Source organism: Actinopolymorpha alba DSM 45243 (assembly GCF_000373925.1).
GTDB lineage: Bacteria > Actinomycetota > Actinomycetes > Propionibacteriales > Actinopolymorphaceae > Actinopolymorpha > Actinopolymorpha alba.
In genome coordinates this window covers 1-97,107 of sequence record NZ_KB892753.1, presented here as the reverse complement: position 1 = coordinate 97,107, position 97,107 = coordinate 1, and the positions used below count along the sequence as shown (strand labels likewise).

The 97,107-nt window shown below is 68.8% G+C and carries 78 protein-coding genes, 2 rRNA genes and 2 pseudogenes; 46 read left to right on the top strand and 36 right to left on the bottom strand.

Going from position 1 to position 97,107, the window contains the following annotated elements:
* Nucleotides 1-196, top strand: a 23S ribosomal RNA gene (locus B141_RS0116375); the annotation flags it as partial.
* Nucleotides 197-328: 132 nt separating this feature from the next.
* A 5S ribosomal RNA gene (gene rrf, locus B141_RS0116370) occupies nucleotides 329-445 on the top strand.
* A 210-nt stretch (nucleotides 446-655) separates the two neighbouring features.
* On the opposite strand, the gene B141_RS0116365 is transcribed toward rrf, so the two are convergent.
* From B141_RS0116365 to B141_RS41020, 3 genes are all read right to left on the bottom strand, one after another.
* Complete coding sequence (locus B141_RS0116365; RefSeq protein ID WP_020576256.1) at nucleotides 656-1,993, bottom strand: YibE/F family protein; 1,338 nt, start codon at nucleotides 1,991-1,993, stop codon at nucleotides 656-658.
* A gap of 98 nt (nucleotides 1,994-2,091) precedes the next feature.
* Nucleotides 2,092-3,882 (bottom strand): FAD-dependent oxidoreductase, encoded by a 1,791-nt coding sequence (locus tag B141_RS41025; protein WP_157181045.1) that lies wholly within the window; start codon nucleotides 3,880-3,882, stop codon nucleotides 2,092-2,094.
* A gap of 35 nt (nucleotides 3,883-3,917) precedes the next feature.
* Nucleotides 3,918-5,636 carry an FAD-dependent oxidoreductase gene (locus B141_RS41020; protein ID WP_020576254.1) on the bottom strand — a complete coding sequence of 573 codons (1,719 nt, stop codon included), beginning with the start codon at nucleotides 5,634-5,636 and terminating at the stop codon, nucleotides 3,918-3,920.
* A gap of 158 nt (nucleotides 5,637-5,794) precedes the next feature.
* On the opposite strand from B141_RS41020, the gene B141_RS0116350 reads away from it, so the two are divergent.
* Nucleotides 5,795-6,484, top strand: coding sequence for a DUF3800 domain-containing protein (locus tag B141_RS0116350; RefSeq protein WP_020576253.1), 690 nt, complete (start codon nucleotides 5,795-5,797; stop codon nucleotides 6,482-6,484).
* A 238-nt stretch (nucleotides 6,485-6,722) separates the two neighbouring features.
* Here the strand turns inward: B141_RS0116350 and B141_RS45730 are convergent, their stop codons facing one another.
* From B141_RS45730 to B141_RS45720, 5 genes are read right to left on the bottom strand one after another with little or no spacing between them, the layout of a single operon-like run.
* Complete coding sequence (locus tag B141_RS45730) at nucleotides 6,723-8,120, bottom strand: glycosyltransferase (protein ID WP_020576252.1); 1,398 nt, start codon at nucleotides 8,118-8,120, stop codon at nucleotides 6,723-6,725.
* Entirely contained in the window at nucleotides 8,117-9,265 is a 1,149-nt protein-coding gene (gene wecB / locus B141_RS0116340) for a non-hydrolyzing UDP-N-acetylglucosamine 2-epimerase (protein WP_020576251.1), read from the bottom strand. Before wecB (B141_RS0116340) ends, B141_RS45730 begins: the two co-directional genes overlap by 4 nt.
* Nucleotides 9,262-10,443: a glycosyltransferase gene (locus tag B141_RS0116335; RefSeq protein WP_020576250.1), complete on the bottom strand. Its 1,182-nt coding sequence runs from the start codon at nucleotides 10,441-10,443 to the stop codon at nucleotides 9,262-9,264. The genes wecB (B141_RS0116340) and B141_RS0116335 overlap by 4 nt, the downstream gene beginning before the upstream one ends.
* Nucleotides 10,437-12,197: a glycosyltransferase family 4 protein gene (locus B141_RS45725; RefSeq protein ID WP_020576249.1), complete on the bottom strand. Its 1,761-nt coding sequence runs from the start codon at nucleotides 12,195-12,197 to the stop codon at nucleotides 10,437-10,439. Before B141_RS45725 ends, B141_RS0116335 begins: the two co-directional genes overlap by 7 nt.
* Nucleotides 12,194-14,128: a glycosyltransferase family 2 protein gene (locus B141_RS45720; RefSeq protein WP_051114099.1), complete on the bottom strand. Its 1,935-nt coding sequence runs from the start codon at nucleotides 14,126-14,128 to the stop codon at nucleotides 12,194-12,196. Before B141_RS45720 ends, B141_RS45725 begins: the two co-directional genes overlap by 4 nt.
* A 31-nt stretch (nucleotides 14,129-14,159) precedes the next feature.
* Between B141_RS45720 and B141_RS52275 the strand changes: the two genes are divergently transcribed.
* Nucleotides 14,160-16,325 carry a hypothetical protein gene (locus B141_RS52275; protein ID WP_020576248.1) on the top strand — a complete coding sequence of 722 codons (2,166 nt, stop codon included), beginning with the start codon at nucleotides 14,160-14,162 and terminating at the stop codon, nucleotides 16,323-16,325.
* 164 nt (nucleotides 16,326-16,489) lie between these two features.
* Here B141_RS52275 and B141_RS40995 read toward each other — a convergent pair whose 3' ends face one another.
* Nucleotides 16,490-17,605 (bottom strand): serine hydrolase, encoded by a 1,116-nt coding sequence (locus tag B141_RS40995; RefSeq protein WP_020576247.1) that lies wholly within the window; start codon nucleotides 17,603-17,605, stop codon nucleotides 16,490-16,492.
* A gap of 242 nt (nucleotides 17,606-17,847) precedes the next feature.
* On the opposite strand from B141_RS40995, the gene B141_RS0116310 reads away from it, so the two are divergent.
* Both B141_RS0116310 and B141_RS0116305 read left to right on the top strand, forming a co-directional pair.
* The gene (locus B141_RS0116310) at nucleotides 17,848-19,098 is read left to right on the top strand and encodes a nucleotide sugar dehydrogenase (protein WP_026257278.1); all 1,251 of its coding nucleotides are present in this window, start codon (nucleotides 17,848-17,850) and stop codon (nucleotides 19,096-19,098) included.
* The gene (locus B141_RS0116305) at nucleotides 19,098-20,225 is read left to right on the top strand and encodes a glycosyltransferase family 4 protein (protein WP_020576244.1); all 1,128 of its coding nucleotides are present in this window, start codon (nucleotides 19,098-19,100) and stop codon (nucleotides 20,223-20,225) included. Before B141_RS0116310 ends, B141_RS0116305 begins: the two co-directional genes overlap by 1 nt.
* Before the next feature lie 55 nt (nucleotides 20,226-20,280).
* On the opposite strand, the gene wecB (B141_RS0116300) is transcribed toward B141_RS0116305, so the two are convergent.
* Complete coding sequence (wecB, locus tag B141_RS0116300) at nucleotides 20,281-21,348, bottom strand: non-hydrolyzing UDP-N-acetylglucosamine 2-epimerase (protein ID WP_020576243.1); 1,068 nt, start codon at nucleotides 21,346-21,348, stop codon at nucleotides 20,281-20,283.
* A 63-nt stretch (nucleotides 21,349-21,411) separates the two neighbouring features.
* On the opposite strand from wecB (B141_RS0116300), the gene B141_RS0116295 reads away from it, so the two are divergent.
* Entirely contained in the window at nucleotides 21,412-22,701 is a 1,290-nt protein-coding gene (locus tag B141_RS0116295) for a nucleotide sugar dehydrogenase (RefSeq protein ID WP_020576242.1), read from the top strand.
* A gap of 592 nt (nucleotides 22,702-23,293) precedes the next feature.
* Here the strand turns inward: B141_RS0116295 and B141_RS0116290 are convergent.
* Both B141_RS0116290 and B141_RS0116285 read right to left on the bottom strand, forming a co-directional pair.
* Nucleotides 23,294-24,295 (bottom strand): lysozyme, encoded by a 1,002-nt coding sequence (locus B141_RS0116290; RefSeq protein ID WP_020576241.1) that lies wholly within the window; start codon nucleotides 24,293-24,295, stop codon nucleotides 23,294-23,296.
* Nucleotides 24,296-24,506: 211 nt separating this feature from the next.
* Nucleotides 24,507-25,454: a lysozyme gene (locus B141_RS0116285; protein WP_237742712.1), complete on the bottom strand. Its 948-nt coding sequence runs from the start codon at nucleotides 25,452-25,454 to the stop codon at nucleotides 24,507-24,509.
* Between the two features lie 612 nt (nucleotides 25,455-26,066).
* On the opposite strand from B141_RS0116285, the gene B141_RS0116280 reads away from it, so the two are divergent.
* Complete coding sequence (locus tag B141_RS0116280; RefSeq protein WP_020576239.1) at nucleotides 26,067-26,744, top strand: sugar transferase; 678 nt, start codon at nucleotides 26,067-26,069, stop codon at nucleotides 26,742-26,744.
* 121 nt (nucleotides 26,745-26,865) lie between these two features.
* Here the strand turns inward: B141_RS0116280 and B141_RS0116275 are convergent, their stop codons facing one another.
* Complete coding sequence (locus tag B141_RS0116275; protein ID WP_084678327.1) at nucleotides 26,866-27,927, bottom strand: GNAT family N-acetyltransferase; 1,062 nt, start codon at nucleotides 27,925-27,927, stop codon at nucleotides 26,866-26,868.
* Between the two features lie 90 nt (nucleotides 27,928-28,017).
* Here B141_RS0116275 and B141_RS45710 point away from each other — a divergent pair, with 90 nt between their 5' ends.
* From B141_RS45710 to cysN, 3 genes are all read left to right on the top strand, one after another.
* On the top strand, nucleotides 28,018-28,869 hold the full coding sequence (locus B141_RS45710) for a GNAT family N-acetyltransferase (protein WP_020576237.1): 852 nt from the start codon (nucleotides 28,018-28,020) through the stop codon (nucleotides 28,867-28,869).
* 99 nt (nucleotides 28,870-28,968) lie between these two features.
* Nucleotides 28,969-29,874 (top strand): sulfate adenylyltransferase subunit CysD, encoded by a 906-nt coding sequence (gene cysD, locus B141_RS0116265; RefSeq protein WP_020576236.1) that lies wholly within the window; start codon nucleotides 28,969-28,971, stop codon nucleotides 29,872-29,874.
* On the top strand, nucleotides 29,874-31,124 hold the full coding sequence (gene cysN / locus B141_RS0116260; protein WP_020576235.1) for a sulfate adenylyltransferase subunit CysN: 1,251 nt from the start codon (nucleotides 29,874-29,876) through the stop codon (nucleotides 31,122-31,124). Before cysD ends, cysN begins: the two co-directional genes overlap by 1 nt.
* On the opposite strand, the gene B141_RS0116255 is transcribed toward cysN, so the two are convergent.
* From B141_RS0116255 to B141_RS0116245, 3 genes are all read right to left on the bottom strand, one after another.
* Nucleotides 31,121-32,290, bottom strand: coding sequence for a glycine C-acetyltransferase (locus tag B141_RS0116255; protein ID WP_202805803.1), 1,170 nt, complete (start codon nucleotides 32,288-32,290; stop codon nucleotides 31,121-31,123). The two genes, cysN and B141_RS0116255, sit on opposite strands and share 4 nt — an antisense overlap.
* A 109-nt stretch (nucleotides 32,291-32,399) precedes the next feature.
* Complete coding sequence (gene tdh / locus B141_RS0116250) at nucleotides 32,400-33,425, bottom strand: L-threonine 3-dehydrogenase (protein ID WP_020576233.1); 1,026 nt, start codon at nucleotides 33,423-33,425, stop codon at nucleotides 32,400-32,402.
* Between the two features lie 19 nt (nucleotides 33,426-33,444).
* Entirely contained in the window at nucleotides 33,445-34,017 is a 573-nt protein-coding gene (locus tag B141_RS0116245) for a TIGR03086 family metal-binding protein (RefSeq protein ID WP_020576232.1), read from the bottom strand.
* Between the two features lie 84 nt (nucleotides 34,018-34,101).
* Here B141_RS0116245 and B141_RS0116240 point away from each other — a divergent pair, with 84 nt between their 5' ends.
* Nucleotides 34,102-34,470, top strand: a complete 369-nt coding sequence (locus B141_RS0116240; protein ID WP_020576231.1) for a hypothetical protein — start codon at nucleotides 34,102-34,104, stop codon at nucleotides 34,468-34,470.
* Between the two features lies 1 nt (nucleotide 34,471).
* On the opposite strand, the gene B141_RS0116235 is transcribed toward B141_RS0116240, so the two are convergent.
* The gene (locus B141_RS0116235) at nucleotides 34,472-35,926 is read right to left on the bottom strand and encodes a serine hydrolase domain-containing protein (RefSeq protein ID WP_084678325.1); all 1,455 of its coding nucleotides are present in this window, start codon (nucleotides 35,924-35,926) and stop codon (nucleotides 34,472-34,474) included.
* A gap of 88 nt (nucleotides 35,927-36,014) precedes the next feature.
* Here B141_RS0116235 and purF point away from each other — a divergent pair, with 88 nt between their 5' ends.
* Both purF and purM read left to right on the top strand, forming a co-directional pair.
* The gene (gene purF, locus B141_RS0116230; protein WP_020576229.1) at nucleotides 36,015-37,496 is read left to right on the top strand and encodes an amidophosphoribosyltransferase; all 1,482 of its coding nucleotides are present in this window, start codon (nucleotides 36,015-36,017) and stop codon (nucleotides 37,494-37,496) included.
* A gap of 65 nt (nucleotides 37,497-37,561) precedes the next feature.
* Nucleotides 37,562-38,626: a phosphoribosylformylglycinamidine cyclo-ligase gene (gene purM, locus B141_RS0116225; RefSeq protein WP_040421496.1), complete on the top strand. Its 1,065-nt coding sequence runs from the start codon at nucleotides 37,562-37,564 to the stop codon at nucleotides 38,624-38,626.
* 24 nt (nucleotides 38,627-38,650) lie between these two features.
* Here purM and B141_RS0116220 read toward each other — a convergent pair whose 3' ends face one another.
* Complete coding sequence (locus B141_RS0116220) at nucleotides 38,651-38,866, bottom strand: DUF3073 domain-containing protein (protein ID WP_020576227.1); 216 nt, start codon at nucleotides 38,864-38,866, stop codon at nucleotides 38,651-38,653.
* Between the two features lie 426 nt (nucleotides 38,867-39,292).
* Between B141_RS0116220 and B141_RS40985 the strand changes: the two genes are divergently transcribed.
* Nucleotides 39,293-40,066, top strand: a complete 774-nt coding sequence (locus tag B141_RS40985; RefSeq protein ID WP_020576226.1) for an NAD-dependent epimerase/dehydratase family protein — start codon at nucleotides 39,293-39,295, stop codon at nucleotides 40,064-40,066.
* Nucleotides 40,067-40,176: 110 nt separating this feature from the next.
* Entirely contained in the window at nucleotides 40,177-40,845 is a 669-nt protein-coding gene (locus tag B141_RS40980; RefSeq protein ID WP_020576225.1) for a ThuA domain-containing protein, read from the top strand.
* Between the two features lie 236 nt (nucleotides 40,846-41,081).
* Here the strand turns inward: B141_RS40980 and B141_RS0116205 are convergent, their stop codons facing one another.
* The 4 genes from B141_RS0116205 to B141_RS0116190 form a co-directional block, all read right to left on the bottom strand.
* Nucleotides 41,082-42,800, bottom strand: a complete 1,719-nt coding sequence (locus B141_RS0116205; RefSeq protein WP_020576224.1) for a GH39 family glycosyl hydrolase — start codon at nucleotides 42,798-42,800, stop codon at nucleotides 41,082-41,084.
* Complete coding sequence (locus B141_RS0116200; RefSeq protein ID WP_026257275.1) at nucleotides 42,800-45,400, bottom strand: sugar-binding protein; 2,601 nt, start codon at nucleotides 45,398-45,400, stop codon at nucleotides 42,800-42,802. The genes B141_RS0116205 and B141_RS0116200 overlap by 1 nt, the downstream gene beginning before the upstream one ends.
* A gap of 4 nt (nucleotides 45,401-45,404) precedes the next feature.
* On the bottom strand, nucleotides 45,405-46,523 hold the full coding sequence (locus B141_RS40975; protein WP_020576223.1) for a LacI family DNA-binding transcriptional regulator: 1,119 nt from the start codon (nucleotides 46,521-46,523) through the stop codon (nucleotides 45,405-45,407).
* A 170-nt stretch (nucleotides 46,524-46,693) separates the two neighbouring features.
* Entirely contained in the window at nucleotides 46,694-47,767 is a 1,074-nt protein-coding gene (locus tag B141_RS0116190; protein ID WP_020576222.1) for a Glu/Leu/Phe/Val family dehydrogenase, read from the bottom strand.
* Nucleotides 47,768-47,899: 132 nt separating this feature from the next.
* On the opposite strand from B141_RS0116190, the gene B141_RS0116185 reads away from it, so the two are divergent.
* The 10 genes from B141_RS0116185 (at nucleotide 47,900) to B141_RS0116140 (ending at nucleotide 58,756) form a co-directional block, all read left to right on the top strand.
* Nucleotides 47,900-48,733 carry a DUF8083 family protein gene (locus B141_RS0116185; RefSeq protein ID WP_020576221.1) on the top strand — a complete coding sequence of 278 codons (834 nt, stop codon included), beginning with the start codon at nucleotides 47,900-47,902 and terminating at the stop codon, nucleotides 48,731-48,733.
* 241 nt (nucleotides 48,734-48,974) lie between these two features.
* Nucleotides 48,975-49,193, top strand: a complete 219-nt coding sequence (locus B141_RS0116180) for a BldC family transcriptional regulator (RefSeq protein ID WP_020576220.1) — start codon at nucleotides 48,975-48,977, stop codon at nucleotides 49,191-49,193.
* A gap of 339 nt (nucleotides 49,194-49,532) precedes the next feature.
* Entirely contained in the window at nucleotides 49,533-50,486 is a 954-nt protein-coding gene (locus B141_RS45705; protein WP_020576219.1) for a DUF4129 domain-containing protein, read from the top strand.
* Nucleotides 50,483-51,124: a hypothetical protein gene (locus B141_RS0116170; RefSeq protein WP_020576218.1), complete on the top strand. Its 642-nt coding sequence runs from the start codon at nucleotides 50,483-50,485 to the stop codon at nucleotides 51,122-51,124. The genes B141_RS45705 and B141_RS0116170 overlap by 4 nt, the downstream gene beginning before the upstream one ends.
* Entirely contained in the window at nucleotides 51,121-52,131 is a 1,011-nt protein-coding gene (locus tag B141_RS0116165; RefSeq protein ID WP_020576217.1) for an AAA family ATPase, read from the top strand. The genes B141_RS0116170 and B141_RS0116165 overlap by 4 nt, the downstream gene beginning before the upstream one ends.
* Nucleotides 52,128-53,492, top strand: a complete 1,365-nt coding sequence (locus B141_RS45700) for a DUF58 domain-containing protein (RefSeq protein ID WP_020576216.1) — start codon at nucleotides 52,128-52,130, stop codon at nucleotides 53,490-53,492. The genes B141_RS0116165 and B141_RS45700 overlap by 4 nt, the downstream gene beginning before the upstream one ends.
* Nucleotides 53,489-54,052, top strand: coding sequence for a hypothetical protein (locus B141_RS0116155; protein WP_157181044.1), 564 nt, complete (start codon nucleotides 53,489-53,491; stop codon nucleotides 54,050-54,052). The genes B141_RS45700 and B141_RS0116155 overlap by 4 nt, the downstream gene beginning before the upstream one ends.
* A gap of 105 nt (nucleotides 54,053-54,157) precedes the next feature.
* A complete protein-coding gene (locus B141_RS40960) occupies nucleotides 54,158-56,023 on the top strand; it encodes an ABC transporter ATP-binding protein (protein ID WP_020576214.1) in 1,866 nt (621 codons plus the stop codon).
* Nucleotides 56,016-57,800, top strand: coding sequence for an ABC transporter ATP-binding protein (locus B141_RS0116145; protein ID WP_026257273.1), 1,785 nt, complete (start codon nucleotides 56,016-56,018; stop codon nucleotides 57,798-57,800). The genes B141_RS40960 and B141_RS0116145 overlap by 8 nt, the downstream gene beginning before the upstream one ends.
* Nucleotides 57,801-57,874: 74 nt before the next feature.
* A complete protein-coding gene (locus B141_RS0116140; protein ID WP_020576212.1) occupies nucleotides 57,875-58,756 on the top strand; it encodes a S1C family serine protease in 882 nt (293 codons plus the stop codon).
* Between the two features lie 580 nt (nucleotides 58,757-59,336).
* Here B141_RS0116140 and pdxR read toward each other — a convergent pair.
* Nucleotides 59,337-60,824: a MocR-like pyridoxine biosynthesis transcription factor PdxR gene (gene pdxR, locus B141_RS0116135; protein WP_020576211.1), complete on the bottom strand. Its 1,488-nt coding sequence runs from the start codon at nucleotides 60,822-60,824 to the stop codon at nucleotides 59,337-59,339.
* Between the two features lie 189 nt (nucleotides 60,825-61,013).
* Here pdxR and B141_RS40955 point away from each other — a divergent pair, with 189 nt between their 5' ends.
* Nucleotides 61,014-62,123: a DMT family transporter gene (locus tag B141_RS40955; RefSeq protein ID WP_420313593.1), complete on the top strand. Its 1,110-nt coding sequence runs from the start codon at nucleotides 61,014-61,016 to the stop codon at nucleotides 62,121-62,123.
* A 56-nt stretch (nucleotides 62,124-62,179) separates the two neighbouring features.
* On the opposite strand, the pseudogene B141_RS52825 reads toward B141_RS40955, so the two are convergent.
* Together B141_RS52825 and B141_RS0116120 are read right to left on the bottom strand one after the other, a co-directional pair.
* A pseudogene (locus B141_RS52825) lies at nucleotides 62,180-62,398 on the bottom strand (DoxX family protein); the annotation flags it as partial.
* A 130-nt stretch (nucleotides 62,399-62,528) separates the two neighbouring features.
* Nucleotides 62,529-63,047 carry a VOC family protein gene (locus B141_RS0116120; RefSeq protein WP_020576208.1) on the bottom strand — a complete coding sequence of 173 codons (519 nt, stop codon included), beginning with the start codon at nucleotides 63,045-63,047 and terminating at the stop codon, nucleotides 62,529-62,531.
* 98 nt (nucleotides 63,048-63,145) lie between these two features.
* Between B141_RS0116120 and B141_RS0116115 the strand changes: the two genes are divergently transcribed.
* Nucleotides 63,146-63,658, top strand: a complete 513-nt coding sequence (locus tag B141_RS0116115; protein WP_020576207.1) for a MarR family winged helix-turn-helix transcriptional regulator — start codon at nucleotides 63,146-63,148, stop codon at nucleotides 63,656-63,658.
* Nucleotides 63,659-63,751: 93 nt separating this feature from the next.
* Nucleotides 63,752-64,405 (top strand): HAD family hydrolase, encoded by a 654-nt coding sequence (locus tag B141_RS0116110; RefSeq protein ID WP_020576206.1) that lies wholly within the window; start codon nucleotides 63,752-63,754, stop codon nucleotides 64,403-64,405.
* A 198-nt stretch (nucleotides 64,406-64,603) separates the two neighbouring features.
* Here the strand turns inward: B141_RS0116110 and B141_RS40950 are convergent, their stop codons facing one another.
* Nucleotides 64,604-65,605, bottom strand: coding sequence for a L,D-transpeptidase (locus B141_RS40950; RefSeq protein WP_020576205.1), 1,002 nt, complete (start codon nucleotides 65,603-65,605; stop codon nucleotides 64,604-64,606).
* Nucleotides 65,606-66,456: 851 nt separating this feature from the next.
* Here B141_RS40950 and B141_RS40945 point away from each other — a divergent pair.
* Nucleotides 66,457-67,359, top strand: a complete 903-nt coding sequence (locus B141_RS40945; RefSeq protein ID WP_020576204.1) for an aminoglycoside phosphotransferase family protein — start codon at nucleotides 66,457-66,459, stop codon at nucleotides 67,357-67,359.
* An 87-nt stretch (nucleotides 67,360-67,446) separates the two neighbouring features.
* Here B141_RS40945 and B141_RS40940 read toward each other — a convergent pair whose 3' ends face one another.
* Entirely contained in the window at nucleotides 67,447-68,499 is a 1,053-nt protein-coding gene (locus B141_RS40940; RefSeq protein WP_020576203.1) for a LacI family DNA-binding transcriptional regulator, read from the bottom strand.
* 161 nt (nucleotides 68,500-68,660) lie between these two features.
* On the opposite strand from B141_RS40940, the gene B141_RS0116090 reads away from it, so the two are divergent.
* From B141_RS0116090 to B141_RS40930, 10 genes are all read left to right on the top strand, one after another.
* The gene (locus B141_RS0116090) at nucleotides 68,661-69,446 is read left to right on the top strand and encodes an SDR family NAD(P)-dependent oxidoreductase (protein WP_020576202.1); all 786 of its coding nucleotides are present in this window, start codon (nucleotides 68,661-68,663) and stop codon (nucleotides 69,444-69,446) included.
* Nucleotides 69,447-69,463: 17 nt separating this feature from the next.
* On the top strand, nucleotides 69,464-70,471 hold the full coding sequence (locus B141_RS0116085) for an ABC transporter substrate-binding protein (RefSeq protein WP_020576201.1): 1,008 nt from the start codon (nucleotides 69,464-69,466) through the stop codon (nucleotides 70,469-70,471).
* Nucleotides 70,464-71,624: an ABC transporter substrate-binding protein gene (locus B141_RS40935; RefSeq protein ID WP_020576200.1), complete on the top strand. Its 1,161-nt coding sequence runs from the start codon at nucleotides 70,464-70,466 to the stop codon at nucleotides 71,622-71,624. The genes B141_RS0116085 and B141_RS40935 overlap by 8 nt, the downstream gene beginning before the upstream one ends.
* Before the next feature lies 1 nt (nucleotide 71,625).
* Entirely contained in the window at nucleotides 71,626-72,804 is a 1,179-nt protein-coding gene (locus B141_RS0116075; RefSeq protein ID WP_020576199.1) for a CaiB/BaiF CoA transferase family protein, read from the top strand.
* Entirely contained in the window at nucleotides 72,801-73,628 is an 828-nt protein-coding gene (locus B141_RS0116070) for an enoyl-CoA hydratase/isomerase family protein (RefSeq protein ID WP_020576198.1), read from the top strand. Before B141_RS0116075 ends, B141_RS0116070 begins: the two co-directional genes overlap by 4 nt.
* Nucleotides 73,629-73,689: 61 nt before the next feature.
* Nucleotides 73,690-74,457, top strand: coding sequence for an ATP-binding cassette domain-containing protein (locus B141_RS0116065; protein WP_020576197.1), 768 nt, complete (start codon nucleotides 73,690-73,692; stop codon nucleotides 74,455-74,457).
* Nucleotides 74,454-75,497: an ABC transporter permease gene (locus B141_RS0116060; RefSeq protein ID WP_020576196.1), complete on the top strand. Its 1,044-nt coding sequence runs from the start codon at nucleotides 74,454-74,456 to the stop codon at nucleotides 75,495-75,497. Before B141_RS0116065 ends, B141_RS0116060 begins: the two co-directional genes overlap by 4 nt.
* A gap of 50 nt (nucleotides 75,498-75,547) precedes the next feature.
* Nucleotides 75,548-78,706, top strand: a complete 3,159-nt coding sequence (locus tag B141_RS0116055; protein WP_020576195.1) for a discoidin domain-containing protein — start codon at nucleotides 75,548-75,550, stop codon at nucleotides 78,704-78,706.
* A 295-nt stretch (nucleotides 78,707-79,001) separates the two neighbouring features.
* On the top strand, nucleotides 79,002-79,706 hold the full coding sequence (locus B141_RS0116050; protein WP_020576194.1) for a class I SAM-dependent methyltransferase: 705 nt from the start codon (nucleotides 79,002-79,004) through the stop codon (nucleotides 79,704-79,706).
* A gap of 66 nt (nucleotides 79,707-79,772) precedes the next feature.
* Entirely contained in the window at nucleotides 79,773-81,281 is a 1,509-nt protein-coding gene (locus B141_RS40930; protein WP_020576193.1) for a serine hydrolase domain-containing protein, read from the top strand.
* Between the two features lie 36 nt (nucleotides 81,282-81,317).
* Here B141_RS40930 and B141_RS0116040 read toward each other — a convergent pair whose 3' ends face one another.
* The 3 genes from B141_RS0116040 to B141_RS0116030 form a co-directional block, all read right to left on the bottom strand.
* A complete protein-coding gene (locus B141_RS0116040; RefSeq protein WP_157181043.1) occupies nucleotides 81,318-81,875 on the bottom strand; it encodes a hypothetical protein in 558 nt (185 codons plus the stop codon).
* A gap of 173 nt (nucleotides 81,876-82,048) precedes the next feature.
* Nucleotides 82,049-82,594: a hypothetical protein gene (locus tag B141_RS0116035; protein WP_020576191.1), complete on the bottom strand. Its 546-nt coding sequence runs from the start codon at nucleotides 82,592-82,594 to the stop codon at nucleotides 82,049-82,051.
* 332 nt (nucleotides 82,595-82,926) lie between these two features.
* Complete coding sequence (locus B141_RS0116030; protein ID WP_020576190.1) at nucleotides 82,927-84,306, bottom strand: hypothetical protein; 1,380 nt, start codon at nucleotides 84,304-84,306, stop codon at nucleotides 82,927-82,929.
* Nucleotides 84,307-84,954: 648 nt separating this feature from the next.
* Between B141_RS0116030 and B141_RS0116020 the strand changes: the two genes are divergently transcribed.
* On the top strand, nucleotides 84,955-85,968 hold the full coding sequence (locus tag B141_RS0116020) for a Fic family protein (protein WP_020576188.1): 1,014 nt from the start codon (nucleotides 84,955-84,957) through the stop codon (nucleotides 85,966-85,968).
* A gap of 145 nt (nucleotides 85,969-86,113) precedes the next feature.
* Here B141_RS0116020 and B141_RS50735 read toward each other — a convergent pair whose 3' ends face one another.
* The 3 genes and pseudogenes from B141_RS50735 to B141_RS40920 all read right to left on the bottom strand — a co-directional run bounded on the left by B141_RS50735 (nucleotide 86,114) and on the right by B141_RS40920 (nucleotide 87,903).
* A complete protein-coding gene (locus B141_RS50735; RefSeq protein ID WP_020576187.1) occupies nucleotides 86,114-86,368 on the bottom strand; it encodes a GNAT family N-acetyltransferase in 255 nt (84 codons plus the stop codon).
* Nucleotides 86,359-86,628, bottom strand: coding sequence for a hypothetical protein (locus B141_RS50730; RefSeq protein WP_020576186.1), 270 nt, complete (start codon nucleotides 86,626-86,628; stop codon nucleotides 86,359-86,361). Before B141_RS50730 ends, B141_RS50735 begins: the two co-directional genes overlap by 10 nt.
* A gap of 10 nt (nucleotides 86,629-86,638) precedes the next feature.
* Nucleotides 86,639-87,903: pseudogene (locus B141_RS40920) on the bottom strand (FAD-dependent oxidoreductase).
* 634 nt (nucleotides 87,904-88,537) lie between these two features.
* On the opposite strand from B141_RS40920, the gene B141_RS47490 reads away from it, so the two are divergent.
* Complete coding sequence (locus tag B141_RS47490; RefSeq protein WP_020576184.1) at nucleotides 88,538-88,708, top strand: DUF1905 domain-containing protein; 171 nt, start codon at nucleotides 88,538-88,540, stop codon at nucleotides 88,706-88,708.
* A gap of 24 nt (nucleotides 88,709-88,732) precedes the next feature.
* On the opposite strand, the gene B141_RS52270 is transcribed toward B141_RS47490, so the two are convergent.
* Together B141_RS52270 and B141_RS0115990 are read right to left on the bottom strand one after the other, a co-directional pair.
* A complete protein-coding gene (locus tag B141_RS52270; RefSeq protein WP_084678320.1) occupies nucleotides 88,733-90,535 on the bottom strand; it encodes an inositol monophosphatase family protein in 1,803 nt (600 codons plus the stop codon).
* Nucleotides 90,536-90,822: 287 nt separating this feature from the next.
* A complete protein-coding gene (locus tag B141_RS0115990; protein ID WP_020576182.1) occupies nucleotides 90,823-92,700 on the bottom strand; it encodes a glycoside hydrolase family 15 protein in 1,878 nt (625 codons plus the stop codon).
* 250 nt (nucleotides 92,701-92,950) lie between these two features.
* Between B141_RS0115990 and B141_RS0115985 the strand changes: the two genes are divergently transcribed.
* The 4 genes from B141_RS0115985 to B141_RS0115975 all read left to right on the top strand — a co-directional run bounded on the left by B141_RS0115985 (nucleotide 92,951) and on the right by B141_RS0115975 (nucleotide 95,726).
* The gene (locus B141_RS0115985; RefSeq protein ID WP_084678319.1) at nucleotides 92,951-94,399 is read left to right on the top strand and encodes an MFS transporter; all 1,449 of its coding nucleotides are present in this window, start codon (nucleotides 92,951-92,953) and stop codon (nucleotides 94,397-94,399) included.
* A gap of 159 nt (nucleotides 94,400-94,558) precedes the next feature.
* The gene (locus B141_RS0115980) at nucleotides 94,559-94,894 is read left to right on the top strand and encodes a hypothetical protein (protein ID WP_020576180.1); all 336 of its coding nucleotides are present in this window, start codon (nucleotides 94,559-94,561) and stop codon (nucleotides 94,892-94,894) included.
* A 145-nt stretch (nucleotides 94,895-95,039) separates the two neighbouring features.
* The gene (locus tag B141_RS52265; protein ID WP_272944080.1) at nucleotides 95,040-95,162 is read left to right on the top strand and encodes a hypothetical protein; all 123 of its coding nucleotides are present in this window, start codon (nucleotides 95,040-95,042) and stop codon (nucleotides 95,160-95,162) included.
* 216 nt (nucleotides 95,163-95,378) lie between these two features.
* Nucleotides 95,379-95,726: a hypothetical protein gene (locus tag B141_RS0115975; protein ID WP_157181042.1), complete on the top strand. Its 348-nt coding sequence runs from the start codon at nucleotides 95,379-95,381 to the stop codon at nucleotides 95,724-95,726.
* Nucleotides 95,727-96,123: 397 nt separating this feature from the next.
* On the opposite strand, the gene B141_RS40910 is transcribed toward B141_RS0115975, so the two are convergent.
* A partial coding sequence (locus B141_RS40910) for an HNH endonuclease signature motif containing protein (RefSeq protein ID WP_020576178.1) occupies nucleotides 96,124-97,107 on the bottom strand: 984 nt, incomplete at its 5' end.

Below are 97,107 nucleotides of genomic sequence, written 5' to 3'. Positions count from 1 at the left end.
CACTGCTGGTTGGCTACGTTCGGAAGTGATAACCGCTGAAAGCATCTAAGCGGGAAGCACGCTTCAAGATGAGGTCTCCCACTGGGTTAACCAGGTAAGGCCCCCAGGAGATGACTGGGTTGATAGGCCAGAGGTGGAAGCGAGGACTAGNGACTCGTGTAGCTGACTGGTACTAATAGGCCGAGGGCTTGTCTCACTACACATTGTTGTGTGTGACACAGATAAATACTTTTGTTCGCGTTCACTGTGCGGTTCTGGGGATACAAACCCTGGAACCATCCGGCAGGGTTTCACTTGCTGTTGTTGGGGTTTGATATTTTCATAGAGTTACGGCGGTCATGGCGAAGGGGAAACACCCGGTCCCATTCCGAACCCGGAAGTTAAGCTCTTCAGCGCCGATGGTACTGCGTGGGGGACCGCGTGGGAGAGTAGGACACCGCCGGACATTCTTTGGTTGAGGGCCACCCCGCAAGGGGTGGCCCTCCCTTTATTTGTGCTCGGACTGTGCCGCCGCCGGCGCCTCAGTTGGGCGGACGCACTCCGCCGCATGGTGCCGCTCCCCAGACCCAAGCCTTGTGGTGGTCGGGCGCGAAGCGTGAGTTGTCAGAGGTTTCTCGGTTAAGAGACCGAGATACCTCTGACAACTCACGCAAGGTCAGCGGGTGTGCCCGGCGTGGCGGGCAATTCGGCGGCCGGGAGGGGGCGCGAGGTTGGCCGCCTGTGCGGTCCCAGCCGCCTTGGCGACGACCACGGCGACGGCGGTGGTGATGGGAATCGCGAGCACCAGGCCGATCGAGCCGACGAGCGTCCGCACGACCTCTTCGGCCAGTTCGCCACCAGTGAGTGCCGTGAGGAAGGGTCGTTCGTACAACGTCACCAACAGCAGGATCGGGAGCGCGGCTCCGGCATACGCGAAGGCGATGGTGTAGACCGTCGAGGCGATGTGATCCCGGCCGATCCGCATCGCTCCCATGAAGAGCCGGCGCGCGGGCATCGAGGGCGAGAGTTCGTACAGCTCCCACACCGCGGATGCCTGCGTGATGGTGACGTCGTTCAACACGCCAAGCCCGGCGACGATGATGCCGCAGAGCACCATGTCAGACAGGTCCAGCGTCCGCGTGGACGCCAGCAGGATGAAACTGTCGTCCCCGTCCAGCCCGGTCAGCCGTGCGGCGTCGGTCGCCCACCAACCCAAGGCGGCGGTCACGCAGAGCCCGAACAACGTGCCAAGAAGGGCCGTGGTGGTGCGGGCGGACAGGCCGTGAGCGAAGTAGAGAACGATGAACATGATCGCCGATGAGCCGACGAACCCGACCAGCAGCGGTGACTTGCCCTCGAGGAGTGCGGGCAGCATGAAGCTTGCCAGCATGAGGTACGCGAAACCGAGGCCGAGGAGAGCTCGCAGCCCGCGAAGCCGAGCCACCGCCACCACGACGACGGCGTAGGCGATCGCGAGCGCGGCCATCGGCGTACCACGCACGAAGTCCACGAACGCGTAGTAGTCCGTCTTCTCCGGTCCCACCGCCACGTGCAGCAGCCGCATCCGGTCTCCCGCGGCGATACCGGCCCGGTCAACCTCCGGTGGCAGGTCGACCTTGACCTCGCTCCCGGCCTTGGGCCCGGTGTCGAGCCCGACCCGCACACTCACACATCTGAGCGTGCCTTCCTTGCCGGGAAGGCCGGGCGCGACCTCGCCGCCTGGGCAGTCGAAGGTTCGGAGCGCGGCTACGGTGCCTTCGACGATGGTCCCGCCGGGCGCGGAGTAGGTCGTGTCCAGCCGGCGGTCCTGCGGACCCTTTCCGTCAGGCCAGAGGAGGACGACGCCGATCGCGGTTGCCACGGCCAGCGGAACGACGACGGCGGCCAGGAGAAGGGCGGCTCGACGCCGGATCCAGGCGACCGCCGGTGACGGCGGCGGGCCTCCGAGCGGCGCATGATGATGCCCGTGACCGTGCGGGTGCGGAGGCTGATGCTCGGAGGATGCGGTCGACACCGGGCAACCGTAACGTGCGCAAGCGACGGTACGGACGAATGATTGGCCGGCTGCGACAACCCGTGTCGCAGCGGCCGCCACAGCGTGGCCCGGAGTGCTTAGACGTGGAACGAATCCACCCGGACGCGGGCGAGCTCGTCCGGCCAGTGGCGGCGGACACCGTGGCTGTCGAGATACGCGGCGAAACCAGGCCACCGGCGGCGCAGGGAGTTGAGCTGGAGTTCGTTGCGGAGCGCGAATGCCACCGCATGCCCGGCGGCCTCGCCGATGCTCCACTCGACCGGGTGATAGCGGTAGCAGCCGTTGGTGAAATGCGTCGTACCGATGTTCTTGGCACCCAACAGGAAATTGTCGAAGCCGCGCGGAACCAACGCACGATAAGGAATCTCGAACGGATACGTCTCGAGGAAGAGGCCCGACGGGTGCGCGCGAGTCTGATGGATGTCGATCGGGCCCGCGCCGATACCGACCGAATCCACGTATCGCATCGCCGTCCTGGCGGCCCGGTCGACCTTCGTACGCGCGGCGACGCCGACCTGCTCCTCGGTGATCGTGTGTGCGGTCAGGCCGCGGCGGGATTCGCGGACATACGGGTGAGCGGCGAGGCCGGTCGGCGTTCCCAGTGCGTGCGGAACCAGAAAGATCCCCGGCCAGCCGCGCCCTGATCCATCCGGTCGCGGGTAATGCCGCTGGAAATACTCCACCAGTCCGCGGGTCTGTCCACTCGCCCGCGCGACCGCGGCGGTGAAGGTGGCCGGATCCAGGCGGCCATGAGGGGGTATGAGAAGCGTGGCTACGTGGTCGTTCTCCTTCTGGTTGAGCAGCGTAATGTCGCCAAGGAAGGCGTCCCGGAGATATCCGTGGTAGCGGACCCGGCGATACGCCCAGAAATTGCGGGCCTTCTCCCACGCCCAGTCCCGGCTCGGGTCGAAGACGTCCTTTCCGTTGGCGCCGAACTTCGCGTAGATGGGTGCGAATTCGTCGTACGCCCGGCTGGTGACGCGTTCCCACGGCCGGCTCGGTGCGTAGCCGAGTGCCGCGACCATGGTGAACGCCTGCTGGTCGGACGGATCCGCGCTGTCCCAGACGTTGTGCAACTCGCCGGTGCCACCGCGCTCCCGCGGCCCGCCCTTCTCCCGGCCGACGACGTACGCCGCACCGGTCAGCGGCAGCAGGTCGCCCAGCTCGGTCGCGTCGATGACGTACGCCGGCTCGACCAGCACGTCCCCGTCGGGAGTTCGTACGCGGACCGCCCGGACAGTACCCGTCGAGACGGTGGCGTGCACGGGGGTGGCGTGGGTCAGCAGCCGGAGCCGGTTGGTCGCTTCGTACGGCGCCAGCGCCGACCGCAGCACGGCGTGCCACACGGTCGGCTCGGCACAGAGCTTCGCGGCCCAGGCCTTACCCGGATCGAGCGCGCGGGTACGGCGGGCGACATCGGTCAACGGATAGGTACGCCGGACCTCCTCGCGGACCGCGCGGCGCATCTCGAGGTAGCTCGCGGTCGCACCGATGCCGTCGTCCTCGATCCAGGTGTGCTCGTCGGGGGGTACGCCCTGGCTGGTGAGCTGGCCCCCGATCCAGCCGGTCGGCTCGGTGAGCACCACCGTGCGGTGGGCGCGTAGGAGGGCGAGCGCGGCCGCGACGCCCCCGACACCTCCGCCGGCCACCAGCACGTCGGGTCGCAGGGTCTCAGGAGCGGGCTCCGATGGGCGACGGTCGCCGACCCCGCGTTGCTGCCCGGTCGCTGCGTTGGTGTCACGGGTGCTGGTCGCGCGATCAGGGCCGCCAGTTGCCGCGACGATGCCGAGCGTCGCACCGGCGCCGAGCGCGGCGCCGGCAGCTCCAACCAGCCCCGCGCCCAGGACCGAGCGCCTGGTCAGGCTCACCGGGGTGGTTTCGGGTGATGGCGCATCCGCGGCCGTCAGCTCCGCCCGCCAGCCGGCATGAACCAACTGCTCCGGGGGGCCGACGGCCAGGACAGAGGAATTCCTTGGGCCGTGAGCACACCGCGGAGCTCGGACATGCGGGACGAGCGGACTGTGCGAGGGTCGGTTTTGCGGGTGACACAGAACGCCGCGAGGATTCCGGCGGACTCACCGACGTTCCATTCCGTTGGGTGTACGCGGTAGGCGCCATTGGTGACGTGGGTGGTGCCCAAGCATTTGCCGCCGGCCAGCAGATTACTGACGTCGCTCGGAATCAGCGCCCCCAGCGGGATCTGGTAGGGATAGCACCGCCGCCACAATCCAGACGGATTCTTCGGCCCACCATGGATGTCGAGCCAGTAATGGCCCGTGCCCACCGAATCGGCGAACTGCGCCGCCGAGCCCTTCGAATCGGGCACACCCGTGACCGCGACGCGGTTGTCAACCCCGACTTGCCACTCGAAGATCCTGGTGAGGCTGCGCAGGCGGCGGGACTCGCGAACGTACGGCGTCTTCGCGATACCGTCCAGCGTGCCGGAGACGTCGGGCCGCAGTCGCAGGGCCCGATAACCCACCCCGCCATCGGGCCGGGGCGCCTCGTTCTGCAGGTAATAGAGCATCGAGAGCGAGAGTTCCTTACCCCGCTCGAGGTTCGCCGCCTTCGTGGCATCGTCGACGCCGACGAGCACGCCGGTCTTGAAGTCGTTGCAGGCGAAGTTGAGCAGCGAGACCTCCTCGACCAGCGCACCGGGCGTGAAGGAGCTGAGCGTGGCGACCCGGCGGTATTGCCAGTAGTTCGGGCCGTCGGCGTACGCATAATCCCTGCCCGGGTCGAAGAGGTTCTTGGCGAAGAAATCGCGGAAGATCGGCAGGTACGTCGAGTAACTGGCGGGCTTGCTGATCCGGTAGTCGCCACCGGTGCGGCGATATCCGACGGCCAGCACCATCGTGAACGCCTGCTGGTCCATCGGGTCGGCCGTCGGCGTCTTGTTGTTGAGCTCGCCCGTGCCGCCGGCCGACTGCGCGCCACCCTTCTCGCGGCCCACCGTGTGGGCTGCCTTGGTGAGCGGGAGGAGGTCGCCCAGGTCGGTCGCGTCGACGAAGTACGAGCCGTATGCGTACCGCGTGCTGCCGTCAGGCCCTTGGAAGCCGATCGACTCCACCCGGCCGTTCAGCATGGCGGCGGCCACCGGCCGGTGCTGGAACAACACGTGGAGCTTGCCGCCGGCGATGTACGGCATGAGCAGGGTCCAGAGCGCGGCCCGCCAGACGGCCGGGTCCGCGGCCAGCCGTGAGACCCAGGCGTTTCCGGGGTTGGGCTGGGTGGCCGTCTTGAATCCACTGGTGACGGGATAGTTGGCTTTGTAGAAGTCGCGGACCGCGGCGCGCAGCTTCTTGTAGGTCGCGGTCTGCCCCAGGCCACCTTCGCTCGGCTCGATCCAGCGATGCTCGTCCGGCGGCACCAGCTGGGTGGTGAACTGCCCGCCGATCCAGTCTGTCGCCTCGGTGAGCACGACGGTCGCGCCGGTACGGAGGGCACCGAGCGCCGCCGCGACACCGCCGACTCCTCCGCCCACGACGACGACGTGGGCGCGGTAGTTGTCGATGGTGGGCGCGTCGCCGGCCGCGGCGGCCGCCTCCGACCGGGTGAACACCGCGGCCCCGGTGGCCGCCGCAACCGTGCCTCCGAGCAGCCCTCTGCGTGAAACGGACACCGCCCACCCTCCCCGTATGTCTGGATCAAGGACGTGCACGCCCGCGCGATTGTGCCAGAACTGGCTTCCTCACGGTCGCGCCCACGGCCGAACTCGCGGACTTCGCTCCACCCGTCTTAACGACGAGACCAGGTTCTGCCCGGGTACCTTGATCGCTCATGGGTGCCGTTGAGACCAGGCTCTTCTACGTCGATGACTCAGGCGCAGCTGAAACAGGCTGGATCGTCTATTCCTGGATCGAGTGCCGCGTCGACGAATGGCGCGCCGGTCTGCGTGCATGGCTTGACCTACGAAGGACGCTCTACGCCGACTACAAGATCCCGCCGGCGTATGAGCTGCACGCAACGAAGTTCGTCAACGGCCGTGGCAACCCTTCGACTGATCCAGCCTGGAATCGGAGCAAGCACCTGCGGGGCGTGGTTGTGGAGCGCGCGCTTGAGATGATCGGCCGGTGCCCAGCCCTTCGCGTGGGCAGTGTTTACAGGGAGACGGGTGTCAGAGGCCGCGACTATGCGGAGCAAGCTAGTCAGGTATACCGGGCCACGGTGCATCACCTCGATCAGCGACTGGCGACCGCCGATGGCCTGGGGCTGATGCTCGTTGATGGGAACGGCAGCGACCACTCCTACCAGGCGGCGCATCGGGACCTGAAGCTAGATCAGCGGCGCATCATTGAGGATCCACTGTTCCAGCCGGCCCATCGTTCGCAATGGATCCAGATGGCGGATCTAGCTGCCTACTGCGCCTACCAGAGCCTGATTCGGATTCCGGCAAAGAAGTTCGCCTGGGACTGGTACGACAGTTACCTATCCGGCAGTGATGCCAACGGTGGACCGCTCGAGGTATGAACTGAGCACCCCAAAAAAGCTAGACCCGCTGATCCACGTATGTGGGGCGGGTCCGCGTGATCAATGATACGGGGCCCCGGAGGCGCCGGCAAGCGGAACAAGTCGGCGGCTTTGGTACCAGTTTCAGACTTACCGCCACGACGGGCTTGCCGGACTTCGGAAGATTCGCGTTCGCCCTGCATAGATGAATCATCCATCTTTGGGTGGGAAAGGGGCCGATCTCGCCGAGCGGCATGGCTCAGTGGTCGTGGGGTGGCCAGCGGTACACGTCGTGGGCGATGGCGAGGCGACGGGTGCGGTACGCCGGTGAACTCCCCGGCAGGAGGTGTTCGACCGGCCGGTCACCTCGCAGGACCTCCGAGGCGAGCCGGTCGGTGACGACGGGCCGCACCACAAGGGGCTTGGATGGCCCGGCCACCGGCAGGCGCCCCAGCGTGCGGCGTACCAGCGTGGTTCCCGCCGGCCCGAGCGTCCGCATGGCAGCGGCCCGGGCCGCGAGGTCGACGACGCGGAACCGCTCGTTCAGGGACGGCCGATGTGCGGCGAACCCGGTGTGGAGCCCGCCGACCAGCTCTGCCGCCTCGGAAGCTCCGGTCGGCCGGGGGAGGTCACCACAGGCCTCGGCGAGTGCCGCGCGAACCGTCGGGTGCAGCAACCGGCGTACGGCGGCGGCGACGGATTCGGGCAGGTCCTCGTCGGCGCACAGGGCCAGCCCGAGGTCGGCCAGGTGGCGTGCCCGCCCGAGCTGGTCGTCGGTGGCGGTGGCGGCGTTCGGGACGAGGACCGTGGGGATGCCGGCCGGTAGTAGTTCGTGAACGGCGTTGTAGCCGGCGGCGCTCACGGCCGCGTCGAAGGCTGAGAGGTAGCGCGCCAGCGGGTAGACGTCGACGAGTTCGTGGACCCGGGCCGCCTCGGCCGCATCGAGACCGGCTCGGGAGAGCGGCGCCCGGATGACGGCGACCTGCCAATCATCGGTTGACAGGAACGCCTGGATCGCCGCCAGGGCAGGGGTTTCGGTGTCGTTGATCGCGCCGGCGCCGAGGGTGATGAGCGCGGTCGGCCGGTCCGGGTCGAGCCCGAGCGCGGCGGCGGCCTCGGCCCGCGGGAGGAGCGGTTGCCCTTCGAGTACGGAGATCGGCGCGACCCGGGTGGCGTCGGTGAACTTGGCCGTGGCGCCGCGGTCGGCGGCGGAGGCGAGGTCACCGGGCTCGATCACCGCGTCGAAGAACGGTCGAGCCGCCAGCGCCCGAAGGTTGGCGCCGGGCCGCCACATCCCGCGGCGTACCCACACGAACGCCACGTCGGGATGGTCGGACCGCGCGCGGAGTAGCCCCAGATACGGCGCGACCCCGTCGAAGACGAACACGGTCGCCTGGGTTTCTGCCAGCAGCGCGTTGAGCCGCTGCCGGAGGTACTCGTGCCAGGTGGGGTGTGGCATCCAGTTGCGATGGTGGCTCGGGCAGTACTCCGCCCGCAGACCGTGCCGATCAACGACGTGCACCGCCTGGGAGAGCGAGAAGACAATCGGCTCGAGCGAGGCGTTCAGGGCGAGCGCAATGGCGGCTTGACGGGCGAGGTGGCCCATCCCCGTGCCGTTGCTGGTGGCGAGGACGGCGCGCCCGGGAGCGTCCGTCACTGTCCGGTCGCGGGCGTCGCGGGCGTCGCGGGCGTCGCGGGCCGGTCGCGCGCTGCGTCGCGCGCCGTGTCGGGTGCGAGCCAGTCCGCAAGGATGCTGGCGATGCGCTCACCGGCGTGGCCGTCCCACAGCGGCGGGACCGGCCAGCCCTCAGGCCGGCCACGGTCGATCACCGCGCGGAGTTCGTCGGCGAGGACCTCCGCTCGCACCAGCTTGTTGGTGCCGTGGGTGATGGTGACCGGGCGTTCGGTCGAGGGCCGCAACGTCAGGCACGGAACGCCGAGCACGGTCGTCTCCTCCTGAACGCCGCCGGAGTCGGTGACCACCGCGACCGCACCGCGGACGAGGGACATGAACTCCACATAACCAAGCGGGTCGACGACGCGGACGCCGGGATGGTCGGCGAACCCGAGTTCGAGCAGCCGGGCCCGGCCACGTGGATGCAGCGGAACGACGATCGGCGCCAGGTCAGCGCTCTTGTGGATCGCCTGGACAAGGGCGAGCGCCTGCGCCCGGTCGTCAACGTTGCCTGGACGGTGCAGCGTGGCGACGACGTACGCTCCGTCGAGCCCGTGCGCGGCCCGCACCGGCGCGGGGTCGAACCGCTCGAGGTGCGCAAGCAGTGTGTCGATCATCGGGTTGCCGACCAGGTGGATCCGCTCCGCCGGCACGCCCTCGCGGGACAGGTGCGCGATGGCGTCCGGGCTGGTCGCGAATGCCAGGTCGCACAGGGCGTCGGTGACCTTGCGGTTGATCTCCTCGGGCATGGTGACGTCGAAGCTGCGGAGCCCGGCCTCGACGTGCGCGACGGGTACGCCGATCTTCGAGCAGACCAGAGCCGCTGCCAAGGTGGAGTTGACATCGCCGTAGACGACAACCAGCGAAGGGCGATCGGCGAGGAACAGTTCCTCCAGCGCGACCATGACCGTGGCAGTCTGTGTCGCGTGCGAGCCCGATCCGACGCCCAGGTTGACGTCGGGGCGGGGCAGGTCGAGCTCGCGGAAGAACACCTCCGACAGCTTGTCGTCGTAATGCTGCCCGGTGTGCACCAGGCGCTGGTCGAGGCCGTGCGTCCGCAACGCGGCGATCACCGGCGCCGCCTTGGGGAAGTTGGGCCGCGCCCCGGTCACATGCACGATCGTCACGCTGTCGAACCTCCGTCGAGCCACTCGCGAACAGTTGCGGCGAACGCCCCGGCCACCCGGCCCGGTGCGATCCGGTTGGCGGCGCCAGCAGCGCTGGCCCGGGCCTCCGGGGTCGCCAACCGCTGGGCCGCCTGGGTCAGTGCGTCGAGGAGCCCGTCGGGTTCGTCGCCGTCGTACTGCACGGCGTACGACGGGCTCACCCGCGTGCCCTCGCCGGAGTCCTGCCGGAGCACGACGGGAAGGCCGAACGTCAGGGCGAGGGCGAGCGCGCCGGAGTTCAGGGAACGCCGGTAAGGAAAGACCGCGATGTCGGCCGCGCGGAGATAGACCTGCATCTCCTCGTCAGGAATCTTGCGCAGCGCGGCGTACGCGGACGGGTGGGTGAGCAGGCGGTCCCGGAACGCCTGCGTCTCCTCCTCGCGGTTCGGGGGACCGGCCACCAGCAGGACGTACTTCCCCGGCTCGCGTTCGCAGAGCCGATCGAAGGCGTCGAGGAGTTCGGTAAGTCCCTTGTACGGCTGGACCCGGCCGATCAACAGGAAGACCGTCACGTCAGGCGCGATATTGAGTTCGAGCCGCGCCTGGTCGCGTGACATCCAGGACGGATAGACGTCGTGGTAGGCCGGGTGGGGCACGGAGAGCAGTTTTTCGACCGGGATGTCGAACCACGGCGCGACGAGTTCGCGGGTACGCGGGCTCATCACGTGGACGCGTTCGGCCGCCGCAACCACACCTTGACGCAGCTCGGATTCCAACTCAGGAAAGCGAGTCTCGTGCGGAAGGATGTTGTGGACGGTCCACATCACGCGGGCGCCGAGATCCTTGAGCGCGTGCAGCGACTCCAGGTAGTGCTTCATGCTCTCGCGGGCGGTCGCCTCGTTGTCGGCCTTGGCCATCACGACGTTCAACCAGTGCAGGTGTACGGCGATGTCGAGACCGCTGCCCGCGATGGCCTTGGTGACGTCGAGGGTGGTGGTGACGTCGTACGTCGGGACGGGTACGAGTCCGGCCGACTCCAGACGTGAGTACAGCAAAGCCTGGAAGGGATTCCCGCGAACGACCGGGTAGTAGGCGAGCAACCCGCCGCGAGGGCGGGTCCAGTCGTGTGCGGAGAGCGCGCGCAGGGCGTCGTCAACCGCGAGTTTCGGTTCGTGGCCGATCCGGCGGGTGATCAGCATGCGGGGACCTCCTGCGGCGTCTGGTCCGCGAGTTCGCTGGCGGATGCGGTGGGCCGGCCCGCCGCGTCGAGGAGTTCGTCGTACGCCGCGCTGAACGCACCCGCGACCGCGTCCCACGAACGCTCGGCGGCCACCCACGCGGCCGCGGACTCCACGAGCCGCTGGCGTTCGGTCGCGTCGTCCATGAGCCGGGCAGCGGCGGCGGCGAGCGCGGCCGGGTCACCGGTGCGGAAGAGGTGGCCCCGCAGGTCCGACCCGACGATCTCGGCCAGCGCGGGAAGGTCGGCGACCAGCAGGGGCACCCGCATCGCCATGGCCTCGAAGGGCTTCATCGGCGAGACCATCCGGGCCGCCCGGTCATCGACCCGGGGCACGACGAAGAGGTCGATCTGCGCGTAGTGGCCGGCCACCTCGTCGAAGGGGACGTTGCCGGTGAAGACCACGTGCCTGGCCACGCCGAGTCTGCTCGCCAGGCGTTCCAGCTCGGCGCGGCGGTTGCCGTCGCCCACCAGGAGACCGGTCACCGCGCGTCCCTGGGCGCGCAGCTTCGCCACCGCCTCGATGAGGACCTCCTGGCCCTCCCGCGGATGGGACAGGTTGCTCACGTAGCCAAGGGTGAACGTGTCTGTCAACCCGAGCTTGCGTCGCAACTCAGGATCGCGCTCGCGCGGGGTGAACCGGGAAAGATCGACGGCGTTCGGCACCACACGGACCTTGTCGGCCGGAATACCGTGCTGGTCGATGATCTCGTCCCGCATCGGGCCCGAAAGCGTGATCACGAGGTCGGCGGCCCGCATCATCCGCGACTCGGTCGCGAACCGCCGCTGGTAGTACTCACCGCGCTCGGCATAGCGCGGGTCGTCGGTCCAGGTCGTCTCGAAGAAGCTGCGAACCTCATACAGCCAAGGGATTCCGGCCCACCGCGCGACCGCGTTGCCGGCCAGCGCCGACTCGAAGCCGCGATGGCCCGAGGAGACGTGCAGCAACCCCGGGCGTTCCCGCGCGACGAGTCCGGCGAGGGTGCGTGCGGTCAGTTCGACGTACTCATCCAGCGGGAGCGCGAGCAGGCGCCGACCGGCGTTCGGGAGCAGGTGGTGGTACGTCACCTCCTCGACGACGCTCACGTTCGGCGGGTCCTCGACGCCGAGCACACCGGGAAAGCCGGGCATCGTCACCCCGAGCACGTCCCGCCCGGCCCGGACGAGCGCCTGCAGCGATTCGTGCGAACGCGTACAGAAGCCGTTGTGCAGGAAGGGCCGCGACTCCTTTGCCAGGTAGAGGGCCTTGCCGGTGCCCGCCTGGTCGGCCAACGAGGGGGGCGGCGGGGTCAAGATCCGGGGCTGCCAGCGCGGGTCGGTTTCGCGGGTACGCCCGACGATCTTGCGGGCATAGCTCCAGTGGACCGGGTCGCGGGTGCGTTCGGCCCGGCGTACGGCATGGATCCCCGCCTCGGTGAACTCTCCCCGCTTGATCGCGATCTTGGAGGCGAGTTCGAGCGCGGCCTGGTCGTTGGGGTTACGCCGCAGGACCGCGTTGACATGGCTGGCCGCCTCGTCGTACTCCTGCGCGCCGAGGCACGCCCGGGCGGCGGTGAGTCCGCTGCGGGTGACGGTGGCGGTCCGGCGACCAAGGACTGCCCGCTGAACCTTGCGGATCCGCTTCTTGGTCTGTGGCGACAGCCGTTGCCGGGCGATCGCGCCGAGCCCCTTGGACACCTCGGCGGCCTTCTGGGACAGCTGGTCAGCGAGGCTCATGGCCGCGGCCCTTCCGTGGATGCAAGCTGGTCGCCAATCGTCAGGATCTCTTCGGGGAGCCCGCCATACAGCACCTCACCGTGTTCGAGGAGCTCCGTTGAGTCAGCTTGCCAGGTGTGTCCGCTGCTGCGTCGGAGGTACACGTATCCGAGACCGTGCGTGCGGTAGGTGATGCCGCCCACCGAGCGGATCCGCGTCAGCAGGTCCGCGTCGACGTGCCGGGGGGAGGTGCTCCAACCCCCGGCGGCCTGGAGGGCGCCGCGCGAGATCAGCATCGTGCCGCCGGCCGGCGTCACCTCGAACGCCTCGGTGGCCGCCCAGGTCCGGTCGATGGTCTGCCCCGTGTCGGCGAGGTGGACGAACCGCGCGGACTTCGCCACCAGGTCGGCCCCCGAGGTGCGGGTGGCGAGGATCAGGTCGGTGAGGTGCTCCGGCCCGTACCGGTCGTCGTCGTCCACCTTGGCGACGAACTCCCCGTCGGCATGCCTGGCCAGCGTGCCGAGGATCTCCCCGAGCGTGTCATCAGCGGGTAGCTCGAGCACCCGGAGTGGCACCGGGAGGAGCTCCCGCAGCTCGGCGAGCGTCGCCTCGTCCAGGCGATAGCCGTGGGTGCCGACGAGAACCTCGAAGGAGGGGTACGTCTGTGCGGCGAGATCGCGCAGGCAGGTCATGACGTCGGCGGCCCGCTTGCTCGCGACGAGGACCGAGACGGTCGGAACGGGCAGGTTGCCGCGACCCAGCACGGTGTGCCGCAGGGACTGGTCAGCGCGGACGGCGGTGTTCCTGGACGCGGCCACGCTGAGCTGGTAACCGACGAGTCCGTCGACCAAGGCCTGGTCGGCGACGGTGACCAGGCCACGCGCGGCGAGCTCAGCGCGTACGCCGGCTGAACCGGACACCAGCACCACGCCGCAGGCGGCCAGCGCGGTGAGGACGTGCGCGGCGAACCTCCCCTCGGGGAGCGCCGGACCCACGTCGGCGACGGCGTACTTGTCCCAGCGGTGGGCGACCAGCGTCTGCTCAACCGACCCGCGTTCGCTGAACGTCAGGACGGGCTGACCGTCGGAACTCCGGAGGACGAGCCGCCCGCGCTGGCTGGCGTCGAGCGTGTACGCCCTCGCCGGGCCGAGCAGTCGGCGTCCGTGTGGGTTCGCCAGGGCGGTGCCGAGCGGCCAGTCAGCCGGCCCCGCGGCGGGCGGGTCGACGTCGGGCGGAGCGGAGAACGGGCCGTTCGCCAGCTCCAGACTGGCGTCCAGGACTCCGTGCGGCCAGGTCGACGCGCCCCGGAGCCAGCTGGCGCGGTCGAGGACGGGAACCGGCCCGCCGGTCTGCTCCCAGCGGCGCGGCCGCAGCACGGTGGCGCTCACGTCGGCCAGCGCGCGGGCGACGTTCCGGCGCCGGCGCCAGCGCAGGCGTACCTCCACGGCGTTACCCCGGGCCTGCCAGCTGAAGACCTCGAGGTCGCGGGGGACCCGGGTGGGGCGCAGGCCGCCACGCAGCCAGGTCGGCATGGTGGCGACCCGGAGCCGGACCTCACGCACGCTTCCCCGGAGTACGCAGGACCCGGCCAGCCGGTCGAGGGTGGCGGCGTCGGGTACGTCGATGCGGAGGATCGCCGCGTGCAGGATCCGGTCGGCGCGCTCGTCGTCGAGGCGGTAGCGCCGCGGGCGGATGCCGCGCAGGAGGGAGACCTCCACCGTGTCCCAGTTCACAAGGCGGACGCTCACGATCCGGACGATGGCGCGCTTCAGACGGACGACCGACCGCCGGAGGTCCGGCCCGCCTGGCCGCCCGGGCGGCGAGGCGTCCGGCGACTCGCCGTCCTCGCCCTCAGCGACCGTCTGGACCTCTCCGCGATCGGTGTCCTCCGCTCTCTCGGCGCTCTCCGCGCTCGGCGTTGTACCCGCTTCTTCCACGTCGGTGCTCGGCATCGATGTCGTACGTCCCTATGCTGCCTGTTTCGTGGCTGACAACACGCTCCTTGGCGCCCACCAGGCTCACCTGGCATCCGAAGTCCGGGCCGGCAAACCAGTCGGCATCGGCAGCGTAGTTCTCCTGCGGGACCCGAACTGGTCACCGCAGCCTGGCGTGTGCTGCTGGCGCGCAAGTGTTCACGCTGTCTTCACCGACCTGGGCCTGAGGGTTCACGAAATTGGCTGGTCCCGGCGGGCAGAGGGGGCCGCCGCGGAATCCGGGCCGTCCGCGGCGTCTCCGGAGGTGCCCGCCGCGCCGTCCACCACTCCGTCGGCGACCGGCGTCGCCGTCCGTTTTGTCGGTCGGGCGGCGCGGGCCGGTGCCTATGCGGCCGGCCGGAGGGTACGCGCCGTGGCCGGCCGGGTCGGGCGCGAGTTCGAGGTCCAGGTGGCCCGGCGGATGGCGGGTGCCGGCTCGCCGGGCTCCGGGCGACCGCCGGCCGCGGGCGCGGGTCAGACCCGGACCCCGACGCCGCCCGTCGATCCGGCCCTGGCGGAACTCGCCGACGCCCGCCTGGTGCTGGCCGAGTCACCCGACGCCGCCATGGCCGCCGTGCACTCCGGCGTTCCCCCGGCGACGGTCTGGCTCCTTGCCGTACCCCCGGAGCGGGCCGCGCCCGGCGAACCCGTGACGTGGGCGGGGCCGCTGCGAGACGCCGCGCCGCTGATCGGCGGGTTCCTGGCGGACAGCATCGACGCCGCCGGCATTCTCGAACGCGTGGCCGGCCCGGTCCGCACGGTGGTGTTCCCGCCCCTGGCCACCGACCGCGCGTGCCCCACCTGCGGCGGCGGCGCGGAGGAGCCCGCGGGCGAGGAGGTGCTGGACGTCGAACCCACCGACGTGCCCGGGCACCTGCGGCTGTGGCGTGGCCTGCTCGACCAGACAGCCGGCGGCGGTGAGCCCAGGCCGACGCCCTACTCGTACGCCGTCGCCCGGCTGCGCGGCCCGGACGGTCCCTGGACGGCGCCGCGCCTGGACCCGTGGGGCGGCGAGGAGCAGCCGGTCACCGGCGAAGCCGCTCCCGACTGGACCGCCGCCGCCCAGCGCACCGGTGCCCACCACCTGCTCGACACGCTGCCACCCCTCGCCGCCGTCCCGGCTGACACGCCGCGGTTGCGGGTGCGGGTGTTCGGGCACGACCTGAAGTTCATGCGCGAACTCGCGGACGTACTCGGCGAACGACCAGACCTCGATGTCGCCGTCGACGAGTGGCGCAGCGCCGGGGCCAAGAACGACGGGATCACCGAGAACCTCGCCCGCTCCGGACAGACCCTGGTGGCCGAGTGGGCCCGGCCCAACGCGATCTGGCTGTCGGAGGTGAAGCGTCCCGACCAGCGGCTCGTCGTACGCCTCCACCGGTTCGAGATCGACAGCGACTACCCGCGCCGGATCAAGATCGACGCGGTGGACGCGGTCGTCTACATCGCGCCCCACATGGGCCGGCGGATCCACGAGGAGCTGGGCTGGCCCCGCGAGAAGCTCGTCTACATCCCCAACTACACGGACCTTTCCCGGCTGGACCGGCCGAAGTACCCCGACGCCCGCTTCACCCTCGGCATGGTGGGGATCGTGCCGAGCCTGAAGCGGTTCGACCTGGCGCTCGACCTGCTGGCCGCTCTCCGGCGCGAGGATCCGCGATACACGCTGCTCGTCCGGAGCCAGGCGAGCTGGGCGCACAAGCCGTCCTGGCAGCGGTCGGAGGAACGCCGCCACACCCAGCGCGCGCTCGAACGCGTCGAGAAGGACCCGCTCCTGCGCGGCGCGGTGGTCTTCGACGCCTTCGGCCGCGACATGGCCGCGTGGTTCCGCAAGGTCGGGCACATCCTGTCGCTGTCCGACGTCGAGGGCTCGCACGCCGCCCTCTGCGAGGGCATGGGTTCGGGGGCCGTCCCCGTCATCCGCGGCTGGGAGGGCGCGGCCGAGGCGTACGGCCAGGACGCGCTGTGCGGCTCGCTGGGCGACGCTGTCGCGCGGGTCCTCGAGAACGCCGATCCCGCCACCTGGGAACGCCGGTCAGAACAGGCCAAGCGGGAGGTCACCGCGAGGTTCGCGCCGGCACAGGTCGTCGAGGCGTGGGTCGACCTGTCGTACGGCCACATCGACGAGGCCCGGCAGCGATTCGCGGAGTACGCCGAGCCGGCCTTCCGCCGGTAGGTCGCGGGCCCGGCTGCCGGCTGAGCTGGCCGGGCCCGCGCTTTGAGGCTCACTGAAATTCGCCGCCTCGCGCGTCGAGAGCTGCTCACTATGCGAGATCGCCCATCGAGGTTGCGGTGACGGGGGCTGGCGTCCACCGGGAAGCCTGATCTACGGGACCCGCCCTATCCCCGCAGACCAGCGAGGGCCAGCTGGGCGACGCGCTCGACGGTGCGGATGCCGCGGCTGTCGGTCGGGTGGTGGTCGGAGAGAACGGCGATGAGCCAGTCGTGGTCGCGTTCGACGATGTGCCCGATGCTGTTGACGATCCAGCGGCTCTGGTCGGCGTTGATCTGCACGCGACCGTTCTTGAACTGGATCGCGCTCGCCGTAGGATGCGCGGCGCTCCGGACTCCCCAGGACTGGATCTTGATGATGCGCGCCATCAGGTCGAGTAGGTAGCGGCGGCTCTCGGAGTTGAGCGGCCCGCCGGGGTCGGTGATCTTCTGGAGCAGGCGCAGCTGGTCCCGCGCGGTGGTCTTCGTCAACCCCCAGTTGGCGCCGACGTGGGGCAGGGTCTCGACCAGCCCGAACTGCTCGTTCGCCCATACGAGTCCGTCGCGGCGGCCGAGATGGTGCCAGAGGGTGCTGGTCGAGGGATTGTCGCTCCGGGTGATCATGGCGTGCGCGAGCTGCCGCTGGCCGGCGGTCAGGGGCTCCTTCCGGCGCTGCGCCCGCAACAACAGCGCGGCGAGGATCTCGACCTTGATGATGCTGGCCGTGTGGAAGTGCCGGGAGCCAAGGGCCATCGAGACGCCGGTGGCCTGGTCGATGACCGCGATTGAGATGCGCCCGCCCATGCTCGCGATGTAGCTGGCCACCTCCTCGCGCGTTCGGGTCACGCGGTCAGCGGTGGGCTCCACCTGGTTCGCCTCGGTTGAGGACTGGCTGGACGCCGAGGAAGCGCCCGCCGAGGAAGCGCCCGCCGGGAGAGCGTCAGCCGAGGTAGGGCTCGGGGTGGCTGTGCCGGGCCCGGTCGGCGCCGGCGTACCTGATGCCGTTGCGCGCGCCGGCGATCCGCTGGCCGTTGGTCGGCCGGTCGCGACCGCCCGGCCGTGCGCGGTCTCGGCGGTCACTCCCCACGACAGGAAGGCAGCGGTTCCGGCGGTGAGGCCACCCAGGCCGATGCCGCCGGACCAGAGGAGCCGCCGACGGGTGAGTCCTTTCCCGCGGGCGTCCTGCGGATCTGGCACTGTGTCCTCTCCGTCGAAACGGCGTACGTCGATCTTGCTGTCGTTCATCTACAGATGCTTGTCGCCTACCCACAGCTGCGAAGTGACTGCGGGAGGGTTGCCGGGGCGCACGATGTGGGACAGAACCTGAGGGACCCTACGCGCTGGTGAACCATGGTGAACAGCGCTAGTACGCCTAGATGACACAACGAGGTCTTCGGGTTACCGAGATGGTAACTTTTCCCTAACTCTCCGGAGTCCCCGCTGGTTTTGGCCAGTTGAGCAGGGGGGCCACACCTAGAGTCCGAACCGTGTGTGACCTAGCTGTTGTTGGTCTCGGGTACGTCGGCTTGCCGCTGGTCCGAGAGGCCTGCCGTGCCGGGCTCCGGGTGGTTGGCATCGATGTCTCGGCTCACGTGGTGGATGGCCTCGTGTCCGGGCGTTCCCACGTCGACGACATATCTGATGATGACGTTCAGTCCATGCTGCGGAGCGGCTTCTCGGCGACCACCGAGGAGGCTGCCCTCGCAGCGGCCGATGCGGTCGTGATCTGCGTTCCGACACCGTTGGACGAGGACGGCGGGCCTGACCTTGCCGCCGTGACCTCGGCCGCCGAGATGGTCAGCCGGCGTCTGCGCGCCGGCATGCTCGTCGTCCTGGAGTCGACGACCTACCCCGGCACCACCGACGAGGTCGTACGCCCGATCCTCGAGAAGTCCGGCCTGCGGGCCGGCGAGGACTTCGCGCTCGCCTTCTCTCCCGAGCGGATCGACCCCGGCAACCCGACGTACGGTCTGCGCAACACGCCGAAGGTGGTCGGCGGGCACACGCCGTCGTGCACCGAGCGGGCCGAGCAGTTCTACGGCAAGATCTGCGACCAGGTGGTCAGGGTCAAGGGCACCCGCGAGGCCGAGATGGCCAAGCTGCTCGAGAACACCTACCGCCACGTCAACATCGCACTCGTCAACGAGATGGCGATCTTCTGTCACGAGCTGGGCATCGACCTGCGGGAAGCGATCGCGGCCGCCGCGACCAAGCCGTTCGGCTTCCAGGCGTTCTATCCGGGCCCCGGCGTCGGCGGGCACTGCATCCCGATCGACCCCAACTACCTGTCGTACAAGGTCAAACGACTCGGCTATCCGTTCCGGTTCGTCGAACTCGCGCAGGAGATCAACCAGCGGATGCCGGCGTACGTCGCGCAGCGGGTCCAGGACGTGGTCAACGAAGCCGGCCGCTCGGTGAAGGGCTCGACGGTGCTCATCCTCGGGGTGACGTACAAGCCGAACATCGCCGACCAGCGGGAGTCGCCGGCCCGGCCGGTCGCCCGGCGGCTGCGCCGGATGGGTGCGAACCTCGTGTTCCACGACCCGTACGTCATGCAATGGGAGGTTGACGGCGAGCCGGTGCCACGCGTGGACGACCTGGGGGAAGGTCTGCGGAGTGCTGACGTGAGCCTGCTGCTGCAGGACCACGCGGCGTACGACCCGGACACACTCCGGCAGGCGCGCCTGCTGTTCGATACGCGGGGGCGGGTCAATGACGGGACAGCCGAGGTGTTGTGATGCCTCCCCTGCGCGTCCTGGTGTGCACGGTGGTGCACCACCCTCAGGACGCCCGTATCCTCCACCGGCAGATCAAGGCCATGCTCGACGCCGGCTACACCGTGACGTACGCCGCGCCGTTCTCGGCGTACGGCACCGAGGCGTGGCTCGAGGTGGAGGCGGTCGACCTGCCGCGGGCAGCGGGCCGCAACCGTACTGACGCGCTCAGGGCGGCGCGGCAGGTCCTGCGTACCCACGGGCCCAAGGCCGACCTGATCCTCCTGCACGATCCCGAACTCCTCCTCGTGCTTCCCGGCCTGGACCTTGACGCCGCCATCGTGTGGGACGTCCACGAAGACACCGCCGCCGCGTTGGTCGCCAAGGCGTGGTTGCCCGGCGCGCTCCGGCCGCTGGCCCGGGCTGGCGTACGCATCGTGGAGGAGCAGGCCGAACGCCGGCTGCGGCTCATCCTGGCCGAGAAGGGGTACGGCAGCAGGTTCCGCCAGGTCCATCCGGTGGTCCCCAACACGACGTATGTGCCGGAGTCCGTCGTACCGCCGGGTGACCAACGGGTGGTGTACGTCGGCCACCTCGCGGTCGCGCGCGGCGTCGACATCATGGTCGAGACGGCCAGGCACCTGCGCGGCAGCGGGCTCACCGTCGACGTCGTGGGGCACGCCGACTCCTACTCCCGGGGCGTGCTCGACCAGGCGCAGGACGAAGGTCTCCTCCGCTGGCACGGCTTCGTCCCGAACGACAAGGCGATGGCGTTGATCGACGGCTCGATGTGCGGGCTGTCGCTGCTGCAGGACCTGCCCAACTACCGGCACTCGATGCCGACGAAGGTGCTGGAGTACATGGCGCACGGCATACCCGTCGTGACGACCCCGCTGCCGGCGGCGGTGTCGTTGGCGCAGGTGCACAAGTGCGGGCTCGTCGTACCCTTCGACGATCCGGCGGCTACGGCGGCGGCGGTGCTCCGGCTGCGCGACGACGCGGAACTGCGTGTGACGATGGGCCGGCGTGGCCACCAGGCGGCCCGGCTCGGCTACCACTGGCCCGACGCGGCGCGCGACTTCCTTGCCAGGCTCGAATCCTGGGCCCGCGCCGCCCAACCGCACCCCTGCATGACCCTCGGCACTTCCTGAGGCTCCGGGCCGGGCCGGGCCGGGCAGATTCGGTGACGAGGAGGCGCCTACGCCCCTACGCCTGCGTGAGAGCGGCGACCGTGCGCTCCGCCGCGTGGCCGTCGCCGTACGGAGTGCCGCGATCGGCCTGCGGCACTGGCCGGGTGGCGAGGTCTTTCACGCCGGTGAGGTCGGGGTCGAGGACGTTCCAGCCGCCCTCCAGCGTCTCCGTCCACTCCGTCTCGGTGCGCAGCGTCGTGCACGGAACGCCGAGCAGGAACGCCTCCTTCTGCAGGCCGCCCGAGTCGGTGACGACGCCCCGCGCGGCGCGCACCGTGCGCACCATGTCGGGGTAGGCGAGCGGTTGGAGCGCGTGCAGGGTGGGGCGATCGAGGGAGATGCCGTACTCCTCGCACCGCGCCACCAGCCGGGGATGGGCGAGGAGCGCGACGGGGACGTCGAGGCTGGCGAGGGCGTCGACCACAGCCGTGAGCCGGGCGGGGTCGTCGGTGTTCTCGGCGCGGTGGACCGTCGCCACGAGGTAGCCGTCCGCCGCCGACGTGACCGCGGCCGGCAACTCGGCCGGCGGCGGTGAGCTCGCCACCGCGTCGCGTACCCGGAAACAGACGTCCGTCATGACGTCGCCCACCAGGACCGAACGCGCCGCGAGGCCTTCGCGGGCGAGGTGCCCCATCGCGACGTCGGTGGGCGCGAGCAGGAGGTCGGCGGCGTGGTCGGTGAGGACGCGGTTGTGTTCCTCGGGCATCCGTCGGTTGAAGGACCGCAGGCCGGCTTCGAGGTGCGCGACCCGGATGTGCATCTTCACCGCGGCCAGGGCGCCCGCGACCGTGGAGTTGGTGTCGCCGTAGACGAGCACCCAGTCGGGCCTCTGCTCCTCGAGTACCGCGTCCATCGCGCCGAGCATCGCACCGGTCTGGACACCGTGCGTACCAGATCCGATACCCAGGTGTACGTCGGGAGCCGGGATCGCGAGGTCGGCGAAGAACACGTCGGACATCCGCGCGTCGTAGTGCTGTCCGGTGTGGACGATCACGTGCTGGTGCTCGGTCCGCGCGAACGCGGTGGCCACCGGGGCCAGCTTGACGAACTGCGGGCGCGCGCCGACGACGCTGAGGATCTTCACGGCAGGTACCCTAGCGACCGCTCCCTGCTCATGAGTTCCGTGGACGCCCGGAGGCGTAGTCCCTTGAAGATCACCGTCGTCGGCCTGGGCAAGATCGGCCTGCCGCTGGCCGCGCAGTTCGCCGGCAAGGGCCACTCCGTGACCGGTGTGGACGTCAACCCGCGGGTCGTGGAGTTGGTGAACGCCGGCACCGAGCCGTTTCCGGGCGAGGCCGAGCTCGACGTCCGGCTCAAGCAGGCGGTCGCCGATGGCACGCTGACCGCGACGACCGAGTACGCCGAGGCGATTCCCGGGGCCGACTACGTGGTGGTTGTGGTTCCGCTGTTCGTCGACGGGGACGGCGTTCCCGACTTCGGCTGGATGGACTCGGCAACCCGCGACATCGCCGCCAACCTCACCGCCGGCACCACGGTCATCTACGAGACGACGCTGCCGGTCGGCACGAGCCGCACCCGCTGGAAGCCCGCCCTCGAGCAGGGTTCGGGGCTGGTCGAGGGCACCGACTTCTGGGTGGTCTTCTCGCCCGAGCGGGTGCTGACCGGCCGGGTGTTCGCCGACCTGCGCAAGTACCCCAAGCTGATCGGCGGCCTCGACGCCACCGGCGCGGCGAAGGCGCGGGAGTTCTACGAAGCCGCGCTCGACTTCGACGAGCGGCCCGACCTCCCGCGACCCAACGGTGTCTGGGACCTCGGCTCCGCGGAGGCGGCCGAGTTGGCCAAGCTCGCCGAGACGACGTACCGCGACGTCAACATCGGGTTGGCGAACCAGTTCGCGCGCTTCGCCGCCCAGCACGGCATCGATGTGCTCCAGGTGATCGACGCGTCCAACTCCCAGCCGTACAGCCACATTCACCGGCCGGGCATCGCCGTGGGCGGTCACTGCATCCCGGTCTACCCGCGCCTCTACCTCTGGAACGCCCCCGACGCCACGGTGGTGCGCGCCGCGCGGGAGGCCAACGCCGCGATGCCGGCGTACGCCGTCGACCTGCTGGCCGAGGCGTACGGCGACCTCAGCGGTGCGCGGGTGGTCGTGCTGGGTGCGGCCTACCGCGGTGGGGTCAAGGAAACGGCGTTCTCCGGGGTGTTCCCCACCGTCGAGGCGTTGCGTGGGCGGGGTGCCGAGGTGTTCGTGCACGATCCGTTGTACGACGACGATGAGCTGGCCGCCCTGGGCTTCGCCGCCTACCACCTGGGCGAGCCGGTCGACGCCGCGATCCTGCAGGCCGACCACGCCGACTACCGCCAGATCGGTCCGGCGGACCTGCCAGGTGTGCGCGCCCTCGTCGACGGTCGGGCCGTGACTGACGCGGCCCGCTGGGACGGCGTCGCGCGCCGGGTGATCGGCGTCGCGTAAGTCCTGCTGGGCACCTCTGGCCCGGCCGCCATGATCACGAAGGATTTTCGTCGCTGTGTGACCAAGATCCTTACCGATCCTCGAATGCCCGGACTCCTTGGTCTGATGTCTCAGCATCCGGATGGGCAAGCTGTACGCCACAGCGCCGCCAGTAGTCCGGAGTGCGAGACAACCCGCTGCGCTCAAGATCATTTCGGGGAAGTGGCCCACATTCCGCGCGGGCGTGGGCCACTTCTCCACAATGATCTTGGTCTGAGTCGAGAGTTGCTCGCTATGGCGATCGCCCACTGAGGTTGCGATGACTTGGCGGAGGAGTTTCGGCAAAGAAGCCGAGGCACCTCCGCCAAGTCGCCTCCCGCAACCTTCACGATGCCGCGACCTGTCGGCGTGAGGGTTTTGAATAGGCCTCCATCTGGGTGAGGGGCCCCCTTGGCCAATAGAGCCGTACGAGGGTGCCCCCGACCCAGAATGAGCCCGCGCCCCCTGGCCGAAGAACGAGCCCGAGGCCCCCGACCCAGAACGAACCCCCCGGGTTGGGTTGCCACCGGGACGCCTGCGAATCACGGATCCTGGACCAGAGGCGCCGCCTGGTTCAGCCGTTCGCCAGTGCCTGAAGTCGGTCGTACGCGCCGTTGAAGTAGTTCTGGTCGAGCGGACTGCTGGTGTACTGCCAGAAGGTCCGGAACCCCCAGCCGCCGAAGAGCACCGGCGGGTTGTTCACGTAGTCCGCGATCCACAGCGGACTGACGGTCGAGAACGCCGTGCTGTTGCCGGTACAGGGGACCCACCAGTTCCGCGCCGTGTAGATCACCATGTCCCGCCCGGTGCGGGCCTTGAAGGTGTTGGCGAAGTCGCGGATCCAGTTCACGAGGGCGGCCTGGCTCATGCCGTAGCAGGTGCCGCCGTACGGGTTGTACTCGATGTCGAGCACGCCCGGGAGAGTCTTGCCGTCGCGGGACCAGCCGCCGCCGTGGTCGACGAAGAAGTTGGCCTGGGCCGATCCGCTGGAGTCGTTGGGAACGCCGAAGTGGTAGGCGCCCCGGATCATGCCGATGTTGTAGGAGCCGTTGTACTGCTGGGCGAAGTACGGGTTGCGGTAGTAGGTGCCCTCGGTCGCCTTGACGTAGGCGAACCTCTTGCCCTGGCCCCACCAGTACGCCCAGTCGACGTTGCCCTGGTGGCTGGCGACGTCGATGCCCGGCGTCTGAGTGGCCAGCACGGTGACGGACGGCCTCGCGGCTGCCTTGCCAGTCGGGGCCTTCCAGCCCATCGTCGCGTCGCCGGGCTGGTTGATCCCCGCCCGCCGGGCCGCCGCGGTGGGCTCGAGGTCGGAGTCGGGTTTGAACACCACGCGGGTCGTCGGCGCGCCGGGCACCGCGGCCTCAGATGCCGTGGCGGGCCGGGCGGCCGCGCGGGCGGGCTCGGCAGACGCGTCGTTGGCAGCGAGCGACGACGCGGCGAGGCTCATCATCAGAGCCGTGGCGCCAACCAGGCTGCCGGCAAGCACAGGGAGGAACGAACGGCGTCCGCGCCGGGCGGATGCGACCCGCGACGAGCGGTCGCGCGGCACGGAGGGAGACAGCAGCGACCTCATGGGATCTCCTTCGGTCAGAGGCGGGCGGAGCGGTGGGTGGGCCGCCCGGACAAGCGGGCGGACAAGCCCCATATCGCCAGTGATCCGGAGACTAAGGAGAAAGTTACCCAGGTCGGTAGGTTTCTGGCAGCAAGTTTCCACGCGAACCTGCCGGAGGGGCGCCCTCGATCCGGTGCGATCGAGTGGCGCCCCTCCGGAGGCGGGCAGGTTGTCACTTCGCCGCGTTGTACGCCCACGCCTTCAGTTCGTCGAGCGACCCGTTGAAGTAGTTCTGGTCGATCGGCGAGTCGGTGTACTGCCAGAAGGTGTGCCGCTTCCAGCGACCGGGCAGCGGGCCCGTGCTCCGTCCGTACTCCGCGATCCACAGCGGGCTGTCGCTGAACTCCTTGGTGTCGCCGGTGCACTGCTGCCACCACTCTTCGGTGGTGTAGATCAGGGCGTTGTGTCCCGTGCGGGCCTTGTAGGTCTGGAGGAAGTCGCGGATCCAGTTGACCATCGCGCGCTTGGAGATCCCGTAGCAGGTCGAGACGCTGACGGCCTCGCCGTACTCGATGTCGAGCTCGCCGGGCAGGGTCCTCCCGTCGCTGCGCAGTCCACCGCCGTTGTCGACGAAGAAGTTGGCCTGGTCGGCGCCGCTGGCCCGGTCCGGCCGGCCGAAGTGGTACGCGCCGCGGATCATGCCGACGTCACCGGCACCGAAGTACTGCTGCCGGAAGTACGGGTTGCGGTAGCGGGTGCCCTCGGTGGCCTTGACGTAGGCGAACTTCTTGCCCTTGCTCCACCAGTGCTTCCAGTCGACGTTGCCCTGGTGACTGGCGACGTCGATGCCCGGCGTCCGGCCACCCCGCGTGCGGATGATCACGGGTTTGAGGCCGGCCTTCGCCTTGGAGGGATCGGCCTTGGAGTGCGGCTTCGGCGAGGCGCTGGCCGCCCGGGTCACCGCCCCGGTCTGGTCGGCGGCGAGCGTGGGCGTGGCCACTCCCACGGCGGCGGCGCCCACGGCAACGGCGCCCGCGACGACGGCGGTGCCGAGGAGGGCCGCGGCCCTGCCGGGGGCGGTCAGGCGGTGCGGACGGTGGCCGGGCTTCGGATGCCGCGAGTGCTTCGAGGACTCCGGGTCCTTCGGGGCGTGCGCGGACGAGGAGGCGGTTGGCCTCACGAGATCTCCTTCGGTCGGGGTGCGGAGCAACACGCCCCCCCGACTCCTCCCGTCACGCCCGCCCCGGGTATCCGGGATCAGGAGGGGAGGTGGGTACTCGTGTCTGTCGACAGAGGGCAGGAGATCTTCGTGCCGAGCTACTTCGGGGGAACCGCGTTGCCGTTGGTGTTGCCGGTGCGGCCCCCGCGGCCGACCTGGGCATTCTGCGGTTCCCCCTGAGGTTCGGCAAAACCGGCGGTCCACCATCCGGAAGATCAGGTGTGAAGTACGCCGAAATTTTGCACCCATCGTGACGCAACTTACGGGCCAGGCCGGGAGTCATCTAGGTGGATCGGGAAATCCCGATCTCGATCGTCAGTCGGAGTTGTCCAAAGCTGCGTAGTATGCCTGCGCTTTTCTGCCTCTCCGGAGTGGATGTCGAACACTAAGTAACAATCTTGGCAATGATGTCTCATAACACGTCATTAGCGGCAGATTGTTCGTAACCGTGCGCGCCGCGAGTCGTTGGTAGCGCCGGGGGGTGGTGCGGGTGAACGTCGAGCGGACACAACGGGAGCCGCGTCGTTCGTCCCAGGCCCGCACCAACTGGCCGGGACAGACCTTGGGGGTGTTGTGAAGCACCAGGTGGCGCGCGGTGTGAAGCGTGGCTTCGACATCGCGCTTGCACTCGTCGGATTGCTCGTCCTCTCTCCAGTCGTGCTGATGGTTGCGTTCGTCGTACGCTGGCGGCTCGGATCTCCCGTCCTCTTCCGCCAGCGCCGGACCGGCATGCACGGGCGTTCGTTCTCGGTTCTGAAGTTCCGCACGATGACAGACAAGCGGGACGGCCAGGGCTATCTGCTGCCCGATCACCGGCGGCTCACGCGGCTCGGCCGGCTGCTGCGCAAGCTCAGCCTTGACGAGATCCCGCAGCTCATCAACGTGCTCCGCGGCGACATGAGCATCATCGGGCCGCGGCCGCTGCTCCCGAAGTACGACGTGTGGTACACCGCCTACGAGCGCCGCCGCTTTGACGTCCGCCCCGGCATCACCGGACTCGCTCAGATCGCCGGCCGCAACACCGTGGGTTGGAGCACGCGGCTCAGCCTCGACGTCGAGTACGTCGACCGCCGCTCCTTGTGGCTCGACGCCAGGATCCTGGTCCAGACCGTGAAGGTGGTCTTCGCTCGCGAGGGCGTGGTGGTCGACACCCGCACGTTGATGAGCGACCTGGATGAGGAGCGCGGTGAGGCGATGACCGACGAGTTCATCCTCACCGCCAAGGACCGCAAGCTTCTCCGCGCCGGCTGATCAGACCGGTACGACTGTTCGAGTCCGAGGCGCACTGGCGCCGCTCTGGCCCGAGGCAGCGTCCGGGGCCCGTAATGATCACGTAAACGTGATCATTACGGGAGCTACGTGAACCCGACCGTCAGACGCCGAGGCCGGCGGTGCGGTAGGCCGGGAAGAATCCCCGATCCGGGTCCAGCTCCACGGACCGGGCGGCCTTGGCGTACGCGTCCTGATCGAGGATCGCGCGGATGGTGCGATAGGCGAAGCGCTCGGGCCCGAAGCCACCCTTGTAGCGCAGCAGGCTGTCATCCCCGCCGCCCACCCCGCCACCGAGGTGCAGCCACCGATCTCCGCGCAGGCGTCCCTCCTCGGCGACCGCCTCGAACAGCGGTCGAGCCGCACCGAGCGCGTAGTCGGCCGCGCGAGTGCCGCCGAGGTGGTACTGCAGGATGCCGTTCGTACGGAAGAAGATCGCCGCACTCGCGACCTCACCGTCAGGCTTGCGGGCCACCCACAGCTCGGCGTGCTCGCCGAGCGCGGTGAGGAGTTGTGCGACCCGGGCCTCGTCGAGCAGATACGACTCGGATGCCTCGTGCTTCGACATGGTCTCGAGGTAGCAGGCCGTGAACCCGGCGATCGCGTCGTCGCCGTGGTCGCGGGCGTACGTCAGACCGTGCGCGGTCGACTTGCGCAGAGCCCGCCGATGGTGGGACGTCGCCCGGGCGAGCCGCTCCTCCCGCGTACGGGTGAGGTCCACCGCGACGGTCGGCGTGGTCGCGGAGACGACGAAGGGCGCCGCGGTGAAGAGGTCGCCCGCGTCGAGCAACGGGTTGGTGCGGAGGAATACCGAGAGCACGGACAGCTCCGCGCAGGTCTTGGTGAACCACTCCGCGAATCCGTGTCGCCAGTCGTCATCCACGCGGTCGCCGGGCACGTCGCACAGCGGACCGGGATAGCCGTACACGGAGGTCGCGTCCAGCGCGTAGCCGGTCGCCTCACGAACGGCGGCCGGAAGCGGGCGCAGGGTCAGCGGCAGGACCACCTTGACACCACCGGCCTCGTAGGCCAGCAGGACCGCGTCACACACTTCAGGGGTGGTGAGCCGCTGGTAGGCGGGGAGGTGGTATGTGTCGTACCCGCCGGCCAACTCAAGCCCGGCAAGCCACGAGGGCTCGTCCTCGAGCCTGGTCACTGTGTCCATGAACGATGTGGTGGTGTAGGCGGCAGGTGAAATGCGTGGACAAGCCTAGAGGTCCCGATTCGGCAGCCCCAATCGGGTGGAGGTGGTTCGGTGCCTGAGGTTCGCGTGTGTGACGCCGACGAGGAACGCTGGTGGCCGCCGGCCGCGGAGTTGCTCCGCCTCGTCGTGCCGGTGGCGTGCGCGGGGCTCACGCCGTACGACAGCGGCCGGTTCGCGCGGTTCCTCGCCGCGGGCTGCGCGGTTCCGCCCGGCAGCCGGACCCTGGTGTTACGCGCCGCCCTGGCCGATGGCCGGCTCGCCGGGGTCGCCGACTGGCGGCTCCTCGGGCCCGTGCTCTTCCTCAACGGCGTGGCGGTGGCCGGCGACCAGAGGCGGGCCGGAATCGGCCGGCACCTGCTCGCCGACGGTGTCGAGGTCGCCCGTGCCGCCGGGGTGTCGGCGATCGAGTTGGACGTCGCCGACGACAACGCCGCGGCGGCCGCGCTCTACCAGCGGATGGGTTTCCAGGCGGTGGGCGGCTCGACCTGGTGGGCGCTCGATGGTGGCGCGGCGAGTGGACCTGGGGAAGGCCGCCTGGCCGGAGCCGCCGCTGGCACGCCGCCGGTGCCCACGGACGCCGCCACCTCGCCGGGTTGGCGCCTGCGTACCTGGCCGGCGTTCTCGGCGCATCACGCTGCGTACGGCTTCGGAGATCTGCAGGTCAGCCAGGGCGACGGCGTCCTGGATGTCCGGGTGCTGGCGGGTGGCTGGCGGGTGAGCGGCGGCGCGAGCGATCTGAGTGCGACGGACGACGCGGGCACCCTGGCCACCCTGATGGCGGCGCTCGCCCCGATCGTGCCGGGAGGGAGGCCGGCGCGGGTGTTCACGGCCGGTGAGACGCGGCCGGGTGGGCCGCCCGGTCCGGTGCTCGCGGCGTTTCGCCGGTTGCGTCTCGACCTGTGAACGCCCGGGACCGGCCCAGACGAGTGTCCTCAGGATGTGTCTGGCCCAGGTAGCATCGCAGGGCGTCTGTCTTTGTCCGAATGCGTGCCAGGTGGTGTCATGCCCGTCGATTACCGGTTGTCGCACTTGCGGGCGCTCGAGTCGGAATCGGTCCACATCATCCGTGAGGTGGCCGCCGAGTTCGAGCGCCCTGCTCTCCTCTTCTCAGGCGGCAAGGACTCCTGTGTGATGCTCCGGCTCGCCGAGAAGGCGTTCTGGCCGGCACGAGTGCCGTTCGCGATCGTCCACATCGACACCGGGCACAACTTCGCCGAGGTGCTGGAGTTCCGCGACCGCCGGGTGAAGGAGCTGGGCCTCCGGCTGGTGGTCGGCTCGGTGCAGGACGCGATCGACGACGGTCGCCTGACCGAACGCCCGGGGCAGGGCCGTAACCGCCTCCAGACCCACGTGCTGCTCGAGACGGTCGAGCAGCACGGCTTCGACGCCCTCCTCGGCGGCGCCCGGCGCGACGAGGAGAAGGCCCGCGCCAAGGAACGCGTCTTCTCGTTCCGCGATGAGTTCGGCCAGTGGGACCCCAAGAACCAACGCCCCGAGCTCTGGAACGTCTACAACGGCCGGCTCCACCCGGGTGAGTCGATCCGGGCGTTCCCGTTGTCCAACTGGACCGAGCTGGACATCTGGCAGTACATCGCCGACGCCGAAGTCGACATCCCGTCCATCTACTTCGCCCACCGCCGCAAGGTCTTCGAGCGGGACGGCATGCTCCTCCCCGAGGCTGACGTGCTGCCCCGCCGGACAGGCGAGGAGTTGTACGAAGCGATGGTCCGCTACCGCACGGTCGGCGACATCTCCTGCACCGGCGCGGTGCCGTCCACGGCGGCGACCATCGAGGAGGTCATCGCCGAGGTGGCGACCAGCCGGATCACCGAGCGTGGGGCGACCCGGGCTGACGACAGGTTCAGTGAAGCCGCCATGGAAGACCGCAAACGGGAAGGCTACTTCTGATGGACCTCCTGCGCTTCGCGACGGCGGGGTCCGTCGACGACGGCAAGAGCACGCTCATCGGGCGGCTGCTCTACGACTCGAAGGCGATCTTCGAAGACCAGCTCGAGGCGGTCGAGCGGACCAGCCGGGACAAGGGCTTCGAATACACCAATCTGGCCCTCCTCACCGACGGGCTCCGCGCCGAACGCGAGCAGGGCATCACGATCGACGTGGCCTACCGCTATTTCGCGACTCCCAAGCGGAAGTTCATCATCGCGGACACGCCCGGCCATATCCAGTACACCCGCAACATGGTCACCGGCGCCTCCAACGCCGACCTTGCCCTGGTGCTCGTCGACGCCCGCATCGGCCTGGTCGAGCAGACCCGCCGGCACGCGTTCCTGGTCTCGCTCCTGCGGGTGCCGCACCTGGTCCTGTGCGTCAACAAAATGGACCTCGTCGACTACGACCAGGGGGTCTTCGAGCGGATCCGGGAGGAGTTCGTCGGCTTCGCCACCAAGCTGACGATCCCCGACCTGCAGGTGGTCCCGATCTCGGCGCTGGAGGGCGACAACGTCGTCGAGCGGTCGGCCAACATGCCGTGGTACGACGGACCCTCGCTGCTCCACCACCTCGAGAACGTCCATGTCGCGAGCGACCGTAACCTCGTCGACGTACGCCTGCCGGTGCAGTACGTCATCCGCCCGCAGTCCAACGACTTCCACGACTATCGCGGGTACGCCGGCCAGATCGTGGGCGGTGTGCTCAAGCCCGGCGACGAGGTGATGGTCCTTCCTTCGGGGATGACCTCGCGGGTCGAGCGGATCGAGACCGCTGACGGACCGATCAAGGAGGCGTACCCACCGATGTCGGTGACGGTGCTCCTGGCCGACGATCTTGACGTCTCGCGCGGCGACCTGATCTGCCGGCCCTTCAACAAGCCGGTGGTCGCCCAGAACGTCTGCGCCATGGTGAGCTGGATGATCGACCAGCCGCTGCGGCCCGGTCAGCGCCTCTACATCAAGCACACGACGCGGACGGCGAAGGCGATCGTCAAGAAGCTGCACTACCGCCTCGACGTCAACACCCTGCACCGAGATGAGCAGGCTGACCAACTCGGGCTCAACGAGATCGGCCGGGTCGACCTTCGGGTCGCGCAGCCGTTGTTTGTGGACGAGTACGCCCGTAACCGGTTGACGGGCGGGTTCATCCTGATCGACGCGGCCACCAACGTCACCGTTGGCGCCGGCATGATCGTCGCCGCCGATTAGCCCACTGTGTCGCGGGCTTTGGCGAACGCGGCCGCCGCTCGCTCGAGGTCGTCCAGGCTGTGTGCCGCGGACATCTGCGTGCGGATCCGCGCCGCGCCGTGCGGGACCACAGGGTAGGAGAACGCCGTCACATAGATCCCGAGGTCGAGCAGTGCGTCGGCCATCCGGCCAGCCAGTGCCGCGTCCCCGAACATCACCGGGATGATTGGATGCTCGCCCGGGAGTACGTCAAAACCTAACTGGAGAAGGCGATTCCGGACGAACGCGGTGTTGTCGCGGAGCCGTTCGCGGAGTTCGTCGGAGGAATCGAGAAGATCGAACGCCTGGATCGACGCGGCCGCGATCGCCGGCGCGAGGGAATTCGAGAAAAGGTACGGCCGTGACCGCTGGCGCAGAAGTTCGATGATTTCGGCCCGGCCGCTCGTATAGCCACCACTCGCCCCACCGAGCGCCTTCCCCAAGGTCCCGGTGATGATGTCGACCCGGTCGGCGACGGCGTGAAGTTCGGGTGTACCCCGGCCGCGCGGGCCGACGAATCCGACCGCGTGGGAGTCGTCCACCATGACCAGCGCACCGTGCCTTTCGGCCAGCTCACAGATCTGGTCAAGCGGCGCGAGATAGCCGTCCATGGAGAACACCCCATCGGTGGCGATCATCCGGAATCTCGCGCCGGATGCCTTCTGCAGTTGGGCTTCGAGATCGGCCAGATCGCGGTTCTGGTATCGGAATCGGCGCGCCTTACACAGGCGTACGCCGTCGATGATGCTCGCGTGGTTGAGGGCGTCGGAGATGATCGCGTCGTCGGAGCCGAGCAGTGTTTCGAAAAGCCCTGTGTTGGCGTCGAAGCATGAGCTGTAAAGGATGGTGTCCTCGGTGCCGAGAAACTCGGAGATCCGGCGTTCGAGAGTCTTGTGGAGTTCCTGCGTACCACAGATGAAGCGTACGGACGCCATCCCGAATCCCCAGTCGTCAAGGGCGGCTTGCGCGGCCGCGACGAGCGAGGGATGGTCGGCCAGGCCGAGATAGTTGTTGGCGCAGAGGTTCAGCACCTCCCGATCACCGGAGACCCCGACCACGGCGCGTTGGGGTGTGGTGAGTGGGCGTTCCGCCTTGTAGAGGCCGCCCGCGCGGATTTCCGCGAGTTCCGCACGCAGGTGGTCACGCATGCCGTCGAACATCTCGTCCCTTCTTAAGAGCCTTTACCTGATCCGACTCGCACCGATTCGGCGACAAGTGAAGGATCGGCCGGGGGAGATGAGCCCAGGACTGTCCACGTTACGTCCAGTCCAGGATCACCTTGCCACAAAGGCCTTCCCGCACCGTCCTGAACGCCTGCTCGTACTCTTCCGCACGGAACCTGTGCGTGATGACCGGTGTGATGTCGAGGCCTTCCTGGACGAGCACTGACATCGCGTACCACGTCTCGAACATCTGCCGGCCGTAGATCCCCTTGATCGTCAACATGTGCAGGACGACCCGGCTCCAGTCGATGCTGATGTCGCCGGACGGCAGGCCAAGAACCGCGATCCGTCCGCCGTGCGCCATCGCCTCGACCATCGCCGGGAGTGCCTGCGAGTTCCCCGACATCTCCAGACCGATGTCGAAGCCTTCCTTCATGCCGAGGTCCTGATGGACCCGCGCCAACGTGGTACGCCCGGTGTTGGCGGCGACGGTGACGCCGACCTTGCTGGCGAGTTCGAGCCGATAGTCGTTGACGTCGGTGATGACGACGTACCTCGCCCCGGCGTGGCGGACCACCGCGGCCGCCATGATCCCGATCGGACCGGCGCCGGTGATGAGGACGTCCTCTCCGAGGACCGGAAAGGTCAGAGCGGTGTGAACGGCGTTCCCGAACGGGTCGAAGATCGTGGCCACGTCAAGGTCGATGTCCGGCCGATGCTTCCAGACGTTGGTGGCGGGTAACGTGAGGTAATCCGCGAACGCCCCGGCCCGGGTGACACCGACCCCTTCGGTACGGGCACACAGGTGTCGCCGGCCAGCCATGCAGTTGCGGCAACGCCCGCACACCAGGTGCCCCTCGCCGCCCACGAGGTCACCGACCGTGAGATCGTCCACGCCCGCGCCGAGCGCGACGATCCGCCCGACGAACTCGTGGCCGACGACCAGCGGCGTGGGAATGTGCGCCTGGGCCCACTCGTCCCACGCGACGATGTGGAGATCGGTCCCGCAGATACCTGTCTGCAGCACCTCGATGAGGACCTCGCCGGTGCCGGGGGTGGGGTCGGGCACGTCCTCCAGCCACAGGCCCGGCTCCGGCTTGGCCTTCACCAGCGCGCGCATCGTGGACCTGTCCTGGTCGTCACGGACGGCGGCCGGTCAGCGCGATCAGCTTGTCCTGCTGGTCGTCCGACTTGATCGGCACCGGCGGCGCCATCATCGGGGTGCCCTGCCACTGGGGTACGGCCTCGGAGGCGTACGCCCACACGTGCCGGACGACCACCGGATCGAGACGCTCGTCGAGTCCTGCGCCCCGAGCCAGGTCCCACGCATGGACGGCGAGGTCGAACAGCATCTGCTCGGCGTACTCTTCGGCGCTCGTGTCGCCGAAGGAGAGATGGACCTGCGCGTCGTCGGACGTACGCGCCCACGCGGCCAGCGAGTCCGCGATCGCCGCGTCCCAGGTGGCCACCGGGTCGGTTCCCAGGACGTCGCCGTCGTAACGATCGCCGACCTGCTCGATGGTCTCGCCCCCCAGGATGTGCGGTGCCCACAGGTGTTCTGAGGCCAGGTGATTGACCAGATCGCGAACGGTCCACTCGGTGCACGGCGTGGACCCGGTCCACTGATTGGCGGGCACGCCGTGGACCCGGTCGCTGAACACCCGCGCGGCGCGCGGCATCAACGTCCGTGCGGATTCCTGCGTCTTCGTCATAACCCCTCGCCTCCCCCGAACTGGGACCGTCCGAACCTCGGCGAGGGATGGCGTGGAGGCGGACAAAGCTGCTAGCGTTCGAACATGCTTTCGAACCACTCAAGCTCATCGATCTCCGGCTCGCTGGCCGAGATCGACCCCGTCGCCCTTGGTCAGGCCGGCCTGCAGGCGCTGGCGCTGGCTGGCACCGCGATCCTCGCACGGTACGCCACCGTGGAGGAGCGTGCCGACGGAATGACCGACCTCGAAGGGACCCTGCCGCATCCGCAGTGGAGCATCCTCATGCGCGCCATCGGTGCCTTCGCCGACCCTGCCCACTCCCACGTGTTGAGCAACGAAGACGAACGCCAGGCCGAGGCGGTCGCGGCCATGTGCCTGCGGGCGCGCACGGTGCTCGCCCGTGAGCACCGCATGGCGCCGCGCCAGCGATCTGCGAGCATCCCAGACGGGTAGGTCAGAGACCGGCGGTGCCCGACCATCCCGCCTCGTCGACCCCGCCCGGGATCGGCGTGCTCGGGTCGTACGGCTTGCGGGTGAAGACGAACGTCGCGAGGTTGAGGTGGCTCACGCTGCCATCCGGCCGCCGTACGACCTCGAGCGTCTCGCCCGCGTAGTAGCCGTCGAGTCCGGTCCACGTGCCATCGGCGTTCGGTCGAAAGCGCGACGCCCGCCCGGCGTTCCCCATCGGGCCGAGTTCGAGCTCGCCGGTGCCGCGAACGCGCAGGACGTACGCCGCTGGCCCCCAGTGCCACCCGCCGAGGATGTCGAACACACTCTCAGGCAGGGACGCCACCGGAGCCCACTCGGCCGGCAACCTTGGTTCGCGCTCGGCGACGATGCTGATCAGATCGCTGCCGAGCGCGACCGGGTTGATACCGGAAGTCGTGTTGGCGAGCGCGACCGCGCCGAGCTCATCCTCGACGTCGACGTAGAGGCCAGCGAGGAAGCCGGGCATCGAGCCGCCATGCCCGACAAGAGTCCGCCCGTCGACCTTGAGGACCTGCCAGCCGAGCCCGTACCCCGAGGTCCAGGTGGGCGCCCGGTCGACGGTGATCGGCTCCCGCATCTCGGCCAGCGTGTCGGGGTCGAGGACGTCACCGGTGTCGCCGGCAAGGAACGCCGCCCAGCGGGACAGGTCGGTGATCGTCGACCACAGCTGCCCGGCGGGAGCCATCGCGCCGGCGTCATGGGCGGGCTCCGGCAGCAGCAGGTCTGCCCACGGGTGCACCGCGAAGCCGGACAGGTGCGGAGCCTGCGGGTGGTACGTCGTCCGTCGCAGCTCCAGCGGAGCCAGGACCTCCTCAGCGAGCGCCTCCCACCAGGAGCGCCCGCGGTGGCGGGCGACGACCTCGCCCAGCGCCGCGAAGCCGACGTTGGAGTAGTGGAAGCGCCGGCCCGCTTCGTGCCTGAGCGTGGCGTCGGTCAGGGTGGCGGCCAGGCCGGGCCAGGCGGCTCCGGGCGTGCGCTCCCACCACGGGCCGTCGCTCTCCGCCTGGACGCCGGAGGTATGTGACAGCAGCTGCGCCAGCGTCCGGTCGCCCAGTGGGGTGCCGGGTACGTGGCGTTCGAGCGGGTCGGAAAAGTCCAACCGCCCCTCGTCGCGAAGCCTGGCCACGAGGACCGCTGTGAAGGTCTTGGTGATCGACCCGATCCGCGACTGCGTGTCGGTGTCCGGCGCGGACTGGCCCGCCCGGCCGCGCGCGCCGTCCCAGACGAGCGCTCCGGAACGCAGGACGCCGGCGACCAGCGCGGGAGCTCGCCCGTCCGCCTGCTCCCGCGCGACCCGGCGGAGCAGCTCGTGCGCGGTCGTGGGGAGCACCCCTGCCGCGGGTCCCGAAGGGCTCTCGGCAGGCGGCGCCGCGCCGGCGGCCGATGCGGGCTGGAGCGACTGGTCAGGCGGAAGCGACATGCGCGCCAGGGTAGTGCCGTACCCCTGGCGACGCCTTCGGGAGACCGCGCCGTCGGGTGGTTTGGAGGCGTCTGGTTACACTCGAACCGTGCCGGGTGGCGACGGACTGCTCTCCCATGACCCTCACCCCGAAGACAAAGGACCCAAGGACGCATGTGGCGTCTTCGGTGTCTGGGCTCCAGGGGAAGAGGTCGCGAAGCTTACCTATTTTGGTCTTTACGCGTTGCAACACCGCGGACAGGAGTCAGCGGGCATCGCGGTAGGCAACGGTCGACAGATCCTGGTCTACAAGGACATGGGTCTGGTGTCCCAGGTGTTCGACGAAGCGATCCTCGAGTCGCTCTCAGGGCACCTCGCGGTCGGCCACTGCCGCTACTCGACCACCGGATCGAGCGTCTGGGAGAACGCCCAGCCGACGTTCCGGTCCACTGCGGTCGGCGGGGTGGCGCTCGCCCACAACGGCAACCTCACCAACAGCGGCGACCTCGTCGAGCTCGCTGCGAAGCGCTCGGTCGAGACCAGCCTGTTCGAGCCGGTGGGCGACAAGGGCGCGTCGACCGACACGGGCCTGATCACCCGCCTGCTCGCGACGTACCCCGATCGGCCGCTGATCGACGCGGCCGCCGAGGTCTTCGTCGAGCTCCGGGGCGCCTTCTCGTTGGTCTTCATGGACGAGGGCACGTTGTACGCCGCCCGCGACCCGCAGGGCATCCGGCCGCTGGTGATCGGCGAGCTCGCGCGCGGTTGGGTCGTGGCCAGCGAGAACGCCGCTCTCGACATCGTGGGCGCGACGTTCGTCCGCGAGGTGGAGCCCGGCGAGATCGTGGCGATCGACGGGGACGGCATCCGGTCCCGCCGGTTCGCGTCGCCCGAGCCGAAGGGCTGCCTGTTCGAGTTCGTCTACCTGGCCCGTCCTGACACCAAGATCTCCGGCCAGTCAGTGCATGCGACCCGGGTCGAGGTGGGACGCCGGCTGGCGCGGGACTTCCCCGTGGACGCCGACCTCGTCATCCCGGTCCCGGAGTCGGCGACACCGGCGGCGATCGGGTACGCCGAGGAGAGCGGCATCCCATACGGCCACGGCCTGGTCAAGAACAGCTACGTCGGCCGGACGTTCATCCAACCCAGCCAGACCCTTCGTCAGCTCGGCATCCGGCTGAAGTACAACCCCCTGCGCGAGGTCATCGAGGGCAAGCGCCTGGTGATGGTCGACGACTCCATCGTGCGCGGCAACACCCAGCAGGCGCTGGTGCGGATGCTGCGAGAGGCCGGTGCCCGCGAGGTGCACGTCCGGATCTCCAGCCCGCCGGTCAAGTGGCCGTGCTTCTACGGCATCGACTTCGCGTCCCCCTCCGAGCTGATCGCGGCCGAGCAGAGCGTGGCGGAGATCTGCGCGTCGATCGGCGCTGACTCTCTCGGCTTCATCTCGCTCGAGGAGCTCACGGAAGCCAGCATGGTTCCGGCCAGCCAGCTGTGTCGGGCCTGTTTCGACGGCAGCTACCCGGTCGAGATTCCCGAGTCCGCCCGCCTGGGCAAGTTCCAGCTCGAGGTCGCGGCACCCCGCCAGTGACCGGGCGTGGCCCGGGCGTGCTGTCCCGTACGCCGCAGAAAGGACACCGTGACGTGACCGAGTCGATGGGGGCCTCCCGAGGTCGTGGGGCGTCGTACGCCGAGGCCGGGGTCGACATCGAGGCCGGTGACCGGGCCGTTGCCCTGATGCGGGACTGGATCGAGAAGACCCGCCGGCCGGAGGTGGTCGGGGGTGTGGGCGGCTTCGCCGGGCTCTTCGACGCCTCGGCTCTCCGGTCGTACCGCCGTCCACTGCTCGCCACCTCGACGGATGGCGTCGGCACCAAGGTCGCGATCGCCCAGGCGCTCGACAAGCACGACACGATCGGCTTCGACCTGATCGGGATGCTGGTCGACGACCTGGTGGTGTGTGGGGCGGAGCCGCTGTTCCTCACCGACTACATCGCCTGCGGCAAGGTCGTGCCCGAACGCATCGCCCAGATCGTCAAGGGCATCGCCGAGGCCTGCGTGGTGGCCGGCTGTGCGCTCATCGGCGGCGAGACCGCCGAGCACGCGGGTCTGCTGGAGCCGGACGAGTACGACGTGGCAGGTGCGACGACCGGCGTCGTCGAGGCCGACGAGGTGCTCGGCCCTGATCGGGTACGCGCCGGCGACGTGGTGGTGGCGATGGCCTCGTCCGGGTTGCACTCCAACGGCTATTCGCTGGTACGCCATGTGATCCGCGAGGCTGGCTGGACCCTCGACCGCCACGTGGACGACTTCGGTCGGACGCTCGGCGAGGAGTTGCTCGAGCCCACCCGGGTCTACGCCAAGGACTGCCTCGCGCTCGCCCGCGAGACCGGCGTGCACGCGATGGCGCACATCACCGGTGGTGGGCTCGCGGCGAACACCGCTCGGGTCGTGCCGGCCGGCCTCGAGGTCGCACTCGACCGGTCAACCTGGTCGCCGCCGCGGGTCTTCTCCCTGCTCGGTGAACTGGGTGGTGTCGAGCAGGCGGAACTCGAGCGCACCTTCAACATGGGGGTGGGCATGCTCGCGATGGTGGATCCCAGGGACGCCGATGCCGCGGTCGGCATCCTCGCCAACCGCGGCATCCACGCTTGGATCGCCGGAAGCGTGTTCGCAGGTGAGGGTTCGGCGCATCTCGCGGGTAGCTACGGACGGAGCTGACCGCGACGTCTACTGCTGATGAGGTCAGCGGTGACGTGCGATGCGTTGCTGATCCTCGTCGGCCCCGTCTTCGTCAGGCTCTTCGTCGGGGTCGTCCTGCTCTGCGCGAATATCACCATTCGCGCCGTCCTGTCGACTCGACAGCTCTCGCTGCAGCGCGTCGAGGTCGGTGTCGTGGGTGCGGTACTTCAGCTCCCGGGCGACCTTCGTCTGCTTGGCCTTAGCACGGCCGCGCCCCATGGGTCGACCCCCTCGCACAACATAAACCGGGGCAACACGCATTACACGCGTGCCCGCGGGCTCACGGTCTCATCTGCTCGTAGGTCAACGGTACCGGCAGGCGGCCCGATCTCGCACCTGGGGTCGGGGTGCGTCCGCGCCGAATTGCGCAACATCCACAGTCTTTCCACAGGCTATCCACAAAGACCGGGATGGCGACACCTACCGGAGGCTCGCGTTGCCAACGGAAAGTAATCGTACGACTTCATAGAGCGTCGACGGCTCGTGACGCGGCCGGACAGAGTCCGGGATCGGGCAAGACGTCCGTACGCCGGAATCCGCTCGAAGCTGCCCCCTCCGGTGCGATAGGAATGCGACGAAAGAGAGGCCAGCGATCTCGGGGGACGGCTCGCCAACACACCGGACGGGCCCGGAACGGAAACGGCGATGATCGAGCGGACGGTGCTACTGACCGGTGCGGCCGGTCAGGTCGCCCGGCACCTGTTGCCGGGGCTCAGTGGTTACGCGCGTCGCCTCGTCGACGTCGTCCAGCCCCTCCCCGCCGCGGACCCTCCGGAGCACACCGACGTCCGCGTCGGTGATCTCGCCGACCGGGCGTTCGCGACGGAGGTCGTGCAGGGCGTCGACACCGTCGTGCACCTCGCCGCCAACCCGCGGGCCCAGGCCAGCTGGGACGCGCTGCGGACCCCGAACGTCGACCTGGTGGCCACCATCCTCGATGCCGCCCAGCGGGCAGACGTCCGCCGGGTGATCCTGGCCAGCTCGGTCCACGCCATGGGTGGCTACGTCCAGCAGGAGCAGCACCCGGTTGACCCGTTCTGGCCACCCTCTCCGTGTTGTGCGTACGGCGCGACAAAGGCGTTCGCCGAGGCCCTTGGCCGCACGTACAGCTACCGCACCGGCCTGTCAGTGGTGTGCCTGCGGTTCGGTGCGGTCCAGGACCGGCCCTTCGCCGTCGGGTCGATGCCGTCCTGGCTCGCGCCGGCAGACCTCCGGCACCTGGTCGTTCGCGCCATCGAGGCCGCGGACGTCCGGTTCGGTGTCTACCACGGTGTCTCGGCCAACACCCGGCACGAGTGGGACACCTCCAACGCGCGGGCGGAGATCGGGTACGCGCCGACCGGTGACTCCGAGGTCTTCTTCACCGAGCTTGACCCGAATCCCCGCAGGTCGCTGTGCCCGCGCGGACCCGTGGCCTGACCCTGACCTGTCTGACCTGCACGAATCCCGACGATCCCTCTGACTCAGGGCACCCCCCGGAGAACCCATCCCACGAAGAACCGCCGCCTGGCGGCGTAGGAGGACGAAACGTGAGCGAGCAGAAGATCCGCGTACTGGTGTGGTCTGAGCACACCGCCCCCAAGGAGATGTACCCGTACGACATCAACGGCGCGGTCGCGGACGGGCTGCGCCAGAGCCCCGACTTCGCGGTGAGCACCGCCGAACTCGTCGACCCGGGTCAGGGCGTTCCGGAGGAGGTCCTCGCTCAGACCGACGTGCTCGCCTGGTGGGGACACATGCTCCACGGCGCGGTCCGGGACGAGACCGTCGACCGGATCGAGCGGCACGTGAAGGAGCGCGGGATGGGCTTCCTCGCCCTCCACTCCTCCCACATGGCCAAGCCGTTCACCAGGCTCATCGGTGACGACGGCCGGATCGGTGGCGTGAAGCACGACGCCGGCCCCGAATCGATCACGGTGCTCGCGCCCGACCACCCGGTGGCCGCGGGTGTGAGCGACTTCGCGATCGAAGAGGAGGAGATGTACGACGAGGAGTTCGGCTGCGGCAAACCGGACACGGTGGTGTTCCACTCGCGCTTCCCGGGCGGCCATGAGTTCCGGTCGGGCTGCGCCTACACGGTGGGTGCTGGCCGGGTGTTCTACTTCCGGCCGGGCCATGAGGAGAACCCCACGTACTACCGCGACGACGTACGCCACATCATCCGCAACGCCGCCCGCTGGGTGGCCGGCCGCTCGTAGACCCTTCCTGTTCTGACGGAGGACCGGCGCGCGACCCGTAATGATCACGTTTACGTGGTCATTACGGGCCTTACATGGTGCCGATGCCGTGTGAAGCAGCAAATGACCACGTATACGTGATCATTTGGCCGGGGCGGCGCGGCCGGGGACGTGGAACGCGGCCCAGGCAGTTTGCCTGGGCCGCGTTCTACGTAGGCCGTGTTCTCCGTGGGTTCGGTGGTAGGCGGTACGCGTTCTCAGGCGGCTGTGATCCGGATCGGGATCGAGTGGTGGGTCGCTCCAGCGCCGAGCATCGCGATCGCCCGGTAGGCGACGGCACCCTTGGTCGGCGCGGTTGGCGTGATCCGCCAGGTCGTCCTGGCCTGATCGCCGGTGTCGAGACCGCCGAAGGTGGGGGTACCCGACTGAAGCTCGGTGGTCCATCCGGCGGGGAGGCCGGCCAGGTGGACCTCACCGGAGATCGGGTGCGGCGTGGTGTTGAGGACGTTCACCGCGGCGGTGAACGGCGTACCCACCGCGACCGAAGAGGCGGTCGCCGCCAGCCCCACCCAGGGCGTGGTTGCCGCCGCGGCGTCGTCGAGGGTCAGCGAGACTGCCTCGCCTGGCTCGACCTGCACGGAGTACTCGCAGAGCGGCACCCCGCGGCTCACCTTGCGGGCGGCGATCACCTCGCCGGTCGTCCCGCGTACCCGGGACACCGTGAGTATCCGGTCGATCCGCGGCTCCCGCGGCAGCCGGATGGAAAACCTGGTGAGCTGGCGGCCGGTCGCCACCTCGGGGTCGCGCCAGTAGACCGTGTTGACCCGGGCACCCGCGCGGGAGACCGTGGCGACCTGGTGGCCACCCGGATCGTCCTCGGCGCCGCTGCCGCGGACCGTCTGTCCGTCGGCGTCGCGGAACAGCCAGTAGGGCCAGTAGTTGCGCCCGAAGACCGAGCCGTCGTTGTAGACCAGCCCGAAGGTGTACCAACCCTCCTTGTACTCGTACAGCTTGAACTGATGCCAGCCGATCAGCGAATCCGCGTGGTCGAGCAGCGTGAACTGCCGCCCGATGAGGTTCTGCACCTTCACCGCGTCGGAGTCCTTGAACGACTCGGCTTCGGTGACCATGAGGCGCGGGTCGGCGTGCCGGGTGTGCGTCCTGATGTAGTCGCGCCAGAAGGTGATGTCGGCGGCGATCTTCGGCGGGTCATCGCCGTAGGAGTGGTAGATGAAGTAGTCCATGTCGTCGCCGGCGGCGTCGACGAAGGCCTTGCCGTATTCGTAATAGCCGTCAAAACCGGGTGAGAACGCCGGACCACCGACGAGGACGCCCGGGAACCTGTCGTGAATCGTGTGTGCGGCGATCTTGAACAGGGCGTGGAACTGCTCGGGCGTACCCTTCCAGAACATCGGATGGTTGGGCTCGTTCCAGATCTCGAGGTATTTCACCCGGAGCTGGTAGTCCGGTCCGGGTACGCCGTTGAAGTGCTCGACGACCTGGGCCACGATGTCCGCCCAACCCTGCGGATCGGTTGGCGGATTACCCAACCAGGACGTCGAATAGCAGCACAGCAGCACCGGCTCCAGACCCGCGCCCACGACCTGGTTGAAGAATCGGTCGTTGGTGTTGTCCAGGTAGATGAACATCTCTTTGACGTCGAACGCGCCGCGTTGTGGCGCCACCTCCGCCATGGCGACCTCGAGCCGTGACTGCGTGCCGGCGGGGTTGAGGAGTTTCCAGCTGTCCACCTTCAGGCCGGTGTCCTGGGTGACGCCCACCACGCTGAACAGCTTGCGGTTGAACTCTCCCGTGCGCTGGTTGGCGTCAATCTCCAAGCTGCGCGAGCGCGTGGCGTCGGCTGCGGCCGATGATGGCCGCAGGGCACCTGCTCCGGCGACCGAGAGGCCGGCCACCGCCCCACCCCCGAGTTCGAGGAAGCGCCTGCGGTGAAGTCGTCTGTCGTCGTTCCGCATCAGATCTCCGTATCCACAAAGGTCCAGGTCGAGAACTTCGACGAGTCCCAGGCGTTGCCGATGCCGGGCGTCCAGTAGATCCAGCCCGACCGGCCGCCGCCGTCGTTGTCGTTGACGAGGAAGTCCAGGCCGATCCGCGTGCCCACCCGCGCATCGATCCGCAGCTCCGACAGCGGCAGCGCGCAGGTGTAGACCAGGTTGCCGTTCTCGCCCCGGCCGCAGACCAGCCGCGCCCCGGGGACGGAGCTGGACCCGCCACTCCAGCGGTAGACCTGCTCGCCCTGTGATGTCAGCGCGAGGCCGACCTCCTGAGCCGAAGGAGGCTTGCCCTGCTTGATGTTCTGCGGGTCGAACATCAGCTGGACGCTGTCGCCGTTCCAGATGTCGCCGCCGGTGTGGGGCTGGCTGAACGCGTCGTCGGTGACGCTGGCGGCGAAGTAGAAGTACTCGTGGTCCCACATCGCCCACGCGATCGCGGAACAGTTGGTCGGCGTCCACTCCGGGATGCCGACCACCTGATCCGGGCGGTCGACATGCACGGGGGCGCCCGCCCGGAAGCCGTCCAGCGTCCCGTTGATCGCCGGGCTCCCGCGTACGACGGCCGTGACGAACAGCGTCGTCCGCGCGGTCAGCTGGCCAGGGTCGGCGTTCGTGGTCGCGGTGACCTCGACCGGGTAGGCGTTGTCGGCGTTCGGGGCGACCCGCGTCAGGGCGTACCTCAGCACCACCGACTCACCCGGCGCGAGCGGGCCGTACGCCAACGACCGGTCGCGGACCTGCCAGCCTTCCGGCAGCGAGATCGTGGCGCGGCCCTGCTGCGGCACGTTGATCCGGTTGGTGATCGTGACCGTCAGATCCGGCAGCCTGGACGGCAGGTCGGCGAGATTGTCGATCGCGATCCCGAGCGGCGCGATGCCGCGGACCCGGCCGTCGCGGATGATCCGGCCAAGTCGCTGCGCGGAGAGATCCCGGGCGACGATGAACGCCGGCCGCCCGGTGAGCGCGAGGTCTGTCGCACCACGAGCCGACCCGATCCGGTTTCCCATCAGGTCGTACGTATCAAGGACGGAACCACCTGCGTCGAGTTCGAGCCGGCCATCTTCGGCGGTACTCCACACCGCGGCGGTCGCGCGGTCGGCGCCCTGGAAGACGTAGGCCCGCACCGCGGCACCCATCGGCTCGGCCGTGCGGGGCCGGTGGTCGCGCAGCCGGTCGGCGAGGGTCGCGTACGCCGCGTAGGCGATCCTCGGATGCGTTTCGTCGTCGAGGATGCCCCAGCCCTCACCGCCGTACAGCAGGGTGAAGTCGAGGATCCGCTCGACCCCGGCCGCGACCGACTCGATGTTCGCGCGGACGAGGTAGCTGGCCTGCTCCCACGCCGACACGCCGCCCTTGACGTTCCAGCCGGTCTCGGTGACCCACAGCTTCACCCGCCTGCCGTCGTTGCGGTCGAGGAACGCCCGGGACTCGCGGATCTGCTCGACGAACCCGCCGGCCTCCGGACCGGTCGGACCCGGGTAGAGGTGGATCGCCAGCGCGTCGTACGCCTCGACGCCGGCGACGTCGATCACCTGCTGGTCGAAGGTCGGTCCGCCGTTCGACACGACGACGAACGCCTTGGGGTCGGCGCGCCGGATTGCCGCCGACGCCGCGCGGACGATCCGGCCGAACTCCTGCGCGGTCCCGAACCAGAAGGTCGGCGGCTCGTTCCACACCTCCCAGTGCCGGATGCCGTAGCCGTCCCGCCATCCCTGGCTACGGGCGAGGACTCCGCCCGGCTTGTATCTACTCACGACCTGGAAGCAGAAGTTCGCGAAGTTGTCGACGGCCTGCGGCCAGGGCGTCGGATGTGGCCGTTCCTGGTAGCCGTCCGGGATGGACCAGCGTGCCCAGTAGTCCAGCAGGCCGAGGAACGACACCTGGTGCTCGCGGGCGGCGATGACCGCTGGGTCGAACCGCTCCCAGTGCCACTCGCCCTTGCTGGGTTCGAGGTTGTCCCAGAAGATCTCCTCGCGGGTGAAGGCGATACCGGCCTCGGCGACCAGCCGCAGCCGCTTGGCGGCCTCCGCCGCGTCGAAACGGATCCCGATCCAGGCGCCGCCGCTGCCAATGCCCCACGGCGAGTGCGGCTGGAGTTGTCCCGGTGGGCTGGGTACGCGGGCCAGCGCGCTGGCCGTGGTGGCGACTGTCGTGCCGCCGTCCGTTCGGACGACCGCGGTGGCCGTGTAGTGGCCGAGTGTGTCGCCCCCGACAGGTACGTCCCGCTCGTGCGTCTGACCGGGCGCGAGGCGCACGGTGTCGGTGCGGTGGCTGATGACCTCGCCGGCCGCGTCCTTGGTCGTCAGATCGATTTCGTACGTCCCGCCGAGTCCGGACAGATCCGTCACGACCTGGCGCAGGGCCATCGGTTGGCTGGGATGGAAGACGTTGCCGGGTCGTACCTCGCCGAGCCGGAACGCCCGCGTTCCGGCCGAGGCGGCCGCACGACCCTTACCGAGGAACGGCCCGACCAGGCCGGGCCCGAGTGTGGAAGAGGTGAGGAACAGGCCACCGCCTCGGGAGAGGAACCACCGGCGTGACCTTTCAGGGATGCCCGCCATGCGCTCAGGCTCGGCGCGCTCCCTTTGATATGTCAATTGCGCTGTCAGGTTCAGGCCTCCCGGTGGTTGCCGTCGTCAGGCGTACCGGCAGGACGAGGTGGGTGATGGGGAGTGCGACCTCCTCGGCCAGCCGGTCGAGGAGGAACCTGCCAGCCGCGACACCCATCTGCCGCGACGGGAGGGTCGCGCCCGCGGCGCCGATCGCGCGGAGAGCGGTCGGGTTGTCATCGCCGAACGCCGCCCAGGCGAACCGGTCCGGCGCGACCCCGAGCACCGCGAGGTCCGTACGTAGGAGAAACACCACCTCGCTGTTCACACCGACCAGCGCTGTTGGCTGATCGGCCGGAGAGCGGTCGAGCCAGGACCGCAGCAGGTTGCGGCGTTCGGCCTCCGGCCAACGGTCGTACGGCAGCAGTGCGGACAGCTCCGGGTCGACCCGGACGCCATGGTCGAGCAGTGCCCGGCGATGACCCGCGAGGTGCTCGAGCACGCTGCTGCAGTCGACCTCGCCCCAGGCGACGCCGATCCGCGTATGTCCGCGGGCGAGGAGGTCCTCGGTGACGACGACGGCGGCCCGGAAACTGTCAGGCAGGACGGCGTTGGTCGGGAACGCCGGGTGGTAGCGGTCCACGAGCACGACCGGCGGTCCTGGATCGGCGATCGCGCTGGCGTTCGTCTGGCCATCGACGGGGTAGACCACCAGTCCGTCCACACCGGCTCGGCGGGCCTGGTCGAGATTGGCCAGCTCGCGTGCGGGGTCGGAGGCCGAGTCGAAGAGCCGTACGCTCGCGCCGACGGAGCCGCAGGCCTGCTGGATCCCGGCCAGGATCTCGAGCACGTGGTGGCCGCTGAGTTCGGCGAAGACGCAGCCGATCAACGACGGCGGGCGCGGGCGCTGCTCGGTCTGGTCCGCGACGAAGGTGCCGACGCCGCGCTTGCGGGTCAGGACACCTTCGTGGACGAGGTCGTTGAGGGCGCGGACCGCAGTGATCCGGGAGACCCCGAAGCGTTCACAGACCTCGCGTTCGGTGATGAACGCCTGCCCCGCGGCGTGCGTACCCCGTCGGATCTCGCCCAACAGCTGCTGCTTGATCCACAGGTATTTCGGCTCCGCCTTTGCCATATCAATGATGATCCGCCAGACGGCACGGCGACGCGACATCGGGTTGGGACGCGGGCTGGCTCGAAATGATCACGTTTACTCGGCAAGTCCCCACGATGCACGTCCAATTCACCACGCATCGTGGGGAATGATCACGTTAACGTGATCATTCCGCCTGGCGGGGGAGTCGCCTAGCGGCGGAGCCAGATCGAGCGGAGGCGGCCAACCTCGGCGATCCGGCGTTCGGCCAGCCGGTCGGCGGCCACGGCCGGGGGTACGCCCTCCTCGGACGCGAGGTCGAACACGCGGTGAGTCGTCTCGAGGATCCTGGCCGCGCGTGCCTTGGCCCGCTCGAAGCTGAAGCCGTGCAGCTCATCGGCCACCTGGATCAGCCCGCCGGCGTTCACGAGGTAGTCGGGGGCGTACAGAATCGCCCTTTCCTCCAGCATCTTGTCGATCCCCGGGTGGGCGAGTTGGTTGTTGGCGCCGCCGCAGACCAGCCGGGCGCGCAGGACTGAGACGGTCTCCTCGTCCAGAGCGCCGCCGAGGGCGCAGGGCGCGAAGATGTCGATGTCGGAGCGCACCAGCTTCGAGCTGTCGTCGACGACCTCGACCTGTGGGTGGGTACGACGTACCTCCGCGAGGGCCTGCGGGGATACGTCAGTCACCACCGCCTCGGCGCCCGCGCCCAGCACGTGCTCGACGAGATGCCGGCCGACCTTGCCCACGCCTGCGATGCCGACCCTCCGCCCGCGCAGGTTGGGAGTGCCCCAGAGCCGCTCGACTCCGGCCCGCATGCCCTGGAAGACGCCGTACGCCGTCAGGACGGACGAATCACCCGCACCGCCCTGCTCGACCGTGCGGCCGGTGACGAACTCGCATTCCCGGGCGATGACGTCCATGTCGGGCGAGTAGGTGCCGACGTCGCAGGCGGTGATGTAGCGGCCACCGAGGGACTGGATGAATCTGCCGTACGCCCGGAGGAGCGCCTCGGTCTTGTCCTGGTCGGGATCGCCGATGATGACCGCTTTGCCCCCACCGAGATCGAGTCCGGCGAGGGCGGCTTTGTATGCCATCGCGGTCGAGAGGTTGAGCGCGTCGGTGAGCGCCGCGTCCTCGCTGGGATAGGGGTGAAAGCGGGTCCCGCCGAGCGCGGGACCGAGTGCGGTGGAGTAGATGGCGATGATGACCTTGAGGCCTGAGGGTTCGTCGGCGCAGAACACGACCTGCTCATGGCCGGAATGCCGGCCGAAGAATTCGGTCACGGTGGTGACTCCTTGTCCGGGCGGGCCGCATGGGTGGCAGCCACGCTCCATCACCACCTTAGAGCGAGAACGCCTCCTCTGGATCTCTCCGGACAGGTGCCGCGAACCAACGGAGAGGTGCACGATGGGAGCATGCGGACTTCGGTCGTGGCGCCGTACTGCTGCTACCTACGGGTCTATGAACCGCTGGCGGCCCTCCCGGAGGGGGAGCGCTCCTCGGGGGAGGCCGGGCTTTCTGTGCCCGAACCCGCCCAGACGGGGGCATTGGCCGTGGCCGAGCAGCGGGAGGCGCTGGCGGCACTCCTGCCGGTCCTGCCCCTGGGGGCGGTCGGTGGGGAAAGTCGGGCGTACACCCTTGAAGTGGACGGAATGCTGCTCGTCTGCCCCGACGAACCAGCCCTGCGCATCAGGCAGGCGCTCGCCGACCTGATGGAGTCGCTGCCCGAGCACGTGCTCCAGGTCATCCTGCCGGCCGGTGGGTTGGACCGCGTGGATTTCGGGGCATTACAGGACGAGGCGTGCCCTGCTGACGCCGTACCCCACATTCTCACCGCTCGATGGCACGTTCCGCTGGTTTGGTTCGTCATCTTTGGTGATGAGGACCGCAGTATCGCCATGGATCCGGTGCGAGAACTCCGGTACCGAACGCCAATGGTTGAGGCGCGTCGCAGGGTAGGCCGAGCCTATCGGCTGCTCAAGCGGGCACACCCCGACTGGGAGCTCGAGCCGCTCAGGGAGCTGGGGCGATGGATCGAGACGTTCCATCCGCACTCCTGGGTGGAGCTGGACTACGGGGGACTGGTCCAGCTCATGGATCCGGAGGTGCTTGCCGCGGACCGATCCGCAAAGGATGTCACTGCCGCACTTCAAGCGGTAGCACAGGGTAACGACGAGGAGGCAGTGATCGTCTACCGCCGGTTACGGAAGCGGTGGTGGACGCTGCGCGTGAAGGAGCGCGCATCGTGAAACATCGGACCGAGACAGGGAAATTCTGGAAAATCTGGGCGGAACCCCTGGATTCGGGTTACGGTGAGTCACGTGGAGAAAGGGAGGACTCGCACCGATACGTCACGTGGGGGATGCATAACGCGGCGTGATCGCTTTGAGGTGTTTGTCCGGTAGTTCTCTTTCTCGGACAGGGATTCGATGCACCAATGGAGGGTGCGGGACGGACTTAACCGTCCGGTTCTCGTGGAGGAGGCCGCTCATGACGACACGTACGCCGGAGACCGAGTCTCTGCTAACGCCGGCAGAGGTCGCGGCCATGTTCCGGGTTGACCCCAAGACGGTGACCCGGTGGGCCAAGGCCGGCAAGCTCAGCTCGATCCGGACGCTGGGGGGACACCGGCGTTACCGTGAGTCCGAGGTGCGCGCGCTGCTTGCTGGCGTGCTCCCCGAACAACGTGGGGGAGCTGAGGGCCGCTAAGCCGATTCGGTCCTCAAAGCAACTCGGATAATCAGACAGGCAGTGTGGCGGCTCCATCCCGAAGGGGACGGGGCCGCCACACTTTTGTGTGGTGCGCGTTTCGTCCTGCGTGCGTCGCCGGCGCACAGTCGCTGGCACCCCCTGGTCCGTCGGCACTGCCGCCGGAGACCACGATCGACACGGTGGGTGGCGGGTCAAGGCGCTCGGCCCGACCAGATCCTGACAATCCGTGAAAGTACCCCCATTCCGTTGCCGAATCGGTACCTTTTACCGCTGTATTCACCGACTATGACCCCATAGAGTGACCGCCAAGGCGCGCCCGGGGATGGAGGGGCGACCGTGCGTAAGCGTTGGAGCTTCGGCAGATACACAGCGGCAGGCACGGTCGCCATCGTCGTGGCTCTCCTGGCGGTGGGCGCCCTCGGTCTGGGATGGCAGGAACGCACGCCCCTCGGCAGCCAGTCACTGTCGGTCGACGTGATCGGCCCGATTGTCGGTGTCCTGGTGGGAATCGGACTCGCGTTCACCGTGGTGGCGGTCCTGACCGGTCGCGGTGGCGGTCCGCCCCCGAGGCGGCGGTCCCGCACCAGCCCGCTCGCCGTCGTCATCCAGGGCATCCTCTTCCTCGTCGCGGTCGTCTTGCTGTTCCAGAACCGCGACCGGATCAGGGAATCCTTCGGCAGCGGCGCTCGACCCGTGCCTACTCCGACCCCGCCGACTCCGTCACCGGGTGGCACAGCCTCACCGGCCGCGCCCGATGGCTGGAGGTATGACGCGCCCGCCTGGTCGTGGCCGGTCGCGATCGGCGCGGGGTTCGTGCTCACGCTCGCCATCGTCGCGATCGTCCTCCTCTCTCGCCGGGCAGCGGCGGCCGCCGGCGCGAAGGGCGATGACAGTCCCAGCCCCGAGCAGGTACGCCAGGTCGTCGCCGCCGGGCGGGCCGCACTGGCCGAGCTCGACGCGCCGCGGGTCGCGGTGATCGGGGCGTACGCCGCGATGGAACGCACCCTCGGCGACCTCGGACTCGTGCGAAACCTCGCCGACACACCCACCGACCTGCTCGAGCGTTCTCGGGAGGCGGGGCTCCTCGGGCCATCGGGCGCGGTGGCGGTCCGCGACCTCACCGAACTCTTCCGCCAGGCACGCTTCTCCAGCCGCGAACTCCCCGCATCGGCCCGGTCGGACGCGCTGGCGGCACTCCAGAAGCTGGAGGAAGAGCTTCGGGCGGCGGCTGGTTCGGACACTGCCACGGGTGCGCGTTCGACACGTTCGACACCGGAGGCGGGCGGGTGAGACAACTCCGCCTGCTGGTGGCACTGCTGCTCATCCTCGCGACGGTGACCCAGGGACTGAGCGGCCTGCTTCTCGGCCTCACCGTCCTCGCGGTCAACGAGCTGGCGGGCCTGCTGATCCACCTCGAGGGCCCGGGCCGGTCCCGCGTACGCCGCTGGTCGGGGTGGCTGCGCCCGCCCGCGTGGCTGCGCCGGTTGGGGAGGCGGTGGGGCCAGCGGCTGCGCTCGGCGGGACCGTTGCGGTCGGTGCGGAGGCCGCGACTGCCGCGATGGCTGAGCCGGTGGCGACGGACCCGGCGGCACCCTGCGGGGCTCTTTCCGTCGTACGACCAGGTGGTGAGCGATCTGGCCTGGGCGAGGTTCTCGCGGCGGGACTTCGACGTCGGTCTGCGGAGGCGGCTGGTCGCGGCCGCGACCGTCCGGCTCGCCGAGGGCCACGGTATCGACCTGGCACGCGACCCCGAGGCCGCCCGCCGCGCGCTCGGCGAGGAGGCATGGACCGTCCTCGCACCCGACCAGCCGAGGTCCAACGACCGCGGGGCTCCCGGTCTCGACGTACCAGACATCGAGCGCCTGGTCACCGCGATCGAGCGACTGTCTCCACCTGCGCCAGCACCCGGACCGGAAGGACGACCATGACCGTCACGACGATGACCCCGCGCCAGACCCGCGACCGGGCGGTGGCCGTCCTCGACGAGATGGAGCGGGTGATCGTCGGCAAGCGTGCGCCGCTCACCCTCGTGCTGCTCGGGATCCTGGCCGGTGGACACGTCCTACTCGAGGACCTGCCCGGGCTCGGCAAGACGATGCTGGCGCGGTCCTTCGCGCGGGTGCTCGGCCTCGGGTTCGGCCGGGTGCAGTTCACGCCGGACCTGTTGCCGCAGGACCTGACCGGCGCGTCGATCTACAACCAGAAGACCGGCGAGTTCGCGTTCCGGGAAGGGCCGGTCTTTACCCAGCTCCTGCTCGCGGACGAGATCAACCGGACGCCACCCAAGACACAGGCCGCGCTCCTGGAGGCGATGGAGGAACGCCAGGTCTCCGTGGAGGGGGTGACCCGGCCGCTGCCGGCGCCGTTCGTGGTGCTCGCGACGCAGAACCCGATTGAGTACGAAGGAACCTATCCGCTGCCGGAGGCACAGCTGGACCGGTTCGTCCTTCGTACCAGACTCGGCTATCTGTCCGCCGAACTCGAGGCCGACATGGTGCGCCGCCGCCTTGACCGGGGTACGGCACCGCCGGCCCTCACGCAGGTCGTCGACGCCGCGGAGCTCCTCGCCATGACGGAGTCGCTGGAGCAGGTCGAGGTGCACGACGACGTGCTGGCGTACATCGTGGCGATCGTCCGCGCCACCCGCGAGCACGCGAAGGCGCAGGTCGGCGCGAGCCCACGCGGCACGTTCGCCGTGACCCACCTGGCGCGCGGTGCGGCTGTGCTCGCCGGCCGCGACTACGTCACGCCCGAGGACGTCAAGCAGGTGGCGCCGGCAGCGCTCGGGCACCGGCTCGTGCTCCGGCCCGAGCTCTGGGTCCGCCGGGTGTCGGGCGAGGATGTCGTCGCTGAGGTGCTGGCGGGGGTACCCACACCGCCCACGCAGGTGGGGTTGGAGGACCGGCTCGCCGAGCGGTCCGGCGTACCCCGATGACGACACCGGCCGCCCGACCGCTCAGCTCCCTCGAGGCCAGACCGCACTGGAGGATGAGCCGGCTGGCCCGCCGGCTCGCAGCGGTCGGGATCCTCGCGGTAGTCGCGGGTGTGCTGACGGCCCGGCCCGAGCCGATCGTCGTGGCGGCGCCGTGCCTGCTCGCGGTCGTGGTGGCGCTGCGGCAGCCCCGGCCCGAGACGGTCATGGTCACGGCCACGGTTTCGGAGCTGCGGTGTTTCGAGCAGGACGCGATCGAGATCGCCGTGCGGGTGCGGGCCGAGGCGGAGTTGGGTGGCATCGGGCTGGAGCTGGCCCTGCCAACGGCTGTGGGGTCGGAGGGCGCGCTGAACGAGGTGGGCGAGGGCGACCGGAACCCGCGGGTCGTGGCGTCGGCGTTGTTCGACGTGGAGGAGGGCCGCCGGGACTCGGCGTTCGGCGTCGCCGAGTACGCCCGGACCTGGACGGTCCGGGTGGGGCGCTGGGGCCGCTGGCGACTGGGGCCGCTCCATCTGCGGGTCCGCACGCGGGGATGGGGCTACGTCGGAACCGCCGAACTCACCCTGTCTGAGCTGACGGTCTTCCCACCGCCGGCCCGCGCCCGCGACATCGCCGTACCCCCGATGCTGTTGGCGCGGGTCGGCAGCCACGTGGCCCGCCGGGCGGGCGCCGGGGTGGAGTTCGCCGGGCTGCGGGCGTTCGCGCCCGGCGACGCCGTCCGCCGGATCAACTGGCCGGTGAGCAGCCGGCGCGGCGAGTTGTACGTCAACGAGTTCGCGGCGGAGCGGGCCGCGGACATCGTGGCGGTCGTCGACACGACCGTGGACGTGGGGTTGTTCGGCCGGTCGAGCCTTGACCTCGGCGTGCGGGGTGCGGCCGCCGTGGTGCAGGCGTACCTGCGGTACGCCGACCGGGTGGGCGTGGTCGCGCTCGGTGGGGCGCTGCGCTGGCTCTCACCAGACGTCGGGCTGCGGCAGTACTACCGGATCGTCGAGACGCTGCTGGCCTCCCGCCGGGACAACAGCTACGTCGACCCAGACCTGAACCGGCTGCCGCGACAGGCGCCCCCGCCGGGCGCACTGGCGTTCGTCTTTACTCCATTGCTCGACGGACGGGTGGTCGAGGCGATCCGGGACCTTCGCGAACGTGGGCATCCGGTGGTCGTGGTCGACGTCCTTCCCGTGGAGCCGCCGGCGGGTGAGGATCGCGAGGCACGGCTCGCGTTGCGGCTGTGGCGGCTGGACCGGGAGGTGCTGGTCCACGGTCTCGAGGCAATGGGGGTGACGGTGCTCAGGTGGGACGAGCAGGACGGCGTACCACTGGATCGGGTCCGTCTGGAACCGCTGCTGAGGGGTGGCCGGTGAGCGCGGAGGGGCGGGCTGGCGCGCGGGAGCGACGGGTGAGCGCTGAGGTGGTCCGTGCCGTGGCCTTGGGGTGCGGGCTCTCGCTCGCCGCGGTGACGGTGGCCGTCGTACCCGCCGACGCACGCTGGGTGGGTGCCGTCGCCGCGTTGGGCGTCGTGCTCGGATGGCTGCTGCGCGGCTTTCCCTGGTGGACGCCGATCTCGCTACTGGCGATGGTCGTGGGCGTCCTCCTCGCCGCGGACGCGCACCGCCTCTCAGCCCCGACCGCCGCGGTGATCGGGCTGCTCGTCGTGGGATACCTGCTGCTTGTGGAGTTGGCCGACGAACTCGCGGGCGAAGGCGACGATCCGGACGGGGACGGTGCCAGCGCTGACGTACCCCGACTGGCCGGCTGGGTGCGGACCCTGACTCCGGTGCTGGCATCCGCCGTGGTGGGCGCGGTTGTGCTGGCGGTCGTCGTGGTTCTGCCGTTCCCACCTGCGGCATCGTTGGTCGTGGTGGCGCCGGTGGTGTTGCTGGCGGCGGTGGGTCTGGCGGTGGCGCGGAGGTTCCGGGCCTGAGGGTCGCGTTCTCTGCCGAAGACGGTCCGTTGTCGAGGGCCTTCGTGGGGGTGGTTTCCCTTACGATCGGCGGCCTCGCCGAACCCCGCCGGGAGGTGTTCTGCCATGTGGACCATGGCGCGGTATGCCTTCAGTCTTTCTCGCGGCAGTACGACGCTGACGGTGCTCGCGTGTGCGGCGTCAGCGGGATTCGCGGTCCTGCTCACCTATCTCACGGGTCAGGTCGTGGGGGCGATACCCGCCGTTGTCGCCAATGAGGTTGGCGCCATGCCGGCGGCGCGGTTCTCGTTTCTCATCGCCGCGCTCATTGGTGTGTTCGTTCTCCAATCGATGCTGCCGGTGGTCACGGATGTGGCGGTCCGCAACCTCGTCAACCTCGTTGACCGTGACGTCCCGCTGCGCGTGGGCAGGGCGCTGCTGCATCCCCGGCGGATCGCGGCCGCGGAGGATCCCGTTGTCCGGGACGAGATGGAACGCGCGCAGGGGAAAGGCGACTTCGCACCACAGGCTGGGATCTGGGGGCTCTCGATGCTCCTCCCCGTCAGGCTCACGCTCATTGGTTCCGCCGCCCTGGTCGGCGCGGTGTTCTCCTGGTGGGTGGCGCTCGCTCTGGTGGCGTCGACCGTCCTGGTGGAGTGGTATTTCACCGGTCTTCTGGCGAAGGAGAACGCCGAGCGGACCCGGCGTATCGAGGGACAGCGGAAGGCCACGTACGTCTTCAACCTCGGCATGCTCACGGCGACCAAGGAGTTGCGGGTGTTCGGGTTGGCCGACTGGCTGGGCAGGCGGTATCTCGACGAGGTGACGGCCGCGCTGGCGCCGGTTTGGCGTACCCGCCGCGGCCATGCCCTGCGCAGTGGTGTCGTGTATGCGGGACACGTGGTCATGCTGGTCGCGGCCGTGGTGCTCGCGGGTCGCGCGGCTGTGGATGGTCGGCTGCCGTTGGCTGACGCCGCCGCTGCTATTCCCGCGATCCTTCGGGTCGGCGTCTCCCACGGTGCTCAGGGGGTCTCGACGCTCCGGCGGGGACGTGCGGCGTACGACAGGCTCGTGGGCTTACCCGCTCTCATCGCCGCCCGCCACCCGGAGCCCGAGCCGCCGTCGGCTGCCAGTCGAGAGAGAGCGGGTGGTCGAGAAGGACCGGGTGGTCAGGACAACGAGATCGGGGCGATGCCAACGGCGAGCATCAGGTTCGAGGGGGTGAGCTTCCGTTATCCCGGACAGGATCGCGATGTCTTGCACGACCTCGATCTCGAGATCGTCGCGGGGGAGTCAGTGGCGCTGGTGGGCGTCAACGGCGCCGGAAAGTCCACGCTCGTCAAGCTGCTCGCGGGTTGTTACCAACCCACGAGTGGGCGGATCACCGTCGACGGTGTGGATCTCGCCTCCTTGGACCCCGCGGCACTGGGCGCGTGGCAACGCCGGATCGCGGCGATCGTCCAGGATTTCGTTCACTTTCCATTGTCTGCCGCTGAGAATGTCAGCCTCGGCGCCGTCGAGCGTCGAGACGACAGGGAGGCGCTTGAGGTGGTCGCGCGCCGAGCGGCCATCACGGAGGTGGTGCAGGGCCTCGGCGATGGCTGGGACACCTTGTTGGACAAGAGTTTCGACGGTGGTGCCGAGCTGTCGGGTGGCCAGTGGCAACGGATCGCGTTGGCCCGCGCGTTGTTCGCCGTGCAGGCCGGCGCTGGTGTCCTGGTGTTGGACGAGCCGGCAGCCGCGCTCGACGTGCGTGCCGAGGCCGAATTGGTGGATCGCTATCTCGAGCTGACGGGTGGGGTCACCTCGCTGATCATCTCGCACCGCTTCTCGGTGGTCCGCGACGCGGATCGGATCTGTGTGCTGGAAGCCGGTCGCATTGTCGAACAGGGCAACCACGACCAGCTCCTTCGCCTGGGTGGGCGGTACGCCACGATGTTCCGGCTCCAGGCCGACCGGTATCTCACGGCGAGCGGTGATGTCGATGCGTAACAGCTTGCTGGCCCTGCGCCTGTGCCTGTCGACGGCGTTCAAGGCGGCGCCGCTCCTCGCGGTTGTCGACACTCTGGTCGTCGTTCTGACCGCCGCAGCCGCACCGCTTCAGGCGTACGGCGTGAAACTGCTGGTCGACGGTCTCACCGGCGTGGGAAGCGGTACGTCCGTCACCGGCGTGGTGATTGTCGCCGTTGCCCTGGCGGTTTCCTTTGCCGGACTTGCTGTCAACAACGCCTTGACGCCAACGCTCAGCGACCGTGTGGATGCGCGCCTCCATGCGGATCTGCTCGCCCTCACGACCAAGATCCCCGGAATCGCGCACCATGAGCGATCGGACCTGGCCGACAAGATCGCGCTGGTCCAGCAGCAGTCCCGGGAGATGACGTGGAGCGCGGGACACGTGATGTACGCCGTCACCGCCCTCACGAATGTGAGCACGGTGGGCGTCCTTCTGTGGTCGGTGCATCCAGGGCTGCTGGTGCTGCCGTTGTTGGCGCTGCTCCGGGTGTGGGCGCGTGTTGTCAACGTCCGGATGTTCTTCGCCGTTGTCGAACGCACGACACCGCAGTTCCGTCTCGCCGACCGGTTGCTGAGCGTCGTCGAGGCGCCTGCCCATGCCATGGAGCTCCGGGTCTTCGGGTTGGGTACGTTCCTGCTTGATCGGATCGGGGACCTGTTCGGACAGCGGTTCCGCGAACAACGCCGGGTGGTACGGAATGGCGCGGCGATCGAGGCGCTGATCCGGCTCGGCTTCGGGCTCGCCTACGGCGCGGCGATCGGATGGGTTGTCTATCTGGCGCGCGGCGGTCAGGTGACCGCCGGCGACGTGGCGCTCGTCGTCCTCCTCGCGCCTCAGGTCGACCAGGCGGCTGGCCGTGTCGCGGCCAGTGTCCACAACCTGGTCCAGATGGCGAAGCTGTTCGGCAACTACGTCTGGCTCCGGACGTACGCGCGTACTCATGGCTGGCGAGACGGCACGGAGCCGGCACCGACCGCGATCAGGTCCGCCATCGAGTTCCGGAACGTCGCCTTTCTCTATCCAGGCACTGATCGACCGGCGCTCCAGGACGTCAACCTGGCCTTGCCCGCCGGATCGACCGTGGCACTGGTGGGCGAGAATGGCGCGGGCAAGTCGACGCTGGTCAAGCTCCTGGCGAGGCTCTACGACCCCGACGAGGGGCAAGTCCTTGTTGACGGTCGCGATCTGCGCTCGATGGACCCGTCCGCATGGCGGTCACGGGTGGCCGCGGGGTTCCAGGACTTCGTGCGCTTCGCGTTCACAGCCCGCGAGACCGTCGGGGTCGGCGACGTGGACCGGATCAAAGATCGTGCCGCGGTCGCGAAGGCGCTCGAACGCGGTGACGCCACGGCCGTGGTCGAGCGGTTGCCGTCCGGCCTGGACACCCAGCTGGGCAGGGATTTCAGCGAGGGGCACGAGCTGTCGGGCGGCCAGTGGCAGCGGCTGGCCCTGGCGCGCGCCTTCATGCGCGACGAGCCGTTGCTCCTGTTGCTCGACGAGCCGACCGCGGCCTTGGATCCGGAGGCGGAGCACGCGTTGTTCGAGCGGTTCACGGCTGCGTCGAAGGCAGCCGCGCACCGGTCCGGTGGAGTGACCGTGCTGGTGTCACATCGGTTCTCGACCGTACGCATGGCCGACCTGATTGTCGTACTCCATGACGGGCAGGTCGAAGAGATGGGCTCCCATGAGGAGTTGCTCGCCCGAGCTGGTAGATATGCGCATCTGTTCGAACTCCAGGCCCGTGCCTACCGCTGAGTGGGGCGTTCGTCGCGTAACAAGGGACGGAGGTCCCACGCCGGACATGATCGCAGGACGGGACGCTGGGGAATATGAGCGAGACGCCGAACCCAACCCAACCGGGTAAGGGCCGATGGTGGCGGCCCACCCGGAAAGATCGGGGAACCGGACGGCTCGCTGCCCTCCTCGCCGCGGTCGCGTTGAGCGCGGGTATGGCGGGCGGCCTCGTGGGCGGGGCGCTGGGGGCTAGCCAGGCAGGGGATGCGGACGCGCCGAACGTCGACGGCTCTGTGCCCACGGAAGCGGTGACGCGTACGCCGATCGCGCGCGTGGTGTCTGACGTCTCGCCGAGCGTGGTGGAAGTGGACGTCAGATCCGCTGACGGGCAGGAGACCGGCTCCGGCATCATCCTCACCTCGGACGGCCTGATCCTCACCAACAACCACGTCATAGCGCGGACGCGGTACGGCGGGCAGGCCGCGGTTCGCTTCAGCAGCGGGCGTTCCGCCAATGTGAAGATTGTCGAGACCGACGCCGCGAGAGACCTTGCACTGCTACGGGCCCAAGGCGTGGGCGGGCTCACTCCCGCCAAACTCGGCGACTCCTCGAAGGCGCGGGTGGGCATGTCGGTCGTCGCGATTGGTTCGCCCGAAGGGCTTCAGGAAACCGTCACGGCAGGTATCGTGAGCGCGCTCGACCGGCGGGTGCGGGTGGTTGGCAGTCCGGGCCTGACCTCAGTTGGTGAGACCGTGACCTACCGGGCGATCCAAACCGATGCGCCGCTTAATCCAGGCAATTCCGGTGGACCGCTCTTCAATCTCGCCGGCGAAGTGATCGGCGTGAATTCGGCGATCTATTCGCCGTCCGCTTCAGGTGACAGGTCCGCGTACGCCGGCCTCGGCTTCGCCATCCCGATCAACCAGGCGAAGCATGTCATCGCGCGATTCGACTCTCCGGCCTCGCCGATTCGTTGACCCGGTTTCGCGCGGGGTGCGGCGCTGGCTGATTGTTGGGGCGGGGTCGATCGGGCGACAGCCCTCACCGGACTGCTCGCAGGCTCGCCTTGACGTCTCGGTGAGTGATGTCGCCCGATCGTCTCCGCGTCAGCGGGCTGGGCTGGCGGGCTCGTGCTTGTTGAACCTTGAGTAGATGCCCAGTTTGCACGCAGAACTGGGCATCTACTCAAGGTTCGAAGCAGGGCCTATTCAGTTCCGCCCAGGATTTGAGGCACGGGCCTGGTTTCTCAGCATCCGATACGGTCAGGTGTACGCCATTCGAGACGGCCACGACCTCACGCGGCATCTCCCCACCAAGCAAGCTCAATTCACCTTGCATAGTGACGATTTGGCGTGCGAAGTCCCAGCCGTCTCACATGGCGTACACCCTGCCCGCCCGGATGCTGAGACCTGGGCATTTGGATCGTGGGTATTCGAGGATCATGAAAGATTTTGGTCAAATAGCGACGAGAATCCTTCATGATCATGACGCCTGCGTTTGACAACCAGCAAACTTCGGACAAGTCGGTGATGCGGGCGGGCGATGCTGCTGCAGGCTCTACGTTCGCGGCGGACATACCTCGGCCAGTAGAGCTACCGCCTCGGCGATCCGGCGTTCGGGGAGGCGGGCGTAGCCCAGGATCAGTGCCGGCGGCGGGTTGTCCGCGGCGAGCCAGGTGGACCGGCCACCCTCGACGGCGACTCCGCGTTCGCGTGCGGCGGACACCACGGCGTCCTCGGAGAGATCGGCCAGGTCGACGTACACATGCAAGCCAGCCGAGACACCGCGGATCGGCGCCCATGGCAGGCGGGTGGTGAGTTCGCCGACGAGTGCGTCCCGGCGGGCGCGGTAGGTACGCCGCATCGTCCGCACATGCCGATCGAAATAGCCCTCGGAGAGCATCGCGGCCAGTGTGTGTTGTTCGAGCACCGGGCTGCCGAGATCGCTCACGGCGCGGTACGCACCCAACTCCGCGGCAACCTCCGCCGGCGCGACCGCCCAGCCGATCCGGAAGCCGGGCGCCAGCGACTTGCTGACGGAGCCGAGGAGTACGACGTGGTCGGGGGCGAGCCCCTGTAGGCAGCCGACGGGTTCCCGGTCGTACCTGAACTCCGCGTCGTAGTCATCTTCGATGATCAGCGCGTCCCGCTCCCGGGCCCAGGCGACCAGGGCAGCGCGGCGGCGGGGCGAGAGGACCACGCCGGTGGGGTACTGATGGGCGGGTGTGACGAGGGCCGCGTGCGCCCGGGTTCGGTTGAGGTACTCGACGTCCAGGCCCTCGTCGTCCACGGGTACGCCGATGGGTTCGATGCCGGCAGCCCGCAGGACCTGATGCTCACCCGGTGACGACGGGTCCTCGATCGCCACGACCGGCAACTCGTGCCGTCGGCGGAGCAGGCTGGCCAGCGCGGCGATCCCCTGGGCGACTCCACTGAGGACCACCACCTGCGTCGCTTCAGCCTGGGCAGCCCGCACCCGGCGTAGGTACGCCGCGAGGCCGGCCCGCAATGCGGGAACGCCGGCGGGATCGGGGTAGCCGAGGGCGTCGGCCGGGAGGTCGTTGAGCACCCGGCGTACCAGGCTCGCCCAGCGCTGGCGCGGGAACGCGGCGAGATCGGGCGTGCCTGGCCGCAGGTCGTAACGCGGCACCTCGCGGCCGTACGGCCGGAACAGGTCTGGTCGGGTGGACGGCCGTGCGTTGGAGGCCCGCTGGAGCGTGGGCCGCGAATGCGGAGCGGGCGCCGATTGCGGGACCGGCACCGGTGGCAAAACGGGTGCCGGTGGCGAAGCGGGCACCGCGCCCGGTGAGGCGACCCGCGTGCAGTCGCCCTGCCGCGCGACGAGGAAGCCCTCCGCGATCAGTTGGTCGTACGCCTCCACCACCACGCCCCGGGAGACGCCCAGGTCGCGAGCGAGTGTGCGGGTGGCCGGGAGGCGTAGGCCCGGTGCCAGCCGGCCAGACCGGATGGCCGCGCGTAACTCACTCGCCAACTGGGTCGCGAGGTGGCCGCGGCGGCGGTCGAGTACCAGGAGCAGGTCGGTCACAGGATCCTCGTACGTCTCTAAACCCCGCGACGGCTGGCGCGACGCCGGCACGATGCCATGCCGGCCGCGGATCGCCGCAGGCCGATGTGGGCAGGCCAGGTGTGGGCCCCGCCCAGCAGGAAATGGTCCTCAATAGCTGGTCCGGATTGGCCCTCAACCTTGAACCAATCGACCCCTAGCGTGCAAGCCATGCGCTCAGTTCCAGTCCGAGGGGTACTCGGAGCCGCGACCGGCATGCTGCTCGTCGGGAGCATGACTGCGGTCGGCGTACTCATCACGGACTATCCGGTCTATGGCGGTCAGGCCGCGCGCTATGCGCTCGCCGCCGCCATCCTGTTCCTGTTCGTCCGGGTACGCCGGCTCCCGCGGATCCGGCTCACGGCGCGTGAGCTCATCCTTCTCGGAGCTCTGGCGGCGGTCGGCCTGGTGACGTTCAACGTCGTCCAACTCGCGGCCCTCAGGCATGCCGCACCCGCCGTCGTCGGCACGATCCTCGCCACCGTGCCGGTCGTGCTCGCGGTGGTCGCCCCACTGGCCGCCCGGCGCCGGCCCGAACCCCGGGTGGTCCTCGCGGCCGGCGTCGTGGTGTGCGGTGCGGCGGTCACGACGGGGCTGGGTACGACGGACAGGCTCGGCGTCGCGTACTCGCTGGCGACCCTGGCCTGCGAGGCGGGCTTCTCCCTGCTCGCCGTACCGCTGCTGGCCCGGCTGGGTCCGCTGCGTACATCCGCGTACGCCACCGCCGCGGCCGTGCCGATGCTCACAGTGGTCGGGCTGCTGGCCGACGGGTGGGGGTTCCTCCGCGCCCCGAGCGGCACCGAGCTGGGAGCGCTGGCGTACATCGCGATTGTCGTGACGGTGGTGGCGTTCCTGTGTTGGTACGACGCGCTGCCCCGGCTCGGCGCGGACCGGGCCGGGTTGTTCGCGGGGATGGTGCCGGTAGGGGCGATCGGGACGGCGGCGCTGGTGGGGACGGGCCGCCCGTCGTACGCCGACCTGGTCGGCGCGGCCCTCGTGATCGCCGGACTCGGGTGGGGCCTGCGGGCGGCGGCGGGCCGGGCCGGTGGACGAACGGGGGACCGGGCCGGCCCGGTGGATCGGACCGGCCCGGCCAGTGGGAGTACCGGTCAGGACGCGGCGTGGGACGTCGCGTCGGCCGAGGACCGCCGGCGCCCGAACAGCAGCGCGTCCACGCCGATCCGGCCCGAGCCGAACGCCGCCAGGAGCAACCCGGTCAGCGCGATGACGAGCACGAGTTCGAAGCCGCCCTCGTTGACGAACACGCCGTTCCCGGAGTGAACGAAGAGGAAGGCTCCGGCCATGTTGAGCGCGACGAGGATGCCCGCGATCGGGACGGCGAAGCCGATGATGAGCGCGGCGCCGCCAATCAGCTCGACGAACGTCGCGAAGTAGGCGCTGAGGGTCGGCAGTGGGATGCCCATCTTCGAGAAGCCCCCTGCGGTCGCGGACAGCCCCTGGTCGGAGAACTTCTGCCAGCCGTGGGTGACCAGCACGATGCCGAGCCCGATGCGAGCGAGGAGAAGCGCGAGGTCGCGGACGAGAGTCGTGGACATGGAGGTTGGTCCTTCCGTGGTCGAGGCTCGGCGGGTTCGGTGGAGCCGGCCGGGTCGGGCACGCGGAACGGATCGTGAGATACCGGGTCCCGGTTCAGACACGTAGCTGGTGGCGGTGTGGTTCAGTCGCTCAGCCGGTGGTGGTCGAGCTGGCGCCCAGGGTGGTGGCGCCGTACCGCGCCTGCTCCCTCGCGAGGTCGAGTGGCCGGATTCCCTTGCGGCCGGCGAGGGTGGCCTCGTCGAGCAGGTCCAGCGGCACGAACCACGCCACCTCGAACTCGATGCCGTCGGGGTCCTGGCCGTACAAACTCTTGCTCGTACTGTGGTCGCTCGTGCCGACGAGGGCCCCGGCCTGGACGAGCCTGGCCTGGATCGCCTCGAGCTCCGCCAGGGTGTCGACCTCCCACGCGAGGTGGTAGAGCCCGACAGTGCCGCGCCCCGCTCGCGAGGGTCCTGCCGCCGAGCCGATCTCGAACAACCCGAGGTCGTGGTCGTTGCGCGAGCCGGCGGCCTGGAGGAACGCCGCGCCGGTGAACCCGTCAGGCGTCATGTCGAGGCGACGAAACCCGAGGACGGTGGTGTAGAACGCGACGCTGCGCTCCACGTCGCGGACATAGAGGACGGCGTGGTTGAGGCGGGTGATGGGCATGGAGACCCCGATCCGAGGGGAGTAGTTGAACGCTTGACTACCCAGCCACCCTAGCAGCCGTTTGTTGAGCTTTCAACAACGTCACGTATGGTGGTGGCATGCCCGAAACCAGATGGCTGGACGCCGACGAGCAGCGGACCTGGCGGGCCTTCCTGGCGGCGACGAGGCTGTTCTTCGAGCGCCTCGACCAGGAGTTGCAGGCGGACGCGGGCATGCCGCACGCCTATTACGAGGTGCTGGTACGCCTCTCCGAGCACCCCGACCGGGCGATGCGCATGAGCGAGCTCGCGGAGTGTCTCGGGTCGTCGCGCAGCCGGCTGTCCCACGCGGTGGCCCGGCTGGAGGAGCGCGGCTGGCTGCGGCGCCGGGCCACTCCCGCCGACCGGCGGGGGCAGCTCGCCGAGCTGACCGACCAGGGGTACGTTGCGCTGGTCGCGGCCGCGCCCGGTCATGTCAAAGGCGTACGAACTCACCTGTTCGACCAGCTGAGCCCAGGTCAGGTGGCGGAGCTTCGCCGGATCAGCGAGGCGGTCGTCGAGCACCTGACGCCCGACGGTGACCCCCGGCGGTCTGAGACGCGGCCTGAGTCGAGGGCTGGGTCGGGTGCCTGAGTCGAGGGCTGGGTCGGGTGCCTGAGCGCGTCCGGCCCGGGAGCGGCGTACCTCGGTGCTGGTGCGGGTCGGCGGAGCTCATAGGGTGCAGGCGTGGCCGCGACGTACAAACTCCTCATCTTCGACTGCGACGGCATCCTCGTCGACAGCGAACCCCTCGCGCTCCGGGTCGACGCCATGCTCTTCGCCGAACTCGGCTGGCCGTTGCCGGAGGACGAGATCGCCCGGCGGTTCGTGGGGCGTACCCACGACTACATGATCGGGGAGCTCGAGGCCCACATCGGCCGCGCGGTGCCACCGGAGGTTGACGCGAAGTTCGCTGAGCTCTACCGCGAGATCTTCGCCGCCGAGCTCGCCCCGGTCGACGGGGTCGTCGAGGCCCTGGACGCGATCAGCACCCTCACCTGCGTCGCCTCCAGCGGCGGGCACGACAAGATGCGCTTCACGTTGGGGCTGACCGGACTGTACGAGCGGTTCGAGGGACGCATCTTCAGCGCCAGCGAGGTCGCACACGGCAAGCCGGCGCCTGATCTCTTCCTGCACGCGGCGCGGACGCTCGGCGTCGACCCGGGCGAGTGCGCGGTCATCGAGGACAGCGAGTACGGCGTGGCGGCGGCGCGGGCCGCGGGTATGGCGGCGTTCGGCTATGCCGGCGGCGTCGTGCCGTCGGAGCGACTGGAGGGCCCGGGCACGGTGCTCTTCACCGACATGCGCGAGCTGCCCCGGTTGCTCGGCGAGGTCGGCTGATCGGGCGGGAGTTCGCCGCGCGATAGTCAGGCGGTCTCAGCGGGGCGGGCAACTCAGCGGGGGCGGGGAGCGGCCCACCGCCTTCGCCTCTCGACGATAGGGCGGACCGCTCCCCACTGTGCGGGCGCGGATTTCGTCCGCTCGGCATGGATGCGCCGTGCGCCGGCGATCGTCCCGCGCCCGTCCTTGCGGATCGGCTCAGCTCAACGCGCTACCCGCCTTCCACTCCTCCCAGGTGAGGTTCCAGTCGCCGTACCCGTTGGTGAGTTCCATGGGTCCGCCGGTGGGGCTCTTGACCTCGACCGGGTCGCCGACGTGGGACACCTTCCACAGCCAGGCGGAATTCTCGGTGTTCATACCGACACAGCCGTGGCTGACGTTGGCATTTCCCTGCGAGCCCGTCGACCAGGACGCCGTATGGAGGAACTCACCGCTCAGAGTGACCCGGAGCGCCCACTTGGAATAGAGCCGGTAGCTTTCCGCAGCGCCGATCATTTCGTTGGTGAAGAGTTTGTTCTCCTCCTTGTCGAGGATGACTTTGATGCCGTTCCGGGTGTCCCAGCCAGGCTTGCCACCGGTCACCGGAATGGTGCGAGCGAGGCGGCCGTCGATGTACGTCTTCGCCTCGTGGGTGGTGAGGTCGACCTTGGTGACCACCGAGTTGGTGATGGAGAAGGTACGCCGCAGGTTCGTCGTACCCCAGGTGTCCGCGCTGGCGCTGACGTTCCGCAGGTTGGCTGTCAACGTCACCTTGCTCTGCGCCGGCCAGTACGTCCTGGGCCGGTAGTGAACCTCTTTCGGATTGAGCCAGTGCCAGGCGCCCTCGATGGGCTTGGTGGTCGTCACCTGGAGGACGCGTTCGACGGCGGCGCGGTCCTTCACCGGCTCGTTGAACTTCACGGCGATCGGCATCGCGACGCCGACGCTGTCGCCTTCCGACGGCGTGATGTCGGCGGCGAGCACCTTCGGGGCCCTGACCGTGCTGAAGGTCTGTGTCCTGGTCACCCGCTCGCCGGCGGCGTTCGTGGCTTCGGCATCCACCCGATACACCGAATCCGGGAACAGTAGCCGGCTGGCCTTCCATTCGGACCGGGCGGCATTCAGCGTCCCCTTGACCGACCTTCCGGGGCCGCCGATCACCTGAACCTTTGTGAGGGTGCCACCGTTGGCGGAAACCCTGACGGGGGACGTCAGAAGCACCTCTACCGAATTGTCGGCTGGCGTGATAATAATCCGCGGCGACTGCCTGGTGACGCCGTTTTCCACGTTCCCATTCCGGGGCGACTCTTTCGGGGATCCCGATTCGCAGCCGGCCACCAATGCGGCGGCCAGCATGACCACAAGAAACCCGATAAGTCGCGCCGACGGCCCTGGGCGCCTCCGTCGATTCATCTCGACCCCCTGTGTCGGCGGCCTACGACAGGCTTGCGCAACCCTTCAGGAAGGCGTCGTTGCGACCGAAGGGTTCCGGCTTTCTCGAAGAGGAATGCCGGGCTGTGCCACAGAAAGATTACCGAACCGACTTGCGACACGACGCCTAGTGAAGGTTTTGGTGGTGCGATCAGTAGGTGTCTGAGAAGAACACGTACGGCTGTGCGTCATTATGCGGACGGTCCGATTCGGGCGGGTTCAAGGTGGGGTTGTCCGGTTCTCCAGTGCCCTTTGTGAGGCTGTCTGGGAAACCGGGTAGTGGTCGTCCGGTTTGAACGAATCCCGTCTGGTCCTTGGGGTCAGGGTAGGTTCACCGCTTTCCTGCGGAGCGGGACGCCGGGACATTTTGGAATGGGCTCTTTCGGGCTCCACAACGGCGGCTGGCGAGTCCGCATGGGCCGAAATGGCAGACCCGAATACAGACCCCCGCCCTGGATCGACATCAGCCAACGCCTCATCCGCACCTGAACCGTTGCGGCTATTGACGCTGAATGCCCGCGCAGACGAGGTGCGTTGATGGGCTGGCTCGGATCATCGTGGAGACTGCGAGGTGCTATAGGCCCCCTTTGTTTCCACGATGATCCGAGGCTGGCTCCGGGAAGCCCCTTCCGAGGAGGAACATGAGCGAGGATGCCATTTCCGCAGGTGAGCAGGAAGGACCGCACGCTCTGGTGGCCGAGGTCAACAGTCGCGCCGGCTGCGACCTCGCGATGGTGGGCGTTGCCGACCACGGCGAATCCGGTGGTGCGGTCTATGTGCGCTGGCCTGAGGGCCGGGACGGCGTCGTGACTCGTTCACCGGGCCCGCTCGAGCAGGCACACCGGACGGCCGAGGTCCTGGCAATGGCCCGCTCGCGTGGTCTGCCGGTTCCACGTCACGATCTGATCGTCGAACTCAGCGACGGCACCGTGGCGAACGTTCAGGAACGCCTGCCAGGAAAGCCGGCACGTCGTGTCGATGTCTCGGTGATCGACGCGATGCTCGCGATGAACGAACGGTTCGCCGGCCTGCTCGTTGACCGCCACGACGTACCCGTGCCGCCGATGTACCTCCGCCGGAGCGGACCAGTCTTTCCGAGGCACGAGACGCTGAAGGGGTACGACGACCGCACTCGTCGCCTGCTCAAGCTGATCCGCGACGTCGGCCGCTCCGAGCAACCCGAGATGGTCGGTGACGATCTCGTCCACACCGACTACACCGTCCCGAACGTCCTCTTCGACGACGCAGGCCAGATCACCGGCGTGATCGACTGGAACTTCGGGGTGGCCCGCGGCGATCGGAGGTTCGCCCTCGTCAAGCTGCGGTTCGACCTCACCTGGGCGGCCGCCTCACCGGGCGGGGACCGAGTCAAGCAGGAGGCCATCGACCGGGTCGACGAGGCCCTCGACGCCAGCCTCGAGCCGTCCGTGCTCCGGATGTACTGGGCCCACTGGACCTTGTACCAACTCCACTGGGCGATTCTCGGCCATACCCGCGAGGTCATCGACCTGCACATCCGGCTGGGCGAGATCCGCCTCGGCTGACGTCGCCGAACGCTGCGGCAGAGGTGGCGCCTTGGGTCGGGGGCGCCCGTGGCCGATAGAGCCGTACAAGAGTGCCCCCGACGCAGGTCAGCGCAGGCGGGTGCGCGATGCCGAACGCGCCGAACGCGGAGAACGCGGCGGGGCGGTGGACGCGCGCAGGACCAGTCGCGGTGCTGGCGTCGTCACCAACGCTTGCTGGGCCGGCTTGCCATCGATCAGGTCGACCAGGATGCGAACCGCCTCGCGGCCCATCTCGTCGAGGGGCAGGCGTACGACACTGAGCGGCGGGTCGACATGATCGGCCAGCCAGGTGTCGTGGTAGCCGATCACGGACAGGTCGTCCGGCACACTGAGTCCCGCGTCGCGGGCGGCCGCGAGCGCCCCAACGGCGGCGAGCACGCTGCCGACGAAGACCGCGGTCGGCCGGCGCGGGTGGGCGAGGAGTTCGGTGAGTCCGCGGTAGCCGGCTTCGGGCACCGCGCCGCCGTACCCGAGCAGGTCGTGGCGGACCGGAAGGCCCGCCTCCTTGAGCGCGTCCTCCCAGCCGGCCTGGCGGTCGCGGGAGCGGGAGTTGCGGCCGCGGACGCGGAGATGACCGATATCGGTATGGCCGAGGTCGACGAGGTGCCGGGTCGCGAGCGCCGCGGCGGTCCGGTCGTCGACGGCGACGCCCGAGGTGGGTGGGCGGACACGTTCGTTCAGGAAGACCATCGGGATCCGCGCGGGCGCGATCCGCTCGACCACCCGACCCGCCGCGGCGCCATCGCGTTGCAGGAGTAGCCCGTCGACCGCGCCGCCCCGCACGACCCGGCGGAACGTCGTGGTGTCGGAGGCCAGGTCGTCGAGGTCGGTGAGCATGAGGACGTAGCCATGCTGCGTGGCAGCCGGACGCGCGCCTGCCAGGATCGCCGCGTAAACGGGGTTGTGCATGTCAGGAACGGCGAGTCCGAGGGTGCCGACCTGCGACCGCCGCAGAGCCCGCGCGGCGTGGTTGGGTGCGTAGTCGAGCGCATCAACCGCCGCGAGCACGCGGGCGCGGGTGTCGTCGCGGACCCGCAGCGTGGGATCGCCGTTGAGCACACGGGAGACGATCGACGCTGAGACGCCGGCCTCCCGGGCCACGTCGGTGATGCTGGCCATCGAACCTCGATTCTCGCGTACCACTCAAGCTGGTTCACGCACACACCAGCACCCTTGACACGGCAGCCGTGCGGGACTAGAAGATAAACGATTTTCTTAGAGAAACGTTTCACCGGCCTGGCGGACATCCCAGCGAACGCTGACGAAGGAGCCCTTCTTTCATGCGCAGACTCGACGGCAAGGTCGGCATCGTGACCGGCGGCGCCAAGGGAATCGGCCGGGCATGCGCCCTGCGACTGGGCGCCGAAGGCGCGGCCGTCGGCATCGCCGACGTCGACGAGGCGGGTGCGGGGGAGGTGGCGCGGCAGATCGCTGACGCGGGCGGTCAGGCGGTGGCGGTGCGCACGGACGTCAGCCGCGCCGGCGAGGTCGACGAACTCGTGGCCACCGTCGTCGAGCGGTACGACCGCCTCGACCTGCTGGTCAACATCGCCGGCATCGCGGTCGGGGGCACGGTCACCGACATTTCCGAGGACGACTGGGACCGGGTCTTCGCGATCAACCTCAAGGGGATCTGGTACGCGATGAAGGCAGCGATCCCGCACCTGCGCGCGGCCGGCGGCGGCGCGATCGTCAACGCCTCCAGCGCGCAGGCGTTCCGCGGGTTCCCCGGATGGGCGGCGTACGCGGCGACGAAGGGCGCGATCGTCTCGCTCACGCAGCAGGCGGCCGTGGAGTACGCCCCTGACCGGATCCGGGTCAACTCCATCGCGCCCGGCACCATCATGACCCCACTGAACGAAGCGATCTTCCGCACCGCGCCCGACCCGCAGGCGCTCATCGAGAGCTGGAACGCCATGCACGCTCTCGGACGGTTCGGCGAGCCCGAGGAGGTGGCCGCGGCGGTGGCGTTCCTGGCGTCCGACGACGCGTCGTTCATCACTGGTACGTGCCTGCCGGTCGACGGCGGGCTCACCATCCTTGGCTCGCGGGCGGCGGCGTGGTGAGAAGGGGGGTCAGCATCATGACCAAGCTGCCCGCTCGAATGGCGGCGGCCAGTGCGGCGGTCGTTCTCGCCGCCGCCGGAATCGCGAGCTGCGGCTCCGACACGAAAGCCACCGGCAATGGCGGTGACGACGGAGCGAAGCGCTACAAGATCAGCCTGATCGTCGGTCTCAAGGGGGACGATTTCTATGGCTCCCTCGCCTGTGGCGCCAGGCAGGCCGCCGACAAGCTGGGCGCCGAGGTCGACGTCCAGGGGCCCAACAGGTGGGATCCGTCCGAGCAGATCCCGGTCCTCAACTCCGTGATCGCGTCCCGGCCCGATGCCATCCTCATCGCCCCGGTCGACGACACCGCGCTGCAGACGCCGCTCGAACAGGCCGCCGCACAGGGCATCAAGGTGGTCCTGGTCGACACGAACGTCAAGGATCCGGCGTTCGCCGCCGCGCGGGTGACGTCCAACGACGAACTCGCCGGTGAGAAGGCCGCCGAGGAGGTCATCCGGCTCACCGGCGGCAAGGGTTCGGTGGTCACCGTCAACACCCAACCCGGAGTGTCGACGGTCGAGGCGCGGGTCAGGGGATTCGAGAAACGCCTGAAGCAGGAGTCCGCCATCGAGTACGTCGGCGAGAAGTTCGCCGGTGATGACGCGGCGAAGGCGAGTTCGGTGGTCACGTCGACCCTCGCGGCCCATCCTGATCTGGCGGCGGTCTTCGCGACCAACACCCTGACCGGCCAGGGTGCGGCGACCGGCATCAAGAACGCCCACAAGAGTGGCGCGATCAAGCTGGTCGGCTTCGACGCGAATCCGAGTGGCGTGCAGGCGATCGAGGACGGCGCCGCCCAGGGCCAGGTGGTGCTCCAACCGCTCGACATCGGCTTTCAGGGCGTCACGCAGGCGGTGAACGCGCTGTCTGACAAGCAGGTCGAGAAGGTCACGCTCACCGGGTCGTTGGTGGCGACGAAGGAGAACCTGCGTACGCCGGAGGTCCAGAAGTACCTCTACCAGGAGTCGTGCACCGGTGGGTAGCCCGAGCATCAGCCTGCGCGGCATCTGCTGGGACCACCCGCGCTGCACGCACCCGATGGCGGCTGCCGCGGCCGTGTGGCAGTCGGCGCGGCCCGACGTAGAGGTGGTGTGGGACGTCCGGGCGCTGTCGGCGTTCAACGACCAACCGCTGGAAACGATCAGCGGGCAGTACGACCTGCTGATCTTCGATCATCCGATGGTCGGCGCCGCCGCCCGCACGCGCTGCCTCGCGCCCCTTGACGAACTGCTGCCGGGCGAGGCGTTGGCCGCGGCCGCCGCCGGCACGGTGGGCCGGAGCCACCAGAGCTATGCGTACGCCGGACACCAGTGGGGGCTGGCTCTCGACGCCGCGTGCCAGGTGAGCGTCGTACGCGACGACCTCCTGGTGCGGCACGGCGTCCCGATGCCGAGCACGTGGGACGACGTGCTGCGGTTGGCGGGGGAGCGACCTGGCCTGGTCGCGATGCCGCTCGACCCGGCCGACGCGATCTGCTGCCTGCTCACCATGTCCGCCAGCCTGGGCACGCCACTCCAGGCGCTCGACGGGGGGTTCAGCGGCGAGGCGGTCGAACTGCTCTATGAGCTCGCGCGCGTGGTCGATCCTTCGTCGTACGACCTCAACCCGCCGGCCCTGCTCGACCGGATGAGGGCCGGCGACGAGATCGGGTACGTGCCGCTCAGCTTCGGCTACACCACCTACTCCCGCCCGACTCTGGAGGGAGGGGCCTGGCTGCGGTTCGCCGACATCCCGGTCGCGGTGCCGGGCGGCGAGCCGCACGGCTCGATCCTGGGCGGTGCGGGTATCGCGGTGTCCGCGAGCAGCGTCCACCGTGCGGAGGCCGCGGAGTTCGCCTGCTGGGTGGCGAGTCCGGCCGCGCAGCGCTACGTCGGACTCGCTCACGACGGGCAGCCGGCGGCCAGCGCCACCTGGTCGGATCCCGCGGCGGACGCGGTCGTGGGTGGGTTCTTCTCGGGTACGCGGGCGACGATGGACGCCGCCTGGACCCGGCCGAGGGACCCGTGGTGGCGGGCGTTCCAGGAGGCCGCGGGCCGGCAGCTCGCCGCGGGTCTCCAGGAGGGCCGCCGGCCGGGCGAGATCCTGCGCGGGCTCGACCACCTGCTCGACCAACACCGACCGGCCGGAAGGACGTGACATGCCCGCTGCTCTCGACGGCATCAGGGTGCTCGACTTCACCCAGATGATGCTCGGGCCGTACGCCACCCAACTCCTCGGCGACCTCGGCGCCGACGTCATCAAAATCGAGCGACCCGACAGCGGGGAGTGGGAACGCGGCCTCGCCATGATGGGCGAGCTGGTGGCCGGCGACAGTGCGGCGTTCCTTGCGATGAACCGCAACAAGCGGTCGGTGGCGCTCGACCTCAAGGACCCGGCGGCCCGCGAGGCGCTGCTGGCGCTCGCCGCCACCTGCGACGTGGTGGTCGAGAACTTCCGGCCCGGCGTCATGGACCGGCTCGGCCTCGGCTACGACCAGATTCGCGCGGTCAGACCCGACGTCATCTACTGCTCGGGCTCGGGGTGGGGGCAGCAGGGACGGTTCGCGGAGGAGAACCGCCCCGGCCAGGACCTGCTCATCCAGGCGATGTCCGGCCTCGCGGCGAACACGGGACCGGGCAGCGGGCCGCCGACCTTCGCGGGTACGTCGGTGGTCGACGCCATGACCGCGCTCACGCTGGCGACCGGCATCCTCGGCGCGCTGGTCGCCCGCGAACGCCAGGGGATCGGCCAATGGGTCCAGGTGGATCTGTACTCCACCGCGATCGCGGTGCAGTGCCAGGAGATCTCGGCGATGGTCAACCAGAAGCAGACCTTCGACCGGTCGCGCGCGGGTATCGCGTCCCCCTGGTTGTCGGCGCCGTGCGGCATCTACCAGACCGCGGACGGCTGGCTCGCCGTCGCGATGGCTCCGCTGGCCGATATCGCCCGGCTGGTCGACGACCCGGCGCTCGCCGAGCTCGACCCGTGGATCGACCGCGACGAGGCGAAGGACCGGCTCGACGCGATCACCCCGAGCCGGACGACCAAGGAATGGCTGGATCTCCTGATGCCCGCCGGTATCTGGGCGGCGCGGGTACGCAGCCTGGCCGAGGCCGTGGACGAGCTCCGCGACGAGGGTTCCCCGTTGCTCTGCCAGGTCGAGCATCCGCGGGCCGGGACGCTTGAGCTGGTCGGCTGCCCGGTGACGTACACGGGAACGCCCTGGTCGGTACGCCGTCCGCCGCCGCTTGTCGGCGAGCATACGGAGGAGGTGCTCGCCGAGGTGCTCACGCCGGAGCAGCTCGCGCGGGTCGTTTCCGGGAGGAGGGAGTCATGACCGAGGTGAGTGAGTCGACCGAGCAGCTGAGTGGGCGAAAAGAGCAGCCCCATGAGCATCTGGTCGAGGAGCGCGACGGCGCCGTCGCCGTCCTCCGGATCGACCGTGAACACGCCCTCGGTGCGCTGTCCCGCGGCATGGTGGAGGCGCTGGTCGCTTATCTCGACGGGCTCGCCCACGACGACAGCGTGCGGGTGCTGGTGGTCACCGGCACCGGTCGGGGATTCATTGCGGGGGCCGACATTCGTGAGTACGACGGCGTGTCCCAGGCGGCGTTCGACGACTACCAGCGGCTCGGGCGGGCGGCGTTCGGACGGCTCGCGAGCCTCCCACAGCCGACGATCGCGGCGGTCAACGGCTACGCCTTCGGCGGCGGCTTCGAGGTGGCGCTCGCCTGCGACCTGATCCTCGCCTCGACGGCGGCCCGGTTCGCGTTGCCCGAGGTCAAGCTGGGCCTGCTGCCGGGTGGTGGGGGTACGCAGCGGCTGGCCCGGGCGATCGGCGTACGCGCGACGAAGGAGCTGGTCATGACGGGCCGGAGCATGCGTCCGGACGAGGCGGAGCGGCGTGGGCTCGTGGCCCGAGTGGTGGAGCCGGACGAGCTGATGCCGGCCGCGCGGGAGCTCGCCCGGACGCTGGCCGCCCGCGCCCCGCGGGCCGTCCGCGAGGCCAAGCGCCTGATCGACGACGGTGTGGAGGCCTCCCTGGAGACCGGCTGGACGCTCGAGCAGGGGGTGCTGTCCAGCCTCTACGCGACCGCCGACGCCCGCGAGGGAATCCGGGCCTTCATCGAGAAGCGCGACCCGGCCTTCACGGGGGACTGAGGAGACCCGAGGACTGAGGAGACCCAGCCGTCCACGACGACCGAGAGAGGACGGAACCGCCATGACGACACCGCTCCTGGAAGCCAGGGCGCTGGTGAAGACGTACGGCCACGTCCAGGCGCTGCGCGGCGCCAACTTCACGGCGTACGCCGGTGAGGTCGTCGCCCTCATCGGCGACAACGGCGCCGGCAAGAGCACGCTGGTCAGCTGCCTGTCGGGTACGTCGCAGGCCGATGCCGGTGAGGTGTGGTTCGAGGGTCGTCAAGTCCGGCTTGACAGTCCCGCGCACGCCCAACGGCTGGGGATCGAGGTGGTCTACCAGGACCTCGCGCTCGCCGCCGACCTCGATCCCGCGGCCAACCTCTTCCTCGGCCGTGAGCTCATGCGGCCCGGGGTGCTCGGATGGTTCGGCGTCCTCGATCGCCGGCGTATGCGGGAGGAGGCCACCGCGGCGTTCGGTGAGCTGGGCATCGAGCTGCCCGACGCCGGTACCCGCGTCAGCTCGCTCTCCGGCGGCCAGCGACAGAGTGTCGCGGTCGCGCGGTCGGTCGCGTGGGCCTCCAAGGTCATCTTCATGGACGAGCCGACCGCGGCCCTCGGCGTCGTCCAGCGCGAGCGGGTCCTCGACGTGATGCGGCGGGTCCGGGACCGGGGCATCGCTGTGGTGCTCATCAGCCACAACATGCCTGAGGTGCTTGCCGTCGCCGACCGGGTGGAGGTGCTGCGGCTGGGCCAGCGGGTCGCTCGGTTCGACATCGCTGGCGTCTCGCTGGACGACCTCGTCGGGGCAATGACAGGCGCGTTGGACGTGACGGACGGTGCCGCATGAGTGGTACGTCGAAGGCGCTCCCGGCGCGCCCGCCGGCAACGCTGGCGTCCCGGCTCGCGACCACCAACGTGCTCTGGATCTTCGTGGTGCTCGTCGCGCTGGTGCTGTTCTTCACCGCGGTCCAGCCCAACTTCGCCAACCCACTCAACATCCGCAGTATCGCCGCCGACAACGCCGCCCTGCTGGTGCTGGCGGTGGGCATGACGTTCGTCATCGTCTCGGCCGGCATCGACCTCTCGATCGGGTCGGTCCTGATCTTCTCCGGTGTGGTGGCGGCCAAGGTGATGCTCGCGGTCGGAGGCGATCCACGGGACCCGTCGGCTGGCGCCGCCGACGCCGGCTGGGGGGTCATCGGCCTCGGCATCCTCGCCGGTCTGCTGGCCGGCCTGGCCTGGGGTGTCATCAACGGACTGCTGGTGGCCAAGGCGCGGGTCCCTCCGCTGATCGCGACGCTCGGCACCCTCGGCATGGCGCTCGGCGCGTCGTACCTCCTGACCGGCGGAACCGACGTACGCGGCATCCCGCGCCAGCTGGCCGGCACCCTGGGCTTCGGCCTCGTGCTCAACTCCGTGCCCTGGCTGGTCGTGATCGCCGCCGGGGTCGCGGTGGTGCTGGGTCTGGTTTTGGCGTACACGAGGTTCGGCAGGTACACCTACGCGATCGGCTCCAACCCCGAAGCCGCCCGGCGGGTCGGCATCCGGGTCGACCGCCACCTCATCAAGGTGTACGCCCTGATGGGGTTGCTGTCCGGGCTTGCCGGCGTGATGTCGCTCGCGCACTTCAGCACCACCACGATCTCCGGGCACAGTGCCGACAACCTCGCCGCGATCGCGGCGGTCGTGCTCGGTGGCACCAGCCTGTTCGGTGGCAGCGGCCGGGTCACCGGCACCGTCATCGGCGTTCTCATCCCGGCCGTGTTGCAGAGCGGCTTCGTCACCATCGGCGTCAACCCGTACTGGCAGAACGTCGCCGTCGGCGCGGTCCTCGTCGCGGCTGTCTACCTCGACCAGGTACGCCGGCGCGCCCGGGAACGCGCGTAGGGCGTACCACCGCACTCCACGGGCCCCACAGTGGGAAGGGAGAACTCGGCATGGTGAACCCCTTGAGCAGAAGGACGTTCCTCACCGCGACCAGTGCCACCCTCGTCGCCGGCGGCGCGTCGGCGACCGGCGCGGGACGTACGAAGGCAGGTCAGATGGGTCAGGCGTCGCAGGCACTCGCGAGTGGTTCGGAGAATGCCTTCGCCCGGGACTACTACCGCCTGCTGCTCCAGCACACCCGGTGGACCGAGACCGTGTGGGACGGCGCGGCCGGCCACTACCAGGCGCGCGACTTCAACTTCACCGTCGTCCTCGGCCACGCGGTCCTGTTGAACTTCGGTACGTACGACGCCGAGGTCGCCGGCATCTCCCGCGACCTTCTCGAGCAGCGCACCCTCGCGACGATCCGGCACTTCGCGGCGAGCAACAAGTGGGCGGGCGGCAGCGAGTGGGGCGCTCGGATCTACTGGGACAGCACCTTCGAAGCGTACTTCATCGCCGCCACGCGCCTCCTCTGGGACCGGCTCGACAGCGCGACGCGGGCGAACGTCGAGACCATCGCGCGTGGGTCCGCCGGCCACATCGTCGGTCCCGGCCGGGACGAGAACACCACCCTCGCCGGCGGCTTCCGGGGCGACTCCAAGGTCGAGGAGATGGGTGCGAAGTCGATGCCGCTCGCGGCGGCGTACGCCCTGCTGCCCGACGATCCGGCCGCCGGCACCTGGTGGGAGTGGCTGGACCTGTGGTCGCTCAACATGGGCGGGCTGCCACCGGCGGACCAGGCCAACCCCGCCCTGATCGCCGGGCGTCCGGTGTCGGCGTGGCTGCGGTCGCAGAACATCTTCGACACGTTCGCGATCGAGAACCACGGCACCTACGCCCCGATGTACCAAGCGTCCATGGGCGCCTACCCGGGACGGAACGCCGTGCAGTTCCTGGTCGCGGGTCAGCCGGTGCCCGAGAGCCAGCTGCGGCTTCCGAACGCCGACGAGCTGTGGGCGACGCTCGCCCACCTCGGCACCGATGCCGGGCTGTCGGCGCACCCGATGATCGCCGATCGCTACCACCTCTACGGGCGGGACGTCCTGCCGCTGACGTACCGCACGACAGTGGTGGGCGACCGCTACGCCGCCGGGGCGGAGCGGCTGCTCGCCGACCGGCTCGGGCCTTACGTCGCCTACCCGCCGGTGAACCTGCTGACGAAGTTCAGTGGCGAGCCGAAGTACGAGCCCGAGGCGCGGGCGGAGCTGGCGATGGCGTACCTCCTGCACTACTGGCGGGACCGGCTGGCCGGCGACGTCGACCCGGTGAGCGCCGAGGAGCTCTTCGCGCGGATCTCTGGGGCCACCGACTACGGGGCCGAGGTGGGACTCGTCGGGCACCAGACCGCTGCCGGGCTTGCGATGGCGGTGAGTAAACCGGGGTACGTGAAGTTCGCGTTCGTACCCGAGCATGACGACTGGCTGCTCGATCCGGCTGGCGGGAGTCCGGCGTTCATCCCCAGCGTGAGCACGTCGGTGACGGGCCGGACGGCGCGGGTCTACCGGTTGGCGCGGGATGGGTTCGACGGGTCGGCCACGCTGCTCGCGACCAGCACGGGCTTTGCCGGCTTCACCACCCTTCCCGACGGCTCGGTGGTGTACGCCACCTCGGGGCTGGCCGAGGGCGACGGCGTCCTGCGGCTCTTCAACCTCACCATGCCAGGCGTGCGCGGGCTGGCCGGCGACCGGACGTTCCACGGACCCGACGGCTCGGCCACGCTCGCCGGAGGGAACGGCGACGGCGGCGTCGACGAGGTGCGGTTCGCGCCGGTGGAGGCGCGCCATGTGCGGTTCCTCGGCGCCGAGCGGGCCACGGCGTACGGCTACTCGATCTACGCGTTCGAGGTGTACGCCGGCACGGGACCCGACCTCGCGCTGGGCCGGCCGGCGACGGCATCGTCGTACGACGACGGCACGGTCACCGCCGGCGGGCCGTACCCGCCGGGCTTCGCGACCGACGACGATCCGCTGACCCGCTGGGCGGTCGACCGGACCCAACGCACCCGCGACGACTCCTGGCTGGACGTGGACCTCGGTTCGTCGGTGCCGATCGACCGGATCCGGGTGCGGTTCGAGGCGGCGTACGCCCGGGGCTATCGGCTGCAGGTCTCGAGCGACGGGGTGTCGTGGCGGGACGTGGCACGGATCCCGGACACGCGCTCCTTCGCCGGGCCCTGGCTGAACCTCGACGACCGGGTGGGTTTCGTCATCCGTGGCAGCCGCAATCCCGTGGAGGTGACGCCGACGTCGGTCGTCCTGTCCGCCGGTCCCGCGTCGGGCGCGCGGGGGATGGTGGTGGAGGGGTACCCAGCTACGACGGCGGAGGCGACGGCGCGGCTCGCGTCCGAACCAGCGCCCTCGGGTGGTCCCGACAGTCTGCGGGCGAGCCTGGCCGGCGGCTGCCTCAGTCTGTTCAACCTGTCCGCGGAGCCGATCACCGAGGCCGCACTGCGGATCCCGCGGCCTGCGGGGGAGGACGGTGTGGTGCTCTTCCGCGGTACGCAGCGCACGGACGCGGCCGGTACGGCGTACCTCGTGTCGCTCGCGGCTGCCGAGGCTCGGGTCGAGCCGCCGCGGTGCACGCTGGTGCCGAGCGAGTCTGGGGCCAGCGTTCCGGCGCTCTCGGTTGAGGTGCTCGACTCGCGGGACGTGCGGGTCACCAACACCGGCTCTGTGACGGCGCGGGTCCGGCTCACCTCGGCGGCCACCGGCAGGAGCACGCCCGTGGTGGTGCCGCCGGGCCAGACGACCAAGGCGCACCTGGACGGTCCGCTGACTCCGGTCGCCGACCTCGCGCTGACCTGCCGGACGTACCCCACCTCTCCCTTGCCGGCCGGCATGAGCGACCCCGACGCCGCGGTGGACGGGCGTACGGACACGGCTTGGCGACCCGGCCCGTCAGGGCGGATGGTGGTGGACCTCGGGGCCAGCAGGGCCCTGGGTGCCGCCGTGCTCCGCTGGACGTCCGGCCGGGTGTCAGCCGTACGCGTCGAAACGTCCGGTGACGGGCTGGACTGGACGGTCGCCGGGCAGCCGGACGAGGGGGAGCGTGCGCAGCGGGTCAAACTCGGGGGTACGACGGCGAGGTACGTCGCGGTCGGCGTACCCCGCTGGCGGCCCGGCGACGCCGACCTCACCGAACTCCGCGTCGAACCACCGCCGGCCTAGCGCGTGTCCCGTGAGATCCGGCTTTCCGGTGGACGCCAGCCCCCTGAATGATCACGTTTACGTGGTCATTAGGGGCTTCACATGGCATGGACGCCATGCAAGGCAGGTGCTAGCCATGTGAAGTACCCGTCAGGTGTACGCAATGTGAGACAGCCCTCTGGATTGACCAGAGTGTGAGACGAAGCTCGCAACGGCCAGTCAAGCCAAGACCTCCAGGAAGATTGACGGGACACGGCCTGGCCGGCTCGGAGCTGAAGGGACGGGTTGAACTGTGCAGGGTGGATCGCAGGCTGACATGAGCCGAGAGCACCACCGCGACCGGATTGCGGCTGTACGCCGGCAACTCGCTCAGGACGGGCCGCCGTGGACGCGGGAAGATGCGGACGACTTCACGAAGGTCACGGTCCCCGAGGAGGACTGCGACGCCATCCGTGACCTCCTGATCGGTGAAGGTGTCACGAGGGTCATCGAAGTGGGCCTGGCCTACGGCCGGTCGGCCCTCGCGATCGGCGAAGCGCTCGTCTCCGTCAGTGCGGAGGAGCCGGTCCACGTCATCATCGATCCCTTCCAGGCAACGGCCTGGGCGAATGTGGGCTGGAACCTGCTCACCTCGGCTGGGCTGGACACGATCGCGCGGTTGATTCTCCAACCTTCGTCGCTGGCGCTTCCGCGGCTCCTGGCGGAGGGCTTCACCGCCGATGCGGCGTTCGTCGACGGGAGCCACCGATACCACGAGGTGTTCGTCGATCTCTATTTCCTGCGCAAGATCGTCCGGCCGGGTGGACTCATCATCATGGACGACTACCGGTGGCCGTCCGTCCAGACCGCCGCGCGCTACTACGAAACGAACCTCGGATGCCAGGTCGTGGAAGGCGCCCTGGCGGGCGGGGGTACGGTCAACCCGGCGACCGGCCACCCGCGCATGCGGGTTCTGCGACTGCCGGATCACCCCTTCGAGCCAGCGTTCGACGAGTTCAAGCCATTTTGGTTCTCTCAGTGATGAGGCGCGGTGCGCGACGACATCTTCAGGGAGGCCCAGTGGAGGAGGTCCAGTGGAGGAGGCTCAGTGGATCTGCTGACCGGTGAAGAGCTGCCTTGTACCTCTCCTGAGGAGCAGGGCATTCCGGCGTCGGCCGTTCTCGACTTCGTGACGGCGGTGGACGAACGGATCGACGCCGTACACGCGTTCGTGCTTGTCCGGCACGGTCACGTGGTGGCGCAGGGCGGATGGGCGCCGCACGACGTGCACACCCCGCGGATGCTCTTCTCGCTGAGCAAGAGCTTCACCTCGAGCGCGGTGGGCCTGGCGGTCGACGAGGGACTGCTGTCGGTTGACGACCTGGTGCTGCCGTTCTTTGCCAGCCAGGCGCCGGACGTGGTGAGTGACAACCTCGCCCGGCTCCGGGTGGAGCACCTGTTGACCATGACCGCCGGCCACGCCTCGGAGTCGCTGGCCCATGTCGAGCGGGGATCCGAGAACGACTGGGTACGGTCGGTGTTGGCGCAGCCGGTGGAGTACGAGCCGGGCACGCGGTTCGTCTACAACAGCGGCGCGAGCTACCTGCTTTCCGCGATCGTGCAGCGGGTCACCGGGCTAACGCTGCTGGATTATCTGCGGCCCCGGCTCCTCAGCCCGCTGGGCATCACGGACGCGACGTGGCAGACCTGCCCGCGCGGGATCAACACCGGCGGCTGGGGACTCACGCTGCGGACGACGGAGATCGCGCGGTTCGGGCAGCTGTACCTACAGGGCGGGAGGTGGCGGGGGAAGCAGGTGCTCCCGCGGTCGTGGGTCGCCGCCGCCACCGCGCGCCAGGTGAGCAACGATCCCGAGGCTGAGCTCGACTGGCGGCAGGGTTACGGCTACCAGTTCTGGCGTTGCCAGCACGATGCCTATCGAGGGGACGGGGCGTTCGGGCAGTTCTGCGTCGTCATGCCTGAGCAGGATGCCGTCCTGGCGGTGGTCAGCGGCGTTTCGAACATGCAGTCCGTGCTGGACCTGGCGTGGGAGCACCTGCTGCCGGCGATGGGACCCGCACCGCTGCCGGCGATGGGACCCGCACCGCTGCCGGCTGATCCCGCGGGGCGTGACCGGCTGGATGAGCGCCTTGCCGGATTGACGCTCTCGATGCCGGCCGGACGGGCGTCGTCACCGACTGCGGCGCGCGTGTCCGGGCGTACGTACCGCGTGCTGGCTTCTCCGTCGGTGGCGGGCGACGGATCCGGGACGCCGGCGGCGGATTCCGGTCGGAAGGTCGAGAAGCTCCGTCTGGACGTCAGCCCGGACGACTGCCGCCTCACGGTGCAGGACAGCGAAGGTGTCCACGAGGTTTCCGCTGGGACCGGTGAGTGGCGTTCCGGCAGCGCCACGCTGGAGGGCGAGGACCGCCCCGTCGCCGCTCGTGCGACCTGGACCGACGACGACACCTGCGTGCTGCGCGTCTGTGCCGTCGGAACGCCGTTCGTCCGGACGATCACGCTGGTGTTCGATGGCGGCCAGGTGACGATGACCTCGAGCGACAACGTGGCGTTCGAACCTCTCGTGGAGTCGACCGTGATCGGCCAGCTCGACTGAGCAGCTTTCGCTTGCGCTGCCTGCGGGGCCGGCGAATCAACTGGCGGGCGTGCACCGCAGGTAGTGCGGCGACAGGCTGACGACCAGCCGGGCGTTACCGACGACTGTCGAGTCGTCGCTGTCGACGTTCACCCGCGCCCAGTCAACAGCCTGTTTACGGAGTTCGTTGTCCTTTGCCAGCAGGACTTCGGCCAGGCCGGTGAACAGCTCGGCACAGGTGCGGTCACCAGGACCGTAATCGCAGCGGAGGTTCACCTCGTGCACGCGGTCATCATCGGCGTACTCGATGTTGACCTGGAGGCGGAGTCTGGTGTCGTCGCGCGGCTCGCACCCGATACGTTTCTTGGTTCCCTTGTTGGAGCCGGAGTAGGTTACCGGCAGGTCGCACTTCCAGCGTTTCCTTTTCGTAAGCCAGTCGTCCGCGACGGCGGAAACGGTAACGCCGTGCAGATAACTGTGCTTCGCATTGGGAAAGCCGCCGGCGGCCGTAGGCGTGTCCGTGGGGCCGTGCGGCCTGCTGCCAAGGAAGAGCCCAGTGGCCACGCCGCCAGACCCGCCGAGCAGGAACGCGAATACGCTCACCAGCACGATCAACACGGTCCTTCGACGCCGCCGCACGGGTTTGTCGGGTACGGGCGGGTGCACCGGCGGTGGCGAATACTGTGATGAATAGTACGGAGAATGGTGCTGCGAATGCTGCGGCGGATACGACGGTGCGGGCTGCCAGACCGGTTGTGGCTGGGAGGGTTCGGTGGGCCGTTGGGGATTCATTCCGGCACCACCGGTTCCACATTGAGGTCGATGATCAGCTCATCGGTGGCATCTACTGTGTATTCGTAGCCTCCGACGTCGGCCACCGTCTTGCCCTGGCTACCGGCCTGCTTGGAGAGCCACTCCCTGATCTCCGCCGAAAACTCCGGGTCGTGCGAATAGGTCAGCTGGGCCGACCACGACAGGTATGACATGGCCGCCTTGCTCTGCGAGGTCGAGGTATCGCTGGAGGGACCAAGGTCAGCGTTGCTGACTCGTGCGGAGTACTTGTGGATCTGACCTCCGGTCTCCTCGAGCGAGAAGGTGTACTGCGTGACACCGATCGCCAGCAGGCAGCTCCATCGTCCGGAGCTTTCGGTGCACGTGTGGCCTTGCGCCTTCAGCGCGCCGATCACGATCGCGGCCTCGAGCCGGGGTACGCACGGCCTGGCCGAATCCTCGCATGGCATCGGGCCGATCGTGGGGGTCGCATCGCTCGCCACCGCATAGCTGGCGATCCCGCCCGCGACGAACGCGAACAGCCCGACCAGCAGTGCGATCAACAGGGTGCGCCCGCGTCGCCGCCTTCGCCTTGCTACGGGAGCACCAGTTGGTGCGTGCACCCCAGGCGGCGATGGCCAGGCCCGTTGGGCTTGCGATGGCTGCCCCTGCCAACCGGATTGAGGTGGCTGCTGTGGCCGCTGTGGCCGCTGTGGCCGCTGTGATTGAGGCGGTTGAGGTGGTTGAGGCTGCGGCCACTGCCTGTCAACGTGGGGTTGCGGGGGTGGTGGCGGCCACTGATGGCCCGGTTGCGGCCGTGCGTGTGCAGGGGTTTGCCACTGTCCACGGGGAGCAGGGCGTTCCGGTTGTCGACGGTGGGAAGGTGGCACGTTCGTCATCTCGCTCCGTTCCGAACGAAGGTGGCCCACCTCTGGAGGAACACCGATGCCCGCACGCCCATCACCTGCCGGCAGATCTCGTCGAACTCCGGCTTGTCGATCAACGGCGAGTCAACTGTCTCAGCATGCTTGATCACGTTGGCGTAGAACTCGACAACGGCGTCCTGGCCCTTCCTGTCGTCGACGTAGGCGAACACCGAAGCGCTCAGGTCGTAGCTGAAGGGGAGGTTCTTACCGTAGAACTCCTTCATGCCGGGCGGCTTTCCCGAGAAGTTGCCGGATGCCACCGCGACCCTCACCACGTAGCGCACGTAGTCCATCCGCCTCGGGTTACCTACCGTCTCCACCCAACGGGCGAAGCCCTCCAACGCCCACCGTGGCGCTGTCAAGGCGAGGTAGCCGGAGCTTCCCGCAACGTTGGTGGCCCGGGCGGTCACGGCGTGCGCCAACTCGTGCCGCATCACGAGTTCTGGATCGTCGTCCCACCGCTCCGCGGCCCTGAGGTTGACGACGATCCGCGATCCTGCGTACTGGCCGTCGTACATCTGGCCGTCCTTGCGTACGCCCTGCAAGGGGATCTCGAGACCTTCGACCATGGAAAGCAGGTCGCCGGTCAGGCCCACGCCAAACCAGTTCTTCAAACTTTCGGTGCTCCGCGTGAAGAACAGGATGTGGCCGGGAAACTTGATCCGGTTGCCCCAGAGGGATTCGACCTCATGCAGGTGGGTCTTGGCGGCGTCGGCGTAACGGTCGAGATTCTTGACGCTCGAGTCCCCGGCGAGCCAGACCTTTCCGGCCCGGATGATGCGCAGGGCCGTGAAGTTCCACGGCGCATCAGCCATCGGACTGTTCAGCCTGAGGTCCGCGGCGGTGTTGCGGTTGCTTCCCCGGATCTTGGTGATGACGAGCTTGCCGTCTCTTGGGGCCAGTGTGTACTCGAACGTCTCAGCGGGCGCAACGCCGCCGGGCCCGGCATCGGTGGTGAGCTGGGTGATCTGGATCACCCGGCTGAACACGTGGCTCGTTCCCTCGCTGACACGGGAGGCCTGCTCGGTCACGTAGGCGAACCTGGTGAACTCGAGTTGGCGCAGGTTACCGAAAACCATCTTCTGCTGGGCGATCAGTCCGCTGCTGCGGCTGTCGAGATCAGCGAGAAACGTCCGCTCGTCGTCGTTACGGAGTGCCTTGGCCCTGCGGTCGAGGATCTCCTGTAGGGCCTGAGCCTCCGGATCGCTGCTGCTCTCGTGGCTGATGGTCCTGATCGTGGGCCGCTCGACCTGGCCGCAACCAGCCACCGCAAGCCCGGCGACCAGCAGCGCTCGCCTCGAAAGCCCGACACCGCGAGACGCGAGGTCGGCGCCGCTCGGCCCGCTCATGAAAGCCGGGCCCAACGGACGTTGAACGAGACAGCCCGAACCGGCAAACCAACCGCAAACATGCGTAACTCCCCACCCAGAACGCCGAAATGCGGAACATCCCCACCCAGATACACAAGAAGGCGACGCATGCTAACAGCACGCCAGGAAGTTTTGTCGGACAAATAATCAACCGCTCATTCAGCAAGACGTCCTCGGATGAGCTGTTACGGAACTAATTGTCCGTTTCTGATTGAAAAGCCGCTTCGAGTGATTCAGCCCCTACTGAAAGGCCTGCCAGCCGCGCCTGTGGCCGGCTGCGCTTGGGTTTAGTCGACGCCGGGTGGCAGTACGTCGAAGCCACCGTGATGCCACATCCACTCCATGGCGAACCCGTCAACGAACGGCGTCCGGTACCAGATCCGGACCCATCGCGGCATGCGATCCACGTGGACGCGTGCGCCGAGTGGTGGTACCCAGTTCCACCCCGGTCGAACGGCATCTCCACGAAGCCCATCATCCGGCAGGACGGCCGTGAGTACACCCGAGAGGAAATTGTCCTGTCTGGTTGGGTAGCGAGGGCGTGGATCAGGATCGGTGAAGTTGTCCTGTACAGTTACCGCGCGAAGTGGTGTATCAACTTCGGCGTTAGGTGGGAGGCGTGCACAGATGGGGCGGCCGAGCAGGGAAACGATCTACGCGCGGTTTGAAGCTGCGATCGAGGAGCTGCAGCGGTTCGGTGGGTTGCCTCGGCCTGGTGAGGCGCAGCAGATTTGGGATGATATCTGGCACCTGGAGGCCCACAACTCGACCGCGATCGAGGGCAACACACTGGTGTTGCGTGAGGTGGAGGCGCTGCTGGAGCAGCGTCGGGCAGTCGGCGCGAAGGACTTGAAGGAGTACATGGAGGTCCTGGGCTACGGCGAGGCGGCGCGCTGGGTCTATGGGCAGGCTGTTGAACCGAGTGGGTGGGCGACTGGCCGTCTGGTCACGATCACCGAAGTTCGTCAGATTCACCATGAGGCGATGGTGAAGGTGTGGGAAATCGCCCCACATCCCGAAGCCACCGCGGATGAGTCTCCGGGCAAATTCCGCCGCCACGACATCCAGCCGTTCGGCAACGGGATGCGGCCACCGTCCTGGACAGACGTTGAGCCGCAGATCTCGGATTGGGTGCGCGACGTCATCTCCTTCGGGAAGGCGATGCGCGGCGGCACGAGTGCAGCCGTCGAGGTCCCGGTGAGGCTCGCGGAGTTGCATTGTGGCTTCGAGCGGATCCATCCGTTCATCGATGGGAACGGCCGCGCCGGCCGGCTGGTATTGAACCTGATCTTGGTTCGCCTCGGCTACCCGCCGGCGATCATCTTCAAAAGGGATCGCAACCGTTACCTGGACGCGCTGGATCGGGCCGACAATGGCGACCCGGGCGCACTTGCCGAGCTGATAGCCCGCTCCGTCATCGACAACCTGCACCGGTTCGTCGTGCCGAACATCGCCGGGCCAGCGCGGCTGGTACCGCTGAAGTCATTGGCCACCAAGGACCTGTCGTACGAGGCCTTACGACAGGCGGCAAGGCGGGGCAAGCTCGACGCCGAACTCGCCTCGGACGGTACCTGGCGGTCCAGCCGCCGCGCTGTCGAGGCGTACAAGAAGAACCGGTTCAAGCGGGCAAGTCGTCCGTAGATCGGGTCTCCGGCCAGCTTTGGCACCCGCGTCAGCTGGCTGCCCGAGTTCCCCATTGGTGTTGCGTATGGTTGGTTGGTACGGTCGGCGGGCCGGGCGGCTCTCAGTGGTGCTTCCCTCTCATGGTCTGCCCGCAGCGTGCCAGCTAGACCGGAACGAACCCGAGACGGCGGTTCATCGCGATAGCGGGGGCGTTTGCGGGGTGGTGGTCTGCGCGCAGCCACTGCACGCCCGACTCCCGGGCGAAGGTGATGGCGGCGAGTTTCAAGGCCAGCGACAGACCGCGTCCTCGGTGGCTGCGCAGGATGCCCGTCATCATGCTGTACGCGCAGTCCTCGGCCCGTTGGATCGAGGTGGCGGAGAAGCCAATCCATTGGCCGGCGTCGATCGCTACGCACACGCCGTTTGCGGATCGTAGACCGACGGGTTCAATCGGTTGGCGACGTACTCCTCGAAGGTGAAGAACTCGCCGCGCTCCGGGATGTCGGCCGAACATGTTTTGTTCAACTCGTACAGGGCGCGCCGATTCCCGAGGGTGTCGCTCAACTCTGCGATGGTCATGAGCTCGATCCCCGCCGCTAGACTTCGCTGGAGGTAGGGTTCGAACGCGTTCGCGTCGAACGTCGCCAAATCGAGCTTCAGCCTCACCCATTCAGGCATGGCCGCGATCCTAGGAGATGTCGCCCGGCACGATGGCGCCGTGGGCGCGTAGCGCCGCATGGATGTCGGCGAGCGCTAGCTCCTCCGGTTCGGTGTGCGACCGCGCGGAAAGAGCGGCCATCGCACCAGCCGCCTGGCCCATGGCCATGCAGGACGCCTGGACGCGGTACGCGGAGTTGGCCTCCTGATCACCCGCGACGCACCGGCCGGCGACAAGGAGCCATTGGCTACCAAAGGGGAGCATCGCACCGCGCGGAATCGTCGGAAAGGTGTCCTTGGCGAGCACGCGGTAGTCGATGCCGTGCCCGCTCGGTCTGTGGACGTCGATCGGGTAGAAGCTGTAGCACACAGCGTCGTCCCACATCCGCCCGCCGGCATAGTCGTCGACGGTGATCCGTTTCTTGCCCGCGATCGTATAGGTCTCACGGATACCGCATTCGGCAGCGAAGTAGTCGATCGTGAGGTTCTCGAGTCCGGGCTGCACGCGCAGGAACTCGAAGATTCGCATGAGGCCCCGTCGGCCCTCGATCTCGGCGGCCGTCCGGCCACGACTCGTGCTGCCGTCGATGCCAGGTAGGTGCATGGAGTTGCGACCGCGATACCGGAGGAAGCCACGCGCGTGGTCCTGGTGGGTTCCGAGGTCGGTGAGCCGAAGTGCGCCGGCGGTTACCGCTGCTTCGTACGCACGATCGAGCGCGTCATAGTTGATGGCCGCGGCGTCGAACCCGCTGAAGCACGCGTCGTAGGTGGCCGGCTGGCGTTCGTCGTTCTGTTCGCGTTCGTATCCGGCGAGTGCCACCGCGTTGGCGTCGCCTGAGCAGTCGACCAGCACCCGGGCACGCTCCTCGAACAGCCCTTCCTTACCGCAGAGAGTCAGGCGCCATTGCTCGTCTTGCCGCTCGACAGCGGCGAGCAGGGTGTGGAAGAGCAGCGTGGCGCCGGATCCAACGACGGCATCATCGAGCAGGGCAGCGTAGATTGCGCGATTCACGCGTACGCTGAGCCGGTTGGCGGGCTGGTCATAGTTGCTGAAGTCGGGCAGCTTGTCGCCCGCGACCTCGACCGCCCGGCGTACCACGTCCCATCCGATGCCGCGATCACCTGGCGGCCCCACGCGTGGAACAACCCGGGAATGTCGATCGCCGCGCTGGTCGTGGTCCCGCCGAGCATGGCGTTCTTTTCCACCAGCAGGGTCCGTGCACCCAGCCGTGCCGCCTGAATCGCGGCCGTCGATCCCGCGGGACCGCCACCGATGACAACTACGTCGTACGACACCTATCCGCTCCACCATGCGAGTCTGCCTACGCGTGACAGGCCATCCTGGACGCCAACAGCTCCCCGCATCAAGCGGCCAGGGACGCCAGTCGTTTCTGGCCACCTCCGTGCTGTGACGGTGAGTGGACGCGGTGTGGCAGGCCGGCATTCGGCATGATCGCGACGGCTCGCCTTGCCGAGGCGCCATGTGTTGCGCAAGTGCTGTGTCGTGGACCCGATCTGCGGTGGTGGGTGGATGAGTCGGGAGGTTGTTCTGGCGCTGAACGAGCGTGCCGGCTGTCGTCTGGAGTGGGTTGGCCTGATCGAACAGGGACAGTCCGGCGCTGCCTACGTCCGGTGGCCGGACGGTAGGGAGGCTGTTGTCACCAGAGCCTTCGATTCCATCGATCGAATGCGCCAGACGGCAGAGGTATTGCCCGAGCCGCCGTGCGATCTGGGCGCGAACTGACGCCTGGCGCCGTCGAGGCGATCGTCGCTCTGGCCGGGCCGGGCGCGCCGTTCGTCACCGAGTTGCGGCACTTCGGCTGCGTCCGTGGAGCACCGGGGGAATCAACTTCAACATCCCACCGAAGATATCGCCGTCGCTACTCACAACGTTCGGCGTAGTGGGAATATCAATGAGGAAGGCGCCGCGATGAGATTTCGACCTGAGCTGGAATCGATTGGCAAGGCCACTGCGGGCTTCGAGGTTCCTGAGCCGGTCGTGGAAAAGCTCGGCGGCGGTGGCCATCCGAAGGTGACCGCCACCGTCAACGGCTTCACGTTCCGGACCTCGATCGCCAGGATGGGCGCGCCCGCGACGTGACCGGTACGTCGGAGGCTTCAACCCCTACGCCGTCGGCGCCGCGCTCGCCCTGGGCGTGATGGGCGGTGACAGCGCGGCAAGCAGATCGTGGTGGATCCGGCCGTTGGAGTACAACCCACCGCGCTGGTCCGGAGCGATCCCGCCGCGGTGGTCGGTGAACGAGCCACCGGCCTCGTGGACGAGCAGGATCCAGGGCGCGTGGTCCCAGGTGTGGCAGCACTGCACGAGGTAGGCGTCGAGTTCGCCGCGGATGAGCTCGACGAGGGGGAGTGGCGTCGGGGCCGGTTGGCGGGTTGCGGCCGGTAGCCGGTCGGCGAGTGGCGACGGGTGAGCGGCGACGAGCGCATCTTCGACCGTCGCCGTCTTCGAGACCCGCAGACGCCGGTCGGGCCCGCCGGCCACGCGTTCGTAGGTGCCGGTGCCGGTCGCCGCCCACCAGCGGACGTCCAACGCCGGCGCGTCGACGACGGCCACGATGATCTCGCCGCCGCTGTCGAGGGCGAGCTGGATCCGCCAGTTCGGGTCACCGCGGGCGAACGCGCCCGTCCCGTCGATCGGGTCGAGGATCCAGGTCCGATCGTCGGTTCCGTGGCCGCCGAACTCTTCGCCCAGCACCCCGTCGTCGGGCCGGAGCTCGGCCAGCGCGTCCCGGAGGAGCCGCTCCACCGCTCGGTCTGCCTCGGTGACCGGGCTCGCGTCCGCCTTGGTCTGCGTAGTGACGCCGCGCTCGAAGTAGTGCAGCGCGACCACCGCCGCGCGGTCGGCAAGTGCCTGCGCCAGCTCGAGGTCGGATGATGCGCGGGTGACCGGTGTCGTGCCGGGCGGGTTCGGGCGCGTGAAACGGGTGCTGGTGGCCTCGCGAGCCGCGGCCACCAGCGTCGGACCCCACCACTGCTCGCGCTCGAGGCGTTCGGTGAGCATCGTCACCTGCGGCGCGATGTCGGCGCCGTTGGCCCAGCGCGCGCAGAGATAATTGCCGAGGTTGCTCAGGTGGAACGCACGGCGCAGATCCGCGAGCAGGTCGAGGTCACCGACATCTGTGCCTGCGACGTCGAGGTAGCCGCGTACGAACGCGGCCGCCCGGGCCACGGTGGGCCGCGCCAGCGACGCGGCGACCGCGAGGTCGGCCAACCGCAGGTCCAGGTGCGCGAAGTCCCAGTCGACGACCGCGCCGACGCTGTCGTCGCGCATCAGCACCTGGCCCGGAGCGAAGTCGCCGTGGGCCACGACCCGCGGGAACGACCCGATCGACGCCGCGGTCAGGCGTCCGTGCACCTCCTCAGCCATCTGCCGCAGCCACGCCCCCGCCGCACCGAACGCCCGCTCGAAGTCCGGCAGAACCTCCGCCATCGTGCGGCCGCCGCCGGGGCGCGGCACCGTGAGGAACTCATCAAGCCGGCCCCAGCCCGGTCGTTGCCCGAGCCGAGCCACCGGCGCAGCGGTGTGCTCATGGAGCTCGGCGAGCAGACGGCCGTAGCTTGCCGGGTCCTCGACCGGGACCGCCGGGTGTGCGCCGTCGACCCAGGAGAACGCCACCCAGACCGAGCCGTTCACCAGCGTCGGTCCCGCGATGACGGCCGCCACTGGCGCGCCCACCCCGGCGAGGGTCACCAGGAGGTCACACTCGTAGGCGACCTCGGGCAGGCGGCGGAAGGGTGGCGACTGGCGCAGCGCGACCGGCGCGCCGTCCCGGTAGGCCCGCCAGACCTTGCTGACCCGACCGCCGACGATCGGCTCGGCGTCCGGGCCGTCCAGCCCGAGCGCGGACACCACGTCGGCGGATATCGACGCTGAGATCGCGAGCCACCTCCTCGACGGACCAGCCACCGGGGCGGTCCCATGAGCGAACTTAGCGCCGGCGACGCGATCAGGGCACCGACGTCCGCACCGTAGAAGGCCAACGTCGGACGCCCGCCGTCGAGGGCGTCGCGGCTTGGGAGTGCCCAGGTGGCGGCGTTGAGGGTGTGCCCCATTCGTCGACGGTGGTGACCTCCACGCGCCGGATGGCAGTACACCGCGTTACCGCCGTTTCGTACGCACGATCAAGCGCTTCGTAGTCGAGGGTCGCGGAGCTGAAGCCCGTGTGGTGCCACCACGGAGCCGCCAGCACACCCTTACGGGGCGGCCTTCAGACCGTGTCCGAGGACGGGTTCGACGTAGCCGGCGCCGTGGTCGAGCTGGTAGTCCAGGTTCATCGCCGCGCTGATCAGCGAGAGGTGGCTGAATGCCTGCGGGAAGTTGCCGATCTGCTCTCCGGTGGGCGCGATCTCCTCGGAGTAGAGGCCGAGGTGGTTGTCGTAGGTCAGCATCTTCTCGAAGGTGAGACGGGCTTCTTCGAGTCGGCCCGATCGGGCGAGTGCGTCGACATACCAGAAGGTGCACATGGTGAAGGTGCCTTCGGAGCCGCGAAGGCCGTCCGGTGAGGCGATCGGGTCGTAGCGGTAGACCAGGCTGTCCGAGACGAGCTCTTCGTCCATTGCGCGCAAGGTGGACTGCCACATGGGGTCGGTGGGGCCGATGAAGTCGACGAGTGGCATGTACAGCAGGGACGCGTCGAGTACGTCGTTGGTGTAGTTCTGGACGAACGCCTCGCGCTTGTCGTGAAAGCCGTGCGTCATGATCTGGTGGTAGATCTTGTCGCGCATATCCGTCCAGCGGCTGATGTTGGCGGGACGGCCGCGGCTCTGGGCGAGCCGGATGGCTCGGTCAAAGGCGACCCAGGACATGAGCCGGCCGTACACGAAGTTCTGACGGCCGCCCCGGGTCTCCCAGATCCCGTCGTCGGGCTGGTCCCAGTGATCGCAAAGCCATTCGACCAGGGCGTTGGTGTGCTGCCACGCCTTGTGAGACATCCGCAGATCGTGGGTGTCGGCGAGATACAGCGAGTCCAGCGCCTCACCGTAGATGTCAAGCTGGAGTTGGTCGGCGGCGGCGTTGCCGATGCGGACCGGGCTGGAACCTTTGTATCCCTCGAAGTGGTCGAGGATCTCTTCTGTTAGGTGGGGGGATCCGTCGATGCGGTACATGATCTGCAGCGGGCCCGAGTCTTCGGCAGCGTCGCGGACACGGTTGTTGAGCCATCTCAGGAACGCCTGCGCCTCGGCGGTGAAGCCCAGGCCGAGTAGGGCGTACACGGAGAACGAGGCGTCGCGTACCCACGTGAACCGGTAGTCCCAGTTGCGTTCGCCGCCGATCTGCTCGGGCAGGCCCGCCGTGGGTGCGGCGACGAGCGCGCCGGTGGGGGCGTACGTCATGAGCTTCAGCGTCATCGCGGAGCGCTCGACCATCTCCCGCCAGCGACCTCGGTAGCGTGACCGGCCAATCCACGAGCGCCAGAAGGTGCGGGTCTGTTCGAACAGCTCGACCAGCTCTCTCGGCTGGATCAGGTGCACCGGCTCGGCGGGTGAGGTCTCGAGCACGACGCCGCCGATGTCTCCGGCAGCCAGGTCTGCCACGAGCTGGATGCCGTGCTCCGTGCGGTGCACATCCTCCTCCCGCACCAGGCGATGATTCGGCAGGCGCGAGGCGCAGACGTTCATCGTCATGGCCGGGCTGCGGAAGACGGCACCGTCGGAGGTCACCTCGATCTGTGCCGGGTCACGTCCGTAGTTGAACCGCGGCTCGCAGTCGAGGCGGAACCGCATCTGGCCGCGGACCACCCGCACCATCCGCACCAGCCGGTGGCGGTCGGTGGCCTGGTCGCCGGCGATCGGGGCGAAGTCGATGACTTCACCTACCCCGTCCGCGCTGAGGAACCGGGTCACCACGATCGGCGTGCCGGGTAGGTACAGCTGCCTGGTCACATAGTTGGTTCCGGTCGGGGAGATCCGGAAACTACCGCCCCGTCGCCGATCGAGCAGTGCCGCGAAGATGCTGGGCGAGTCGAACCGTGGCGCACAGAACCAGTCAATCGTGCCATCGGTCGCCACCAGGGCCGCCGTCTGCAGATCGCCAATCAGAGCGTGATCCTCTATCGCCGGATAGTTATCCATCCGAACCCCCCTGCGTATCGCCTATTTCCCCCAGCGTGTCGATAAAGACACGCGGCCCCTGGGGCAATCGAATTGTGTTGGAAAGTCGGCAAGTTCAACCCCGCCAGGAGACTTTCCCTTGAAATCAAGGGAATCACTTGGCAGGGCCCCCCGCAAGCCAAGCTACGATATAAGCGCGTGGCCACTCCGATGACGTTTTCGGGCATTATGAGATTCGAATACGAATACTCCTGAATGTCGCGGGAACGGCATGAGCTGCGCCACGCCTCGCGGCGAAAGCAGGTGTGGTGTGGCTGAGCCTGGTCGGGGTGGACGACCGCCACGTGCACTGCGAAGGGCGCTTGTTCCGTTGGCCCTCGCTCAGTTCATCTGCAGCTTCGCCGGCTCCAATATGAACGTGATGATCAACGACATCAGCCGGGATCTCGGCACCACCGTTCATGGCGTACAGATCGCGATCACGATCTTCCTGCTGGTCATGGCCGCGCTGATGATCCCGGGCGGCAAGCTGACCGACCGCTATGGCAGGAAACGCTGCTTCACGACCGGTCTTGTGGTGTACGGCATCGGCGCCTTGTTGAGTGCGGTCTCTCCCCGACTGGGTGTGCTCATTCTCGGAAACTCGATCCTTGAAGGCGTCGGAACGGCCCTGCTGATCCCGCCGGTCTACATCCTTGCCACGCTGCTGTTCACCGAGGTCACCTCGCGCGCACGTGCGTTCGGTGCCATCAGCGCTCTCGGAGGGGTCGGCGCCGCGGCTGGGCCGTTGATCGGTGGCATCATCACTTCTTCGATCAGCTGGCGGGCGGCGTTCGTGTTCCAGGCATTGGTCGTCGCCGTGATCGTCTGGCTGAGCCGCCAACTCCCCGACCCACTTCCTCCGGATCCCAGCCGGCCCTTCGACATCGGTGGAGCAATCCTCTCGGCCGTCGGACTCATCCTGCTTGTTACGGGCATCCTGGCGGCAGAGACCAACGGCTGGCTGATGATCACCTTGATCGCCGCCGGGGCCATCGTCCTCGCGTTCTTCTTCCGGTCAGTGCGGGCGAAGGAGCGCGCGGGCAAGGAACCGTTGCTGTCAACGGGCCTGTTCCGCAACCGCACGTCAAACCTCGGCCTCATCACGCAGAACACCCAGTGGCAGCTCCTCATGGGCGCGTCGTTCGTCGTCGCCGCCTACCTGCAGGTCGTCCGCGGCTACGACGCGATCCAGACCGGCGTGATCTTCACCGCCGCCACCGCCGGCCTTCTCGTGTCGTCGCTTGCCGCCGAACGCCTCGCGAAGCGGCACACGCAGCGCAGCCTCATCCTGGGCGGCTTCGTCATCTCGATCACCGGCATCGGCCTCCTGCTCGCCATGGTGATCGGCTCCCCGAGTGCGTGGGCCTTCGCACCCGGACTTTTCCTCATCGGTGTCGGACTCGGCACCATGCTGACCCCCTCGGTCAACGTCGTACAGTCGAGCTTCAGCGAGGACCTCCAAGGCGAGATCTCGGGCCTTTCCCGCAGCGTGTCCAACCTCGGCTCGTCCCTTGGCACTGCCGTCGCCGGCACCATCCTCGTCGCTGGAATCACCGCCACGCCCGCACGCTCATACGGGCTCGCCATGGCCGTCCTCGCCGTAGTTGCGTTGGTAGGACTGGTGGCATCGGCATACCTGCCCCGGACGCTGACTCCGACCAGAAGCAGCAGAACCTAGAACCTGTCGCGCGTTCTCGCGCGCCTCGCGTCCGCCCCATGGCCGGAGGTGGGCCGCCAGATGGCCGTCCTGTGTCCTGGTCTGGTCCTGCCGGCGCCCTTCAAACTCGAAACGTAAACGGCCGGACGGCCTTGCTGGCGCGGTTCTCAACGAGGAGGGATGAACCGGGTGGACATGGCAGGCGCGAGGGACCGAGTGGCAGCAAAAGTCGCCGAACAACGCGACATCAGCAAGCGGTACGCGGAGAAGCTATGCGAGCGACTCGTCGGCGAGGGATACGACGCCGAACTGGTGGAGGACGTGGCCCGAGGCTGGGGCGTACAAACCCTCTATCCACGCCAGTCGCTGACGTGGATGACGCTGTGGTGCGTCGCGTACGACGGCCACGCCCGCTGGGAATGGGTCAGGTCGCTCACCTGGGGCTGCGATGCCGACGACCTTGATGCAGCAGCGTCCTACCTGCGTCGCTGGCTCGGCGACCCGATCGACGACTGACATGACGTGTGCACGGGCGTGCACAGACCGAGGAAGCCTTCACGACCTATCTGGAACTCGGCGAGTCCAAGCTCGCCTGAGCTTGTTTCACTGACTGGGCTCTGCGTACTGCACTGTGTTGCGGCACCGGGCGTAGATTCAGACTGTGCCTTGGTATTGGATCCCGATCATGTGGCTGGGCGCGGCCGCGATCTGCGGACAGATCCTGCTTCTCGGCGACCGTCGCCGCTCACTACGCCAATGGCTTAGCGACATCGGCGCGGGCTAATCATGCCGGCGTCGTCAACCCGGGCATGTGAGCCGTCTTCTCTGGCCCAGGACAGCGCACGTGTGTCTGCGGGATTCCCTGACTCAGGAGGTCGCTATGTCCAGTCCGGTTCCTCGGCGGGCGTGCATCCTTTGCGACGACGCCGATGACTCTGCGACGCTCGCCGCTCACCAAGAAGGGCTGCGGGTTCTTCGTGGTGAGCTTCGATGCCTGTGGGTGGACGGCGTTTCCGACCGGCCGTGGCCGGCGCAGGCGACAGGCCCGCTCCAGGCTCTGATTCGCCTTGCAAACCTTGAGAAGGCGGGCCGGCACGAGGCCGCCGACTCCGTGCTCTACATGGACGTCGAGGTGGATCCCAGGAATGGCGAACAGTTTGAGCTGGTAGTGGCTCTGTCACCATTCACGACCGGTGCGGAGGGGTTGGATAACTCCGAGAAGCTGATCTACAGCGCGAGCGACACGGGCTCCGGTCTGTGGATGGCGCTGACACCGAGTGAACACAGCGAACTCCGCGAGAAGTTGCTCGCGCGTGGCGTCAGTCCCGATGCAGTCATCCCTCAATGAGGGCGACCCTGGTGGAAATCCAGCTGCCCCAGCGTGACTCCAACGACCGGCACGCCCCGGCGACGATGAGTGCACCAGGGCCCGATTGGCTAGGCATCGCTCTCGTGAATGTAAAGTCGTCGGCGTCCAGCGATAGAGGTCACGCAGGAGCGTAAGTTCGGCGCTGTGGTGGATCTGCTCGTCGATCAGGATATGCATTACGGCGCCCGCCGACCTCGTGCCACACAGGTGGCTCGGTCGCTGCTCGTCCAGGTCTGCCTCGGTGAGTGCGTGATGCGGCGGTCCGCGACCAGTGGCGCCTCGAACGCTGGAGCTGATACCGCGGACGCCATCAACGCCGAGCTGAAGTCGGCCACTACGCCGACGACACCAACATTCCGATCTATGGCTGTCGTTTTTAGGTGCGGATGGGGCGTTGGTTGATGTCGATCCAGGGTGGGGGTATGTATTCGGGTTTGCCGTTTGGTCCCATGCGGGCTTGCCAGTCGCTGTTGTGGATGAGGTTGTGGTGGGCTCCGCACAACAGGACGCCGTTGTTGAGGTCGGTTCGGCCTCCGTCTGCCCAGTGGGTTATGTGGTGGGCGTCGCACCATTTGGCGGGGCGATCGCAGCCTGGAAAGTTGCATTCCATGCCGTCGCGGATGCCTAGGGCGTGGCGTTGGGCGGTGGTGAAGAAGCGGGTGGTGCGGCCGAGGTCGAGGACCTGGCCTTTGCTGTCGAGGACGGCGGGGATGACGTCGGCGTCGCAGGCCAGGAGTCTCGCGGTTTCGGCGGAGATTTGTTCGCCGCTGTCCAGGGTGGCGTAGCCGATTCCGGTGACGAGGTCGGTGAGTTTCATGGTGATGATGATTTGGGGCTTGGTCCCGCCCCGGGTGGGTGCTTCACCTGCGGCGAGGGTGAGGTCGAGGAGTTCGACGAAGGCGTCGCCGAGGCGGCGGGAGGCGGTGCGGGTGTCGGGTCCGTTCGCGTCGGTCTTGCGTGGTCTGGCGAGCGGGTCGAGGAGTGCTTTGAGGCGTGCCATTTCGTCGGTGGGCAGTTGCACGCGGGCGGACTGCAAACCTGGGCCGGAGTGGGAGAAGGTGATGGATCGCTTCTGTTCGGCGCGCTTACGTTCTCGTTCGAGTTGCTCACCCAGCCGCCGTTCGGCGTCTTCGGGGTCGATCGTCTCGTAGAGGTGGATCCCCAGCTGTCGTAGCTCTTTCGGATCGTGGCGGGTCGCCAACTCCAGTAGACGCTTCTCGCCCTCGCGTTTCTGGTCGTCGCTGATGTCCTTGGGCAGAAGGTTGATCGATTCACGGATGATCTTGGCGTGCAGGAAAGAGATTCGGCCTGCGGCAAGTGCCTGGCCGGTGGCTTGAAGGTTGGTCTCCAACGCTTTGGC

Excerpts from the sequence above, each read along its gene's own strand:
- B141_RS0116120 (WP_020576208.1), bottom strand. The coding sequence starts at position 63,047 with ATGCCCATCACCCGCCTCAACCACGCCGTCCTCTATGTCCGCGACGTG.
- B141_RS0116305 (WP_020576244.1), top strand. The coding sequence starts at position 19,098 with ATGCCTCCCCTGCGCGTCCTGGTGTGCACGGTGGTGCACCACCCTCAG.
- B141_RS0116055 (WP_020576195.1), top strand. The coding sequence starts at position 75,548 with ATGGTGAACCCCTTGAGCAGAAGGACGTTCCTCACCGCGACCAGTGCC.
- B141_RS0116235 (WP_084678325.1), bottom strand. The coding sequence starts at position 35,926 with ATGTCGCTTCCGCCTGACCAGTCGCTCCAGCCCGCATCGGCCGCCGGC.
- B141_RS47490 (WP_020576184.1), top strand. The coding sequence starts at position 88,538 with ATGAGATTTCGACCTGAGCTGGAATCGATTGGCAAGGCCACTGCGGGC.
- B141_RS40955 (WP_420313593.1), top strand. The coding sequence starts at position 61,014 with ATGCGCTCAGTTCCAGTCCGAGGGGTACTCGGAGCCGCGACCGGCATG.
- B141_RS0116165 (WP_020576217.1), top strand. The coding sequence starts at position 51,121 with ATGACCGTCACGACGATGACCCCGCGCCAGACCCGCGACCGGGCGGTG.
- cysN (WP_020576235.1), top strand. The coding sequence starts at position 29,874 with ATGGACCTCCTGCGCTTCGCGACGGCGGGGTCCGTCGACGACGGCAAG.
- B141_RS40995 (WP_020576247.1), bottom strand. The coding sequence starts at position 17,605 with ATGAACGACAGCAAGATCGACGTACGCCGTTTCGACGGAGAGGACACA.
- B141_RS0116085 (WP_020576201.1), top strand. The coding sequence starts at position 69,464 with ATGACCAAGCTGCCCGCTCGAATGGCGGCGGCCAGTGCGGCGGTCGTT.
- B141_RS0116240 (WP_020576231.1), top strand. The coding sequence starts at position 34,102 with ATGCTTTCGAACCACTCAAGCTCATCGATCTCCGGCTCGCTGGCCGAG.
- tdh (WP_020576233.1), bottom strand. The coding sequence starts at position 33,425 with ATGCGCGCGCTGGTGAAGGCCAAGCCGGAGCCGGGCCTGTGGCTGGAG.
- B141_RS0116140 (WP_020576212.1), top strand. The coding sequence starts at position 57,875 with ATGAGCGAGACGCCGAACCCAACCCAACCGGGTAAGGGCCGATGGTGG.
- B141_RS45725 (WP_020576249.1), bottom strand. The coding sequence starts at position 12,197 with ATGAGCCTCGCTGACCAGCTGTCCCAGAAGGCCGCCGAGGTGTCCAAG.
- B141_RS0116185 (WP_020576221.1), top strand. The coding sequence starts at position 47,900 with ATGCGGACTTCGGTCGTGGCGCCGTACTGCTGCTACCTACGGGTCTAT.
- B141_RS0116350 (WP_020576253.1), top strand. The coding sequence starts at position 5,795 with ATGGGTGCCGTTGAGACCAGGCTCTTCTACGTCGATGACTCAGGCGCA.
- B141_RS0116200 (WP_026257275.1), bottom strand. The coding sequence starts at position 45,400 with ATGGCGGGCATCCCTGAAAGGTCACGCCGGTGGTTCCTCTCCCGAGGC.
- B141_RS0116145 (WP_026257273.1), top strand. The coding sequence starts at position 56,016 with ATGCGTAACAGCTTGCTGGCCCTGCGCCTGTGCCTGTCGACGGCGTTC.
- B141_RS0116205 (WP_020576224.1), bottom strand. The coding sequence starts at position 42,800 with ATGCGGAACGACGACAGACGACTTCACCGCAGGCGCTTCCTCGAACTC.
- B141_RS45720 (WP_051114099.1), bottom strand. The coding sequence starts at position 14,128 with ATGCCGAGCACCGACGTGGAAGAAGCGGGTACAACGCCGAGCGCGGAG.
- B141_RS0116335 (WP_020576250.1), bottom strand. The coding sequence starts at position 10,443 with ATGCTGATCACCCGCCGGATCGGCCACGAACCGAAACTCGCGGTTGAC.
- B141_RS0116065 (WP_020576197.1), top strand. The coding sequence starts at position 73,690 with ATGACGACACCGCTCCTGGAAGCCAGGGCGCTGGTGAAGACGTACGGC.
- B141_RS40940 (WP_020576203.1), bottom strand. The coding sequence starts at position 68,499 with ATGGCCAGCATCACCGACGTGGCCCGGGAGGCCGGCGTCTCAGCGTCG.
- B141_RS0116020 (WP_020576188.1), top strand. The coding sequence starts at position 84,955 with ATGGGGCGGCCGAGCAGGGAAACGATCTACGCGCGGTTTGAAGCTGCG.
- B141_RS0116290 (WP_020576241.1), bottom strand. The coding sequence starts at position 24,295 with ATGAGGTCGCTGCTGTCTCCCTCCGTGCCGCGCGACCGCTCGTCGCGG.
- B141_RS0116115 (WP_020576207.1), top strand. The coding sequence starts at position 63,146 with ATGCCCGAAACCAGATGGCTGGACGCCGACGAGCAGCGGACCTGGCGG.
- B141_RS0116060 (WP_020576196.1), top strand. The coding sequence starts at position 74,454 with ATGAGTGGTACGTCGAAGGCGCTCCCGGCGCGCCCGCCGGCAACGCTG.
- B141_RS0116180 (WP_020576220.1), top strand. The coding sequence starts at position 48,975 with ATGACGACACGTACGCCGGAGACCGAGTCTCTGCTAACGCCGGCAGAG.
- B141_RS40985 (WP_020576226.1), top strand. The coding sequence starts at position 39,293 with ATGATCGAGCGGACGGTGCTACTGACCGGTGCGGCCGGTCAGGTCGCC.
- B141_RS40945 (WP_020576204.1), top strand. The coding sequence starts at position 66,457 with ATGAGCGAGGATGCCATTTCCGCAGGTGAGCAGGAAGGACCGCACGCT.
- B141_RS0116090 (WP_020576202.1), top strand. The coding sequence starts at position 68,661 with ATGCGCAGACTCGACGGCAAGGTCGGCATCGTGACCGGCGGCGCCAAG.
- B141_RS0116220 (WP_020576227.1), bottom strand. The coding sequence starts at position 38,866 with ATGGGGCGCGGCCGTGCTAAGGCCAAGCAGACGAAGGTCGCCCGGGAG.
- B141_RS0116050 (WP_020576194.1), top strand. The coding sequence starts at position 79,002 with ATGAGCCGAGAGCACCACCGCGACCGGATTGCGGCTGTACGCCGGCAA.
- B141_RS45700 (WP_020576216.1), top strand. The coding sequence starts at position 52,128 with ATGACGACACCGGCCGCCCGACCGCTCAGCTCCCTCGAGGCCAGACCG.
- B141_RS40960 (WP_020576214.1), top strand. The coding sequence starts at position 54,158 with ATGTGGACCATGGCGCGGTATGCCTTCAGTCTTTCTCGCGGCAGTACG.
- B141_RS40975 (WP_020576223.1), bottom strand. The coding sequence starts at position 46,523 with ATGGCAAAGGCGGAGCCGAAATACCTGTGGATCAAGCAGCAGCTGTTG.
- B141_RS0116075 (WP_020576199.1), top strand. The coding sequence starts at position 71,626 with ATGCCCGCTGCTCTCGACGGCATCAGGGTGCTCGACTTCACCCAGATG.
- B141_RS0116070 (WP_020576198.1), top strand. The coding sequence starts at position 72,801 with ATGACCGAGGTGAGTGAGTCGACCGAGCAGCTGAGTGGGCGAAAAGAG.
- B141_RS0115990 (WP_020576182.1), bottom strand. The coding sequence starts at position 92,700 with ATGGATAACTATCCGGCGATAGAGGATCACGCTCTGATTGGCGATCTG.
- B141_RS0116030 (WP_020576190.1), bottom strand. The coding sequence starts at position 84,306 with ATGAGCGGGCCGAGCGGCGCCGACCTCGCGTCTCGCGGTGTCGGGCTT.
- purM (WP_040421496.1), top strand. The coding sequence starts at position 37,562 with ATGGGGGCCTCCCGAGGTCGTGGGGCGTCGTACGCCGAGGCCGGGGTC.
- B141_RS0115985 (WP_084678319.1), top strand. The coding sequence starts at position 92,951 with ATGAGCTGCGCCACGCCTCGCGGCGAAAGCAGGTGTGGTGTGGCTGAG.
- cysD (WP_020576236.1), top strand. The coding sequence starts at position 28,969 with ATGCCCGTCGATTACCGGTTGTCGCACTTGCGGGCGCTCGAGTCGGAA.
- B141_RS50730 (WP_020576186.1), bottom strand. The coding sequence starts at position 86,628 with ATGCCTGAATGGGTGAGGCTGAAGCTCGATTTGGCGACGTTCGACGCG.
- B141_RS0116255 (WP_202805803.1), bottom strand. The coding sequence starts at position 32,290 with ATGCGTGACCACCTGCGTGCGGAACTCGCGGAAATCCGCGCGGGCGGC.
- B141_RS0116275 (WP_084678327.1), bottom strand. The coding sequence starts at position 27,927 with ATGGACACAGTGACCAGGCTCGAGGACGAGCCCTCGTGGCTTGCCGGG.
- B141_RS0115980 (WP_020576180.1), top strand. The coding sequence starts at position 94,559 with ATGAACCGGGTGGACATGGCAGGCGCGAGGGACCGAGTGGCAGCAAAA.
- B141_RS0116245 (WP_020576232.1), bottom strand. The coding sequence starts at position 34,017 with ATGACGAAGACGCAGGAATCCGCACGGACGTTGATGCCGCGCGCCGCG.